The sequence below is a fragment of the Bradyrhizobium lablabi genome (genome assembly GCF_018131005.1).
Taxonomy (GTDB): Bacteria; Pseudomonadota; Alphaproteobacteria; order Rhizobiales; family Xanthobacteraceae; genus Bradyrhizobium; species Bradyrhizobium lablabi_D.
Genome location: NZ_JAFCJK010000002.1, coordinates 510,449 through 623,851 on the forward strand (window position 1 = coordinate 510,449; position 113,403 = coordinate 623,851).

The 113,403-nt window shown below is 62.5% G+C and carries 103 protein-coding genes and 3 tRNA genes (1 of these 106 running past the window's edge); 64 read left to right on the plus strand and 42 right to left on the minus strand.

The features are described 5' to 3' along the window. The 5 genes from JQ553_RS07410 to JQ553_RS07430 all read left to right on the plus strand — a co-directional run. Positions 1 to 448, plus strand: partial view of an ABC transporter ATP-binding protein gene (locus tag JQ553_RS07410; protein ID WP_212499245.1) — the 3' portion only. Its footprint begins 287 nt before the window's first position; 448 of the gene's 735 nt are visible here — the last part of the coding sequence; the start codon falls outside the window, past its left edge; it ends in the stop codon at positions 446 to 448. Beyond that, a complete protein-coding gene (locus JQ553_RS07415; RefSeq protein WP_212499246.1) occupies positions 435 to 1,667 on the plus strand; it encodes an ABC transporter permease in 1,233 nt (410 codons plus the stop codon). The genes JQ553_RS07410 and JQ553_RS07415 overlap by 14 nt, the downstream gene beginning before the upstream one ends. A 548-nt stretch (positions 1,668 to 2,215) precedes the next feature. After that, positions 2,216 to 3,199, plus strand: coding sequence for a putative zinc-binding metallopeptidase (locus JQ553_RS07420; RefSeq protein WP_249144018.1), 984 nt, complete (start codon positions 2,216 to 2,218; stop codon positions 3,197 to 3,199). Then, a complete protein-coding gene (locus JQ553_RS07425) occupies positions 3,196 to 4,230 on the plus strand; it encodes an ATP-grasp domain-containing protein (RefSeq protein WP_212499248.1) in 1,035 nt (344 codons plus the stop codon). Before JQ553_RS07420 ends, JQ553_RS07425 begins: the two co-directional genes overlap by 4 nt. Before the next feature lie 152 nt (positions 4,231 to 4,382). Then, positions 4,383 to 5,477, plus strand: a complete 1,095-nt coding sequence (locus JQ553_RS07430; protein ID WP_212499249.1) for a hypothetical protein — start codon at positions 4,383 to 4,385, stop codon at positions 5,475 to 5,477. A gap of 131 nt (positions 5,478 to 5,608) precedes the next feature. Here the strand turns inward: JQ553_RS07430 and JQ553_RS07435 are convergent, their stop codons facing one another. Both JQ553_RS07435 and JQ553_RS07440 read right to left on the minus strand, forming a co-directional pair. Then, complete coding sequence (locus JQ553_RS07435) at positions 5,609 to 7,078, minus strand: MmgE/PrpD family protein (RefSeq protein WP_212499250.1); 1,470 nt, start codon at positions 7,076 to 7,078, stop codon at positions 5,609 to 5,611. Between the two features lie 167 nt (positions 7,079 to 7,245). Beyond that, positions 7,246 to 8,478 (minus strand): Zn-dependent hydrolase, encoded by a 1,233-nt coding sequence (locus JQ553_RS07440; RefSeq protein ID WP_212499251.1) that lies wholly within the window; start codon positions 8,476 to 8,478, stop codon positions 7,246 to 7,248. A gap of 134 nt (positions 8,479 to 8,612) precedes the next feature. Here JQ553_RS07440 and JQ553_RS07445 point away from each other — a divergent pair, with 134 nt between their 5' ends. From JQ553_RS07445 to JQ553_RS07455, 3 genes are all read left to right on the plus strand, one after another. Then, positions 8,613 to 8,954, plus strand: coding sequence for a hypothetical protein (locus JQ553_RS07445; protein WP_212499252.1), 342 nt, complete (start codon positions 8,613 to 8,615; stop codon positions 8,952 to 8,954). Positions 8,955 to 9,097: 143 nt separating this feature from the next. Then, positions 9,098 to 9,172: transfer RNA gene (locus JQ553_RS07450), tRNA-Glu, on the plus strand. Positions 9,173 to 9,594: 422 nt separating this feature from the next. Beyond that, on the plus strand, positions 9,595 to 10,200 hold the full coding sequence (locus JQ553_RS07455; protein WP_212499253.1) for a hypothetical protein: 606 nt from the start codon (positions 9,595 to 9,597) through the stop codon (positions 10,198 to 10,200). A gap of 561 nt (positions 10,201 to 10,761) precedes the next feature. On the opposite strand, the gene JQ553_RS07460 is transcribed toward JQ553_RS07455, so the two are convergent. Then, positions 10,762 to 12,684 (minus strand): adenylate/guanylate cyclase domain-containing protein, encoded by a 1,923-nt coding sequence (locus JQ553_RS07460; protein ID WP_212499254.1) that lies wholly within the window; start codon positions 12,682 to 12,684, stop codon positions 10,762 to 10,764. Between the two features lie 351 nt (positions 12,685 to 13,035). On the opposite strand from JQ553_RS07460, the gene JQ553_RS07465 reads away from it, so the two are divergent. Beyond that, positions 13,036 to 14,805 (plus strand): adenylate/guanylate cyclase domain-containing protein, encoded by a 1,770-nt coding sequence (locus JQ553_RS07465; RefSeq protein ID WP_212499255.1) that lies wholly within the window; start codon positions 13,036 to 13,038, stop codon positions 14,803 to 14,805. Between the two features lie 202 nt (positions 14,806 to 15,007). Here the strand turns inward: JQ553_RS07465 and JQ553_RS07470 are convergent, their stop codons facing one another. Next, entirely contained in the window at positions 15,008 to 15,319 is a 312-nt protein-coding gene (locus tag JQ553_RS07470; RefSeq protein WP_249144019.1) for a recombinase family protein, read from the minus strand. Positions 15,320 to 15,321: 2 nt separating this feature from the next. Then, positions 15,322 to 15,960 (minus strand): TetR/AcrR family transcriptional regulator, encoded by a 639-nt coding sequence (locus JQ553_RS07475; RefSeq protein WP_212499256.1) that lies wholly within the window; start codon positions 15,958 to 15,960, stop codon positions 15,322 to 15,324. Positions 15,961 to 16,290: 330 nt separating this feature from the next. On the opposite strand from JQ553_RS07475, the gene JQ553_RS07480 reads away from it, so the two are divergent. From JQ553_RS07480 to JQ553_RS07495, 4 genes are all read left to right on the plus strand, one after another. Continuing rightward, on the plus strand, positions 16,291 to 17,094 hold the full coding sequence (locus tag JQ553_RS07480; protein ID WP_212499257.1) for an SDR family NAD(P)-dependent oxidoreductase: 804 nt from the start codon (positions 16,291 to 16,293) through the stop codon (positions 17,092 to 17,094). Positions 17,095 to 17,129: 35 nt separating this feature from the next. After that, positions 17,130 to 18,260 (plus strand): DUF5938 domain-containing protein, encoded by a 1,131-nt coding sequence (locus JQ553_RS07485; protein WP_212499258.1) that lies wholly within the window; start codon positions 17,130 to 17,132, stop codon positions 18,258 to 18,260. A 56-nt stretch (positions 18,261 to 18,316) separates the two neighbouring features. Continuing rightward, positions 18,317 to 19,855, plus strand: a complete 1,539-nt coding sequence (locus tag JQ553_RS07490; RefSeq protein ID WP_212499259.1) for an AMP-binding protein — start codon at positions 18,317 to 18,319, stop codon at positions 19,853 to 19,855. A 404-nt stretch (positions 19,856 to 20,259) separates the two neighbouring features. Beyond that, the gene (locus tag JQ553_RS07495; protein ID WP_212499260.1) at positions 20,260 to 20,790 is read left to right on the plus strand and encodes a hypothetical protein; all 531 of its coding nucleotides are present in this window, start codon (positions 20,260 to 20,262) and stop codon (positions 20,788 to 20,790) included. Between the two features lie 248 nt (positions 20,791 to 21,038). Here JQ553_RS07495 and JQ553_RS07500 read toward each other — a convergent pair whose 3' ends face one another. Beyond that, positions 21,039 to 21,881, minus strand: coding sequence for an adenylate/guanylate cyclase domain-containing protein (locus JQ553_RS07500; RefSeq protein ID WP_212499689.1), 843 nt, complete (start codon positions 21,879 to 21,881; stop codon positions 21,039 to 21,041). 551 nt (positions 21,882 to 22,432) lie between these two features. Here JQ553_RS07500 and JQ553_RS07505 point away from each other — a divergent pair. Next, positions 22,433 to 22,888 (plus strand): hypothetical protein, encoded by a 456-nt coding sequence (locus JQ553_RS07505; protein ID WP_212499261.1) that lies wholly within the window; start codon positions 22,433 to 22,435, stop codon positions 22,886 to 22,888. 258 nt (positions 22,889 to 23,146) lie between these two features. Here JQ553_RS07505 and JQ553_RS07510 read toward each other — a convergent pair whose 3' ends face one another. After that, positions 23,147 to 23,371, minus strand: a complete 225-nt coding sequence (locus tag JQ553_RS07510) for a DUF3551 domain-containing protein (protein ID WP_212499690.1) — start codon at positions 23,369 to 23,371, stop codon at positions 23,147 to 23,149. A gap of 693 nt (positions 23,372 to 24,064) precedes the next feature. On the opposite strand from JQ553_RS07510, the gene JQ553_RS07515 reads away from it, so the two are divergent. Together JQ553_RS07515 and JQ553_RS07520 are read left to right on the plus strand one after the other, a co-directional pair. Further along, complete coding sequence (locus JQ553_RS07515; protein ID WP_212499262.1) at positions 24,065 to 24,925, plus strand: SDR family oxidoreductase; 861 nt, start codon at positions 24,065 to 24,067, stop codon at positions 24,923 to 24,925. Between the two features lie 381 nt (positions 24,926 to 25,306). Beyond that, positions 25,307 to 26,140 (plus strand): rRNA adenine N-6-methyltransferase family protein, encoded by an 834-nt coding sequence (locus tag JQ553_RS07520; protein WP_212499263.1) that lies wholly within the window; start codon positions 25,307 to 25,309, stop codon positions 26,138 to 26,140. A 14-nt stretch (positions 26,141 to 26,154) separates the two neighbouring features. Here JQ553_RS07520 and JQ553_RS07525 read toward each other — a convergent pair whose 3' ends face one another. Further along, entirely contained in the window at positions 26,155 to 26,445 is a 291-nt protein-coding gene (locus JQ553_RS07525) for a hypothetical protein (protein WP_212499264.1), read from the minus strand. Between the two features lie 194 nt (positions 26,446 to 26,639). Here JQ553_RS07525 and JQ553_RS07530 point away from each other — a divergent pair, with 194 nt between their 5' ends. Then, a complete protein-coding gene (locus JQ553_RS07530) occupies positions 26,640 to 27,419 on the plus strand; it encodes an adenylate/guanylate cyclase domain-containing protein (protein ID WP_212499265.1) in 780 nt (259 codons plus the stop codon). 271 nt (positions 27,420 to 27,690) lie between these two features. On the opposite strand, the gene JQ553_RS07535 is transcribed toward JQ553_RS07530, so the two are convergent. Continuing rightward, positions 27,691 to 28,068: a hypothetical protein gene (locus tag JQ553_RS07535; RefSeq protein WP_212499266.1), complete on the minus strand. Its 378-nt coding sequence runs from the start codon at positions 28,066 to 28,068 to the stop codon at positions 27,691 to 27,693. A 567-nt stretch (positions 28,069 to 28,635) separates the two neighbouring features. On the opposite strand from JQ553_RS07535, the gene JQ553_RS07540 reads away from it, so the two are divergent. Beyond that, the gene (locus JQ553_RS07540; protein ID WP_212499267.1) at positions 28,636 to 28,893 is read left to right on the plus strand and encodes a PilZ domain-containing protein; all 258 of its coding nucleotides are present in this window, start codon (positions 28,636 to 28,638) and stop codon (positions 28,891 to 28,893) included. On the opposite strand, the gene JQ553_RS07545 is transcribed toward JQ553_RS07540, so the two are convergent. Further along, positions 28,890 to 29,873: a YeeE/YedE thiosulfate transporter family protein gene (locus JQ553_RS07545; protein WP_212499268.1), complete on the minus strand. Its 984-nt coding sequence runs from the start codon at positions 29,871 to 29,873 to the stop codon at positions 28,890 to 28,892. The two genes, JQ553_RS07540 and JQ553_RS07545, sit on opposite strands and share 4 nt — an antisense overlap. Positions 29,874 to 30,083: 210 nt before the next feature. Next, positions 30,084 to 30,209 (minus strand): hypothetical protein, encoded by a 126-nt coding sequence (locus JQ553_RS34870; protein ID WP_283817228.1) that lies wholly within the window; start codon positions 30,207 to 30,209, stop codon positions 30,084 to 30,086. Between the two features lie 895 nt (positions 30,210 to 31,104). Here JQ553_RS34870 and JQ553_RS07550 point away from each other — a divergent pair. The 3 genes from JQ553_RS07550 to JQ553_RS07560 all read left to right on the plus strand — a co-directional run bounded on the left by JQ553_RS07550 (position 31,105) and on the right by JQ553_RS07560 (position 34,489). Further along, positions 31,105 to 32,043 carry an AraC family transcriptional regulator gene (locus tag JQ553_RS07550; protein WP_212499269.1) on the plus strand — a complete coding sequence of 313 codons (939 nt, stop codon included), beginning with the start codon at positions 31,105 to 31,107 and terminating at the stop codon, positions 32,041 to 32,043. Positions 32,044 to 32,408: 365 nt separating this feature from the next. Further along, positions 32,409 to 34,088, plus strand: coding sequence for a DcaP family trimeric outer membrane transporter (locus tag JQ553_RS07555; protein ID WP_212499270.1), 1,680 nt, complete (start codon positions 32,409 to 32,411; stop codon positions 34,086 to 34,088). 143 nt (positions 34,089 to 34,231) lie between these two features. Beyond that, positions 34,232 to 34,489: a hypothetical protein gene (locus JQ553_RS07560; RefSeq protein ID WP_212499271.1), complete on the plus strand. Its 258-nt coding sequence runs from the start codon at positions 34,232 to 34,234 to the stop codon at positions 34,487 to 34,489. 109 nt (positions 34,490 to 34,598) lie between these two features. On the opposite strand, the gene JQ553_RS07565 is transcribed toward JQ553_RS07560, so the two are convergent. The 3 genes from JQ553_RS07565 to JQ553_RS07575 all read right to left on the minus strand — a co-directional run bounded on the left by JQ553_RS07565 (position 34,599) and on the right by JQ553_RS07575 (position 36,597). Next, complete coding sequence (locus tag JQ553_RS07565) at positions 34,599 to 35,243, minus strand: glutathione S-transferase family protein (protein ID WP_212499272.1); 645 nt, start codon at positions 35,241 to 35,243, stop codon at positions 34,599 to 34,601. A gap of 499 nt (positions 35,244 to 35,742) precedes the next feature. After that, positions 35,743 to 36,195, minus strand: coding sequence for a VOC family protein (locus JQ553_RS07570; protein ID WP_212499273.1), 453 nt, complete (start codon positions 36,193 to 36,195; stop codon positions 35,743 to 35,745). Between the two features lie 228 nt (positions 36,196 to 36,423). Beyond that, on the minus strand, positions 36,424 to 36,597 hold the full coding sequence (locus JQ553_RS07575; protein ID WP_212499274.1) for a hypothetical protein: 174 nt from the start codon (positions 36,595 to 36,597) through the stop codon (positions 36,424 to 36,426). A 168-nt stretch (positions 36,598 to 36,765) separates the two neighbouring features. On the opposite strand from JQ553_RS07575, the gene JQ553_RS07580 reads away from it, so the two are divergent. Then, positions 36,766 to 37,113: a GrlR family regulatory protein gene (locus JQ553_RS07580; protein ID WP_212499275.1), complete on the plus strand. Its 348-nt coding sequence runs from the start codon at positions 36,766 to 36,768 to the stop codon at positions 37,111 to 37,113. Between the two features lie 660 nt (positions 37,114 to 37,773). After that, complete coding sequence (locus tag JQ553_RS07585) at positions 37,774 to 38,043, plus strand: hypothetical protein (protein WP_212499276.1); 270 nt, start codon at positions 37,774 to 37,776, stop codon at positions 38,041 to 38,043. Between the two features lie 66 nt (positions 38,044 to 38,109). On the opposite strand, the gene JQ553_RS07590 is transcribed toward JQ553_RS07585, so the two are convergent. Next, a complete protein-coding gene (locus JQ553_RS07590) occupies positions 38,110 to 38,271 on the minus strand; it encodes a hypothetical protein (RefSeq protein WP_212499277.1) in 162 nt (53 codons plus the stop codon). A gap of 260 nt (positions 38,272 to 38,531) precedes the next feature. Here JQ553_RS07590 and JQ553_RS07595 point away from each other — a divergent pair, with 260 nt between their 5' ends. The 4 genes from JQ553_RS07595 (at position 38,532) to JQ553_RS07610 (ending at position 40,936) form a co-directional block, all read left to right on the plus strand. Beyond that, on the plus strand, positions 38,532 to 39,290 hold the full coding sequence (locus JQ553_RS07595) for a Sir2 family NAD-dependent protein deacetylase (protein WP_212499278.1): 759 nt from the start codon (positions 38,532 to 38,534) through the stop codon (positions 39,288 to 39,290). A gap of 200 nt (positions 39,291 to 39,490) precedes the next feature. Continuing rightward, positions 39,491 to 40,168, plus strand: coding sequence for a cold-shock protein (locus JQ553_RS07600; protein WP_212499279.1), 678 nt, complete (start codon positions 39,491 to 39,493; stop codon positions 40,166 to 40,168). A 147-nt stretch (positions 40,169 to 40,315) separates the two neighbouring features. After that, entirely contained in the window at positions 40,316 to 40,795 is a 480-nt protein-coding gene (locus JQ553_RS07605; protein ID WP_212499280.1) for a DUF192 domain-containing protein, read from the plus strand. 64 nt (positions 40,796 to 40,859) lie between these two features. Next, a tRNA-Pro gene (locus tag JQ553_RS07610) sits at positions 40,860 to 40,936 on the plus strand. Between the two features lie 180 nt (positions 40,937 to 41,116). On the opposite strand, the gene JQ553_RS34335 is transcribed toward JQ553_RS07610, so the two are convergent. After that, complete coding sequence (locus JQ553_RS34335) at positions 41,117 to 41,395, minus strand: GNAT family N-acetyltransferase (RefSeq protein ID WP_312015097.1); 279 nt, start codon at positions 41,393 to 41,395, stop codon at positions 41,117 to 41,119. Positions 41,396 to 42,009: 614 nt separating this feature from the next. On the opposite strand from JQ553_RS34335, the gene JQ553_RS07620 reads away from it, so the two are divergent. Further along, a complete protein-coding gene (locus JQ553_RS07620; RefSeq protein WP_212499281.1) occupies positions 42,010 to 42,786 on the plus strand; it encodes a cyclase family protein in 777 nt (258 codons plus the stop codon). 9 nt (positions 42,787 to 42,795) lie between these two features. On the opposite strand, the gene JQ553_RS07625 is transcribed toward JQ553_RS07620, so the two are convergent. Continuing rightward, positions 42,796 to 44,256 (minus strand): SagB family peptide dehydrogenase, encoded by a 1,461-nt coding sequence (locus JQ553_RS07625; protein WP_312015098.1) that lies wholly within the window; start codon positions 44,254 to 44,256, stop codon positions 42,796 to 42,798. 12 nt (positions 44,257 to 44,268) lie between these two features. Further along, positions 44,269 to 46,521, minus strand: a complete 2,253-nt coding sequence (locus JQ553_RS07630; protein WP_249144021.1) for a TOMM precursor leader peptide-binding protein — start codon at positions 46,519 to 46,521, stop codon at positions 44,269 to 44,271. Positions 46,522 to 47,325: 804 nt separating this feature from the next. On the opposite strand from JQ553_RS07630, the gene JQ553_RS07635 reads away from it, so the two are divergent. Continuing rightward, positions 47,326 to 48,234 carry a VOC family protein gene (locus JQ553_RS07635; protein WP_212499282.1) on the plus strand — a complete coding sequence of 303 codons (909 nt, stop codon included), beginning with the start codon at positions 47,326 to 47,328 and terminating at the stop codon, positions 48,232 to 48,234. 10 nt (positions 48,235 to 48,244) lie between these two features. Here the strand turns inward: JQ553_RS07635 and JQ553_RS07640 are convergent, their stop codons facing one another. After that, entirely contained in the window at positions 48,245 to 49,390 is a 1,146-nt protein-coding gene (locus tag JQ553_RS07640) for an OpgC domain-containing protein (RefSeq protein WP_212499283.1), read from the minus strand. 227 nt (positions 49,391 to 49,617) lie between these two features. Here JQ553_RS07640 and JQ553_RS07645 point away from each other — a divergent pair, with 227 nt between their 5' ends. Then, positions 49,618 to 49,923, plus strand: a complete 306-nt coding sequence (locus JQ553_RS07645; RefSeq protein ID WP_212499284.1) for an ETC complex I subunit — start codon at positions 49,618 to 49,620, stop codon at positions 49,921 to 49,923. Between the two features lie 16 nt (positions 49,924 to 49,939). Here the strand turns inward: JQ553_RS07645 and JQ553_RS07650 are convergent, their stop codons facing one another. Continuing rightward, a complete protein-coding gene (locus JQ553_RS07650) occupies positions 49,940 to 50,428 on the minus strand; it encodes an Lrp/AsnC family transcriptional regulator (protein WP_212499285.1) in 489 nt (162 codons plus the stop codon). Positions 50,429 to 50,433: 5 nt separating this feature from the next. Further along, entirely contained in the window at positions 50,434 to 51,084 is a 651-nt protein-coding gene (locus JQ553_RS07655; protein ID WP_249144022.1) for a TetR/AcrR family transcriptional regulator, read from the minus strand. Between the two features lie 185 nt (positions 51,085 to 51,269). Here JQ553_RS07655 and JQ553_RS07660 point away from each other — a divergent pair, with 185 nt between their 5' ends. From JQ553_RS07660 to JQ553_RS07675, 4 genes are all read left to right on the plus strand, one after another. Then, entirely contained in the window at positions 51,270 to 52,442 is a 1,173-nt protein-coding gene (locus JQ553_RS07660) for an isovaleryl-CoA dehydrogenase (protein ID WP_212499286.1), read from the plus strand. Positions 52,443 to 52,534: 92 nt separating this feature from the next. Next, entirely contained in the window at positions 52,535 to 54,139 is a 1,605-nt protein-coding gene (locus JQ553_RS07665; protein WP_212499287.1) for a carboxyl transferase domain-containing protein, read from the plus strand. A gap of 2 nt (positions 54,140 to 54,141) precedes the next feature. Then, positions 54,142 to 56,151, plus strand: coding sequence for an acetyl/propionyl/methylcrotonyl-CoA carboxylase subunit alpha (locus JQ553_RS07670; protein ID WP_212499288.1), 2,010 nt, complete (start codon positions 54,142 to 54,144; stop codon positions 56,149 to 56,151). Beyond that, the gene (locus tag JQ553_RS07675; protein WP_212499289.1) at positions 56,148 to 57,065 is read left to right on the plus strand and encodes a hydroxymethylglutaryl-CoA lyase; all 918 of its coding nucleotides are present in this window, start codon (positions 56,148 to 56,150) and stop codon (positions 57,063 to 57,065) included. Before JQ553_RS07670 ends, JQ553_RS07675 begins: the two co-directional genes overlap by 4 nt. 43 nt (positions 57,066 to 57,108) lie before the next feature. On the opposite strand, the gene JQ553_RS07680 is transcribed toward JQ553_RS07675, so the two are convergent. The 3 genes from JQ553_RS07680 to dctP are packed head-to-tail and all read right to left on the minus strand — an operon-like array spanning position 57,109 to position 60,037. Beyond that, positions 57,109 to 58,467 (minus strand): TRAP transporter large permease, encoded by a 1,359-nt coding sequence (locus JQ553_RS07680; RefSeq protein WP_212499290.1) that lies wholly within the window; start codon positions 58,465 to 58,467, stop codon positions 57,109 to 57,111. Further along, positions 58,464 to 59,015: a TRAP transporter small permease gene (locus JQ553_RS07685; RefSeq protein ID WP_409363046.1), complete on the minus strand. Its 552-nt coding sequence runs from the start codon at positions 59,013 to 59,015 to the stop codon at positions 58,464 to 58,466. The genes JQ553_RS07680 and JQ553_RS07685 overlap by 4 nt, the downstream gene beginning before the upstream one ends. Next, on the minus strand, positions 59,015 to 60,037 hold the full coding sequence (gene dctP / locus JQ553_RS07690) for a TRAP transporter substrate-binding protein DctP (RefSeq protein WP_212499292.1): 1,023 nt from the start codon (positions 60,035 to 60,037) through the stop codon (positions 59,015 to 59,017). The genes JQ553_RS07685 and dctP overlap by 1 nt, the downstream gene beginning before the upstream one ends. Before the next feature lie 336 nt (positions 60,038 to 60,373). Here dctP and JQ553_RS07695 point away from each other — a divergent pair, with 336 nt between their 5' ends. Continuing rightward, positions 60,374 to 60,607: a pentapeptide MXKDX repeat protein gene (locus JQ553_RS07695; protein ID WP_212499293.1), complete on the plus strand. Its 234-nt coding sequence runs from the start codon at positions 60,374 to 60,376 to the stop codon at positions 60,605 to 60,607. Between the two features lie 57 nt (positions 60,608 to 60,664). Here JQ553_RS07695 and JQ553_RS07700 read toward each other — a convergent pair whose 3' ends face one another. Beyond that, positions 60,665 to 61,021: a DUF6481 family protein gene (locus JQ553_RS07700; protein WP_212499693.1), complete on the minus strand. Its 357-nt coding sequence runs from the start codon at positions 61,019 to 61,021 to the stop codon at positions 60,665 to 60,667. A gap of 233 nt (positions 61,022 to 61,254) precedes the next feature. Then, on the minus strand, positions 61,255 to 61,476 hold the full coding sequence (locus JQ553_RS07705; RefSeq protein WP_212499294.1) for a hypothetical protein: 222 nt from the start codon (positions 61,474 to 61,476) through the stop codon (positions 61,255 to 61,257). Between the two features lie 195 nt (positions 61,477 to 61,671). Between JQ553_RS07705 and JQ553_RS07710 the strand changes: the two genes are divergently transcribed. Then, positions 61,672 to 61,848, plus strand: a complete 177-nt coding sequence (locus tag JQ553_RS07710) for a hypothetical protein (RefSeq protein ID WP_212499295.1) — start codon at positions 61,672 to 61,674, stop codon at positions 61,846 to 61,848. Positions 61,849 to 61,988: 140 nt separating this feature from the next. Next, positions 61,989 to 62,228, plus strand: coding sequence for a hypothetical protein (locus JQ553_RS07715; RefSeq protein WP_212499296.1), 240 nt, complete (start codon positions 61,989 to 61,991; stop codon positions 62,226 to 62,228). A 47-nt stretch (positions 62,229 to 62,275) separates the two neighbouring features. Here the strand turns inward: JQ553_RS07715 and JQ553_RS07720 are convergent, their stop codons facing one another. Continuing rightward, complete coding sequence (locus tag JQ553_RS07720) at positions 62,276 to 62,449, minus strand: hypothetical protein (protein WP_212499297.1); 174 nt, start codon at positions 62,447 to 62,449, stop codon at positions 62,276 to 62,278. A gap of 192 nt (positions 62,450 to 62,641) precedes the next feature. On the opposite strand from JQ553_RS07720, the gene JQ553_RS07725 reads away from it, so the two are divergent. The 3 genes from JQ553_RS07725 to JQ553_RS07735 all read left to right on the plus strand — a co-directional run bounded on the left by JQ553_RS07725 (position 62,642) and on the right by JQ553_RS07735 (position 64,657). Then, the gene (locus JQ553_RS07725) at positions 62,642 to 62,857 is read left to right on the plus strand and encodes a hypothetical protein (protein WP_212499298.1); all 216 of its coding nucleotides are present in this window, start codon (positions 62,642 to 62,644) and stop codon (positions 62,855 to 62,857) included. 235 nt (positions 62,858 to 63,092) lie between these two features. Next, on the plus strand, positions 63,093 to 64,007 hold the full coding sequence (locus JQ553_RS07730) for a 2-dehydro-3-deoxygalactonokinase (protein WP_212499299.1): 915 nt from the start codon (positions 63,093 to 63,095) through the stop codon (positions 64,005 to 64,007). Between the two features lie 11 nt (positions 64,008 to 64,018). Continuing rightward, a complete protein-coding gene (locus tag JQ553_RS07735; protein ID WP_212499300.1) occupies positions 64,019 to 64,657 on the plus strand; it encodes a 2-dehydro-3-deoxy-6-phosphogalactonate aldolase in 639 nt (212 codons plus the stop codon). A 21-nt stretch (positions 64,658 to 64,678) separates the two neighbouring features. On the opposite strand, the gene JQ553_RS07740 is transcribed toward JQ553_RS07735, so the two are convergent. The 4 genes from JQ553_RS07740 to JQ553_RS07755 form a co-directional block, all read right to left on the minus strand. Next, positions 64,679 to 64,984 (minus strand): hypothetical protein, encoded by a 306-nt coding sequence (locus JQ553_RS07740; RefSeq protein ID WP_212499301.1) that lies wholly within the window; start codon positions 64,982 to 64,984, stop codon positions 64,679 to 64,681. Positions 64,985 to 65,163: 179 nt separating this feature from the next. Then, positions 65,164 to 65,499, minus strand: a complete 336-nt coding sequence (locus JQ553_RS07745) for a hypothetical protein (protein WP_212499302.1) — start codon at positions 65,497 to 65,499, stop codon at positions 65,164 to 65,166. Positions 65,500 to 65,750: 251 nt separating this feature from the next. Then, positions 65,751 to 65,933, minus strand: coding sequence for a DUF1330 domain-containing protein (locus JQ553_RS35215; protein WP_212499303.1), 183 nt, complete (start codon positions 65,931 to 65,933; stop codon positions 65,751 to 65,753). Positions 65,934 to 66,457: 524 nt separating this feature from the next. Next, positions 66,458 to 66,664, minus strand: a complete 207-nt coding sequence (locus JQ553_RS07755) for a hypothetical protein (protein ID WP_212499304.1) — start codon at positions 66,662 to 66,664, stop codon at positions 66,458 to 66,460. A gap of 51 nt (positions 66,665 to 66,715) precedes the next feature. Here JQ553_RS07755 and JQ553_RS34875 point away from each other — a divergent pair, with 51 nt between their 5' ends. After that, positions 66,716 to 66,838 (plus strand): hypothetical protein, encoded by a 123-nt coding sequence (locus JQ553_RS34875; RefSeq protein ID WP_283817229.1) that lies wholly within the window; start codon positions 66,716 to 66,718, stop codon positions 66,836 to 66,838. Between the two features lie 385 nt (positions 66,839 to 67,223). On the opposite strand, the gene ybaL is transcribed toward JQ553_RS34875, so the two are convergent. After that, positions 67,224 to 68,990: a YbaL family putative K(+) efflux transporter gene (gene ybaL / locus JQ553_RS07760; RefSeq protein ID WP_212499305.1), complete on the minus strand. Its 1,767-nt coding sequence runs from the start codon at positions 68,988 to 68,990 to the stop codon at positions 67,224 to 67,226. Positions 68,991 to 69,178: 188 nt separating this feature from the next. Here ybaL and JQ553_RS07765 point away from each other — a divergent pair, with 188 nt between their 5' ends. Further along, a complete protein-coding gene (locus tag JQ553_RS07765) occupies positions 69,179 to 69,427 on the plus strand; it encodes a hypothetical protein (RefSeq protein ID WP_212499306.1) in 249 nt (82 codons plus the stop codon). A 348-nt stretch (positions 69,428 to 69,775) separates the two neighbouring features. Here the strand turns inward: JQ553_RS07765 and JQ553_RS07770 are convergent, their stop codons facing one another. Then, positions 69,776 to 69,997, minus strand: coding sequence for a hypothetical protein (locus JQ553_RS07770; protein ID WP_212499307.1), 222 nt, complete (start codon positions 69,995 to 69,997; stop codon positions 69,776 to 69,778). A 349-nt stretch (positions 69,998 to 70,346) separates the two neighbouring features. Here JQ553_RS07770 and JQ553_RS07775 point away from each other — a divergent pair, with 349 nt between their 5' ends. From JQ553_RS07775 to JQ553_RS07790, 4 genes are all read left to right on the plus strand, one after another. Continuing rightward, positions 70,347 to 70,550, plus strand: a complete 204-nt coding sequence (locus tag JQ553_RS07775) for a cold-shock protein (protein WP_212499308.1) — start codon at positions 70,347 to 70,349, stop codon at positions 70,548 to 70,550. Positions 70,551 to 71,861: 1,311 nt separating this feature from the next. Continuing rightward, entirely contained in the window at positions 71,862 to 72,071 is a 210-nt protein-coding gene (locus JQ553_RS07780) for a hypothetical protein (RefSeq protein WP_212499309.1), read from the plus strand. 289 nt (positions 72,072 to 72,360) lie between these two features. Beyond that, positions 72,361 to 72,858, plus strand: coding sequence for a calcium-binding protein (locus JQ553_RS07785; protein ID WP_212499310.1), 498 nt, complete (start codon positions 72,361 to 72,363; stop codon positions 72,856 to 72,858). A gap of 32 nt (positions 72,859 to 72,890) precedes the next feature. Beyond that, entirely contained in the window at positions 72,891 to 73,040 is a 150-nt protein-coding gene (locus JQ553_RS07790) for a hypothetical protein (protein ID WP_212499311.1), read from the plus strand. 390 nt (positions 73,041 to 73,430) lie between these two features. On the opposite strand, the gene JQ553_RS07795 is transcribed toward JQ553_RS07790, so the two are convergent. Next, positions 73,431 to 73,507: transfer RNA gene (locus JQ553_RS07795), tRNA-Arg, on the minus strand. 291 nt (positions 73,508 to 73,798) lie between these two features. Between JQ553_RS07795 and JQ553_RS07800 the strand changes: the two genes are divergently transcribed. The 6 genes from JQ553_RS07800 (at position 73,799) to JQ553_RS07825 (ending at position 84,929) form a co-directional block, all read left to right on the plus strand. Then, positions 73,799 to 79,006 (plus strand): alpha-2-macroglobulin, encoded by a 5,208-nt coding sequence (locus JQ553_RS07800; RefSeq protein ID WP_212499312.1) that lies wholly within the window; start codon positions 73,799 to 73,801, stop codon positions 79,004 to 79,006. A gap of 17 nt (positions 79,007 to 79,023) precedes the next feature. Then, positions 79,024 to 81,126, plus strand: coding sequence for a penicillin-binding protein 1C (pbpC, locus tag JQ553_RS07805; protein ID WP_249144023.1), 2,103 nt, complete (start codon positions 79,024 to 79,026; stop codon positions 81,124 to 81,126). Between the two features lie 61 nt (positions 81,127 to 81,187). Continuing rightward, the gene (locus JQ553_RS07810) at positions 81,188 to 82,930 is read left to right on the plus strand and encodes a glycosyltransferase family 39 protein (protein ID WP_212499314.1); all 1,743 of its coding nucleotides are present in this window, start codon (positions 81,188 to 81,190) and stop codon (positions 82,928 to 82,930) included. A 1-nt stretch (position 82,931) separates the two neighbouring features. Further along, entirely contained in the window at positions 82,932 to 83,777 is an 846-nt protein-coding gene (locus tag JQ553_RS07815; protein WP_212499315.1) for a phosphatase PAP2 family protein, read from the plus strand. Between the two features lie 70 nt (positions 83,778 to 83,847). After that, on the plus strand, positions 83,848 to 84,591 hold the full coding sequence (locus JQ553_RS07820; protein WP_212499316.1) for a glycosyltransferase family 2 protein: 744 nt from the start codon (positions 83,848 to 83,850) through the stop codon (positions 84,589 to 84,591). Further along, the gene (locus tag JQ553_RS07825; RefSeq protein WP_212499317.1) at positions 84,591 to 84,929 is read left to right on the plus strand and encodes a lipid-A-disaccharide synthase N-terminal domain-containing protein; all 339 of its coding nucleotides are present in this window, start codon (positions 84,591 to 84,593) and stop codon (positions 84,927 to 84,929) included. The genes JQ553_RS07820 and JQ553_RS07825 overlap by 1 nt, the downstream gene beginning before the upstream one ends. Here the strand turns inward: JQ553_RS07825 and JQ553_RS07830 are convergent, their stop codons facing one another. Further along, entirely contained in the window at positions 84,930 to 86,618 is a 1,689-nt protein-coding gene (locus JQ553_RS07830) for a Na/Pi cotransporter family protein (protein WP_212499318.1), read from the minus strand. A 246-nt stretch (positions 86,619 to 86,864) separates the two neighbouring features. Here JQ553_RS07830 and JQ553_RS07835 point away from each other — a divergent pair, with 246 nt between their 5' ends. Further along, a complete protein-coding gene (locus tag JQ553_RS07835) occupies positions 86,865 to 87,110 on the plus strand; it encodes a PilZ domain-containing protein (RefSeq protein ID WP_212499319.1) in 246 nt (81 codons plus the stop codon). Positions 87,111 to 87,283: 173 nt separating this feature from the next. Here the strand turns inward: JQ553_RS07835 and JQ553_RS07840 are convergent, their stop codons facing one another. Further along, positions 87,284 to 88,327: an NlpC/P60 family protein gene (locus tag JQ553_RS07840; protein WP_212499320.1), complete on the minus strand. Its 1,044-nt coding sequence runs from the start codon at positions 88,325 to 88,327 to the stop codon at positions 87,284 to 87,286. Between the two features lie 657 nt (positions 88,328 to 88,984). Between JQ553_RS07840 and JQ553_RS07845 the strand changes: the two genes are divergently transcribed. After that, positions 88,985 to 89,803, plus strand: coding sequence for a tetratricopeptide repeat protein (locus JQ553_RS07845; RefSeq protein ID WP_212499321.1), 819 nt, complete (start codon positions 88,985 to 88,987; stop codon positions 89,801 to 89,803). Positions 89,804 to 89,906: 103 nt separating this feature from the next. Here JQ553_RS07845 and JQ553_RS07850 read toward each other — a convergent pair whose 3' ends face one another. The 5 genes from JQ553_RS07850 to metC form a co-directional block, all read right to left on the minus strand. Continuing rightward, positions 89,907 to 91,178, minus strand: coding sequence for an AAA family ATPase (locus tag JQ553_RS07850; protein ID WP_212499322.1), 1,272 nt, complete (start codon positions 91,176 to 91,178; stop codon positions 89,907 to 89,909). After that, positions 91,175 to 91,915: a CpaD family pilus assembly protein gene (locus JQ553_RS07855; RefSeq protein WP_212499323.1), complete on the minus strand. Its 741-nt coding sequence runs from the start codon at positions 91,913 to 91,915 to the stop codon at positions 91,175 to 91,177. Before JQ553_RS07855 ends, JQ553_RS07850 begins: the two co-directional genes overlap by 4 nt. Before the next feature lie 28 nt (positions 91,916 to 91,943). Next, positions 91,944 to 93,419, minus strand: a complete 1,476-nt coding sequence (locus tag JQ553_RS07860) for a type II and III secretion system protein family protein (RefSeq protein ID WP_212499324.1) — start codon at positions 93,417 to 93,419, stop codon at positions 91,944 to 91,946. 18 nt (positions 93,420 to 93,437) lie between these two features. Beyond that, on the minus strand, positions 93,438 to 94,235 hold the full coding sequence (gene cpaB / locus JQ553_RS07865; protein WP_212499325.1) for a Flp pilus assembly protein CpaB: 798 nt from the start codon (positions 94,233 to 94,235) through the stop codon (positions 93,438 to 93,440). 289 nt (positions 94,236 to 94,524) lie between these two features. Then, positions 94,525 to 95,721, minus strand: a complete 1,197-nt coding sequence (metC, locus tag JQ553_RS07870) for a cystathionine beta-lyase (protein ID WP_212499326.1) — start codon at positions 95,719 to 95,721, stop codon at positions 94,525 to 94,527. Positions 95,722 to 96,042: 321 nt separating this feature from the next. On the opposite strand from metC, the gene JQ553_RS07875 reads away from it, so the two are divergent. The 4 genes from JQ553_RS07875 to JQ553_RS07890 are packed head-to-tail and all read left to right on the plus strand — an operon-like array spanning position 96,043 to position 100,557. Further along, positions 96,043 to 97,059, plus strand: coding sequence for an amino acid ABC transporter substrate-binding protein (locus JQ553_RS07875; protein WP_212499327.1), 1,017 nt, complete (start codon positions 96,043 to 96,045; stop codon positions 97,057 to 97,059). 23 nt (positions 97,060 to 97,082) lie between these two features. Next, positions 97,083 to 98,288, plus strand: a complete 1,206-nt coding sequence (locus tag JQ553_RS07880) for an amino acid ABC transporter permease (RefSeq protein WP_212499328.1) — start codon at positions 97,083 to 97,085, stop codon at positions 98,286 to 98,288. Beyond that, positions 98,285 to 99,805 (plus strand): amino acid ABC transporter permease, encoded by a 1,521-nt coding sequence (locus JQ553_RS07885; RefSeq protein ID WP_212499329.1) that lies wholly within the window; start codon positions 98,285 to 98,287, stop codon positions 99,803 to 99,805. Before JQ553_RS07880 ends, JQ553_RS07885 begins: the two co-directional genes overlap by 4 nt. Before the next feature lie 11 nt (positions 99,806 to 99,816). Next, entirely contained in the window at positions 99,817 to 100,557 is a 741-nt protein-coding gene (locus JQ553_RS07890) for an amino acid ABC transporter ATP-binding protein (RefSeq protein ID WP_249144024.1), read from the plus strand. Positions 100,558 to 100,622: 65 nt separating this feature from the next. Here the strand turns inward: JQ553_RS07890 and JQ553_RS07895 are convergent, their stop codons facing one another. Beyond that, complete coding sequence (locus JQ553_RS07895) at positions 100,623 to 101,657, minus strand: cysteine synthase A (protein WP_212499330.1); 1,035 nt, start codon at positions 101,655 to 101,657, stop codon at positions 100,623 to 100,625. A 642-nt stretch (positions 101,658 to 102,299) separates the two neighbouring features. On the opposite strand from JQ553_RS07895, the gene JQ553_RS07900 reads away from it, so the two are divergent. The 6 genes from JQ553_RS07900 to JQ553_RS07925 all read left to right on the plus strand — a co-directional run bounded on the left by JQ553_RS07900 (position 102,300) and on the right by JQ553_RS07925 (position 112,830). Beyond that, positions 102,300 to 103,766 (plus strand): efflux transporter outer membrane subunit, encoded by a 1,467-nt coding sequence (locus JQ553_RS07900; RefSeq protein WP_212499695.1) that lies wholly within the window; start codon positions 102,300 to 102,302, stop codon positions 103,764 to 103,766. Then, positions 103,756 to 105,177, plus strand: a complete 1,422-nt coding sequence (locus JQ553_RS07905) for an efflux RND transporter periplasmic adaptor subunit (RefSeq protein WP_212499331.1) — start codon at positions 103,756 to 103,758, stop codon at positions 105,175 to 105,177. The genes JQ553_RS07900 and JQ553_RS07905 overlap by 11 nt, the downstream gene beginning before the upstream one ends. Positions 105,178 to 105,221: 44 nt before the next feature. Continuing rightward, complete coding sequence (locus JQ553_RS07910; RefSeq protein ID WP_212499332.1) at positions 105,222 to 108,350, plus strand: efflux RND transporter permease subunit; 3,129 nt, start codon at positions 105,222 to 105,224, stop codon at positions 108,348 to 108,350. Then, positions 108,347 to 111,451 (plus strand): efflux RND transporter permease subunit, encoded by a 3,105-nt coding sequence (locus JQ553_RS07915; protein ID WP_212499333.1) that lies wholly within the window; start codon positions 108,347 to 108,349, stop codon positions 111,449 to 111,451. The genes JQ553_RS07910 and JQ553_RS07915 overlap by 4 nt, the downstream gene beginning before the upstream one ends. A gap of 35 nt (positions 111,452 to 111,486) precedes the next feature. Next, entirely contained in the window at positions 111,487 to 112,215 is a 729-nt protein-coding gene (locus JQ553_RS07920) for a tRNA-uridine aminocarboxypropyltransferase (RefSeq protein ID WP_212499334.1), read from the plus strand. Positions 112,216 to 112,452: 237 nt separating this feature from the next. Then, the gene (locus JQ553_RS07925) at positions 112,453 to 112,830 is read left to right on the plus strand and encodes an NUDIX hydrolase (protein WP_212499335.1); all 378 of its coding nucleotides are present in this window, start codon (positions 112,453 to 112,455) and stop codon (positions 112,828 to 112,830) included. Positions 112,831 to 113,403 lie beyond the last annotated feature (573 nt).

The window sequence follows — 113,403 nt, forward strand, 5'->3', positions numbered from 1 at the left end:
CCCGCGCGAGACCGTCTTAAAGAACGTTGAACTGCCGCTGCTCTATGCGGGGATCGGTGGGAGGGAGCGAGAGCGGAGGGCCACCACGGCACTTGCCGCGGTCAAGCTGTCCCACCGCATCCTTCACCTGCCGTCACAACTTTCCGGCGGCGAGCAGCAGCGCGCCGCCATTGCCCGCGCGATCGTCACGAATCCTTCCCTCATTCTGGCCGACGAGCCGACCGGCGCACTGGATAGCGCAACCGGCTGGGAAATCATGCGCCTGTTAGGGGCGCTCAACCGGAGCGGCCGCACGGTCGTGCTGGTGACCCATGATGTTCACATCGCGCAGCAGGCGCGCCGAATCGTTTCTCTTCGTGATGGAAAGATCATTTCGGATCAGGCTGTGGTGCCGGGAAGGACAGACGGAACCGATGATCAAGGGATACAGCGTCATGCGGCTGCTTGATTATCTGTCCGCCGCAGGCGGCGCCATGCGAGCCAATCCCTTCCGCACCTTCCTTACCATGCTGGGCATCATCATCGGCGTCGGCTCGATGATCAGCATGGCCGCGATCGGCGCCGGCGCGCAAGCCCAGGTTCAGGATCAGATTCGCTCCTTCGGGGCCAACGTGCTGATGATCAACGCGGTCCCCCGCAATCGGAACGGCATTCGCGAGGCCGGAAACGTTCGTCGCCCGCTGACGTCAGGGGACGCGCGGGCCATCGCGGAACTCGGCCCCGTTCGGGCTGCCGCTCCATCCGTCGCGGGAGCCGCACAGGTCGTCCACGGCAGCTTGAACTGGGCTACGACCGTGAATGGCACTGCTCGGGACCACTTCACCATACGCGGCTGGGAACTGGCGGCCGGTCGTCTCTTCTCGCCGGACGACGAGCGCGACGCTGGCAAGGTGGTCGTCATCGGTTCGACCGTTGCGCACAAGCTGTTCGGAGACGGCGATCCGGTAGGCCAGATTGTCCGGATCCTCAATGCGCCCTTTGAGGTCATTGGTGTCCTGCGGGAGAAGGGGACGGCGGGAGACGGACAGAAGCAGGACGACGTCGTGTTCGTTCCGCTTATGACGGCCATGATGCGACTGATCGGAAGCGCCAACACGGTCAACCGTGATGCGGTCGCCTATATTCTTGCAAGCGCAAGGTCGGAAACCTCCATGACTGCCGCGATCATGGAGATAGACGCGCTCTTGTATCAGCGCCACGATGTCGCCGACGACGACGACAAGGATTTCACGGTCACGACCGCCGCCTCGATCCTCGCCGCGCAGAAAGCATCGACCCGAACGGTCTCATTCCTGCTCGGTTCGATTGCCGCTGTCTCGCTATTGGTCGGGGGCATCAGCATCATGAACATCATGCTTGTGTCCGTGACCGAGCGAACACGCGAGATCGGATTGAGACTGGCCGTGGGCGCCCGGCCACGCGACGTGCGAAAGCAGTTCGTGCTCGAAGCGGCGATCATTTGCGCGGCGGGCGGAGTCTTTGGCGTCATCCTCGGTGGCCTGCTCGCGGTCGGCGTGGCAAAATTCGTCGGTTGGCGAGTTCTTCTGGAACCTCAGACAGCCTTGCTCGCCGTGGCGTTTGCAAGCTGCGTCGGGATATTCTTCGGCTATTATCCCGCGAAGAAGGCGGCGTCCCTGCAGCCGGTGATCGCTTTGCGCAGCGATTAGAGATCGACAATCCCAGAACTCCGATGATGCTGATCTCTTGGGTGCAAAAACGAAATGGGCGGCCTCGCAGGCGCCCCATTTGTTTCGGGCCAGTCGCCCAGAGCCGGCCCGGTAGAGCCGGGCCGGCCCGTCTTACTGGTCTAGATTACCAGTCCGCCTGGAAAGCAGCCGCCGGGGTGCTCGTCGTCGCCGTTGCAGCGATTCCGCCGGTCACAGCGGCGAGGACCAGAAGCGCGCTAAGCCATTTCTTCATCGTAGTTACTCCTTTGAGTTGAAAGTTGCCTGCGAGTGATCGCGGCGCTACCGGTCGCGGGTAGCATCAGCGTCCACCTCAGGACACGCGCAGACTAGCGTTTGCTGCGCGACAAGATCATTGCGGCGCCGCGCGATTGAGCTACGGCCGTAGCGCCCGGACCGTGGAACGTCACGAAGATTCGACGGTTGTTGCCAACAGGAACCTGTGACAACATCCCAATACCGAGGTGTTTTGACCCTGGATGCCGATGCCACGACGGAAATATGCTTGGGAAAAGCTGTCGGATGAGCAGTTGCTCAAGCAGCGCCTCAGTAGTCTGAGGGTTACGGTCGAGGGCACCTGGCTCGAGGATTGTCTCAGCACTCTTTACGAAGAGCTCGAGGAGCGAGGGATCCGGCTGCGGCCACACGCGTGGATATCGAGCGAATGGTTCAGTCCGGCGAAGGTGCCGGGCATTGCCATCCCATTCTATCTCACCCATCCCCGCCTGATGAAGATCGAGAAGAAAATGATGCTCGACGTCGAAGGGGGCACATGGTCCGAGTGCATGGCCATTCTCCGTCACGAGGCAGGCCATGCCCTCCAGCACGGCTACCAGCTGCAACGCCGCCGACGGTGGCAGCAGCTGTTCGGCCCGTCTTCCAGACACTACCCGCGCTATTACCGGCCCAATCCGGCCAGCCGGCGTTATGTCCAGCATCTTCGGCTCTGGTACGCCCAGAGTCATCCGGACGAAGATTTCGCCGAGACCTTCGCGGTGTGGCTGCGACCACGTTCGAGCTGGCGGACGCGATATGTCGGCTGGCCAGCGCTCAAAAAGCTCGAATATGTCGACGAGCTGATGGACGAGATCGCAGGGAAGCGACCGCTGATCACGACGCGAGAACGCATCGATCCGCTGCACGAGCTGAACCAAACGCTTGGCGAGCACTATAGAAAAAAGCAGGCGTTCTACGCCTTCAAGGCACCGAAGACTTACGACCGCGACCTTTCCCGGCTCTTTTCCGCCGATCCGCGGCATCAACGCAAGCAACCGGCTTCGGTCTTGATCAGGCGACACCGTGCCCAAATCAGGCAGCTGGTCTCGCGGTGGACGGGCGAGAACCAGCTTACGCTTGATGCCGTGCTTGACGATATGATCTCTCGCTGCCGCGAGCTCAATCTGCGTGCCGTGGGGCGCGAACAGAAGCTTGTGACCGACTTCACGGTCCTGGTGACAGCCAAGACCATGCACGCGCTGTTCGGCCCGTCGCGACGCAAATGGATTGCGCTATGAGACGCCTCCGTGTTCTGGTGCTCATGCATCCGGACTTCGTGCCTCCGGACTCGACCGACGGATACACTGCGCGGCAGATCAATGAATGGAAAACAGAATACGACGTCGTAAGTACCTTGCGCGTGGCCGGCCATGAGGTTCGCCCACTCGGCGTGCAGGAGGAGATCAAGCCGGTCCGCGACGAAATAGAGAGCTTCAAGCCACATGTGGTCTTCACGTTGCTTGAGGAATTCCACTATTTGGCGATGTATGACCAGCACATCGCAAGCTATCTTGAGTTGATGCGGGTCCCGTATACCGGCTGTAACCCGCGTGGCCTGATCCTGGCCCGCGGCAAGGATTTGTCCAAGACGCTGGTGCACCATCGCCGGATCGCGGTGCCAGCCTTCGCCGTGTTTCCGATGCGCCGCAAGGTCAAACGCCCGGCGCGTCTTGCGCTGCCGCTTATCGTGAAGAGCCTGAACTTGGATGGATCCTTTGGTATCTCGCAGGCATCCATCGTCGATACGGATGAGAAGCTCGCAGAGCGGGTTGCCTTCATTCACGAGCGGATCGGAACCGCTGCCATAGCCGAGCAATATATTGAGGGACGGGAGCTCTACGTCGGCGTGATCGGCAATCATCGGCTGCGAGTTCTGCCGGTTTGGGAACTGGAATTTGGCAGCATGGGCGGTCAGGGGGCGCGGCGCATAGCCACTGAAAAAGCCAAACACGATCCGAGCTATCAGGAGCGCGTTGGAATAGCAGATGGGCCCGCAAAGAACCTTGCGCCGGAACTATCCGCCCGTATTCAGCAGGCCGCGAAACGGATCTACCGAACACTGGGGCTCGATGGATATGCGCGGATCGACTTTCGTCTGTCCGCGGACGGCATCCCGTATTTCATCGAAGCGAATCCGAATCCCGAAATCGCGAAGAGCCAAGAGTTTGCTACAGCAGCTCGCCATGACGGGCTCGATTACCCGGGTCTCCTGCATCGCATCCTGACTCTCGGAATGAGCCGTGCAAAGGCAGGCGTATCTCCAGGCTGAAGGGTCGCCACGAGTCCAATATGGACGATAGCAGTGCGAGCTCAAAGGTCGATTGGGCGTGGCCCGATACGTGTGCCGCGACACGTGGTGAACCCCCGCCGGTTCATCGACGACAAATGCGCGAGTAGGACGATTGCAGGTGCCGGAACACGATGAGCGACCTTATCATTGACGCGAACGTCATCAGGAACATTGCGCAAGGAAATCGCGCTGCGGCAGAGGCCCTGACAAAGCTGATCAAATCGGGTCGTCGGGTCTACATCGCGCGGGCCGCCTGGAACGAGCTGTCCGAGCAGTATCGTGAGTTGCTGAAGGACCTGGGCGTCGGGTTCTCGCCCGATTCATCCAAACTTGAACTCATCAAGGCGCGCGGAAACGTCTATGCCGATAACATTCTGCAGGAGCCGCGCCCAAGCAAAGGAATTTCAGGCCCAATGCCGGAATATGGCGGCAAACGGGACCCGATCTCCGGATTGAAAACGAGGCCTGGCGATGCGTTTGTCGGCGCGGAAGCCAAGTCCCTTGATGCCGAGCTATGGACGTTAGACCAGCAATTCGCCAAGCAGGCCCGCCAGCAGGGCGTCAAGATCGCCGCTGAATCGCGTATCCCGTCCGTCGGAGGCGCTGAAGAAATCGCCGAGGCCCGCGTGCTGCTCCGCCCGGCGCTACCCATGCCGAAACCGTCTCCGGTCGGCGGCCTGCGGGTGCGCTTAATCGAGGCCAAGGCTGGCTTCAAGCTGGGTTTGCGCGCCGCTTTGAGTGCCGAAAATATCGCTTCGATGATTCCGGACGTGATACTTGCCGTCGCGGACAAAGTTGCAGCTCGCGAGGCAATCCGGAGGATTGCGACCAAATTCATCAAAGAGGGGTTTGCAAAAGGTGTTGCGGCGGGTGTGATGCGTTGGACGGAAGAGGAAGTGGGATCAAATCTCATGAACCACGTCACGCATTTTCGGGTTCAGGGCCTGGGAGATCCGGCAGGTTTTCTAACTTTGTCTTACATCCTCAAGCTTGCCGAAGTGTACGAAAACTATGCCGTGCACATAGGATATCAATTCAGCTCTGCAAAATCGCCGGAATGGAAGGACGACATACGAAACAAGGGGTTCGCCACTCTAAAAGAGCGCGGATATTATTTCGGGCAAAATCCCGATGCACTGTTCGAGTACGAGTTCATCGATAAACTCGCCTTCGTCCTCCATCACACGACCGACTCGATCGTTGAACCCGCAATCCGGTACCATTGAGCAGGACGTGTACTCACTCCAGTGCCAGTGCACATAATGCCATGATGCCGGTCGCGATGCGTTAAGCGCCCTCGGGTCGAGGGAGCAGGGCGTGTCCTGCACGTCTGCTCCCTCGAGGACAGCCGATCGGCTCAGGCCGAAACCGACATTTTTGCAATCTCGGCCGCGCTGGTCAGGGATTCGACGTTCCAGCACGTATCCATCACCCGGCGTATCGCGGGCGTTGCGATGATGCCATCAGCCAGATCGCTGAACTTGGTCTCGAGTTGCTTGTCGGTCATCGGCATTTCCACGCTGCCGATGGCGTGTTCGATATGGCGATGCAGTTGCCGGCCGTCCTTCAGCACGATGGTCATATCGACCTGCGCGGGGTCGATTCCGCGCGTGACAACGGGAACGACCTTGCTGCGCAGCGCGACCATCACGGGATCGGTGACGGCGCGATCGCTGAACTGCTTTTCGCCGCCGGCGCCTTCGACCAGCGCGACCGCGACGGCATGATAGATGCTGAACTTGCCTTCGAGTCCTTCACGCGGCGTCTTCTTGCCGGTCAGCTCGAGCACCAGCGGATGAACCTTGAGATCGACGCGCTCGATCTGATCGGCGGACAACTTGTTCTCGTTGCGCAACTGGATTGCCGCATCGATGGCCGGGTGCATCACAATTCCGCATGCGAATGGCTTGTATGTATTCAGCGCGGCCTCGTAACGCTTGCCGAGGTCGCCGAGAATCTCGTCGTAATCCTGCTTGGTGCTGATAGTGTGGGCCCAGCCGCGCTTGGCTTCGATCATGCCATCGGACGACGTGAAATTCTTTGACGCCAGCATGGCCGCGAAAATTCCGCTGCTGGCCGCCCGGCCCGGATTGAAGCTCTTGTTCATCGAGCCGAACGACTCGCGCAGGCCGACCGGCTGCGATGCCGCCAGGCCCAGAGCCCACACCATCTGCTGTTCGTTGAGCTTCAACAGCTTTCCGACGGCCGCCGCCGAACCGAACACCCCCGCGGTGCCGGTAATATGCCAGCCGACGTCGTAGTGGTTCGGGTAGACCGCGTTTCCGATCCGGCACTCGGTCTCGACACCAAGTACGAGCGCGTTGAGAAATTCCTTGCCCGTGACCGGCTGCATCTCCGCGAGCGCGAGGATGGCGGACGCCACCGGCCCGGCGGGATGAATGACGGTCTTGAGGTGGGTATCGTCGTAATCGAAGATGTGGCTCGATACACCGTTGATGAAGGCGGCATTCATGATGTCGAACCGTTCGCGACGGCCGAGCAGCGAGGCCTGAGCCGGGCCCGAAAACGGCGCGAGCGCCGAGACCGCGATATCGACCGTCTGATGACGCGATCCGCCGATGGCGACGCCGACCCAGTTCAGCAGTGTTCGCACGCCCTCCTTGCGCACATTGTCCGGAAGGTCCTCGTACTTCGCCGTGACGAGGTAGTGCGCAAGCTGCCTCGTCACGTCTTTCGGCGGAGCGACCTTGGCCGCAGCGCCAGAGGCGGCGCCGGCCGCCTGCGCGAACGCCGTGTCTCCGGCGATGGTGGCGAGCGGGAGCGCCGCCGCAACCTGAAGCATGGTCCTGCGATCTGTTGTTGACATGTGATTTCCTCCGAACGGTACGTCGCTGCAATCGATTAGCCGCCCGACGTCTCCGATGGAGATCAAGATGCCGTTACCATGCCTTTGCGACCTTGCTGCTCTGCGTCGTGGCGCAGGCTGTCAACGCGGCCGCCAACTTGGTCGCCTCGTGTCTGTCGTGCGACCGCTCACTGTGCAAGCAGGCGCCGACAGGTTTCGACAAAAACGCGAGCCCCCGTGACGATGTCGGCATCGGCGGTATTTTCGGTCCAGTGATGGCTGATGCCGCCAATCGACGGCACGAAAAGCATGGCCGACGGCATGATGGTGGCGAGGATCTGGGCGTCATGACCGGCGCCGCTCGGCATGCGGATTGATTTGCCGCCGGCGAAGTCAGCGCCGGCGGCCTCGATCGCATCCTGGAAGGCGGCGCTCATCGTCGCGGGCACACCGGTCCTGAGACGTTCCACCTCGATGCTGCAGCGGCCTTGCGCCGTCACGTCGGCTGCCATGCGGCGAAGATGTGCCTCGAGGCGTTCGATCACATTCGGATCGTCGTCACGGATTTGAAACAGCATCTCGGCACGGCCCGGGATGATGCTCGGCGCGCCGGGTTCGAGCGTGATGCGGCCGGTGGTCCATACCGTGCGCTGTCCGCACAGGGCAGGGAAGCTGTCGTCGATCGCGACGCAAAATCTCGCAAGCGCGAGGCCCGCATCCTTGCGGATCGCCATTCGAGTCGTGCCGGCATGATTCTGCTCGCCAGTGAATGTGATCCGGTATTGCCAGATGCCGACGATCGAGGTGACGACACCGATCTTGAGACCGCTGCTCTCGAGCGTCTCGCCTTGCTCGATATGCGCCTCGAGATAACCGACATGACGTCCCGGCTCGGCGTGCAGGCGTTCGCGGCCGGCGAGGCCCACTTCGCGCAGCGCCTCGCGCATCGTGCGGTCGCTGTTGCGATCGCGCGCCGCGTCGATGTCGATCTCGGTCACGGCTCCGGCGTAGGACCGACTGCCAAGGAAGTTGCCGAAATGCCCTTCCTCGTCGCACCATGCGGCAACCTCGACCGCGCCGCGCGCGTCGGGATCGGAATTGATCACCCGCGCGGCCTCGAGCGCATAGATGACGCCGAGCGGTCCATCGAGCCAGCCGGCATGGTTCTGACTTTCGAGGTGCGAGCCCGCAAGCAGCTTCGGCCCTGCTTTCGTAGTCCTGCCGAACACGTTTCCAATCCCATCGATCGTGGCGGCGAGGCCGGCATCGGGCAGCCGCTGCGCCAGCCATTCGAGCGAGCGCATGTGGGCTTGAGAAAAAGTCGGCTTGTGCACGCCGCTCTTGTAAGTGCCGATGCTGCGCAGCGCGTTGAGATCGGCGAGCACGCGCGCACCGTCGAATCGGCCGGTGACGTCAGGCATGGCAATGACTCCGTGTTGGCTCTTTCGCGCCCATTATTCGTCTTTTTTCGCTGGCGTGATCGGCCTGCGGCATGGAACGGTTTGTTAGCGGTTCCTGCCATAAGTCCAAGCACGAGTTGGGGCAGAGCACAATCATGTCAGACGTCGGGAATCGCCTGAGCCGCATCGCCATCCTGCTCCTGCCCATCGCGCTCGGCGCGTGTGCGCAGTACAGCATGATGAACAGCCAGGCTTCGACGGGGCCGGCGCCACTGGCCTGGGACGGCGCGGGCCGGGATCCCAACCTCGCGCCGGCTGCCCCTCGGCGCGTCCGGAATGCGTCACGGGCCGTCGCGCAATCGCCTGATGACACAGATGCGCTGGGGATCGATGCGGATGAGAGTCTGGCGCGTAAACTGGTGATTTGCCGCGCCTGTATCGCGCCATCGGAGCCGGCGAACAGCCGCGAGGACGTCGCCCACGTCGCCAATCGCTAACATCGAGACGCCGGGAAAGGGGGTTCTTTGAGCGCTTGCCCGGCCGGGCAATCGCCACTATACGTTCGGGCGTCGCGGCCGCGAGCAATGGCGGCCGATCCGGTTTATCTCACGGTATAACGTATTGATTTACCGGGAGTTTTGCTCCCTTCGTCTATCGGTTAGGACGCCACCCTTTCACGGTGGAGAGAGCGGTTCGATTCCGCTAGGGAGCGCCAGCGCCTCAGAAGACCTAAGAATTCAGTAACATAGCGCAATCATTGGCTTTTCTGCTCTCTAGGTGGTAGCAGGAGGTGATAGCTTTTGGCGCGGGTATCGATGGGAATAATCAGGGACAGGCTTGGGACGTACTACGTCCAAAAGCGGGTGCCTGAGCTTAAGAGGCGGTCGCTCGCGTCCTTGATGCGGATGAACCTCGTCGCGTTTTTCTCAAGAAGTCGCTTGGCACAAAGAGTCTAAAGGAAGCAAAGGCCGCCGCTCCGCACATCGTTGCCGATTTCAATCGGATCATCGGAGAAGCTGAAGCCAGCCTTAAAGAACAGCCTGTCGTCACGGCGCTCTCCGACATGCAGATCAAGCGCATGGCCGAAAGCTACTACGCGACCATGTTGGCCGAGCGCGCCAAAGGGAGTGAAATCAGATGCTGATGTCTCGAACTCTATGGGTACCAATTGCAGCCGCGACGGTTCTTGTTGGCGTGCTGCATTGCGCGCCAGCTTTCGCACAGGCGCATATCCGCGGCACGCTGACCGCCGCGAACGACGGAACGATCAGTGTTCAAACCGCCAAGGGCGAAACTGTATCGATCAAACTCGCCAACGACGCGGGCCTTTTCCTGGTGACGAAGGCCGACATGAGCGCCATCCAGACTGGCAAGTTCGTCGGCATCACGTCTTTCGAAGAGGAAGGCAAGCGCGTCGCACGCGAGGTTCACGTGTTTGATGAATCTTTGCGCGGTCTAGCCGAGGGGCACTATCCATGGGATCTTGAAGCCAAGCCAAACATGATGACCAACGCCAATATTTCTAAGGTCGAGGAGGCCGGAACGGACCGCGTTCTCATACTTAATTACAAAGGCGGAGAACAGACGATCACCATCCCAAAGAGCGCGACGGTTGTCGCCTTTGACAAGGCACCGGCCGATCAGCTTGCAGTAGGGCGCAAGGTCTTCATTGTTATGAAGAAGGACGGTTCGGAGGCCGCTGCGGTCGTGATCGGCGCGGAGGGTGTGAAGCCGCCGATGTGATGACGCTATAGTCTCGGCGAGGCGATTCGGCCTCACGGCCGAATGGCCTATCGGCATACGGCGCTGGTCGCAACTTATTTGATCAATGTCGTGCTTCTGACGATTACGAAAGCCGCCAGTCTTTTATAGCCACTATTCAGAAGTGTCACCCTCACTGAGCGATGTCCGCTCTTGAGCGTAAGAGCGCGCGGCGTGACCCAACGTGCCTAGCCGTGCACAGGGCCAGTACCCCCTACATTCAGCGCGTCAGCAATCTGCCGCGGGGTGCTCGCACCGACCTTCTATGCCTCCAGGATGAGCGGCCGGGTGCCTCTAGCGAAACCGCGATGGCCGTGGGGACGACCAAGAGTGTCCGGTGGACCTCAGGAAGGCTCCGCCGTTGTTCTGAAGGGCACGCTGTCCTGAAGGGTTCGGTATCGCTCGTGCGGCACCACCGGGACATCATCGGTTTCTGCGGGGACGCTTGGGGAAATACCTATGTGTAAGCACCAACCAACCCGCCCAGCCGTTCAGGGATTACCCAGGATATCGAAAGCTCGACGCGAATGAGGGATTGCGGGCTTACCCCTCGGGCACCCCAGCGAGGCGCATGCCGATGGCGGCGCGCTCAAGCCCAGCGACAAAGGTCGGATCGTAGCTTGATTTGCCGGTGAGCATGCGACGGATGGTGAAGCCTGGATCGAGCCCTAGTCCCGCCTTTGCAGCATTTCGCGCCTCATCCGGTGCGCCGAGCAAGCCCAAAGTAGCGGCAAGCCAAAAATGGGCGAGAGGATAATTGTGGTTGGCCTCAATGCTTCGTCGCAACCAACCGGCGGCTTCTGCATCCGCACCGAGCTGTAGCTTGGCTGCGCCTACAAAAAACATCCACCGGAAGGCAGAGACATCGCGAGGGGAGATACGGAGAGCCTCAAGTACATGGCCTTCGGTCTCGGCAGCGCGACCCATAAAGTACTTGGCTAAACCGATATCGCTATGAGCTTCTGCCAAACTACGATCAAGCGCTAACGCCCGCTCGCATTCAGCAATCCCCTGAGCAGCGCGGTTTGTTAAAATGTAGGTGGCACCCAAGACCGAGTGGGCCGCCGCATAGTTCGGAGCCAGTGAAAGAGCTTTGGTCGCAGTAGCTTCGGCTGCCGCAAGCCGTGCCCTCCGGTCGTCGGTAAACCGGGAGGCCCCTATTGTGAGCTCGACGATGGCCGTGCCGACCAGCGCTCCAGCATTTTGAGGATCGATTGCCAAGGCACGTTCGAAAAAGCCGCGCGCCTGGGTCAGGTGCTCAGGGGTCGGCTCCTTGTATAGCGACGCAAAACCTTGAAAGACTAGGTCCAGTGCACCGGGATGCTGTGAGCGTTCCGCTCGTCGTGCCTCAGCTGCAACGAGTTGGGTGCCCAACGTGTTGGCGAGCCTCGAGGCGATTTCGTCCTGCATATCGAAGAGGTCGACGACGGGCCTTTCGAAACGCTCGGCCCAAAGATGTTTGCCGCTTTCCGCATCGATCAGCTGGACGTTTACCCGAAGCCGGTTGCCGCCACGCTGCACTGAGCCTTCGAGCACGTAGCGGACGTTCAATTCGTGGCCAACTTGCCGTACGTCGATTGGTCTTCCCTTATACGAGAACGCGCTGTTCCGGGCGATAACGAAGGAGCCACCGATGCGTGACAGGTCCGTGGTCAGGCTCTCGGTCACGCCATCGACGAAGTAATCTTGCTCGGGATCACCACTCAGGTTTGCGAACGGGAGCACTACAATGGAAAGATGCGCGGCTGGGTGGAATTGACGAGCGCCTGTGCCCATCGCTCCACGCCAGTACCAGGCCGCACCGCTGACCGCCATCAGCAGGATGACAAGAGCCGCCATGATGCGGATGATGCGCGATTTCTGGCCGGCTGTGACGGCACGCGTCGCCACATCGGCATGCGCAACAAAATGTGTCCCCGAACCAAATCCATCGCGCATAACGGCATAGGCTCGTATCGGACGCGAGATATTCTTCAGGCTCTGCTCGCCCAAATTGGTGAACTCGACTGCGACCTTGCCGCGTACCTGATCATAGGCGGAAGATGAGATGCAGATGCCGCCAGGTTCGGCGATGCCCTCAAGTCGCGCCGCGATGTTGACGCCGTCTCCGAAGATATCATGGGCCTCAACGATCACGTCGCCGATATTGACGCCCACTCGGAAAGCGATGCGCCGGTCTTCCACCTCTGCGATTGTAAGTTCCGTGATGCTGCTCTGGAACTGGAAAGCGGCCCGAATCGCTTCTACTGCGCTCGGAAACTCCGCCAAGAACCCATCGCCGGTGTTCTTCACGATCCGACCGCCGTGTTCGGTGATTGCGGGATAGACAGCGTCGGTTAGCAGCGCGGTCAGCTTGGCATGCGTAGCCTCTTCGTCATCAGCCATCAGCCGCGAATAACCGGCCACATCGGCCGCCAGTATCGCCGACAACCTGCGCTCGACCCGGACTGGCCGCTCGTGCATCATGGCAGGCTAACCTTTCGCGCTGCTATTTGTACGATAAACTCGGCTGCTGCGCTACGGCTCGCTCAACGTGCGAACCTCCGTCCGAGCTTATGTACTTTGGCGGGAGCCTTGCGGGCATCGGCCGATCGGGAAGAACGAGATGTACACTGCTCCTGGCGGCCGACGCCTTTAAGTCAGACCATTTGAGTCGGGGGGATCGGGTCGGGCCACATTAGGCTCCAGTAGCCTGGGAGAGGCTCATCTTCAGGCGTCCATCCTCGCCCCATCGGCGTAAACTGCCGGCGACCTTGCTCCCCGTTCCTGATTGCGGAATGATAGCGGCGCAACACAGGTGGCACATCGGGGCACCGAATGTCCGACCTTGGCGAGGTCAGCCGGAAGCTCGTCGCCGTCTTCGCGGCGGACGTGGAGGGTTACAGCCGCCTCATGGGGGCCGATGAGATTGGTACGCTCAGGGGGCTCACCGAGCGCCGAGCGATCCTCGACAAGCTTATTGCGAACCACAGGGGCCGCATAGCCAACACAGCGGGCGACAGTGTACTTGCCGAGTTCGGAAGCGCCGTGGAGGCTGTGCAGTGCGCGGTGGAGGCACAGACCGCCTTGGCCGAGGTAAACTCTGGCCTCGCGATTGACCGTAGCATCAATTTCCGCATCGGGGTTCACATCGGTGACGTAATGATACGCGCTGGGGACCTGTTCGGAGACGGCGTGAACATAGCCGCGCGGCTACAAACATTGGCGAACCCGGGAGGCGTGTGTATCTCCGGGGCCACGTACGATCAGGTAAGGAAGGTCGTGCCGGTGACCTTCGTGGACCTTGGCGCTCAGCAGGTGAAGAACATCCAAGAGCCGATCAGGGCCTATCAGGTGAGTACGCCGAGTGAGGCGCGAGAGGCTCCCGCGCGCGTTGTTGAGGCTGACAGCTCGCCGCCGTTGCCCGACAAACCGTCCATCGCGGTGCTGCCATTCGAGAACATGAGCGGCGATCCCGAGCAAGAATACTTCGCGGACGGAATGGTCGAGGAGATCATCACCGCGCTTTCGCGGTTCAAATGGTTGTTCGTTATCGCTCGCAATTCGAGCTTCACGTTCAAAGGCAAAGCCGTCGACATAAAAGAGGTCGGACATAGGCTCGGCGTACGCTATGTCCTTGAGGGCTCGGTGCGCAAAGCCGCGGGGAAGATTCGCATCATAGGGCAATTGATTGACGCGATTACAGGGGCACACATCTGGGCAGACAGGTTCGAGCGCGACTTGACAGACGTTTTCGCCCTCCAGGACGAGGTAACGGTCGCCGTTGTCTCAGCCATTGAGCCAAGATTGCTTCAAACAGAAATTGCAAAGGCGACGCGGCGGCGACCGGAGAACCTCACTGCGTATGATTTTTATCTCCGTGCTATGCCGCAGTATTACCTAACGACCCGCGAAGGGCTGGCCGAGGCACTCCGACTGTTCCACCGCGCCTTGGAGGTTGACCCCGGGTTTGCTTGGGCCGCTTCTATGGCAGGTATCTGCCACATGCTCAACGTCGTTTTGGGCTATGCCAACGATCCTCAATTCGACCGCAAGGAAGCAGTTCGCCTTGTTCATTTGGCATTGAGCATCGACGATGGTGATCCGGAAACGTTAGCAAGGGCTTCCATCACCGCGGCGTTTATGGTCGGTGATAGTGAAGCCGAGATCGAAATGGCGGACCGGGCGGTTGCGCTCAACCCAAATTCATTTAACACGTGGAACTGCAGAGGCCAGGTCTATAGAATTGCGGGACTGCCGGAGGAAGCGATCCGGAGTTTTGAACGCGCCATTCGCATGAGCCCGGTAGACCCGCGGCTGCACATGCCGCTTACTGGCATCGGGATGGCCTTTATTGAGCTTCGTCGCTTTGACGAGGCGGTTGTCGTAGGGAAGAAAGCCCTTCGTCAGAAGCTCTATGTGGCAACTTACCGCTGCCTCGCGTCCGCCTTCGCCCATCTCGGACGTGACGCTGAGGCGCACGACGCGGCGGCGCATGGGCTTGAGATCGATCCCTCCTTTACAATATCGGCGTGGATTGCTCGGGGCGGGCAATCGAACGCAAAGCTGTTGATTGAGGGGCTTCGGAAGGCGGGGTTGCCCGAATGACCCCGGTGTATCCCCTCGCTCCCTGTGTCAACTACGCGGCGCGCTTCAGCTCGGCAGGCGCTTGCCAGCGAAGCCGCCAATTTTGAAGCCATTGGGCGGGCCAAATCCAACACCGTAGGTGCCCCTAAGGAGGGACCCATTCGAACAAGCGGTGGTGGGGCGCTGCAGCACGAGAACCGTTCGATAAGGACTTGGTTTGCTCCTATGCTCGCTCAAGGATGTTCGCGACGCTCTGGGCGTACCATTGCCCACCGCGCGCTGTGGCGATGCCCCGTGCGTTGAGCGCCTCTGCAATTTCCCTGAGGGTACGCGCGCCTGCCTTCTGGGCTTCACGGATGATTGGCAGCACATTGGCTGCGTAGCGATCCGCCTCGGTCTTCACGGCCTCCACAGCGTTCTTGCGGGCCGTATGGAGCTTGGGATTACCCAGTGTGACCCCACGAGCTCGGCGTCCGTCCAAGCCCTGATCTCTTTGCCCTTCGGCCGCTTGATGCCGGTCGATGGCTTCAGCCAACCCTAGCAGATCGTCGGCAGCAGACGACGGACTTCGGCGAGCAACTCGGGGATCGCCTTCTCGTCGTCTGCGAGATGCTTGAGCAACGCGCTCTGAAACAGGCCGTCGAACAGCGCATAGAGGGCCGCCGGCGAAGATGCCGGACGTGTACCTCCCAATTCCGCATAGCGTGAGGCGATCCGCCAGATCATCGCTTCCAGGCTCTTGTCGATCTCCAGCACGTCCTTGCGGAACGCAGCCTCGAACATCGCCTGCGAGCGCAAATCGTACCAGAGCCGGTGCATGCGCGCTTCGGTCCGCAAAGTTTCCGTGAGCTTGGCGAGGAAGCCTTCGGTCAACTGGTCGCGGCTCTGCGCAGTCGCGACCACTTCGTCGTACCGCGTCACGCATTTGGCCTTGTAGTGGCGGACGCAGCAGCAGATCAAATCGAGCTTGTTGCTGAAGTAGTAGTGAAAGACGCCGTGGGTGAACGCGGAATTCTGCGCAATCTCGCGCAGGCTGGTGCGCGCGAAGCCGAGCTCTCCCAGCGTTTCCAGCGCGGCATCGGCCAGCTCGATCCGTCGCGCATTGAACTTCTCTTCGCCTAGCGCCGCAACCGCTACGGCTATCCGCTGAGCCGCTCCCGTCGTTTGCCGCGCCATCCTGTTCCTTCCCTCAATACCGGTCATCGATCGCCGACGCGTTCACGAACCGTGCCGCGCCAGGCTCGGATTGCTCCAGCCTCTCGAAACACGTTCTTTGACAGGTGTCAAATTTACCTTGACAAGTGTCAAGATTCCAGCCGAGGCTCGGCTAACCAAATTTGGACAGTCGTCAAGACGTCCGCTCAGGGAGGAAGATTCGCGGGTGCTTACGTCGCACCCACCCGACTTGGTCATGGCTCGCGGTTGCGATCGCGCCGCGCCACCCCGGCGCTCGCCGCCATCAGCCCGCAGCGCAAATTCACATCACCAGCAACGGAGGAGCACGTCATGAGTAGGCAGAGCCTTGCGGGCAGGAAAGCCCTGGTCACCGGTGGCGCCCGAGGAATCGGCGCCGCGATCGCGCAGGCGCTGGCGCGCGCTGGAGCTTCGATCATGATCGCCGATATCCTCGAGGAGGCCGGGCGCGCCAGCGCGACCGCGATCGCCAAGGAAGGTGTTCCGACCGGTTTCGTCGGACTCGACGTCACCGACGACGCGCAATGGGAGCGGGCGGTAGCGCAGACCGTCGGCACGCTCGGCGGCTACGATATCCTCATCAACAATGCCGGCATCGAGATCACGTCGCTTATCTCCGAAGTCGGGGCCGAGGACGCGCGGCGGATGTGCGACGTCAACATCGTCGGCACGGTGCTCGGCATGAAGCACGCATTCCGTGCCATGCGCCCGAACGGGCCGGCCGGCAAGGGCGGCGCTGTCGTCAACATCGCCTCCGTCGCGGCGACGATCGCGTTTCCGAGCATCGCGGTCTATTCGGGCACGAAATCCGCCGTCGACCGCATGACGCGGGTCGGCGCGATGGAAGCCGGCAAGCTCGGCTACGGCGTGCGCGTGAACTGCATCTATCCTGGCCTGATCCCGACCGACATGGGCATGCAGCTCGCCAACGACATCGTCAAAGTCGGGCTCGCGGCCGACGTCAGCGCGGCGGTCGGCTCGGTGGTCGAGCAGACCCCGCTCGGCCGTCTCGCCGAAGTCACCGACATCGGCGACGCCGCGGTCTTCCTGTGCTCGAACGAGGCGCGCTTCATAACCGGCATCGGCCTTCCCGTCGATGGCGGCATGGGCATGTAGCAACAAGTCGACAACAAGCATTTCGGAGGATCTCAATGAGCGAGAAGAAGCCCGTCATCGTCTATGGCGCTTCCGGCTACACCGGCCGGCTGGTCTGCGAATATCTGCGCGAGTACAATATTCCCTTCATCGCCGCCGGCCGCAGCGTTGAGAAGCTCGAAGCCGCGATGAAGTCCAACGTGGCCGGCATCGAGACCGCCGACTACCAGGTGGTGGCGGTGCGCCACACCGTGGCCGCGCTGACTGAATTGTTCAATGGCGCCTCGGTGGTGCTCAACACCGTGGGCCCCTTCGCCAAGTTCGGCGGCGAAGTCGTACAGGCTTGTCTGGCTTCCAAGTGCCACTACACAGACACCACCGGCGAGCAGGACTGGCTGATCACGCTCGATCAGGAGTGGGGCACGAAGTTCGCCGATGCCGGCCTGCTGCTGGCGCCGGGCATCGCGCAGATGTACACCACGGGCGAGATCGCCGCGCAGCTGTGTCTGGAGACGCCCGGCCTCGACACGCTTGACATCGCCGTGTTCTGGGGCGGGAGCCCGACCATCGCCTCGACGCAGACCATCCTGGTCAACGCCGCGATGGCCAAGGCCTACTACCTGGAGCAGAACAAGTACGTCGAGCATCAGCCCGATGCCGGCCTCTACAACCTCGCCATCCCCGGCCAGCACGAGCTGGCGCTGGCGCTGCCTTGGGGCGGCACCTCGCACCCAGTGTGGTTCAAGCGCGATCCGCGCGTGGCCAACGTGAAGGTGCTGGGCGGAGTGTTCAACCGCGCGCTGATGCTAGGCGTGCCGCAGATCGTCGCCGCCGCGCTGGAGGCAACCAAGGACATGAACCCCGACGACCGCTATGCCGCGTTGGCGCAGACCGCAGCCGGCGTGATGAACACCATGCCGCCTCGCGAGAACCCGCGCGTCAACAAGTCGATGGATTCGGTGCATGCCTCCGGCCCGTTGGGGCGCGCGCACTGCATCATCTACGGCAACAGCAACTACAAGCAGACCGGTTTGTTGCAGGCCTATGCCGCTGCGCACCTGCTGCAGCAGCCGCCCAAGCGCACCGGATTCGCCTCCGGCTGCCAGGCGTTCGGCCATCGCGAGCTGCTCGGGCAACTGCGCAGCTTCGGGCTCGTTGGCAAGCCGATTCTGACCGTGCACGATTAGTTAAGTCGTGGGTGATGCGGTTCTCCGCGTCATCCACCGCCGCTTCGGGAGCGACCATGCGCTTCATCGACTATCTGGACAAAGGTGCCTCGCTCGGCCCCGACGCGCCGTGCCTCACCATGGATGGACGCGACCTCAGCTATGGCGAGGTGCAGCAGCTCAGTTATCGCATCGCGCGCGGGCTCGACCGATCGGGCGTCGTGCCCGGGGAGAAGGTCGCGATCCTGTCCGGCAACGACCCGCTCGCGTTCGCCTGTGTGTTCGGCATCTCGCGCGCTGCTGCCGTCTGGTGCCCGATCAATCCGCGCAACGAGGCGGCGGAGAACAAATTCATCCTCGATCAGTTTGATTGCAGCCTCCTGCTGTTCCATTCGAGCTTCGCGCCGATGGTCGAGGCGGTACGTCCGGATCTGCCCAAGCTGCGTGCGCTGGTCTGTCTCGATAGCGAGCTGTCCTTTGCGCCTTCGTTCGACGGCTGGCTCGCCGGCCTCGCAGGCGATCATTATCAGCGCGAGACGATCGACGATCTCGCGATGATCCCGGGTACCGGTGGCACCACCGGCACGCCGAAGGGCGTCATGCTGTCGGGCCGCAACATCGAGACCATGACCGCGTTGACGCTGATGGGCTATCCCTTCAAGGGTCGTCCGATCTATCTCGCGCTGGCGCCCCTGACGCATGCGGCCGGCGTGCTGTGTTTTCCGATCATGGCACTCGGCGGCAGGATCGTGATTATGCATCACCCCGATATCGGCGAGTTCCTCGATCTGATCGAGCGTTACCGCGTTACCCACACCTTCCTGCCGCCGACCGTGATCTACATGCTGCTCGACCACCCGAAGCTCGACCGCGACAGGCTCGGCTCGTTGCAGTGCTTCTGGTACGGCGCTGCGCCAATCTCGGCATCGCGCCTCGCCGAGGCGTTGCAGCGGATCGGACCGATGGCGCAGCTGTTCGGCCAGACCGAGGCGCCGATGATGATCTCGATGATGGCGCCGGACGAGCATTACAGCGCGGACGGCACGATCGCGATGGAACGATTATCCTCGGCCGGGCGGATCAGCCCGCTGGTCCAGGCCGGCATAATGGATGGCGAGGGACATCTGCTGCCGACCGGCGCACGCGGCGAGATCGTGGTGCGCGGTTCGCTGGTGATGGACGGCTATTACAAGAATCCGCAAGCGACCGCCGAAGCATCAGCGCATGGCTGGCACCACACCGGCGACGTCGGCTACATCGACGCGGACGGTTACCTCTATATCGTCGATCGCGCCAAGGACATGATCATCACCGGGGGCTTCAACGTCTACTCGATCGAGGTCGAGAACGCGCTGCGGGCGCATGAGGCTGTGCAGGACTGCGCGGTGATCGGGCTACCCGACGACAAATGGGGAGAGCGGATTGTCGCCGTCGTGCAGCCGCGCATCGGCCAAGAGATCGACGCAACCGCATTGGCCGCCTTCGTCAAGGAGCGGATCGGCAGCGTCAAGACGCCCAAGCAGATCGAGGTCTGGGATGAACTGCCGCGCTCCAAGGTGGGCAAGGTGCTCAAGCCGGACATCCGCGCCCGATTGGGCGGGCGGTCAAGCGCCTGAGACGAGTCGCGAACGGACATCGAATGTGGGGGCCGCTGGCCGTCCGCCGGATGCCGTTGGCCGATCGGCGGTAGACGACTGGCCGGACGCAGGTCCTTGCCAGTGAACTAGGTCACGATGGCTTGCGCCATTCCGTTGCAGGATGTGATCTACGGAGGGTTCAAGCCATGTTGTCCCGAGCGCGCGTACCTCGATGGCTGTCGATCGACCTGTTGATCATAGTTGTGTGCGGGATAATTATCGGGGTCGGGATCTGGACCGCCCCTTAGGATCGCGCAAGTGCGGACCGGCTCGCGGGCAGGCGGGCGATGGCGGCGGACCGTCTTCGGTGGAGGCGCTACCTCCCTGACCGGCGCGCTGGACGGCCGGGGCTCGATAGTGGCGACCCCTGGAAACCCCAGCTCTTGACCTCCGAGCTGGGGTTTTTCCAGGACGCGCGTTTCATCGATTTCCAGCATTCACCAGCGCTCACCGCCTCCACCCGGTGCCTTCACGAAGGCCAGGAAAGCCGGTGGCGGCCTGTATGGCTATTCCGTCCAACTATGCCATGCGCGGCAGTCCGACGTGAAACACTGCACCCTGGTTCTCTGCCCATTTATGACCCTCGTGCGAATCGCCAAGTTGCTGGTTCGGGCGATCATGCCGGCCCGGAATCCTTCCCGGAATCCGTCTCGAAATCCGCGCCCGCGAATCGCCGCGCCGCGAAAACGGCCGCCATTAGCGGCGTGACCACTTCTACCGAAGCCGCCGTGGAAAACACGGCCGTGGAAGCCGCCGCCGTGGAAGCTGCCGCCGCGCATGCCACCACCAAAGCCGCCACCCATGCCCCCACCGAAGCCACCGCCACCACCGCGCGCCGACACAACGTCGGGTGCAAGCATTCCAAGCGCCGCAGTCGCCAACAACGCGATCGTCACTTTACGGAACATGACTAACCCTCTCGTCCAAGAAGATGACGCCTAACACGCCCCACTTGCGTCGCGGTCCGGTTGCCGGCGCCGCACGATGTCGGGATGCCTTTCGCATTGAAGCCAGCTGCAATAGCCCGCAATGACGTAGCGCCGGCCGCCTGCAGCGCAGCGATCGTCGGGCCGATATCTGCAGCACGTGCCGCTGAACCCACGCCGAGCCTTTCGAAACATTCAGTTCGGCACGAAGAAAGCGTTTGCAGTTGCCGAACTGCTCACTCCCGACTCCTCCGCCGCTCCCCATTTGCGTCGGAAGCAGGTCTGTGTCGGAGCACTGTCAGCAGGATGCCCATGAAGAGCAATGCTGCGACCGGCCAATGGAACCAGATTTTGTGCAGACCGGAAAAAATATTGATCAGAATCAGGAAGCCCGAAACCGTGAGAGTTACGGCAATGGGGCGAGGCAGGTTCTCTAACTGATCCGAGATGAAGGTCAGCCAGGTTGAGGCCTCGTATCGGCTGCGAGTGCGTTGAGCGCCAGCTTCCGAGGCTGCAACTGCCCCAGCTTGGGAAGTAGGGCGCCCGGCGGCTCGGCCGCCCATGGTCACTCGATAGCTGATTACGGGAGCAACGTTCTTCATCTGTTGCTGGCCGAGACAGTCAAAGCCAAAGGATATTTTGTTGTGCACCTGATCGTAAACGGAAGCGGAGACCACGACGCCCCCGGGCTCGGCGAGTTCTTGCAGCCGCGCCGCGATGTTAACCCCGTCGCCAAAGATGTCGGAACCGTCTACCATCACATCACCTAGATTGATGCCGATGCGAAACCGCATCTGGTGTGCGTGAGGTGGGTCCGAAACCTGATTGGAAATTTCCTGCTGAATCTCGACCGCACACTGCACGGCCTCGACAACGCTGGCGAACTCGGCGATCACGGCATCGCCCCAAGTATTCACGATCCGCCCGTCATGGCGCTCGACCAATCCTGCAATCGCGCTGCGGTAGCGGCGCAGCGTCCCCAGCGTTCCCGCTTCGTCTGCTCCCATGAGGCGAGAATAGCCGTGCACATCGGCGCACAGGACGGTGGTCAGTCGCCGTTTCACCTTGTCATCGGTCATCGGCCACATGTTAGCCTCACTGACCGCCAAATGCATCAGGCATCGTCCCGGGACACAGCAGTTCAAGGCCGGTCCTTGGTCATTAGTAAACGTTGGGCCAGCGTGGTCCACCCAAAAGCAGCCAGCTCGTTCCGCGGTGGTTTGATTGCCCACAAACCCAAAGGCTCGCCTGGTCCACGCCCGGCGGGTTCTAGGCCGGCGTGCGGCGACCAGGCCCGGCTGATTGGTGGCTGTTTCGCAGGTGCTCCCGCCTGTGCACGCCCGTGCTCACCGGTGGGGGCTCCGAAGTCTTACGGAGAAGAATCTTCATTCCCTCGTCACGTGTTTTGGCCTTTAATCCAGGTGTTCTATCACCAGTTGATGTTTTCGAATTGCCCGGCAGATTGCTACCTGCCGGGTTTTTCGTGGCATGTCGGCCGCCTGACGCGCCGCCGAGAAGCTGAAGAAGAACCCGCCGCCCGACGCGTTCACGAAGGATAAAGCTGACGAAAGTTGACGCTACTTGCGCTTGGCGTGCTAGCGTCCGCGTCCCACCATGATCGGAGGGACAAATGGACGATGCACTTTCGAAGCGTCTGGAAGCAGTCCTGGAACGAAAGAAGACTGTTGACGAGGAGCTGGAAAACAAGGCCAAGCAGTTCGCCAACGCGCAGGCCGACACGAAGCGACGGCTAACTGAAGTGCTTCAACAATGGGCGCGCGCGAAGGAATGGATATCCGACGCGCGCAAATCAGTGAATGGCAAGCTCCATGGACATGGGCTCCAGTTCGATGCAGACGTGAATGAAGATGACCCTGCCGTCGCGAGGGTGACGCTCACTCTGCAAGGCGGCGATCCCATTCGTGCAAAGCAACTGCAGCTCAACATCAGCGCCTTTGGAAAAGGTCAGGTCAGCTACCCAAATTCGTCGGTCATCAAGGAGTTCGAGCTCGCCAAAGTGACCCCAGAATTTTTTGAGGAACTGATGATCGAACTCCTGGAGGGCACTTATCCAGATCAGAAGTAGTGGTAGGGGCGGCCGGACCTTCACCGATAACCTCTCCGTCACGAGCGGATGGTTCTGGAATTGAGCTAGGCGCCCATGTGACGTGGCTGTCGGGAGCTGCGGGGCGGCCAATGGTCTGACATTTCGCATATCGGCGGCGGTGCACTGGCGCATTTCAGCGCCGCCGACACGGGCGTGCAAATTATCGATCTCTTGGGATCGGAGCGCGCGAGAGCTCCAGCGTGTCATGCGTCACCGGAAGTGTAAGCGGCTAGCGGCTCATTGCCGGCGTGCGGGGGCATAGCGAGGATTGATCCCACAGTGGGCGCGTGTGCCGGAGGCGCTGGCCATGCATTGGCGACGGGTTGAAAACTGGCAGTTGCCAGGAAAGCCCCAACGGTGTCCTTGCAGGCAGTAGCGGTCCCGCGCCGCGGCGGCAGGTGATGCAGCCCCGATTGTGACGAGAACAGAAACTGAAAGGGCGGCCATGAGAAGACGGTGCATGATTTCCTCCGCTTGTTCATCGAGGCTGAGCGTTGTTCCTGGCCCGGTCACCTCGTCGTTGCCACGCTCGAAGGTCTCGCCCGCAAGATTATCTGAAGTTCCGCCGCATGTCGGCACGGCGCCGGCCACGCCACAGACCGTGGTTACAGCCAAGACTTAGTTCTGACGAGTCAGCAGCGGCGCCACAGAACTTAGAGTCTCAAGGATAAGGCGCTTGATCCCGAAAGGTGCATCGTTGCCCTGCAAACGCTTCTTGAGCTGCGGAGCCATGTCGGGTTGGCCGAGCGCCTTGAAGGCGGCCGGCGTACGTTCCCCGGGTCTAAAGTAGGGATTGTCCGCAGCAAGACGGGCGAGCGCCTGCAACAATCGGACACGTTGCGAAGGCCCAAGGCTTCCGGGATCGCTTCTCCCGAGGTGAGCGCACCGAAGATTCTCGGCGATGCGGCGGATGACTTCCTCCCCTACCGGAGTGTGTCGGCTATGCGGCGGGATGTGACAGGACCGGTGCAGCCGTATTCCTCACCGCTATGGAAGCCATACATGCCAGCTATTGGAAAATTTCGTTCCGCGGTGCGACAACTGAAATGTCAACGAACGCTACGGCTTCGTTAACGCAAGGAGCATCGCCATGAGAATCGTCAGTGTCTTGGGCGCCGCCTTGGCTAACCCACAGCCCATCGCAAGGAACTAATCATGTCTAAGACGATTCTGATCACTGGTGCCAGCACCGGCTTTGGCCGCGACACGGCGGAAACCTTGGCTCGCGCCGGCCATACCGTGTTCGCCTCAATGCGCGATCCGCAAGGGAAGAACCGGCCTCATGCAGAGGCTCTCCGCAAACAGAGCATCGGCGTCGTCGAACTCGATGTCAGCAACGATGCCTCGGTCGACCAGGGCGTGCAGGAGGTGCTGAAGCGCACGAAGCGTATCGATGTGCTCGTCAACAATGCCGGCATCGGGTCGGCCGGGGTCACCGAGGCCTTTACGCCGGACCAGGCCAAGATCGTATTCGACACCAACGTCGTGGGCGTTCTGCGCACCGCCCGCGCGGTGCTGGCAACGATGCGTGACCAGCACGCGGGATTGATCGTCAACGTTGGCTCGGTCCTGGGCCGCGTGACGTTCCCCTTCTTCGGCATCTACGGCGCGAGCAAGTTCGCAGTTGAGGCACTTACTGACAGCCTCCGCTATGAGGTCTCGCAACTCGGCATCGATGTCGTCCTGGTGCAGCCGAGCGCCTATCCCACATCGTTTTACGAGAACGTTCAGCAGCCCGCCGATACTGACCGGATCGCGGCCTACGGGACGGTCGGAGAGATTCCAAGCGCCATTTTCAAGCACTTCATGACAAGGTTTCAAGCCCCCGACGCTCCAAATTCCCACGACGTCGCCGAGGCAATCGCCAAACTCGTGGCGCTGCCGAAGGGCGGCCGCCCCGCGCGCACCGTGGTCGGCGCGGCATTCGGATCTGATACCGTGAACGCGCAGACGGCGCGCGTGCAGGCAAATGTCGTCGAGGCGCTCGGGTTAGGTCATCTAACCAAGGTCGCCTGAGCGAGCCATGTCGGATCGGTGGCGCCACTCCGCCGATCCGACTGCGCCCGGTGACGCTCCTCACGCGTCTCGTTGCATCGGCTTGTTGCCTGGACTTCGACGACGTTCTTTTTCTTCGGGGGCCATGCTTGTCGCGCGTACGTTGATGTGGAGAGGCTAACGGCGGCAGCCTGATATCCGCAACGCGCTGCGCCGCAGCGCGCATCAGCGGCATAGCGGACTTGACAGGAATTGCTGCTCTCGCCGCTCGGTCGTGAATGACCCCATAGCCGAAGGGCCTGCTCACGTCGCCAGCGAAGAACTTTTGCGTCAAGTTCCCGGTGGACCCATCGTAATATAAAGTTGGTTCGGGATCTCAGCGCAGCTCTAAGAGGCCGCACGGTGGATGGCTCGGAAAAATATCGCTCTTTCTATGCGAAGCTCGTTTGTACCGCGGCCAGGCTCGATGATCCCCGCGTCGAGGAGGCATTTCGCTCGGTGAGGCGCGAGCCCTTCGCTGGACCGGGGCCGTGGTGGACGGGTCTTGGTGGCCACCCCTACGTGCAGACGCCGGACGATGATCCGGCATATCTCTATCAAAACCTGCTCGTTGCACTAGATCGGGCGCGAGGGATCAACATAGGGGAGCCCCGTTGGCACGCGTGTTGGTTGGCAGCCTGCAACATCAAAGAGGCCGAGACTGTTGTGCAGGTCGGAGCGGGCAGCGGCTACTACACGGCCATCCTCGCGCATTTGGTCGGCCCTGAGGGCCGAGTGTACGCCTATGAGATCGATGAAGCGTTGGCGGCGCGGGCCAGCAAGAATCTTAGCGAACAGCGTCAGGTCGAGGTGCGCATGCAATCGGGCATCGCCACGGACCTGCCGCAAGCGGACCTGATCTACGTTTGCGCGGGAGCCGCGCAGCCGAGCCGAACCTGGCTCGACGCATTGCGTCCTGGTGGACGGCTGCTGTTTCCACTAGCTCCTACGGGGGTTTTCGGAGGCATGCTGCTCATCACACGGCCCGATCAAGGCTCCGCGTGGTCGGCGAGGTTCGTAACTCGCGCCGCATTCATCGGCTGCGTGGGCCTTCAGGACGAAGAAGCAGGTCGCCGGCTAACGGAGGCGTTTTCAAAGAATTGGGATCGTGTGCGCTCGCTTCACCTCGACGGATCACCCGACGACAGTTGCTGGTTTGCGGGTGACGGCTGGTGGCTTTCCACAACGGACGCGTAACAGACACTCCTACGCTACGCCTCCTCATGTCCTGTCGTATCTACTGCGTGATCGTTAGGCACCCGAAGGTTCTCCAGCATGGCAATGGTAGTCCCAATGTTCTCCCTTCGCTTCCTCAGGCTTCGCGCCAACACCGGATAGGCCGGGTCCGCCAAGTCGCGCATTCCAGCCAGTGCTTCCTCGCGTTCAATGTCGGCCGTGAGCAGCTCCACCGAGCGCGAGAGGCTCCCGATCAAGGTCGCGATTTGTAACCCGGTGATCGCTGCGGTTCTCCGGGGCGTCGCAATTAGATACGAGTTCGCCATTGGTAGCCTCTGCGTTGGTCTGTTTTGGGACGCGCTCGCTGCCCATCTCGCCGTGGAGCAAAGGGAATGCCAATGAGCTACGGGACAAAGACGTGCGGGCCACGGATGCCATTTGTTGACGAGAGGCCGCCCTAAGCCCAGACTGGCGCCAGGCGGCATCCCGGCAAGGATGGTGTCGCCGGGGCAGCTCAGCCATGGAGCAGGAACAGCCAGCTCGGGTCGGACGCAGGTTGGCGGCCATAGTCGCAGCCGACGTTGCGGGCTATTCGCGGCTCATGGGGCTCGACGAGGTCGGCACCGCCCGCACCCTCCGCGAACACCGCAAGGTTACCGACGCTCTTGTGGCGAAACATGGCGGCCGCCTCGTTAAGTCCACGGGGGACGGTGTGCTGCTTGAGTTTCCCTCGGTAGTCGATGCGGTCGAGTGTGCGGTGGCTATGCAGGCGGTGATGGCCGAGCGGAACAGCGGTGTCCCCGAGGACCGGCGAATGCTGCTTCGGATCGGGATCAACCTCGGCGACATCCTGATTGAGGGCGATGACATTCTCGGGGATGGCGTCAATGTCGCCGCGCGGCTTGAGGGCATCCCTGAACCGGGTGGCATTTGTATCTCGTCATCCGCTTACGAACAGGTTCGCGGCAACGTCCCGGTCGAGTTCACCGATCTAGGCGAGCAGACCTTCAAGAACATCGCCCGTCCGATCCGTGCCTTTGCGGTTGGTCTGGACGCGAATGCTCATCAAACCGCTCCACCGCCAACTTCAACTCCGCGTCTGTCCATCGTGGTGCTGCCGTTTGCGAATATCGGCGGCGATCCCGGTGCTGCGGCGCATGTGGGGCTTGCGCTCGATCCGCGTTTCACCATTCGTCGGTGGAGTGAAGCCACGAAAGCACGGAGCGACAATCCGACCTTTCTTGCCTACAGCCAACGCGAAATCGAAGGCATGCGGATGGCAGGGGCGCCCGAGGGCTGACGTTCGTCCGCGACAACACAGGCCGGTTAGGTTGACGGTACATGCCCCGCAGCCCACACTGGCTCCTATGGGTCGGCATTGGTGCGCGCATGTCAGACCCATGTCAGTCGGCCTTGCGCCTTTCGGTGGAGCGGCAGGCCGGCAGCGCTGATCGCGCATCAAGGTCACCCGGCACAAGACACCAGCTCGAGCTTCCGATCGACGAAGATCTTGCTTGCCGTGCTCAACGGCGCGTGGGCCAGGCGCGGCAATGCGATCGGTACCGCGAAGACTATTTGATCGTCGCAGTCACTGTAATTACGGACGTGCCGGAAGCCGTCGGTCCCTGACCGGTCGCCTTGATGGCAAAAGTATCGCTTCCCTTATATTTGGCCTTTGTCTTGTATTCGTAGGTGGTCGGATTGCGCTTTTTCAACTTGCCGTGGGCCGGCTTTTGCAGAATCTCCGAACTGCTCACTGTGCCACGTATCGTGATCGGAAACAGGCAACTTCCTCCGGACGTGACGCTGATGTCGCCGGTCGAGTTCTCGCCCCAGTCTGCGAGTTCTATCAGTCTTGGACAATCAGAAGCCGCCCGGGCCGGCGACACGGACATTGAGCCTGTGGCTCCGACGATGAGCGCTAGAGCAGCGACTTTCGACAACTGCATAATGGATTTCCTTTTCCTTCGCTTTTGCTTGGGCGGTACACGTATCGCCGTGCTGCCGCAAGGATGACGCAGCATGTGCGGCCTCTACTTTCGACGATGCGATTTACGTCTTGGTGGGTCTGTTCCCGTAATTGCCCGATACCACGCGGCGTCTGACTGAACGCGTGCACGGCCGGCGGCAACGTCCGATTGCCCCTGATAGATGCGGCTCAAGCCGATGTAGCAGTCAGTGCGCTGGGGTCCCGCGGGAAAAGCATTGCAGTCCACCTGCGCTCTCACGATACCCGGAAAGCTCATGAGGATCACTGCAACGGTACATGCGGTCAAGGGTGTCATGGCATCTCGGGTCCCGCGCGTCTGGCGATCAATCATTCAAATCTGCCGCGATTTCGCAACCCCTCCTTAAGCAACATGAGGTAAAGCATGATCCGGAAAAGTGTGTAGCGGTTTTGCCTCGCGACAAACGCGTAGCGATTGCGCGGAGATCATGCGCGAACAACAAGCTAACGCGCGATGATGATTGATCCTGATCTCATCGCGCTTTAGCGATTCCATCGGGTATCGCAGATGGCTCCAGGGACGAAAAAGCGCGACGCGCGCCGATCGCTGCGCCAATCCGGATGGATCACGCTCGAGGGCGGATTCGCCGCGCGTCCCTGCGTGGTCGAGGACATGTCGTCCTCGGGCGCCAAGATCACCATCCAGGACGCCAACACCCTGCCGGCAAGGTTGCGGCTGGCGTTTTCGCGCGACGCCCGGGCCGGGCGAGCCTGCGAGGTTGTCTGGCGCCGCGGCAAGACGTTCGGCGTCAAATTCGTAGGTTAACCGGGCTTCCCATCGAGGAGCGTTCCTTCGCGCGCGGCCGCAGCGGCGCGCTTGCTGCAGCTCTTCAGGCGAAGCGCAATGTAGATCGTCATGCACATGCTCGCAAATGCCAGCCACGCGTAAGGCCAAAGCAGAGGTAACCCGGCCAGCGCCAATCCGGTGTTGCCGCCCGGGATCAGCAGCCCTCCAACGCCCATGAGCGCGCCGCCTGCGAGATGACGAGCCGCGCTTGCGAGGCCAGTCCTGGCAACTTTGAAGCGGCCTGCAGTCACGCCGCCGGCCATGGCGCCCGCAAGAAGGACGATGCCCAGGATAATCTTCGACAACAGGCCGGACGCTGTACCACTCGCCAGGTCGCTCAGGACTTCGGAATAGGTCCAATTCGGTTGGACCGCCATCGTGACCACGAAGGTGACGCCAATGATTGTCGTCGCAACATGCGGTCGCCAGATGTGGTCCGACAGGCTACGGCCGATCTGCCGCATCGAACGGAAGTGGGTATAGAGACGCGCGAGGATCAGCAGGATGACCGGAACGGCGAGCCACGCCGAGGCGGTGATCACCGGTGATGTGCCGTGCAGTTGCGCCGGAGCGGGGAGATGTACGCCCGCGAGGCTGCCGAGATAGAATCCAAGAGGCATGGCAAGGTAAGATAGCTGTCCGGAGCCCAGCCGCGCGACAGTCCCGAATACGCAAGCCCCGTTCACGAATGCGCCGATGCCGAACAGGAAGCCCCCCAGTATCGTCCCGATGCCAACGGCATAATCCACCGGCGCCGAGGCGAGCATGCCTGTGGCGCTGAGCAGCACCAGTCCCGCACCGGCCCAGAGCGATGCCTCGAATAATGAGATCAGTCGCTTGAAGGTCCCCTTGACCACGACTTCATCCAGGGCAGCCACAGTACACGTGCCCCCGCGCTGGTTGGCGAAGCCCATGACGCCGGCAGCAGCGAAGGCGATCAGAAATGCGCCTGTGTGCATGAGCCAATCTCCAATATCTGCCTCGCGGTCATTGACGTTGCATCGGACCATTGCGATCGCTCATCGCCGGCGTAATGTCACCATCAGAATGCGCCCGACCGAGACCATCTCCCTCGCGAAATTCGAGTTCGGATTGAAATGGTGCCCAGTCGCGCTTTTGCAATTGTCTCTGCGGCTCCGACAGCCGCCGGGTAGACGCACTGCCACAGGTCAATGCGTGACGGCGAGGACGACACCGAACGCCGAAATCAGCGACAGGAACGCCACCGCAGAACCGAGGAGGGGCAGGACGAGATGGATCGGCGCGCAGGGGCCAGAACGATTGAAAGAGCTCATTGCCATGATTTCCTATGTTGAGTGCGCTGTATGCACGCCCTAACTCTATGATCGTTGTCGACAGCCAGTAATGCCGCGGGCGCTCGCTTTTATGCCCCATCGTATCGGTGAGGCTGCAAATGCGGGGAGCGGATGGCCCCCTGAATGGGATCTCGCACGCAGCCCATTGGCTCCATCGTCCACGATCGACCCGGCCTCGGTGCGCCATTCCTCGTTCGGTCAGCGTTCGCGTCAACGACGTCGGCCAGGGCAGGGCGCAATCGCTCCGGAGCTGGCTGAGACGATCGAGCATGTTTTTGCAACTCATCAGCATTGAGCGCCCAGCCTTGCGCGGTACGCTAACTGACAGCGGAGATGTTGACCCTGGGGCTGCGCGGGGAATGGAGCGATGTCTGTCGCGCGGCTCGAGCGTGGCCCGTCTGCCGTCGCGAATCCAGCGTGACCGCGAAACAAGACCACGCCACGGCGCTGTGCAAGTTGCGGGGGAATTCGCGTTGTTTGCGGGCTCGCACTTCACTCGGCAAGCTGCATCGCAGCAGCGATTTTCGCTCGATTGCTACTTTGTAGCTCGCTTGCAACTCTAGTTCCGAAGCAAGAGCCGAAAGTCGCGTATGCATCATACGAAAAGATACGTTCACGCGCGATTGCGGCTCGCCGATTGGCACCCCAGGTGTTTGGCGGGGACCGATTGGAGCTGAAGTCTTGGTAGTATCGTCGCAGGACGGTGTAGGCGTTGGCCCAACTGACGTGGATCATACCCTGCCTTGTTTTTCGGGCTCTGGCCCCATCGCATGAACAGCATCGGAGCTGGGCCCGAATGGCCGTACTTCTTCACGGAAATGCCTGATGTCGGAGGATCAACTCATTTCCGCCTTGCGACGATCGAAGTCCGAAGATGAATGACAGTGACCTCGATCAACTGCTTTCGACACTCGATGTCGCCGTCGAAGCGACAACCATATGCGAGATAGAGCGCGGCGTACGGGTCGTTGTGGAGCCGTCGGGCACCATCGAGGTGCACTACGTTCTGGATGGCACGATGCATCTGACAGTCTCCGGCTCGCCTCCGCTGGCGTGCAGGGCCGGAAGTCTGGTCATCGTGCCTTCCGGAGCACCACATAGTTTCGCCGCGGATATCAATCCCGACCGCGATTTGCGCGGAGCGGACCGCTGTTCGGCGGCCGGCGACGGATTGCAGCTCTGCGATGCTGCGCACGGAAGACCCGGCGACCTGCGCCTGTTCTGCGGCTTCATCGCGCCCAGTACGTCGAGGTCGGTCGGCCTTCTTGATCGTGTAATCGCGCCCATCGTCATGGATCTGAGCGATGCTCCGATCGTGCGGCAGGCTTTCGCCGCGATGTTGAACGAGATCGAGAGTCCGCGCCTCGGCACACGCGCCGTGGTGGGGACTCTCATGAAGATTTGCCTCGTAAAGGCGATCCAGGGCCACCTGAGCACGCCCGAGAGCAGGAAGCTTCTGCTTGCCTGCCTGCGGGCTCCGCACCTGCAGAAAGTTGTCGCCGAGGTGCGAGCAAAACCTGGCGCCGCGTATGACCTCGAGACGCTGGCGGACATCTCCGGCATGAGCCGTTCGGCGTTCGCGCGCGAGTTCGTGAAGAACTATGGAATGACGCCGATGCGGTTTGTCACGATCACGAGATTGCATCGCGCCGCCGAGTTGCTGCGTTGCACCGCGATGCCCGTCAAGACGGTTGCCGGCGTCGTCGGCTTTGCCAGCCGCAGTCATTTCTCCCGGGCATTTCGCGCTGTCTACGGAATTGATCCGCTCAATTTCCGCACCGCCACTGAGCTGCTTCTCTCACTTCCCTGCTAACGATTGAAGCCGCAGGCATCGTGCAATCTTCGCCGCCGAGCGCTGTCGCGTTCGTGATGCATCTTGGGGTCATCGTCACTCGGATGTGATCTCTTCTCGATCGACAGTCGTTGTCGCGTGATTGCGCTGACGCGCGATTGCTCGATCGCAGGGCTAGCGCTCCGGAAAGTAGACAGAAAATATTGGCATCGAGAGAGCTCATCGTCGCTCATGTCGATCGATGTGCACGGCGCCGCTCATCATAGGGACGATAGCGCACGCAAGCTCACTGGCAAACGTCAAACAGAGCCTGCACTTCATCATCTGCTCGATACGCACCAGGCATGAATACTTCATGACTTCGGAGTGTGCAGCACAGCAAAGCGATGGAGCGTGAACGCCGACCTCGCGTTGCTGAACCGCCAGAACAACAAACAAAATCTCTTAGGGAGAAAACCTTGACGATGCACACTCGCGTGCTGGTGCTCGCCACTCTTCAGCTTCCGCTTGCGGCTTCGATTGCTGAAACAGCCTACGCACAATCGCCGGAGCAGTTGGAGCGGATGGAATCGCTCATTCGCTCGCAGGCGGCCCAGATCAAGCAGCTTAGTCTCGAGATGAAGGAGCTGAAGAAAGGTCAGGCCAAGGCGTCGCAGAAGACCGAGAGCGCATCGCCGCAAGCCAAGCCCACGTCGCAGCAGGCGCAGAATGCGCCGCAGCGTGCGAAGCCTGCATCGCAGCTTAAGCTTCCCGGGCCGCTCGTGGCTTATCCGGTGGCTTATACGACGTTGCCGTCGACCGCAAAGACTCCTGGCGCAGTGGGCTCGCCACAATATCCGAACTACGTCTATGCGGGAGACAAGCCGCTCTCATGGAAGCTGCCCGGTAGCGATATCAACCTTCAGATCGGCGGTTATGCGAAACTTGACGCGATCGGAATCACCGGCGGCAACCGCTCCGTTGGAGCCAACGATCAGTTCAACGTGTTCCAGATACAAACGCGCGGGGTGCCGACGGGCAACGCTCCGGGAGACCCGAGCACGAACATTCACGCGCGGCAATCCCGCATTTACCTCGAGGCGAGCAAGGCCGACACGCCGCTTGGACCGGCACGCGCCTATTTCGAAGCCGACTTCTTTGGTCCGATCGATCTAGGCACGCCGACCGTCTCCAACTCGCACACATTTCGTCTTCGTCACGCCTACGGTGAAGTCGGGCCGGTGCTGGCGGGCCAGACCTGGTCGACATACATCGACCCGTCAACCTATGCCGAGATCCTGGATTTCACGGGGCCGGGAGGGGAAGCCTTCGTGCGTCAAGGGCAGGTCCGGTATACCCAGGACTTGGGTGGCGGCTTCTCAGGCGCGGTCGCGATCGAAAACCCTCAATCGAGAGTCCGCATAGGTGAAGGTGGGGTCTCCGGGACCGGTGCAGGAGCCCCCACCGTTGCCAACATTCAGAACATCGGCGTAGGCCCGTTCGCGCGCGACCGCATGCCGGATTTCATCGCCCGCATCCGCTATGCAAGTCCTCAGTTCAATCTCCAACTCTCCGGCGTCGTTACGCGAAACACCGCGCCGCCGGCAACCGCGGCGGCACCAACTGTGCCCGGAGACGGGCAGCTCGGGTTCGGCGTGCACCTTGCGGGGCAGGTCGCAGTTCCGCTGTTCAACGATAAGGACAACATCAGATTCCAGACGGGCTATCAGGACGGCGCATCGCGGTACATGCTGGACATTTCCAGCGTGGCCCCTTCTGTCGCCTACGACTCGACGTTGACGCAATTCGACACCATCAAATCCTACGGCGGGTTCGCGGCGTTCCAGCACTGGTGGACCGATAAGCTTCGGAGCACTTTCCTCTTTAGCGCCGACAAGATCGACAATCCGGCGTATTCCGGGGGAGCGGTTGCGCGCGCAACGCAATATGGGGTCGTCAATCTTCTCTACAGCCCGTGGGCGGACGTCGACGTCGGCGCGGAGTTCCAATATGGGCGTAGAGTCGACGTCGATGGGCGCAGCGGCTACCAGACGCGCATCCAGTCCTCGCTGATCTATCGGTTCTGACGAGTTTGTCACGAGGCCTTGGACTTGCACATCTGATCGCGCCAAAATGCTCCACTTGCTCGAGGCGTCGCGCGAGTGGAGGGGGCGTAATCCACTTCGAATGCGCTATAGCCCCGCCGAGCGACGCACGATATAAAGGCGGCATGTCCAAAACTGCGGCAGCCTTCATCGTGGCTATCTGCGCTCCGGCCATTGCGTTCGCTCAGGAGGGCGGCGCGCGAAGGCTCGACAAGTCGCCGGATGCGCACAAGACACTGCCGTCCAAGACCCAGACGCCGACGCGCGGCGATCTCTGCGCCTCGTTCGGGCCGGGCTTTGTCAGGATGCAGGGGAGCGACACTTGCATGAAGGTCGGCGGCGGCGTCTCGGTCGGAGGCGGCACCTCCGTCGGCGGGCGCTGATCGCGCCTCCCGGCAGTACCGGCTCTGATTGAATCGGAGCCGAAGCTCCGGATTTTTGTTCTGACGCGTTCCGTCACGCGAACCGGAGTCCGCTTCGCTCGAAAAGGCCTCAGGACATCGGCGGTGCGACGAAACGAACGAATCCGGGCCGGCTCGCCAGCTCGCCGAACCAGCGCTCGAGATGGGGCAGCCTCGGCTTGGCGACGCCCTCGATGCCGAACCAGCGGCGCACGAAGGCCCCGAGCGCGATGTCCGCGATCGTGAATTGATCGCCTTCGATGAAACGGCGGCTTGCAAGCTGGTCCTCGACGATTTGCCACGTCGCGCCTTCGGCATCGACACCCTTCTGGACCTGCGCCATGTCGCGCTTTTCCGGCGGCGTGCGTATCAGCGCCCAGAATACCGGGCGGGCAACCGGTTGCAGCGTCGACAGCGTCCAATCCAACCAGCGGTCGACTGCCGCGCGGGCTTGCGCTGACCGCGGATAGATCGGCGAATTCTGGCCGTAGGCAAGGCAGAGATAGCGCATCACGGAATTGGATTCCCACAGCACATAGTCGCCGTCGACGAGCGTCGGCACGCGACCGTTGGGGTTCATCGAGAGATACCCGGGCTGGTCGTTCTTGCCAAACTCCATGCCGGCGTCGATGCGCTGATAAGCGAGGTCGAGCTCGGTCAGGCACCAAAGGACCTTCTGCACGTTGACCGAATTGGCCCGTCCCCAGACCGTCAGTTGCTCCTTGCCGTCCGCCACGCGTTTTCTCCCGCCGTTGTTGTCCGGCGCCGTTCTTATCGGAGTTTTCGGCAAAAAGCGCCGTCGTCAGTGCGGCCGGCGAACAAAAAAAAGCGAGCCTGGCCGCGTAACTGCGCGGCCCGATCGTGCGTAAGATGGATGACCGGTTTCTCGCCGGATCACGGCTTGCTTCAATGTCCGAAAAACAGCCATAGCAGGATGATCACCGGGATCGGCACGCCCAAAAGCCAAAGCAAAATTCCTCTTCCCATCTGTTGCCTCCTCGCATCGCTCCTCTTGAAGCGACAACGCCGGTGGCTGTGTCGTGTTCCTAAATTCGGACGCAGCTCGCTGCAAAGCGGAAGTCCGCGCGTAAACTCTCGGACGATCGGGAGAGCGAGGGTTCGCGAAAGACGGCGCCGACACGACTGCGCGTCATGCCTGGTCGGGAGGGAAACGGCGCGTCCGCCGCGCGATCAGACGATCGGCGCGATGGCGGACGCGCGTAGCTTGCACAGGCCTACCAGTGGCCGGTGTTAGGCATCGACGTCCACGGCTCCGCCGGCGGCTTCGGCTCGCCTTTCTGCAGGAGCTCGATCGAGTGCAGGTCCGGCGAGCGCACGAACGCCATGTTACCGTCGCGAGGCGGACGGTTGATGGTGACGCCCATTTTCATCAGCTTCTCGCAGGTCGCATAGATGTCGTCGACCTCGTAGGCGAGATGGCCGAAATAGCGGTCTTCGCCATATTTCTCCTCGTCCCAATTGTAGGTCAGTTCGACGAGCGGCGCGCCGCGGGTCTGCGGCAGCTTCTTGAGCGTGTCGAGGTCCTCAGCCGCGCAGAGGAACACCAGCGTGAAGCGGCCCTTGTCGTTGTCAATGCGACGCACTTCCTTCAGCCCCAGCGCGTCCTGGTAGAATTTCATCGCGGTATCGAGGTTGCGGACACGCAACATGGTGTGGAGATAGCGCATGGTTTGTGGCTCCCTGTAAGCTTCTGGGGACGGGTCTGCTTGGGTGGTCGGGCGCCTTCAATAGCAGCAAAATCCGTCAAGGGGCAGGGCTTGCCGACCAGCCGTTCTTGCGCCGTTCGTATGCTGGAACGGCCCGGCGGCTGGATAACTCAGCGCGATGGAGTTGGGCCGATTGACGCACGAACGAGTTGCGCCGACGCAACCATCCGCGCCGTGCCGCCTCCGGTTTTACACCCTGATGTCGAGAAGAGTCTCGATCGCTTCGCGGTCTGCGTTGTTCTTGGCGGCGAAGACGTCGATGACGTCTTCGTTGATAATGCGAGCCTCAGCCTTCGCCGTCTGGTCGACGACGAGCTGCACTCGGGCTTGCGTCACTTCGACAGGTACGGGGTAGATGAGCATGGCTCTCCCTCCTGTCCAACCCTGTCAGCGGTTTCTTAACGCTTTGTAAATGAATTAGGTTAGCGCCCGACGTTCGAATCGGTCGAGCCATTAGCGCCAAAATCGCGCCACGGCTTGCTCGCGCGCCGCCCCGGTTCGGGCCATACTTGGGGGTGGAGGGCGCGATCGATGAAGAACGGGCTCTATTCGGTCCACATCTACATGATCGATGGTGTGAAGGGCCGCGACAGCGGCGTCCTCATCCTGCGCGATGGCCATCTGATTGGTGGCGGTCCTTACTTCTGGTCGATCGGCGAATACACAACCGGTGATGGGACCTGGAAGGGACATCTCAGCACCAATCAGCATACGCCGTTCGCGGACCCCTTCGTTCGGCCACTGTTCGGCGGACAGGAGGTGACCAGCGGGTTTTCCGGGACGTTTCAGGACGACGAGGCGGAGGTATTTGGAACCGTGCTGGTGGGAACACGCAGCCTGAGCTTCCGCGCCACCCTCAAGCGCCTGGCCGACGCATGATCATTCCGCACCGCAGCAGGTTGGAGTGACTGTGTGGACATGTGCGCAGCAACGTTATGGGTGTACTCGACAAGCCGGATTGGCGAACCTGTGGATTTGCTGCGGATAATGGGTGGATAGCAGTCGCGCGGGGGCGTGATCAGCCACCGGCGACGGGATGCTGGCCGAGTGGCGGCCGCCGGAATATGACGCGGCCGCGCGCCGAACGAATGCTGTCCGCGCCAGCGATGAGCTTGGTTGGTTGGGTTGGGAGAGCGTTGCTGATGCGTCTCGGAGGCGAACCGCGCAAGGCCAATTGAACGCGCCGCCGTGGACCGTCAGTCCGGCAGCTTTCCGCTACGCGGCTTGTGATAGATCGCGATGACGATGAAGCCCGCAAAAAATATCACGTTGAGCAGAAGTTCCAACCACGCTGGCATGATGCCAACCTCACTGCGCATGCTGGCATGACGCCAACCTGACCGGGCATGAGTGTATTCCGTAATTTGGTATTTGGTTCCCGCGGTAGTCGATAGCGCCTCCTCCGCAATCGCATGGCTATGAAACCTTCTGGATCGCTTTGGCACATTCGTCTCGTCTGCTGCGCTTCGTCATACGAGATGACTGCAACCATCGCCAGACGCGCACGTTGGTGTGGCAGACCAAGCGAGGAGGATACGGATGAAAAAGACATTGGCAGTCTTGGCGACGGCGGCGACGGTTGGCGCAACGATGCTCAGCGCGCCGGCAGAGGCGCGCGGCGGCCGCGGCATCGGACCTGGCCTGGCCTTCGGCCTTGCAGCCGGCGCGATCGCCGCCGGCGCGGCGACCGCGTACGGCCCTTATTACGGGCCCGGCTACTATGGTCCGCGCTATCACCGCTACTACGGTGCGGGACCTTACGCCTATTACGGCGGGCCGTACTACCGGCACCGCTACTGGGACTACTGATAGCGACAAAAGCCCGGAGCATCGCTCCGGGCTTTTTCAATCGTGCGCGCGCGGCGGCGTGGGTTATCAAGCCGACTTCTGCTGAAAGCCGCTCCACGCACTACCGAGGGTGTTGGCGTAATACTCCTCGCGCTCGCGTTCGAATCTGAGCTGCGTTGCCTTGAAGCTGGCGACGCGATTGACAATTTCTTCACGCTCGCGCGCGGGGCTGTCTTCCTTCTCAGTCATTGCCCGTCCTGTTCGTGCTTCTCCCGGCGCGCATTGGCGTTCGCGAATGGGGCACCATTGGGGAGGGGGCGTTGCAGCTTTGTGATCGAGCGATGGCGGTGGAAAGGGCGCGTCGTCTGCTCGCCCAGCACCGCAACGGGTCGATCCCGCATTCGCGCTATTGCATTTTCTTCGAGCGCGCTGGATGCCGGTTTGCTTGAAGAGCGCGCGATAGCGCTCCACCCGTGCTATAGTTGGCAAGGTCAATCGGATTACTTCCCGTGATTGCAAAGGATCTGCGCAGCGGCGTCGAGCAGCTTGGCGACATGATCGCTGAAGCCTCGATCATCGTTCCCTTCACCGGTGCCGGTATCTCGACCGAATGCGGCATTCCCGATTTTCGCTCGCCGGGTGGACTTTGGACGCGCAACCGGCCGATTCCGTTCGACGAGTTTGTTGCCAGCCAGGATGCGCGCGACGAGTCATGGCGTCGCCGTTTCGCGATGGAACCAACCTTCGCAGCGGCAAGGCCGGGCCGCGGACATCGCGCGTTGGCATCTCTCTATCGCGCCGGCAAGATTCCGGCCATCATCACCCAGAATATCGACAACCTGCATCAGGCGTCCGGTTTCAGGAACGACGACGTTATCGAGCTGCACGGCAATACAACCTATGCGTGCTGCATCGGCTGCGGCGCCGCGTATGATTTATCCTGGGTCAAGCAGCGTTTCGACGAGGGCGGCGCTCCTGACTGCACCGACTGCGGCGATCCGGTCAAGACCGCGACCATCTCGTTCGGACAGGCAATGCCGGAAGATGCGATGCGCCGTGCGACGGAACTGGCGCAGCATTGCGACTTGTTCCTTGCCATCGGATCGTCGCTGGTGGTGTGGCCGGCAGCGGGCTTTCCGATGATGGCGAAGAACTGCGGTGCCAGACTCGTGATCATCAACAACGAACCGACCGACCAGGACGACGAGGCCGATCTGGTGATCCGCTTCGACATCGGCGAGACGCTCGGGCCGTTCGCGGGCAATTGATGCTTGCGTGATTCGCTGCTGTGCAAGGCTGTTCATAGTTCCCGACAGAATCGTTTTTTGGCTATGCGCGGCAGGCGGGAGTGTTATGTTTTGATTCGAAAGATTCGCGTAGCGCTGTTGCGAGTTGACTATGAAAGGCAGCGTGTTCGGGCTCGACCGCAACGACGGCGAGCGACAATTGACGTGTGGGGTCCGGGGTCATGGGGTCGGACGGATTTGAGTCCAAGAAGCTCGGCGGGCCGCCGGCGGGCGGGGCGGGGCAGAACAGGCTTGGACCGGGCGAGTATGGACCGAGCGAGTATGCGAGCTCGCCGCGCGATCCGGCGATCGACGCATTCTCCGGCCTCGGCGACGCGGCCGCGAACCTGGTCGAAATCTCTGGCGTCATCAAATGGTTCGACGCCTCAAAGGGCTACGGCTTCATCGTACCCGACAATGGCTGGCCCGACGTGCTCCTGCACGTGACCGTGCTGCGGCGCGACGGCTACCAGACGGCTTACGAAGGTGCGCGCCTTGTCGCCGAATGCGTGCAGCGTGCGAAAGGCTACCAGGCCTTCCGTATCGTCTCGATGGACGAGTCGACGGCGATCCATCCGGCGCAGATGTTGCCGCCGCGGACCCATGTCACGGTCACACCGACCAGCGGGCTCGAGCGCGCACAGGTCAAGTGGTTCAACCGGCTTCGCGGTTTTGGCTTCCTGACCTGCGGGGAGGGGACTCCCGACATCTTCGTGCACATGGAGACGCTGCGTCGGTTCGGCATGACCGAACTGCGCCCCGGTCAATATGTGCTGGTGCGGTATGGGCCCGGCTCCAAGGGCATGATGGCGGCCGAGATCCATCCCGAGAGCGGCCCGTCAGCGCTGTCGTCGCACTGACCTAGACCGGGCGCCGCGGTCGGAAACGAGAGCAGCCGCGCCGGCCCGAAGGGGTGCCGATCAAAGGTGCCGCATCAAGGCTCTGGCAATCGCCGCAATCATCGGGTTAGTGTCCGCCGCAAATTTTGTCCGGCGTGAGTATCGTCAATGAACTTCGATCGCATTGTTGTGCGGCTTCGCCCATGGCTCGCGGCGTCGCTCGTCGTTCTGTTCAGCAGCCTGATTGGTCTGCATGCACGGGCCGCGAGCTTCCAGCCGCTGGAGATCGTCACCAAGTCAGGCGTGCATGTCTTCTCCGTGGAGATGGCGACCACGGATGAGGAAAAGCAGACCGGCCTGATGTACCGGAAGGAGTTGCCCGACGGCAAAGGCATGCTGTTCGACTTCTCGCCGGAGCAGGAAGTATCGATGTGGATGAAGAATACCTATGTCCCGCTCGACATGATCTTCATCCGCGCGGATGGCAGTATCCTGCGGATCGCCGAGAACACCGAGCCTCTGTCGACGAAGATCATCCCGTCACGGGGGCTCGCCAAGGGCGTGCTGGAGGTCGTCGCGGGTACCGCCCAGAAATATGGTATCCGCCCGGGCGACCGCGTGGCGCACCCGCTGTTCAACGGGCGCTAAGCGTCCGCAGCGGTGCCTTGCTGGCGCCGGTTTAAGCGTGTATCGACATCACTTCACGGAAAGTCGGGGTATAGCGCAGCCTGGTAGCGCGGCAGTTTTGGGTACTGCAGGTCGTTGGTTCGAATCCAGCTGCCCCGACCAAAAAATTCACTAAATCAATTGTTTAGACGAAAAACCTGGATGTCAGGGTTCGCATTTTTGTGAACTTGTGGATTTCGGCCTCTGGATCGTTCATCCAATAATCTCTCCATGATGATCGTGCGTTCGTCACCGTAGTAGCTGTCGCGCACCGGTCTGGATCCAAGCCGCGCGTTGCAGGTTTCAGCGGTGACTGAAGAAGGGACAGCCAACTTGAGCCGTATTTTTCGTGCGCGCTGTACGATCAATCTCGGCCATCAGCAACTTGCCGATACCCCGGGCTTGGAACACAGGGGCGACGAAGACTGAACGCATTACGCTCCCGGCGAGACTCGCTGTCCCAACGATGGAGCTGTCACTCGTTGCAACAAGACGGTGCGCTTGCCGATGAGTTCCCGCACGGCGCGCGGACTGAAGCTGCGCTGACTCTTTCGATGATGTCGCTTGCATAGTCCTTTGCATTCGTTTCGCGCGGTACACGCGAGATGACCGCGCTTATTTCGTCGGCGTCACCTTCAGGTGCAGGGCGAATTGTGCATTCCATTGTCCACGATCTCATGAATTCCGCGCAGCCACGGGCCGCATCGGCGGACAAGGAAAACCCCGCAAAGCGGGGCGGGGTTTCCAGCTGGCGGCAATCGGGATTTAAGGGCAAGCGCCGCCGGCAACAATGTAAACTAGTGATTGTATTGCAAAACGCAACAGCGCCGCCTGGACGGAGTATATTCGTCCTGCGGCGCTGCGCTAAACACTGGGCCCTTAAATCCCCAGTCCCCATATGTCGCGGTGGCGGGAAAAAGGTTCATTCGAAAAAGCCTTGGTATTTTCAATCGCTTGACGGTTGTGTGAGCGAGCTACGGCGGTGGCTCCGGTGGCCGACAATGCAGTCGCGGCTCGGCCGCCCCGCCCGCGATAACGTGCATCGTAACTGCTCGAGGTTCTCCACTCACATCATCGTGCGCGGCGTCCGGTTCGGGCTCAGGCCGGGTTGGGTATGCGCGGATGGGGCTTGCCGGCCAAGCGAAAGTGCGGTCAGGCTGACGGCGCCTCACAAGAATACTGAGCGAGAGGACGCCATGGCGCGCAAGCTGATCGATATCTCCGTCCCCCTGCAGAATGACGTGCCGGCCGATCCGCCCGGCAATCACCCGTCGATCCACTACATTGATCATCAGCAGGGTCTGCAGTCCATGCTGCAGTTCTTCAAGGGGCTGAAGGCTGAAGACTTGCCGGACGGGCAGGGTTGGGCGGTGGAGCAGGTGTCGCTCTCCACACATAACGGCACGCATCTCGATGCGCCCTGGCATTTCCATCCCACGATGAATCGTGGAGAGCGCGCTTGGACCATCGACGAGGTGCCGCTGGAATGGTGCTTTCAGCCGGGCGTGAAGCTCGACTTCCGGCACCTGCCGGACGGTTACGTCGCGACTGCCGCGGATGTCGAAGCCGAGCTGAAGCGCATCGGCCACACGTTGTCGCCGCTGGAAATCGTCGTGGTCAATACCAGTGCGGGCGCGAAATACGGCCGCCAGGACTACGTCATCTCGGGCTGCGGCATGGGCTATGAGGCGACAATGTATCTGCTCGAGCGCGGCGTACGGCTGACCGGCACCGACGGCTGGAGCTGGGACGCACCGTTCGTCTACACCGCGAAGAAATACGCCGAGACCAAGGATGCCAGCCTGATCTGGGAAGGCCACAAGGCTGGCCGGCACATCGGCTACTGCCATATCGAGAAGCTGCACAATCTGGAGCAACTGCCCGCGACCGGATTCATGGTCTCGTGCTTCCCGGTGAAGATCGAACGCGCGTCGGCGGGGTGGACGAGGGCGGTTGCCATTCTGGACGGCTAGCGAGTGAGGCTATTCGGAAGGGGAAGGTCCCATGCCGCGCCCCAGGGCGAATTGGCCGACCGGTCCCTCGACATGAAAGTCCAGTCCCGTCATCTTCGCGAACAAGTCGATATTGGTTGTGCCGATCGCGCAGCCGCCGAGCTCCAGATCCGTCGCTTTCATGTATAGCGTTTGGGTGAGGACACCGACATCCTTCAGGATCAGCGCATAAGCGATGGCGCTGTACTTCCAGGAGATCCGGCCAAAGCGCGCGGCGATCGTGATCAGGACATGCGGCGGAGACGGTGCGTCCATGGCAAACGCCGCGCCTTGCAACATGGCGTCGAATTGTTGCGGGTGGACGTCGATGGCTGACAGCGCATGTGCATCGGCGTCATAGTGATAGAAGCCCGCCTCAAGGCCCTCGCAATTCGCAACAGCGAGGTAAAGCTCAAGCTCGTAGGCGCTTCCGGCCGCGGGATATGGCCTGCTCGTGTATTCGACATCGGGACCGTCGTCGGCGAATTCGAGCTTGCTGCTCCAATTCGATCGAACGCGCGCGGCGCCGTCCAGGAATGCCGAAAGCTCAGCCAGCGTGACCGGCTTCTGGTCGTTGAAGTCACGCGTGGAATGCCTTTTGCGCAGCAGGTCGTCGAGTGGCGAGGCGACGTCGTCTAGCTGCTGCAGCTTGATGACCTTGCCGGACCAGGCGGGCCGGACCGCCGGCAGCGGCGCGATCATGCCGGCGTGCGGATACAGGCCGCCCAGTGGATTGGCCTGTCGACCTTCCGTGCTGCGGGCATGGAAGAGCAGGTCGTGAAAATCCCAGAGCACAAGGCTGTCATCGCCCTCCGCCCGCCGGAGAACATCGCGTCTCGCCGCGTCGATCCTGATGACGATCTGGCAATCCAGTAGCAGCGCAAGCAATGCGGGCCCCGGGTAGTCGTCCCGCCGTCGGAGGCGGCTGATCTTCTGCGGGGTGGCGAGAGTCGTGAGCAGGGCGGCAATCACGGGATCGCAAATCCTGAACAATGCACCGGCGCGCGGAGATTCCAGGACCATCTCGGTGCCTCGCCGTCGCAAATAGGCGAAGCGCGACAGCACGATCGTTTCTGCATCGCCAAGCTTTGGTGTCTGCGGCCAATAATCGGGAATCTGCGGTTCGATCACCGCCATCTCTCTGCCGTCGCGTGCGCGCCGTACGCAGTATTCGAGCAGGCCGCGGCGAGCCAATTGCCGGATCAAACGCTCGACGCCTCGCTCCGTGATATCAGCTTCGGGCGAAGTGGAAGGCAGCGCGATGCCCGTTCGCAACTCCGGTGCACGCTCCGCTGCTTCCGCGCTGAATTGTCCCAGGCGTTCCGAATAGCCATCGAAATGGGCCGCCATGTTTCCGTCGGCCTGCGCTTCCAGCGCGACGCGCGGGTTGAGCCGAGCGAGAAGGGTAGCCGGCGCGGTCCCTTGCGGTCTTCTTTTCGTGGACGCGGGCACGCCGGCATCACCTCAGGTGTGGGGGAGGAATGGCGTCAATTCGCTTTCCAGTGACGGCCGGTCGCGCAAGCCGAGCTTGACGGGCACATCATAGAGCCGTCCCGGACCGAAGCGGCGGTAGAAATGACGCATGCCGGGGACGATGACCCGGACCACGGGGACCTCTACGTCAGGCCGGGTCTGATCGAGGACGAGAAAGTCGAGGCCGGCACGCTCGGCGATGTCGACGCAGGCGTCCACCTGCGCACGCGTGTTGTCGAGCGGCACCTTTGATGCGTTGGCCGGGGGGATGGTCGGATTGGAGCTTGGAATCAGGAACGGATATTCCTCAAGCCGCAGCGGATTGACACCGTCGAGGCTCGGCTTTTCGCCGCTGCCGCCGCCCATCAGGCCGATCGAAAGAAACTGGTTCAGCTCTGTCAACGATCGCAGCAACGCGATGCGCGGATCGAAGTGAGCGCCCGAACCGAACTCGATGTTTTCCTGTCCGTTCTGCATCCAGTGCACGATCGCGACATAGGTCGGGACGCCGAGGTCGCTTGTGATATCGAGCACCCAGAGCCGGCGGCCGGACTCCTCGAGCTGGGTCTTGAGGTCACGGACGTAGGAATCGTCGAATTGGTTGAGATCGACTTCGGCCCGTTGCGATCGGTTGTACCACCAGATCGCGTAGGCATCGCGCTCCATCAGTTCGAGGAAGCCCTGTACGATCGCTTCCTCGCGCGTATTGCCGGCCGCACAGCCGTTGGAATCGGCGGCGAAGGCGGCGGGACCGTCGTAGAAGAAATACAGCAGGCTGGTCGGAATCTGCTTGAACCGCTTGTCGCGCAGCGACCAGACCGGCGACCATTCGATTTTGGCGGACGGATCAAACGGATCCGGGGCCGGTTGGGTGTGGTGCGTATCGTGGTGGTTCGGCAGCGCGCGGGTGCGGTACTGCTCGTCGCTGAAGAGCAGGATGTCGTTGGGACGAATGGCATCGCCCGGCGGAAAGTCGGTGAAGCGCTTTCGTATCCGGATCTCGTCTCCTTGAAAGATTCCAGAATAGCGCTCGATCGCCTCCATCAGCGCGCTAGCCTCGCCTTGCTCGGCCGTGCTGCCTTTTCCGAAACTGCCGCCGCTCAGCCCTGAGCGGAGTTGGTCGATATTGTGCGCCGGTGCGGAAAAATTATGCTGGGCGTAGAAATTGGTGTTCATCGGCAGATCGACCTCGATCCGCTCCAGCCGTGTTACCACGCCGGTGAGTGGGCTGACATGCTTCTTGAATCGCGCGACCGTGGTGCGCGACGATACGGTGCGATAGCCGCCGCTGGTCATGACAAGCCTGGCGCCCGGCCCCAATTCGATCGGCTGTGCTGATCGCCGCGGATTTTGCAGCTTCTTGTTGCCGCAGGTCGGACATTGCGGGCGCGCTGCCACGTAGTGCCTGGCGATGGTCGAGCCCAGGAGGTCGAGGCTCAGGATGTGATTGCGCAGATCGGTGCGGAAGCCGCTGGCGATCGCCTTGGCGACTTCAACCGCCGCAAACTGGATGGCGCTCTGCCCAACCGTGTGCTGCGCAAGGGGAGAAACGGCAATGGGTCGGGCCGCGCCGCGGTCAAGAAATCCCTTGATCTCGCGGTTGCGGATCATCCGATCGAACAGGCAAGTCCAGCACGCGCTCTCGCCCGGCTTGAACACCGGCCCGACCAGGGGAAACACGCCGGAAGGCTGCACCAGCAACCACGCGGACTTACCGGACACGCGCTGCTGGTTACGTTCGGCCAGCCGCCTGTCAAGATAATCGTTCACCAGTGTGATCGTGAGATCGGGTGACGTCTTGACGATGCGGACACCCAGATCCGTCAGCGCCTTGCTCAATTCGGCCGCGCCCTTGACGTCGATCGCCTCAAGCCGCACGCGGCAGTTCTGCAGGTTTTGCTTCGCGACCGCGCCGGGCAGGCCGAGGCTCGCCCAAAGCCCATCGACGGCGTTGCCCGGACTTGACGGCTTCGAGATCACATAGCGTCGTTCGCGCAGCCGCGCGATGGCTTCGTTGATCTTGTCGGACGGAAACCTTCGCCCGAGGTCCGCAACGAGCCTGGCGACGCTGCTTCCGTTCGCGCCGATTGCGGAGGCAAGCGCGCAATAAAGCTCCCCATGAAGAAAGAATTTCCGGTCCTCGGAATAGAGGCAGACGACATCCGGAGGCAGCACATAGGCCGTAAAATTCGGTGCGAACTGCAATACGTCCCTGGCGGCTTGCTGAGTGGATTTTCCTGGCAAAGGTTCGTTCCTGTGCAGCCCCGGCGGCCGGTGTCTCCGATCACGTGGAGCGTTGATCTCACGATCCCGGCGCGCTTGCCCAAGGCGTGTCGCTTAATGACACATGGACAACATGAAATGGCCGGGTCGACCTGTGTCGAACCCGGCCACGACGATCAATTTTCGTCAACGAGATTTTGATTGGCTCAGCAAAGGCGGCAGGCGCCCCACGACAGGCAGCAGCCGCCGCCTCCCCATCCGCAACCACCACAACCACCGCAGCGGCAAGCGCGGCAGGCGCGGCAACCGGCGCATCCCCGACATCCGCGGCAACCGCCGCATCCGCGCCATGCAAGCTGCACGCCGGCCTCGGCGTCTTCCTTGTCGAACAGGTGGAATGTTGCCAGGCTGACATCGGCGATTTCTTCTTCGCCGAGCGTGATAGCATGTGTCGGTGCATAGTTCGGAGTCTGCGGGGCGTCGGCCGTTGGCACTGCGGATGCGGATGCGCTTCCAACCAGTGAGAAAGTCAATCCGGCGGCACCCAACGCGGGCACGGCGGCTTTGGTCACACGCTTCCGCTTAGGGGCTTGCTTCACCCGTGGCATAGTCGCATCCTCCATTCCTGTAGAAACTGTTCAACCCCGCCCATTTTTACGCCGCGCGATTGCACCATGCAAGGCTCGCCGCGCAGACGCTCAACACTGCATCGTGTATCAGGTTCCTAGTTGATGCTGTGGTTCATGTTGATGAACAAATTGACAGCCGATTCTGTCACACGGCCACCATCATTCACGAGACGCTTGATGCTGCACTGCGATTGCCATGAAGACGAGGTTCGACATGTTGGATGAGGGGGCGAGCTTCGTCTGGTACGAACTTTTAGCCACGGACGTGGCTGAGGCCAGCGCTTTTTACGGCAGCATACTCGGGTGGGAGACGAAGGATGCGTCCACGCCCGAACTTCCGTACAGCTTGTTCATTTCAGGCGACCTTCCCAGAAGCGGTTTGATGGAGCTGCCGGAAGAGGGGAGGCGCCAGGGCGCGACACCGAGATGGATCGGCTATGTCGGCGTCAGCGATCTCGACGCAACCGTCGACCGGATTCAAAAACTTGGCGGTGCCATCTATGTGCCGCCGACGAGCACCAACATTGGCCGCATCTCCATCGTTGCCGATCCACAACGAGCGACGCTTGGATTGGTAAATGGTTTGAGCATCGCTGCGCTTTCGATCGCTGACCTCGACGCGTTCTGGCGTGTCGGCTGGCATGAATTGCTCGCCGCGGATTGGCGAAAGGCCTTTCGGTTCTACAGTGAAGTTTTCGGCTGGAAACAAGCTGCGGAGGATCTCGCTTCGGTCGAACCCTATCAGTTGTTCTCGGCCGGCGGGCAGACCGCAGGTGGAATCTTCAACAAGCGGCCGCTCGAGCCGATCCCGTTCTGGCTCTACTACTTCAATGTTGACGACGTCGACGCGGCCATTGATCGGGTGAAGATCGGCGGCGGACAAATCTACGAGGGGCCGCTGGGGCTGCCGGACGGCAGCTGGATCGTCCGTTGCTTCGACCCGCAGGGCGCCACGTTTGCCCTCCAGGGACCGCGAAGTCAGGACGGCTTAGCAAAGGCGCCAGCCGTCGAATATCGCTGGACCGCCAACTGGGAGGGGTTCTCGTCGAAGGGCAGATGGCGCAACGACCAACCGGGTGGCAAAGGCCGGACACCGGGCAAGTGAGGCAAGACGGTCAGGCCGGCTTCGGCGCCGGCGGCTTGACTGGCTTATCCTGCCGCTTCGACCAGGAGATGTAGTAGGCCACGATCGTCATGATCGCGATGCCGGAGATACTGACGAAGATCTGCGCAAACAGCGAGCCCGAGCTCATCGACAGCTCGAAATGACCGACGAAGGACAGGAATACGCCGACGCAGAACACGGCGAGCGACTGCTGGCCGCAGACGATCACCGGATCGAATATCCGCCACTCCAGCGCGGGCCAGTCCTTCGGGATGAAGCGGATCACCAGGATCACGATTACCACGAAGTGCAGGAAGCGATAGGGCGCGAGATTGGTCTTGTCGTTCGGATTGAAGGCCGAATAGAGCCACTGCGGAAACATCGCGCCGAAGTCGGGGAAGCGTCCGGCCATGGTCATGACCAGCGCGAAGATCATGTAGGCGATGCAGAAATAGAGGGTGTAGGGCGAGTTGATGAGCTCCATGTTCTTGCGCGCGCCGCCGAGTGCGCACCAGGCGCCGAACACGAACAGCACTTGCCAGGCGAACGGATTGAAGTACCAGGTTCCGGCCGGGTAGGCCGGCAGGTTCCAGCCGAACTGCCGCGAAACCAGCCACAGCGCGATCGAGACCGCCATGGTCCAGTTCGGCTGCCGCAGCATGAACCACAGCACCGGCGGGAAGAGCCCCATCAGCACGATGTAAAGCGGTAGCACGTCGAGATTGACCGGCTTGAATTTCAGGAGCAGCCCCTGCCGCAGCGTCTCGGTCGCGTTGTCGACGAGGCCTGCGACGTTGAACTCGTTGATCATCTCGGAATCGCCGAAGCGCAGCGCCAGGTAGCTGATCGAGGCGATATAGATCACGAACAGAATGATGTGGGCGACGTAGAGCTGCCAGACGCGCTTGGTCAACCGCGTGGCACCGACGATGAAGCCGCGCTCGAGCATCATGCGGGCGTAGACGAAGGAGGCAGTATAGCCGGAGATGAAGACGAACAAGTCGGCGGCGTCGCTGAACCCGTAATTCCGCGTCGTGATCCAGTTCACGATATTGTCGGGAATGTGATCGAGGTAGATCGCCCAGTTGGCGACTCCGCGGAACAGGTCCAGCCGGAGGTCGCGTCCTTTTTCGGGGAGTGTGGCGTGGATTTCCATGGCAAAGCCGCTTCGAGGTGAATGCTTTTCTGGGGCCGCGCCGCCGGCCGCGGCAATCACCACGGCCAAGATTGTCACAGCGCGGTAGAATGACTATACCGATCCGACGAGGGTAACCTCCGAGCGTAGGGAATCACCGATCAAATCCTTGAACGGTGTCTCTATACTATCCCGGCGGTTTCCTCCAATTGCTTCCATGTCGCACATCCCAAGGGACTCGACCATCCATGACCGCACGCATTTTTAAGCCCGCAAAAAACGCGATGCAATCGGGACGAGCCATAACCAAGGAATGGCAACTGGATTACGAGCCCGAACTGCCGCGGACGGTCGAGCCTTTGATGGGCTGGACCTCGTCCAGCGACATGAAGCAGCAGCTCACGCTCCACTTTGAGACAAAGGAAGAGGCGATCGCTTATTGCGAGCGCAAGGGCATCGCCTACCAGGTAATCGAGCCGCAGGACTCGGCCTACCGTCAGATCGCCTACGCCGACAATTTCGCCTTCCGCCGCTGGGAGCCGTGGACCCACTAGCCGCCGCCTGGGCCGCTCAATCCGGTGTGGGCCGGTGCCCCGGTATCGGCAATGGTGCGTCCTTTGAGACGCCGAGTACCGGGAAGCTTCTTATTTTGCGGACATTCGGCAGCGCGGCGAATTGCAGCAATTGTTGCCGCATGTCCTCGACATCAGGCGCGACGCATCTGAGCATGAAGTCGGCATCGCCCGAGATCCGCCAGCATTGCAGGAAGCGCGGCACGGCCGCAATTGCGGCCTCGAACGCCTCGATGACCGGCAGCGTCTGGCTTTCGAGCTGGATCAGAACGAAGGTGGTCACCTCATAGCCGAGCCGCCGCTCATCAAGCGCGGCGCGGATCGCCCGGATCGCGCCGCTTCTTTGCAGCGTCCTGACCCGGCGCAGGCAGGGCGGGGCGGTGATACCGACGCGAGCCGCCAGTTCATTGATCCTGATACGGCCGTCCCTCTGCAGTTCGGACAGGATCCGCAGGTCGATGTCATCGAGCTGTTGACGGCCCGTCATGAAGGCTAGCCGACCGCAACGCCGCGCGGCCGTTTACCGCCCTTGCGTGCCTGGCCGGCCAACGCCGGTGACGCGACGCCCGACAGCACGAGCTTCTCATGGGCTGCGATGATCGCCTCCTTGGTCAACCGGCCGCCGGGGCGGTACCAGGTGCAAAGCCCGGTCAAGAGCGCCAGGATCGCAAAGGTCGCGACCTGTATGTCGACGACCTCGAAGGCGCCCTCGGACACGCCATCCGCGAGAATCCGCGCCAGCCGCTGTTCGTAGGCTCCGCGCAATGACACCACTGCGTCGTAGTTCTTCGATTCGAGGCTGCGCAGCTCGGAATTCGCGATGAAGACCTCGCGCTTGCGGCTCATGTGATAAGTGACGTGGAAGGCGACGAAGGCGCGAAGCTGGTCGGCAGGATCGGTCCTTCCCTCCAGCGCGAGATCGAGTTCGCGTAGCAAGTCGTTGATGTGGTCCTGCACCAGGTCGAACAACAATTCCTGCTTGGTGCTGATATGGTTGTAGAGTGAACCGACCTGGATCCCGACCTCGGCGGCGAGCTGGCGCAGGCTCATCGCCTCATAGCCATGCTCGAAGATCAGGCGAACGCCCGCCTTGCGGATCGCCTCGAGCGTCTTGGGGCCAAATGAGCCGATCGTGCGTGCCATCAGAGCCTCGGAAACGGACGCCGGTCGCAAGGAAACGAGCGAACGACCGTATATTTATTGCATGAAATCGCAGCAGATTCAATGTGCTGCGCGCAGCGTGGGAGCGATGACGGAATGGCTGCTTGCGCTTACAATAAAAGAACGTATGATCGTTTAATTGCAAGAGGAAATTGACGGGAGGGATCATGGCGTCGAACCAGGCGGCAATGTTCAATTTCGACCTTGGCGAAACTGCGGACGCGATCCGCGAAACCGTCCATGATTTTGCCAGCAACGAGATCGCGCCGCGTGCGGCCGAGATCGACCGCAGCAACACCTTCCCGCGCGACCTCTGGCCGAAGATCGGCGCGCTCGGCCTGCATGGCATCACGGTCGAGGAGGAGTTTGGCGGCTCGGGCCTCGGCTATCTCGAGCATTGCGTCGCGGTCGAGGAGATCTCGCGCGCTTCCGCTTCGGTCGGCCTGTCCTATGGCGCCCATTCCAACCTCTGCGTCAACCAGATCCGTCGCAACGGCAACGCGGCGCAGAAGCGCAAATATTTGCCGAAGTTGATCTCGGGCGAGCATGTCGGATCACTGGCGATGTCGGAACCGGCGGCCGGCTCCGACGTGGTCGCGATGAAGACCCGCGCCGAGCAGAAGGGCGACCGCTTCGTGCTCAACGGCAACAAGATGTGGATCACCAACGGGCCGGTCGCCGATACGCTCGTGGTCTATGCCAAGACCGATCCGAATGCGGGTCCGCGAGGCATCACAGCCTTCCTCATCGAGCGTGGCATGAAGGGGTTCGCCACCGCGCAGAAGCTCGACAAGCTCGGCATGCGCGGTTCCGACACCTGCGAGCTCGTGTTCGAGGATTGCGAGGTGCCGGCCGAGAACGTGCTCGGCGAGGTCGGCCGCGGCGTCGGCGTGCTGATGAGCGGCCTCGACTATGAGCGCGCGGTGCTGGCGGCGGGGCCGATCGGCATCATGCAGGCCTGCATGGACGTGGTGCTGCCCTACGTCCACGAACGCAAGCAGTTCGGCCAGCCGATCGGGACCTTCCAGCTGGTGCAGGGCAAGGTCGCCGACATCTACACCACGATGAACGCCGCGCGCGCTTACGTCTACGCGGTCGCCAAGGCCTGCGACCGCGGCGAGACCACCCGCGAGGACGCCGCCGGAGCCATCCTCTATGCCGCCGAGAAGGCCACCCAATGCGCGCTCGATGCGATCCAGCTGCTCGGCGGCAACGGCTACATCAACGACTACCCCACCGGCAGGCTGTTGCGCGACGCCAAGCTCTACGAGATCGGCGCCGGTACCAGCGAGATCCGCCGCATGCTGATCGGCCGCGAGCTGTTCGACAAGACGGCGTGAGGCTGCACGGATTATCGCGCGTCTTGGCGCGATAATCTATTTTCGGACAGTCCCGACGGCCCCGATACCTCCAGCGAGACACGCAAAGCCACATGCCGCTTCAGTCGACGATCGATCCCACATCCACCGAATTTGCCCGCAACGCGGACGTGATGCGCAGCCTGGTCGTGGAACTTCGCGACAAGCTCAATCAGGTCGCCGGAGGCGGCGGCAAGGCGTCCCGCGCCCGTCACACCTCGCGCGGCAAGATGCTGGCGCGTGACCGCGTCGATCTCCTGCTCGATTCCGGCACCGCGTTCCTGGAACTGTCGCCGCTCGCCGCCCATGGACTCTATGGAGGGGATGTGCATTCGGCGAGCATCGTTACCGGGGTCGGACGCATCTCGGGCAGGGAATGCATTGTCGTCGCCAACGATGCCACCATCAAGGGCGGCACCTACTATCCGATGACCGTGAAGAAGCATCTGCGGGCGCAGGACATCGCGCGGCAGAACAATCTGCCCTGCGTCTACATGGTCGATTCCGGCGGCGCCTTCCTGCCGATGCAGGACGAGATCTTTCCGGACGAGCGGCATTTTGGCCGCATCTTCTACAATCAGGCGCAGATGTCCGCGGCCGGCATTCCGCAGATCGCGATCGTGATGGGCTCCTGCACCGCCGGGGGTGCCTATGTGCCAGCGATGTCGGACGAGAGCATCATCGTGCGCAACCAGGGCACGATCTTCCTCGGCGGACCGCCGCTGGTGAAGGCCGCGACCGGCGAGGTCGTTACTGCCGAAGAGCTTGGCGGCGCCGACGTGCATTCGCGGCAGTCCGGCGTGACCGACCATTACGCCCAGAACGATGCCCACGCGATCGGGATCGCGCGTCGCATCGTCGCCACGCTGAAGCAGCCGGTGCGCGCGAACCTGAACATGCGCGAGGCTCGGGAGCCGCTGTTCGCGGCGGACGAGATCTATGGCGTAGTCTCCGCCGACGGCCGCAAGCCGTTCGACGTGCACGACATCATCGCGCGGATCGTCGACGGCTCGGAATTCGACGAATTCAAGAAGCTTTACGGCACCACGCTGATTTGCGGGTTTGCCCACATCTGGGGCTATCCGGTCGGCATCATCGCCAACAACGGCATCCTGTTCAGCGAGAGTTCGCTGAAAGGCGCGCATTTCATCGAGCTGTGCTGCCAGCGCGGCATCCCGCTGGTGTTCTTGCAGAACATCACGGGCTTCATGGTCGGCAGGAAATACGAGGCCGGCGGAATCGCGCGCGATGGCGCCAAGCTGGTGACGGCGGTGGCGACCGCCGGTGTGCCGAAATTCACCGTGGTGATCGGCGGCTCGTATGGCGCAGGCAATTACGGCATGTGCGGCCGCGCCTACAGCCCCCGTTTCCTCTGGCTGTGGCCGAATGCCCGCATTTCCGTAATGGGAGGTGAGCAGGCCTCCATGGTGCTGAGCCAGGTGCGCCGCGACAACATCGAGGCCAAGGGCGAGAGCTGGTCGGCTGAGGAGGAGGAGAAATTCCGCAGCCCCATCCGCGCTCAGTATGAGAGCCAGGGCAATCCCTATTACGCGACTGCGCGGCTCTGGGACGACGGCGTGATCGATCCCGCCGACACGCGGTTGGTGCTTGGGCTCGGCCTGTCGGCCGCGGCCAATGCGCCGCTCGAACCGACGAAATTCGGCCTGTTCAGGATGTGACGATGGACCGCTCAAGACTCTACCGGCGCTTCCGCACGCTTCTGATCGCCAACCGCGGCGAAATCGCCTGCCGCGTCATCCGCACCGCGCGCGCGATGGGGTTGCGCACCGTTGCCGTCTATTCGGATGCAGACCGCGATGCCATGCACGTTGCGCTTGCCGATGAGGCGGTCCTGCTCGGGCCGGCGCGGGCACGTGACAGTTACCTCAACATCGAGCGGGTGATCGCGGCGGCCCGCGATACCGGCGCCGAGGCCGTGCATCCCGGCTACGGCTTCCTGTCGGAGAACGCTGAATTCGCGCAGGCCTGCCTCGAGGCCGGCCTGGTGTTTGTCGGACCGACCGCCGAGATGATGACGGCAATGGGCTCGAAATCCGGCTCGAAGGCGCTGATGGAGAAGGCCGGCGTGCCCCTGGTGCCGGGCTATCACGGCGAGGCGCAGGACGAGGCGACGCTCGCGGAGGCCGCCAACCGGATCGGCTTCCCGGTGCTGGTCAAGGCCTCCGCCGGCGGCGGCGGACGCGGCATGCGCGTGGTCAATTCGGCGACCGAACTGTCGGCTGCGATCACCAGCGCCAAGCGCGAGGCCAAGGCGGCGTTCGGCGACGACCGCATGCTGATCGAGAGATACGTCCAGAATCCCCGGCATATCGAGGTACAGATCATCGGCGACAGCCATGGCAATCTGCTCTCGCTCTGGGAGCGTGAATGCACGCTGCAGCGGCGACATCAGAAGGTGATCGAGGAGGCGCCGTCGCCGACGCTGAATTCCTCGCAGCGCGAGACAGTGTGCGTGGCCGCGCGCAAGGCGGCCGGCGCGGTCAACTATGTCGGCGCGGGCACGATCGAGTTCGTATCCGACGGCAAGGATGTGTTCTTCATCGAGATGAATACGCGCCTGCAGGTCGAGCATCCCGTGACCGAGTTGATCACCGGCGTCGATCTCGTCGAATGGCAGCTCCGCGTCGCCTTTGGCGAAGCGCTGCCATTGCAGCAGGACGAGATCGCGCTCAACGGCCATGCCATCGAGGCGCGCGTCTATGCGGAGAATCCGCAGAAGAACTTCATGCCCTCGGTCGGCCGGATCAAGACCTGGCGCACGCCTCCGGTAGGCGACGGCCTGCGTATCGATGCCGGCTATCGAAGCGGCGACAGCGTGTCGCCATATTACGACGCGATGCTCGCCAAGGTAATCGCCTGGGCTCCAACCCGCGAAGGCGCGATCGAGAAGCTCAATCGCGGGCTGGAGCAGACCGACGTTCGCGGCATTGTCACCAACATCCCGTTCCTGTCGGCGCTCGTGACGCATCCCGACACGCGGGCGAATGCGATCGATACCGGCTTCATCGAACGCGAGCTGAAGAACCTGACCGCGGACAAGGGCGCGGCTGGCGAGTTCGAACTTTGCGCAGCGGTGGCTGCGATCGTGAATGAGGAGCAGAAGGCCGCGCAGAGAGACGCCGGCTCACCCTGGCAGACCTTCGGCTGGATGCCGGTCGGCCGCCGCCAGCGCGTCTTTGCCTTCCGGCAGGGCCACGGCGCCGAACAGAAGATCACGCTGCACTATGGCCATGGCCCGTCGACCCTGTCTGTCGGCGGACATGAACTCACCTTCACCACCTCGTCAGTCGATGACACGGGTTTCGACCTGACGCTCAATGGCATCAAGTCGCGCGTCGCGTCCGTGATCGATGGCCATGAGCTTTATTTGCGTACGCGTAGTGGCCGCTTCGACCTGCATTGGGTGGATCCATTCGGTGGCGAGACCGAGGAGCAGGTTGGCGAGGACAAGATCGTCGCGCCGCTGCCGGGCACCGTGGTGGCGCTGCTAGCCCAGGAGGGCGCGACCCTGGAGAAGGGCGCGGCGATCCTCACGCTCGAAGTGATGAAGATGGAGCAGACCTTGCGCTCGCCCTATGCTGGCGTCCTCAAGCGGCTCAAATGCAAGGTCGGCGACATCGTCGGCGAGGGCGTCGAACTCGCTGAAGTCGAGCCTTCGGTGGCGTCATGAGCGATCGGGTACGCATCATCGAGATGGGGCCGCGCGACGGCCTCCAGAACGAGAAGACTTCCGTCAGCGTCGAAGCCCGCGTCGCCTTCGTCGAGGCGCTGGTTGCTGCGGGACTCACGACCGTCGAAGTCGGCGCTTTCGTCTCGCCCAAGGCGATCCCGCAAATGGCGAACTCGGATCAGGTGTTGCGCGGCGTCAGCCATGTCAAGGGCGCCGAATTTCACGTTCTGGTGCCGAACGAGAAGGGGTACGACGCCGCACGCGCGGCCGGCGCCGGGGTGGTCTCGGTTTTCGCGGCAGCATCCGAGGGCTTTTCGCGCGCCAACATCAATTGCTCGATCGCGGAGTCGATCGAGCGGTTCAAACCGGTCCTGGCGCGCGCCAGGGCCGACGGCGTCAGGGTGCGCGGCTATGTCTCCTGCGTGTTGGGATGTCCGTTCGACGGCGAGATCAGCCCGAAGGCGGTTGCCGATCTCGCAAAGACCTTGTGGGATCTCGGCTGCTACGAGATTTCGCTCGGCGACACCATCGGCGTAGGCACGCCGCTCAAGGCGAAGCAGATGCTGCGTGCGGTCGGCGCTGAGATTCCGGCAGCCAATCTCGCGATGCATTTCCACGACACCTACGGCCAGGCGCTCGCCAATCTCTATGCCGGCATGGAGGAGGGAGTCCGTGTCATCGATTCCGCCGCCGGCGGTCTCGGCGGCTGCCCCTACGCGCCCGGCGCGACTGGAAATGTGGCGACGGAGGATGTGGTCTATATGCTCGAGGGCATGGGCATCGGAACTGGCGTGGATATGGAGAAGTTGCTGACTGCAACGAACGAAATCGCCGGATTGCTGGGCCGGCCGCCGGTGAGCCGGGTAGCGGCGGCAATCAATGCGAAATCCAAGCGAATGGCGAGTGACCAATAGCGAATGGAGTCCATTCGCTACCTTCCATTAGCGATTCGCTTTCCTATCGCCCGCCGTCCGGCCCCATCACGAGATCCGGCAGCCAAGTGGAAATCTCCGGAAAGAAGCAGAGCAACAGCACCGCGAACATCATCAGCAGCACGAAGGGCAGCGTACCCCAGATCACTTCGCTCAAGGGGATATCCGGCGCAACGTTGCGGATGACGAAGATGTTCAAGCCCACCGGCGGGTGGATCAACCCCATCTCCATGACGATGGTCATGACGACGCCGAACCAGATGATATCGAAATTGGCGGCGCGGAGCGGCGGCAGAATGATCGGCGCGGTCATCAGGATGATCGAGACCGGCGGCAGGAAGAAGCCGAGCACGATCACCATCACGAGGATCGCGAACAGCAGCTCCCAGCGCGGCAAATGCATGGCGATGATCGCTTCGGCCGCCGACTGCGAGATGTGCAAATAGCTCATCACGTAGGAATAGAGCAGCGACATGCCGATGATCATCATCAGCATCGTGGAGTCGCGGATCGTCGACTTCATGATCGGCGCCAGATCGCTTGGCGTCCAAACGCTGTAGATCGCGGCGATCAGGGCAAGCGCCAGCAGGCCGCCGAGACCCGCGGTCTCCGACGGCGTCGCGTAGCCGCCATAGAGCGCGATCATCACCCCGGTCAGGAGCAGCACAAACGGGAGCACCCGGGGCAGCGCACTGAAACGTTCGGCCATGGTGAATTCGTCGCGCTGAAGGATCGCGGAATCGATCCCGCTCGCGCTGTAGGCCGCCTTGGCTGTGACATACTCCTTGCGGAAGCGGTAGACCGCGTAGAGTCCAAACAGCGTCACCAGCAGCAGTCCTGGCCCGATGCCGGCGAGGAACAGCCGCCCAAGCGATTTTTCGGCGGCAACCGCGAACAGGATCATGGTGATCGAGGGCGGCAGCAAAATGCCAAGCGTGCCGCCGGCGGCGATGATCCCGGCGGCAAAACCGCCGGAATAGCCGCGTTTGCGCATTTCGGGGATACCCGCGGAGCCGATTGCCGCGCAGGTCGCGGGCGAAGAGCCGGCCATCGCGGCGAACAGCGCGCAGGCGAACACGTTGGCGACGCCGAGGCCGCCGGGCACGCGATGCAGCCAGGCGTGCAACGCCGAATAGAGATCCTGGCCGGCGCGGGATTTGCCGATCGCTGCACCCTTGAGGATGAACAGCGGGATCGACAGCAGCGTGATCGAGGCCATCTCTTCATAGACGTTCTGCGTCACGGTATCGAGCGAGGCCCCCGGCATGTAGATCGCCATGAACAGCACCGCGACCGCGCCGAGCGCGAACGCAATAGGCATGCCCGAAAACATCGCGAGCAGGGTGGCGAGCCCATAGGAAACCCCGATGCCAAACACTGTCATCGGCGTGAGCCACCAGTCAGGGGAACGATGATCTGCAGGAGGATTTGCACGCAGAGAAGCGTCATGCCGAGCGCCATCAGCACATAGGGAATCGCGAGCGGCGGCGACCACACCGAATTGGAGACCTGACCGTCGACATAGGCCTCGTGAGCCAGCGTCCATGACTTCCAGGCGAAGAAGGCGCAGAACAAAAAGCTCGCGACATCAACCAGCCAGAGCCGGACGGCATTGGCTCTTGCCGAGAGCAGCCCGACAAAGGCCTCGATGCTGACATGGCCGCGCTGGCTCTGCACGTAGGCTGAGGTCATGAAGGTGGCGCCGACAAGCAGGAACACCGCGGCCTCGTCCTGCCAGTAGTTCGGGCTGTGAAAGAGGGCGCGGCCGAGTACGCTGTAGCTCAGGATGATGCAGGCTGCGATCAGGGCGAGCGCAGCGAGAACCACGATGATGTTGTTGCAGACGGACAGCACGCGCCCGAGCGCAGCCACGGGCGGGTTGTCCGTGACTGCGATTGGGCTTTCGGTTTGATCCGCGATCGGACCATGCATCATGCGGAGACGTCGGTTGCGAGCTTCAGCAGGTTCGCTGAGGTTGCCGTCTTAGCACTATATTCCTTCCAGGCGGTATCGCGCGCAATGTCGCGCCACTTGCCGACGGTCGCTGCGTCAAGGGTGCTGACCTTGGCGCCCGCCTTCTCATAGACGTTGGAGACCTCGGCATCGTCATCCTGGGCGCCCTTGCGGCCGAACGGCTCCAACTCCGCGCCGACGGCCAGGATGATGTCCTGCTGCTTCTTCGGCAGCTTGTCGAAGATCGCCTTCGACATCATCAACGGCTCCAGCATGAACCAGTAGGAGGCCTTGGCGCCCGAGGTCAGCGATTTCGCGACCTCTTCAAGTCGGAACGAGATCAGGCTGGTGGAAGAGGTGATGCCGGCGTCGCAGGCGCCGGTCTGCATCGCTGCGTAAAGCTCGTTGGAGGGCAAAGTGAGCACGGCAGCGCCGGCGGTTTGCAATACCCTGTCCATCTCCTTCGAGCCGCCACGAACCTTCAGGCCCTTGGCGTCTTCCGGGGCCACGATCGCCTTGGACCGGCTCGCGACGCCGCCGGCCTGCCAGACCCAGGTGATGAGCAAAATTCCCTTATCGGCGAGGAAGTCGGACAACGCCTTGCCGACCGGCTCCTTCTTCCAGCGCAACCCCTGGTCGTAGTTCGTGACGAGACCAGGCATCAGACCGATATTGGTCTCCGGCAACTCGCCACCGGCATAGGGCATCGGATAGAGGCTGAGATCGAGCGCGCCCTTGCGCATGGCGGAGAACTGCGCGTTCGTCTTGACCAACGAGGAGTTCGGATAGACGTCGGCCGCGATCTCTCCGCCGGAGCGCTTGGCTACTTCGGCGGCAAACATCCGGCACAGGCGGTCGCGGAAGTCGCCCTTCTCGATGGTGCCGCCGGGAAACTGGTGGGAGATCTTCAGCGTGGTGGCGGCTTGCGCTGTCCCGACGCCCATCCGCAGGACGGCGGGTGCGGCGAGGGCGGAGGCGAGGACGTGGCGACGTGTAAGCATGGTTTCTCCCTTGAATAACTCGCAAGTGGCCGTTAGGCCGAGCGTTGACCGCAGCATAGCCGGTCTTCGCCTGATTTTTCTCTAGTCGGATAGTTCGAGGCGCTCTGATAGTGCGAGCCGGGCCAAGACGGCAAGCCCCGATTCTGTTGCAGTGCACACTACAGCCTGATTACGCGAATATACCGCCAAACACTCGTGCGCGCCGGATCGGCCTGGCGTCCCCGGAGCGGCACGGTTCAACAGATTGTTATTGAGGTAACAGCAGGCAGCGCTGCTGCGTCGTGGGTAGTGTGGCATTCGTCGCTTCGCATTTAAGCACACAGAGGAAGACCACCTATGACCCCCAGCACTCGTATCGGCCTCGGCGTCTCCGCCGCGCTTCTCTCGCTCAGCCTCGCGTTTGCGCCCGCCGCTTTTGCCCAGGACAAGATGGGCAAGGACGACGGGATGAAGAAGGAGTCGATGTCCAAGGACGCAATGAAGAAAGAGGGCGGCATGATGAAGAAGGACGATGCCATGAAGAAGGATGGCGGAATGATGAAGAAAGACGACGGCATGAAGAAGAACTGATCGCCGTCGCGCCATCCGTGCGGGCCCGCCGTCGCGGCGGGCCTGCTACGCGGTATTCTAGCGCTTGTTCTTGCCGCGCTCCTTGCGCGCGGCATAGCGGGCGTCGCGCTTAGCCTTCTGCTCGGCCTCCAGCGCAGCCTGGCGTGCCGTTTCCTCTTCCTTCTCACGGGCGATCCGGGCGGCTTCTGTGGCGGCGGCTTCCTCCTCGCGGCGCCTCTCTTCGGCCTTCTCTGCCTCGCGGGCTTCCTTGGCCTTGACGCGCCGTTCGACGATTGCAGCGCGTTCGGCGGCGCGCGCCTGCACCGCGGGGTCGTTGGGGCCGGGTTTGGCGCGAAACTTGTTCAGGATGTTTTGCCGTGCCTGCTGCGCCGCCTTCTGGCGATCGGCAAAGCCCGGTTCCTTGAAGCCACTCATAGAGGAAGCCTTGCTGCTTTCTGTTCGGGTGATGGGATGGAGAAAAATCAGGTTTCGCGCTTCAATTAGGTGAACCCCGGCGAAATTGCCAGCGTCAAACGCGAGTGGCAAAGCAGAGGAGATATGAGTGAACAGCAAGTGGCCAATGCGCCCGGCTGGGCTCGACCGCGATGCTTGCGACCGGCGGACGATCGGCGATGCATGTGGTCGACCGATGCAATTTGCCGAAAATCTTAATCGCGCGGGGTCTCGCGCCGACCGTTTGCGCCCAGCACCTTGGCGACGGTTTCCGCGGTCATTGCGGCCCGATCCGAGGTTCGTTGCGCCTCGAGCCTGTCACGGGCCTTTTCCAGGATCAGCAGATCGATCAACCGCTGCCGGCTTGTCTCGTCGACGGCTTCAAATAGCAATTGCCGGTAACGACGATAATCGTACCCCGCTTCTTGTTGGCTCATTGATATGCCCCGCACACCCGCTCTCGCCTTGGCGGGTAGTTTTCCGCAAGCGCTTGCCGCATGCAACGGAATTGCGTCGCTTGTGCACCGGGCGTGCGTTTAGTTGCGCGACTGTTGCAGAATTGATCGCAGGCGATTGGTCAAAGCGTCATGGTACAGGTCGAAATTGATGGACGATTTGAGGCTTGCGCTGAGATGAGCGATTCCGACGGAAGTGGAGGGCGGCGTGGCGCGCTGATCGGTCTGCTGGTCGCGGCCGTGATGCTTGCGCTCGGCTTGTGGCTTGCCCACGCGCTTACCGCGTCGAGCAAGATGCAGGATTGCCTGATGTCGGGCCGAACCAACTGCAATGTGATCGAGCCCGCGCGTTGAGCTTCTTGCGGTAACTAGGTGTTGACGCCAGATCGAACGAAGAAGGGGTAACCCGAAATATCCGGTTCATTGTGACATCGATCACACGGGAGCGGGACGGGAGGATCCTAGTGTCCGGAGATCGAACAGGAACCGAAGCCATGATGTCCAAGCTATGGACCCGGAACGGAATGGCGATTGTCGTCGCGATGGCGATGTTCGTGGGCTTGGCGGCGCTCGTATTGTTCGGCGTGACGTCGTCAGAGCCGGTCTCCAACGCCATGCTCGGCCCGGACTGGCAGTGCAGTCGGCTTGCCTTCGTGCTCACGAGCTGCAGCCGAATTGGAGCAACCGAAACCCCGCCGGTCGTCCGCGCGCGGAGCCAGCCGGATTGCCCTTAAGCTCCCATCCTTGCATGGACTGGACGGAACCAGGCTAGGCCGGCGGCCTACTTCTTTCCGCCGCGCGGCTTGATCGACAGGCCGAGCCGCATCGCCATCTTCTTGATTCGCTCCGGAGAGCGCCCGGTGACTTTCACGACCTCCTCGAGTGACTTGGAGGAGCGTGCCAGTTCCATCAGTCGGCGGTCTTCCTTGAACGACCAGCGCGGCTTTCGGGCCATATTCCAAATATCCTCGCGTTGCCAAGGACAAAGCCGCCAAGCGCGACTGCCTGACGGCTTTGCCGGTGTGGGCCGGACCTTGGGGAATTGTCCGGTGGATAAGCAATACTGCTTCCGGATTAGGCCGCAATTGAAACCGGAACTTAACCTAACCGGTCAAGGTTACTCGATGGAACAAGGCGGGAGACCTTTATGCTCAAGGCCGCCATTCTCGGTGCCGCGGCATTTTCCCTGGCCGGTTGCTGGTCCGAACCGGAGGTGACGGGATCAACCTCCAGTTGCGTTGCGAATCTCTACAGCCGCTACAATCCCAAGGTCATGGAGCAGTGCGTCAACGCCTGCATCAAATGCGAGCGCGGCAATGTAACGACCTGCACGACCTCCTGCACGCTGAAAGGCGCGCGCTGACGGGAACATCACTCTGGAACTTTCAGAAGGTGTTTCGCCCGTTGCGACCGCAACGGTCGCGGTCGTCGTGTACGCCCGGACCGCGCCCGGTCTGGCTCTCGCTCGTGTGCGATTTCGATTTGAGAGTATCGCCCATGAGCGTGGGCTTGCTGGATGAAACGAACGCGTTTATCGCCTGTGGTAGCTCGATGCAGAGGTCGGGCGGCGCGGAGCACGTAAGGAAACAACCGACAGGATGAGCGAAGCGGCCTACGTGGCAGTCGATTGGGGCACCAGCAGTTTGCGGCTCTGGTTGATGGATCGCGCCGGCCGCAACGTCGCTGAACGCCGCAGCGATGAGGGCATGATGGCGGCGGCGAAGTCCGGCTTTGCGTCCGTGCTGCAATCGCATCTCGATGCGCTAGGCGCGGCGGCTGGTCTGCCGGTTGTCATCTGTGGCATGGCCGGTGCCCGCCAGGGCTGGGTTGAGGCCGGTTATATCGACACGCCGGCTCCTCTCGCCGCGGTGCTCGAACAGGCCGTTGTGGTTAGCGGACAACCGCGCGACATCCGGATCCTGCCGGGGATTGCACAGCGCGATTCACGCGCGCCCGACGTCATGCGCGGCGAGGAGACCCAATTGCTCGGAGCGTTGGGCGGGCGCGCGGCTGGCGAGGTCACTGTGTGCATGCCCGGGACACATTCGAAATGGGTCCACATCCGTGGCGGAATGGTCGAACGTTTCGCCACGTTCATGACTGGAGAGCTGTTCAGTGTCATCGCGCGCGACACGATCCTCTCGCATGCGGTGGCGGGCGCCGGGCACGCCGTGGATTCCGATGCCTTCAAGACGGCCGTCGGGACCGCCTTCGAGGCGTCCGCATCCGTCGCCAATCTTCTGTTCCGCGTGCGGTCGGGCCAGCTCCTGTTCGGCGGCAGCGCGACCGCAGCGCGCGAGACCATATCGGGCACGTTGATCGGGCTCGAATTGGCGGCGGCGCTCCCTGAACGCGTGCCGGAAACCGCCGTCACGCTGATTGCGTCGGGCCGGCTTGAGAGATTGTATCGAATTGCACTTGAAACGCTTGCCGTTCCCTTCAGATTCGTCGATGCCGACGACGCGGCGCGACGCGGTCTTGCTCTGGCGGCCAACGCGATCTGGAAGACCTAAAGGATCAGACGATGAGCGTTCCGTTCCCGCCGATGAAACGTCCGCTGGTTGCGATTCTACGTGGTGTGAAGCCGGAGGAAGCGGGCGGAATCGTGAGCGCGTTGATCGAGGTCGGCATGACGGCAATCGAGATCCCGCTCAACTCGCCGGATCCGTTCCGCTCGATCGAGATCGCAGTCAGACGCGCGCCCGCCGATACCCTGATCGGCGCGGGCACGGTGCTCACTAATGCGGATGTCGACCGGCTGCACGAGGTCGGCGGCAGGCTGCTCGTGTCCCCAAACGTCGATGTCGACGTGCTGGCGCGTGGCCACGCGCGGTCGATGGTCACCATGCCGGGCGTGTTTTCGCCGACGGAAGCGCTGCTTGCCGCGAAGGTCCGGGCGTCAAGCCTGAAATTCTTTCCGGCGAGCGTGCTTGGTGCCGCAGGCATCACCGCGATCCGCGCCGTGCTGCCGCCGGACCTGATGATCGCCGCGGTCGGCGGTGTCTCCGACAAAAATTTCGCTGACTATGTGAAGGCGGGTATCCACGCCTTCGGCATCGGCGGCAGCCTCTATAAGCCAGGCATGACGCCCGCCGAGATCGCTCGTCGGGCGAAGGCGACGATCGAAGCGTATGACCGGGCCATGCAAGGCGCGAGCGATTGAGGCCGGCGTCATCCGACAACGCTATTCGGTCGCCTTGCCGCCGTCGATCACCCGGAACAGCGGCGCGGCTTCGCGGGGATGTTCGAGCAGTTCGTCGACCATGGCGATTGCGGCCGAAACGTATTTCTTGGTCGCGCTGTCGAGCGGTCGCTCGGCTTCGTCCGCAAGGGCAAGCTTGGCTCCCTCGAGCAGCTTTCGCGTGCGTGCGGCGTGTTCGTCACCGGCCGTCAGCGAGGCCCTGGCGATTGAGCGGAGCACAAACAACTCGCCTTCCAGTCTCAGCAGTCGATCGTTCAGCTTGTTCAAGACGGCATTCAAGTTCTGCATGACTCCCTCTCGGGGCCGACCGCGTCGGCGCAAATCATGCGGTCTTCCCAGGACCAATGCTTTCTGCCGGTATTTTGATTCTTGTCTAGCCGGCCGATCCGGTCCTGAGGCCATTTGCGCTGTCATTGGTCTTGGGCGGCGGAAGAGATCGACGCGATCGTGGGGCCGCATATTCGAGGTCAGTCGCGGCGGGCCTGAAACCGCCGTGGGACGATGCCGGGCGGATAGCAGAACCCGTCGCGACGATCGAGGTCCGCGCCTGGACCGCAGGGCACCGGCATCGGCCCTTTCCCCGATTTCAGCGGATAATACAGGCCGGTTTGGAACTGCGGCGGCACGGTTCCGTTTCGGTAGCAGAGATTGTCGCGCGAATCCTGATCCCAGCCATCGCCGCATGGCGGCGGGTGACCCTCGCGACGGTATCGGATCGGCTGAACCCATTGGATGTCCGTCTCGGCCGCGGGCACCGGCGCGCTTTGCACGGCGATCGCGATCGCGGCAGCGCTGATGAACATACAGGCCTCCCGACATCCCGATTGATCGCATCGCGATGATGGCGATCCCGGCAAGACTCGGGTGAAATCTTACCATAAGCCGGTGTTCAACGCACGGTTACGGAGGGGAGCCAGCATCGGTAATGAGACAGGTCCCGTTTGCTGGAAAGGCTCAAGCTTGCCGCGACGGTCGCGAGGCCGTGCCAGTCCGGCATCATCTTTCTCGGGCGGCCATACGATCGGCTAAACGCCTTCCAAGGTAATCAGCATGTTCAAATCGCTGCGCGCTTACGTGGCGCGGTGAGGGGCTGGCACGCTGGATCCGTGTACCAGGCACTAAGCGCCTCCATGCTCGGGAATTCGATGATGACGCCGCGCTCGGGCAACCAATGGCCGCCCTCTGGATACGTTTGGCTACTACCCTTCGTTAGGTAGGACGCGAGCTTCGCAATCATCGGCGCTAACGATAATGCTCTACCGTCGCGCTATCGACTGGTGATCTCCAGCCCTTTTGTGAGCCGGCACGGGACCGACCGTCGCCCACACCACCAGCGCGATGGCGGCGGCGATCACAACGGTGCCGATCACGGGCGACTCCTTTTCCATCGCTGGCTCGGCTTACCTTGCGTGCTCGAGCTTGCGGATCTCCTGCAAGCGAGCCAGACAATAGTCCCGGTACAACTGGTTGATGAAATCCCACATGACCGAATCCCCACTGGTCCAACAAGGGAAGGCTAGGCCGGGTCTGTTTCCGGTCGGCTTCGTCGCCTCGGGAAAATGGTTTCGTGCGGGGAGCGTGGAGGAACAAGTCGGCGGGCCGGGAATCAATTATTGCTCCCCGTGTCCTGTCCCCCCGACCCGCGGGAGCCAATGCGGCGATCCCGGTGCGCCGCCAGCACCGGGATCGTTCATTTGTTTGCTTGCGAACAGGGAACAAACACGGAAGCGCCGCTGAATATATCAGCTGATGCGGCGTTCGTTACCCGTTGCCAATGATCTTGCCCGTTTGCCTGACTGTTGAATCAGGTCTTGGATCCCCTTGCTTGACCGTCGAACCAGGTTTGGGATCACCTACTGTGAAGGCCGGCTTAAGCCCGTTGCCGATGATGATGCCGGTCTGCTTGACCGTCGAATCTGATTTGGGATCCCCTATGGTTGCCAGTTGGCCGATCTTGCGCTTTGTCATCTTCGGTTCCTCCGAGCGTGCAGCCACCAACGCAGATTAGTCAGCAAGGAAATGCCAAGGTTCATCGCCTTGGTCGCCTTCATCGAGGAGTTGAAGCCGCTGCCGCTCGATGAGGCTCACCTCTTGTCACCCTTGGCGACCGTGTTCACGCGCGGTTCATACGCGTCCTTCTAATGCCATACTGCTGGGGGATTTCAGGGCCCAGACTGGAATGGACAGCGTCGCTGAGCGAAAATATTCCGCTCATCGGCGCTGTTTCCAACAGCTTCCTGAACGATCGCGGCGGCCGCGCGCAACCCTCGAGCCCGCGGGTGGTCAGCGTGAGGCGGACTTGCCGATGGCGATGTGTGCCGTGCTCTTTGAGGCCACTCTGGTCTAGGAAACGCTAGCTGTCCAATTCATCCGTTCATTACACGCGTCGAACGCTGACCAATCAAGAGCCTCGCCAGCAAGACCCGCGACGTAGATCAGCACAAGAATTGTTGCAGACACCACGGCAACATCAGCATGCGCGTGGAAGAACTTGAGCAGGCGCCGCAGCAGTGAGGGGTGCGGAAATTCATACACTCGACCTGTCGGCGTAATTAGCTCGAACTTTCGGACAGCCCGCGGCGCGTTCGGCATCTCTCTCGGCAACATCCGGACATCTCCTCTTCAGCTCCTCGATCATCCCGCGCGCGATTTCCCGCTCGCCCATGATGACGATATCCGCTCCCAGCCGCGTCAAGTGATCAACCTCGGCGTCCGAATGCGCCCGCGCAATGATGCGAATATTGGAATTGGCAGAGCGAGCCTGTTGAACGATCTGCCCTGCCTCGAAGGCCTCAGGGATCGCGACGACCAGGTGCCTGGCCTGTGCGGGATTCGTCGCGTTGAGAACATCGGGGTGAGCTGCGTTGCCCACAATCGCCTCAATGCCGCTTGCCTTCACCTTCGCCAGCGCGTTCTCGGAAACCTCGACCACGAGAAATGGCAGCTTCTGCTGCCTCAAGGTATCGCCGACTATCGCGCCGACACGACCGTAGCCGATCACGATCGTATGCCCGGTCAGCTTGGCAACTGGAATCGGATTGTATGCCGCAGCCGTGGTTGAGGATGATTCTTGCCGCGGCTCGAGATGGGGCGCGAGCCACCCGACAGCTGCGAACACCAGCGGATTGAGCATGATGGAGAGGATCGCTCCGGCCAGAATAAGGTGGCGCCCCTCTTCGGGAAGAATACGTGAAGCGACGCCCAGCTCGGCTAGAATGAACGAGAACTCGCCGATCTGGGATAGGCTCGCCGCGATGGTTAGCGCCGTGGCGACGGAGCGTCGGAACAGTATCACAATGAGAAACGCGGCGAGCGATTTGCCTATCAGTATGATCGAGAGCGTGGCGATCAGTGGCCAAGGTTCACGAATTGCACTTACCGGATCGAACATCATGCCGACAGATACAAAGAACAGCACGGCGAAGGCGTCCCGCAGCGGCAGCGACTCTTGCGCAGCGCGCTGGCTGAGCGGAGACTCCCGCAGCATCATGCCGGCAAAGAAGGCACCAAGGGCGAGCGATACATCGAACAGTTTGGTCGACCCAAACGCGATGCAGAGCGCGGTTGACAGTACCGCAAGCCGGAATAACTCCCGCGATCCGGTGTGCGCGATGTAGTGCAGGACCCAGGGGATCACCCGGCGTCCCACGATCAACATAAGTCCGATGAACAGCGCGATCTTGATGATGGTAAGTACGACGATGCCCGCGAGGCCGAGGCCCGCCTGAGCCGCCAGCGGCTCGAAGGCGGGCTTGTCGGCACCGCCGGCCTGAAGGCTCGCAACCGCGGGAAAAAGCACCAGTACTAGAACCATCGCCAGGTCTTCGACGATCAGCCAGCCGACGGCGATCCGGCCGCGTTCCGTCTCCATCAAATGCCACTCCTGGATGGCACGGAGGAGCACGACGGTACTGGCAACGGCCAAGGCCAGTCCGAACACAAGTCCGGCGGCAACTGTCCAGCCCATGAGCAACGCAAGACCAAGCCCCATGCAGGTGGCAACGACGATCTGGGCCACCGCACCGGGGACCGCGATCGTCCGGACTGCGAGAAGATCCTGAAGGGAGAAGTGGAGGCCTACTCCGAACATCAGGAGAATGATGCCAAGCTCGGCGAGTTGGGTTGCGAGCGCTTGGTCAGCAACGAAGCCGGGTGTAAAGGGGCCTACGGCAACACCGGCGAGCAGATAGCCGACGAGGGGCGGAATCCGGAACCGGTGGGCGAGAGTTCCAAGTACGAACGCAAGCCCGAGTCCAACGATGACGGTTGTGATAAGCGGCGTGTCATGCAGCATTTTTGCCTTTTCGCATAGCGTCACCTTTGGCGCACCGCGACGAAGTGAGGCGGCGCTTTTTGGTGGCGGCAAGCACATATCGAAGGGCATCGGGGGCGCGGTGCAAATTATCGGGTCCCGCCGCTTGTGCGCCTCAGCCAGGTCGCCTGCGTTGCTTGCAGCCAGAACAGACTTTTGGGAGCCTTGCCATGCGTTCCGGCGTTCTCTTTGCAGCGATGCTCGCAGCGTCCAGTGCGGCCGCCGAGGAGCCGCCCTTGACCATCGGCCAACTGCTCGGACAGGGCTGGGAGATCGCCGGCTATGCGAGCGGCTATGACAATCGGACCTCGCTCATCCTGTTCCGCAAACCTGGCATCAATGCGCTGGTGCAATGCGGCGTGTTGTACGACGTGACGCGCAGTCCGCGGACCGTCGTGAGCTGCTACGAGCTGCGGTGAGGCGGCGGGAACGGGGATGATCGATTTGATTTTGGCAAGCGATACGTTGATCGTCACTTCAGGCTTGCCACGAGCTATCTCGCCAACTGCCCGAAGGATGGCCGGCCGTCATCCGAATTATTCACGGTCTCGAGGAAGGCCGCGCCGCTCGTGAAGTCCTCAAGCACGAGATAGAAGGCCCGGTCCGGCCGGTCGTCGAGCCGACCCTGACGTGGTAGTCCCAACCGGGTTTGTGAGCGCGATCGTTGCCACGGCGAATCCGGCCGGACTTTCGTCCTTCGTAAATCACCACGTGGTCTTCTGAGATCCTGTTGCCGGCGATCACCGTGGGTCGAAGGACGAGCTTGATCACATTGCTTTCCGAACCATGATGCACGCCTTGAGCCAGTCCTCGCCGAGAAGCTCGATGGCTTCCAGGATATTCGTGTAGGCCGCGGGGAGGAGGTCCGTCCTGTTGAGCACCAGAGCTACTGCGATGGCCTCTCCATTGGAGAGAAGCCTCATTTCGGATTCGTCCTGCTGGACGCGTACAACCATTTTGAAGATCGTTGCAGGCAATCCTGGATCCATGGCTCAACTCACTCTGCTGGTGACCGAGGAAAAATTCACGAATTGCGATTTGGTTGCGGTTTAGTTCCGCGTGCGAAATAGCCGGGAGCTTTTCCGGGATTCTGGCGTAACAAATGGCGGCAAATGGCCGCTTTGTCCGCATCCGTTCGAAGCATTTTGTGAACTTCGCACCCAATCCCTCGCAGGATTGGGAGCATCAGATCAAGAGCGCGTCCGATGCGCAGATTAGCGCATTCACACCGGGTTGAAATGAACGCTTGGCCGCATCGGAAGGCTCAGCCGCCGGTCGAGCCTTCCTTTTGTCTATTTTTGGGTACTATTTTTGTTTTTTCAACAAGGAGTCGTTGAAGTGGCTATGGGGACAGTGAAGTGGTTCAATCCGACGAAGGGGTATGGATTCATTCAACCGGACGGTGGCGGCAAGGACGTCTTCGTTCACATATCGGCGGTCGAGAGGGCAGGTCTCAGCTCGCTCGCTGAGGGAGCGAAGGTTAGCTTCGACGTCGTATCAAGTCGCGGCAAAGAGTCGGCAGAGAACTTACGAGTGGGTTGATCTGATCTGGGCGCTGGGTCTTCAGCCCTCAAGCCCGATCGGACACTCTCGAAGGAACGCCCCAGTTCGCTTGCTCACGCCACTGGGGCCGTTCCCATTTTTACGGTTGGGTCCGGCGAAGGCGTCTCGCGCGCGTTTGGACCGGCAAAACCGGACAATCGGCAGTTCCGAAACCGCCCCTAACCGCTGCCCAATCGGGTGCATTTACCGATTTCGACCCTTACACGGCCAATCTCGACCATGCACACGGCCAAGACCCAAATCGTTCGCCAGCCACAGCGGAACCGTTATGTCTTGAGGACCATAGCTTATGACCGGCACCACGGGCCCGCCGCATGGATCGACCCGGTCGTCCTCAACGCGATAACGATATCGTGGAACAATATAGTAATCCCAGTAAGGAGGTGTCGTCACGGGCACCCTGATGAGAGGCCTTTGCCGTGGTTGACGAACGACTTCGCCCTGCTGCGCATGCGCTGGAACGCTAAATGTCCCCAGGTCGCAAAGCACCAGGGCCATTCCGAGAGTGAACGCTACGGTCAATATCCTCATGCCTATGCCTCTCTGCCACACACAGCTTGGACCCAACTCGGTCATCGGCGACGTTCGAACTTTACGCCGCTGTGAGGATATCGGACATCAAAGGCGCCTGATCCGCAATGTCTCATTTATTAGGACTGGCGGCCCGTCTGGCTTGGCGAAGCCGCGCGGCACTGCGGCGCGTTGCCATCTACACTCAAGCGGAAAGGGCCGCCCGGGCGATCACCGGACGGCCCATTCCGCAACTGCTGGCACAAGCCAGTTCCATCGCACTCTCATCTGGGCGGGATCGCCGCTCCGGGGTGCGGAGCGGCGATCCCTTATCGCGCGATGTATGGTCGGGGTGATGTGGCGTCGGCCAATCCGCACGATTATCGAGATGGTAAAGCCGGCAGGGCCAGCGGCAATTGCAATTCTGAACTAGCCCTAACGGCAAATTTCATCGATAGGAAATCACTATCTCCGTCCCTTGGAGAAAGGCGCCGCACGATTTCGGCAGCAATCCAAGCGGAACAGATTCTTGCATTGATCCAGCAAAGTCGGTCAGCGCCGACTCGTCCGGATAAGGATCTAGTGGGAGTATCTCCTTCGTTGCCGACCCTTGAATCTGTGAGAGGGCCGCGAACGCGTCAAACGCGTTGCCGACAGGTATAAATGCCCCTTGTGCGCTCTGCGGTGCATGAAGCTCCGCGATCGCGAGAGGCCTGTACCTGTAGAAGCGTCAACAGAAGTGCTCAGCCCGATTCGGCATCGGTGAACAGGGCGACAGCGGTGTTCAAATCAACAATGAGCTGCGGGTCCGCGAAGGCGATGAAGGACGTCGCCGAAATGAAGCCGGTCGTCCAGGCCGTCGAGACCGTCAAGGTCCGGGCAACCGGCGTCCGCAATGTCATTCGCTGGCTCTATTGGGTCGCTGTCCCGTTGAGCGGCGGCGTCGGCTGGATCATCACGAATTTCGTCGACATCCATCTGAAGCGTTGATGTTTCGCATCGTTGTCGTCGCCGCGATCACGTTGATCTGTGCGAGCTCGACGACCGAGGCAAGGCAGCGAGGCCGGCCACCGGAGCGGCAGGTACCGACTCTCCTCAGCTGAAACTCATGTCACGCTGATGTGTAGTTGGCCCGAGCCGATTGATTGCAGCCGTAATGACAAAGGCGCCCATCGTGACGTCTGTAACCGGTTCGACATCGTCCGGTAGCGTGGCTCTGCGAACTTCAACTGTGTTGAAACACAGTGAGTGTTGAAACACAAACACAGTGAGGATGACTATGAGCAGCCCTGCAACACCTCGAATCCCCACAATCCCAGATGAAGACCATGTTTTCCATGTCGGCACAGACGGCGACGATACGATTGTGACAGGGAACGGCGCCGACGCCTTGGTCGGTAAAGGGGGCAACGACATACTGGTCGCGCGCGATGGCAATGACAACCTGTACGGCGAAGACGGCAACGACAACCTGTACGGCGAGAACGGCGATGACCACTCCTGGGGGGGCGGCGGCAGCGACAATATCTGGGCCGGCGGCGGCACCGACCAGCTCTTCGGCCAAGGCGGCAACGACAACCTGTACGGCGAAGACGGCAACGATTACCTTGATGGGGGCGCGGGCAACGACGTTTTGATGGGCGGGGCCGGCAACGACATTTTGATGGGTGGCGACGGCCAAGACGAGTTGCACGGCGGCAGTGGCGACGACCTGATGAGCGGTGGAGTGGGGGGGGGGGGGGCGACTCGTTCTATTTCGAGCCGTCGGATGGCGTAAGCCACGACTCGATCTTCGATTTCCAGCCGGGTATGGATCACGTGGTCTTCAAAGGATTTGAACCTATCCCGGTGAGCAACGACGGTGATAGCGTGGTGCTTCACCTCCCCGGCGGCGCCACTGTCGAGCTCGTCGGCCTGCATTTTCACGACCTTCAGAACGGCGACATTGTCTTTGCTTAACGGCCATCGCTTCACCGAAGCGGACTTACGGCCGAGCCCGGTTGATCAGGAGCGGGCCACGCTGCAACGAAGTCAAGTCAACGATATTCCCCGCCGTCGGAAGCTGGCGGGGAAATTCTGGCTACGACCGTGCAAGACGGTAGCGGCACGCTTTAAGCACCAGTTGTCGAGGAAAAATCTACGCGACGTTATTCATTTCGGTGGGATACCACGCGCGTTTTAGTTCCGCTGTGCGAAATCAGTCCGGTGATTTTTCCGGGGATTCGGCGCAACACATGGCGGCAAATGGCCGCTTTTGTCCGCATTTGTTCTTCGCATTTTGTGAATGTAGCGATGAGGGCAAAACGGCTAAATCCATTTGAAATATAAGGAATTTTGGCTGGCTGGAAATGGCGATCCCGGCAGGATTCGAACCTGCAACCCGCGGAGTAGAAATCCGCTACTCTATCCAGTTGAGCTACGGGACCTCGGCCGTCTTCTAGCATCGCCAATATGAAAAATCCGCCTTTCCGCCAAGTCCGTCCGAACCGTTTTTTGCGAGCGGACGACAAAGGCGGGCGGGAGGCCGCATGAGGCGGCCGTGCCCGCTTCGCCGGGCGGTGTCCAAAATTCCACCGCCGCCCCGGCAACAGGACTGGTTTGGGGCTATGTTGGCTGCGACGTTTTCGGCCGTTCATTTTCGCGCCCTCACTCCGTCACCTTTTCGCGCACTTTTTGTCCGGCACGCGGCGTTTGTCCGCGGCCCAGGGAGCTCCATCATGATCGGTTTGATTCGCGCCGCGGCATTTTGCGCCACGCTGACGCTTGGCCTGGGCGTCGCGCAGGCCGCCGACAAGGCCTTCAGGCGCGACGATCTCGCCGATAGCGCGATCAAGCTCGAGGCCCAGATCAAGACCGAGGCGGGGGCCGTCAACAAATCGACCGCGACGCTGCGAACCGATGCTGACGCCGCGTTCAAGCGCAACGATTTCCGCTCCGGCCTGCAGATCCTCGGGCAGATCGCGGCTACCGCGCCTGAGGACAGCGCCAATTGGCTCAAGCTGGCCAAGACCGTCTTCCAGATTCGCTCGGCGAGCTCGAGCGAGCAGACGTTCCTGATTGAGCGCGCCTCCACCGCCGCCTATATCGCCTATCAGCGCGCCGGCAATCAGGGCGAGGAAGCCGATGCGCTAGCCGTGCTCGGCAAGGCGCTCGCGGAGCGGAAGCTGTGGCGGCCGGCGTTGGACAGCTTACGCCTGTCGCTCGACCTGCGCGAAGTTGCCGACGTCCGCGGCCAGTATGAGAAAATGCGCGACGAGCACGGTTTCCGGTTGCTTGATTATACCGTCGATTCCGACTCGACCTCGCCGCGGGCGTGCTTCCAGTTCTCGGAGGAACTGGCAAAACGCGTCGACTTCGCACCATACCTCGCGCTCGCCGGCACCGACAAGCCGGCGCTATCGGCGGAGGGTAAACAGCTCTGCGTAGACGGGTTGAAACACGGCGAGCGCTACAACATCAATCTGCGGGCCGGCCTGCCGTCGACGGTGAAGGAGGGGTTGCCGAAATCGGCCGAGTTCAACATCTATGTTCGGGACCGCAAGCCCTTCGTGCGCTTCACCGGCCGGGCCTATGTGCTGCCGCGCACCGGCCAGCGCGGTATCCCCCTGGTCAGCGTCAACACGCCGGCGGCGACGATCGATGTGTTCAGGATCGGCGACCGCAATTTGATCAACACCGTCATCGACAGCGACTTCCAGCGTACGCTGAGCCGCTACCAGCTCTCCGACCTCGGCGGCGAACGCGGCATGAAAGTATGGTCCGGCGAGCTCGCGACCGACACCACGCTGAACCAGGATGTCGTCACCGCGTTCCCGGTCGACCAGGCACTCGGCGACCTGCAGCCGGGCGTCTATGTGATGACCGCGGCCGCCAAGGGGCCGGGCAGCGACGATGACGGATCGCTCGCGACACAGTGGTTCATCGTGTCCGACATGGGCCTGTCGGCTTTTTCAGGCAATGACGGCATCCACGTCTTCGTCAATTCGCTCGCCTCGACCGAGCCGGTCGCCAGGGCTGAGGTGAAGCTGGTCGCCCGCAACAACGAGATTTTGGCGACCCGAAAGACCGACGAGGCCGGTCATGTGCTGTTCGAGGCGGGGCTCGCGCGCGGCGAGGGCGGGCTGTCGCCGGCATTGCTCACGGTGATGAGCGAAAAGTCGGACTATGCGTTCCTCAGCCTCAAGGCCAACGCCTTCGACCTCACCGACCGCGGCGTTGCGGGGCGGGTGACACCACTCGGCGCCGACGCCTTCGTCTATGCCGAGCGCGGCGTCTATCGTTCCAACGAGACGGTCCATCTCACCGCGCTGCTGCGCGACGGGCAGGGCAATGCCCTGACCGGGACGCCGCTGACCATGGTGATCGAGCGGCCCGATGGCGTCGAATTCCGCCGCGCCGTACTGCCCGACGAAGGAGCCGGCGGCCGGACGCTGTCGGTGGCGCTGAATTCGGCGGTGCCGACCGGCACCTGGCGGGCGCGTGCTTTCACCGATCCGAAGGGCTCCTCCGTCGGCGAGACCACCTTCATGGTCGAGGACTACATCCCCGAACGGATCGAATTCGACCTTCTTGCCAAGGACAAGGTGATTAGAACTGAAGTTCCAGCAGAGCTGAAGGTCAGCGGACATTTCCTGTACGGCGCGCCGGCCTCGGGTCTTCGGCTCGAAGGTGACATGCTGGTCGCACCAAGCACCGCGGGGCGGCCGGGCTTTCCCGGCTACCAGTTCGGCGTCGCGGACGAGGAAACTGCAAGCAACGAGCGGACCCCGATCGAGGACCTGCCGGAGGCCGACGCCAGTGGCGTGGCGACCTTCCCGGTGAAGTTGGAGAAGGCACCGACCTCGACCCGGCCGCAGGAAGCCCAGATCTTCATCCGCATGGCGGAGACCGGCGGACGCTCGGTCGAGCGCAAGATCGTGCTCCCGGTGGCGCCGGCGACCTCGCTGATCGGGATCAAGCCGCTGTTCGGCGACAAGAACGTCGCCGAGGGCGACAAGGCGGAGTTCGACGTCGTGTTCGTTGCCCCCGACGGCAAGCAAGTGCCGCGCGACGGGCTCCGCTATGAGCTGTTGAAACTCGAGTCCCGTTACCAGTGGTACCGGCAGAATTCGTCGTGGGAATATGAGCCGGTGAAGTCGACCCGGCGCGTCAGCGATGGCGATGTGAACCTGGCCGCCGATAAACCGTTGCGGCTCTCGTTCCAGCCGCAACCCGGCCGCTACCGTCTCGACGTCAAGTCGACGGATGCCGATGGGCCGCTGACCTCGGTGCAGTTCGACGTTGGCTGGTACTCCGATGGCAGCGCCGACACGCCGGACTTGCTCGAGACCTCGATCGACAAGCCGGAATACGCCTCCGGCGACTCCATGACGGTGTCGGTAAATGCGCGCACGGCCGGTAAGTTGTCCGTCTACGTGCTCGGCGATCGCCTGCTGACGACGCAAAGTCTCGACGTCAGGGAAGGCACCCAGCAGGTTCGCATCCCCGTCGGCAACGATTGGGGCACCGGCGCCTATGTGATGACGACGCTGCGGCGCCCGCTTGACGCTGCAGCGGGACGCATGCCGGGCCGGGCGATCGGGCTGAAATGGTTCGGGATCGACAAGAAGGCGCGCACGCTCGCCGTTGAATTGACGCCGCCGGCGCTGGTGCGGCCCGGCTCGGTGCTGAAGATCCCGGTCAAGCTCGGCGGCCTCAATGCCGGCGAGGACGCCAAGATCGTGGTCGCCGCCGTCGACGTCGGTATCCTCAACCTCACCAACTACAAGCCGCCGGCGCCCGACGATTACTATCTCGGCCAGCGTCGCCTCACCGCCGAGATCCGCGACCTCTACGGTCAGTTGATCGACGGAATGCAGGGCACCCGTGGGCAGATCAGAAGTGGCGGCGATTCCGCGGGCGCCGAGTTGCAGGGCTCGCCGCCGACGCAGAAGCCGCTTGCGCTCTATTCGGGCATCGTCACCGTCGGGCCCGACGGAGCAGCGGAAGTCAGCTTCGATATTCCCGAATTCGCCGGCACCGCGCGGGTGATGGCGGTGGCCTGGAACGCAACCAAGGTCGGCCGCGCGACCACCGACGTCATCGTGCGTGATCCCGTCGTGCTGACAGCGACGCTGCCTCGTTTCCTGCTCAACGGCGACAAGGGCACCATGAGCATGGATATCGACAATGTCGAGGGCCCCGCGGGCGATTACATCATCAGCGTGAAGTCGAGCGGGCCGGTGAAGGTTTCGGGCAATCCTGTCACGACCGCGAAGCTCGCCGCCAAGCAGCGCACATCGCTGTCGCTTGGGCTGGAGGCTGGCGGCGCGGGAGCCGCGAACTTCGACGTCGGGATCACCGGGCCGAACGGGCTGACGCTGGCGCGGCATTATGGGCTCGACGTCAAGCCGGCAACGCAGGTGCTGGCTCGCCGATCGATCCGAACGCTGGCGAAGGGCGAAAGCCTGACGCTGACCTCGGACATGTTCTCCGATCTCGTCTCGGGCACCGGCAGCGTATCGATCTCGGCGAGTCTGTCGACCGCGCTGGATGCCGCCACCATCCTCAAGGCGCTGGACCGTTATCCGCACGGCTGCTCCGAGCAGATCACGAGCCGCGCAATGCCGCTGCTCTATGTCAATGACCTCGCGGCCGGCGCGCATCTCGCGATGGATAGCGCCGTCGACCAGCGCATCCGCGATGCAATCGATCGGCTGCTGGCGCGGCAGGGATCGAACGGCTCGTTCGGCTTGTGGTCGGCGGGTGGCGATGACGCCTGGCTCGATGCCTATGTGACGGACTTCCTGACGCGGGCCCGCGAAAAAGGCTTTGCGGTTCCGGACGTTCTGTTCAAGAACGCGCTCGACCGGGTGAGGAATTCGGTTGTCAATGCCAACGAACCGGAGAAAGACGGCGGCCGCGATCTTGCCTACGGGCTCTACGTGCTTGCCCGCAATGGCGCGGCTCCGATCGGCGACCTCCGCTATCTCGCCGACACCAAGCTCAACAATCTGGCGACGCCGATCTCCAAGGCGCAACTCGCCGCGGCGCTGGCGCTGGTCGGCGATAAGGCGCGCGCCGAGCGGGTCTATGGCGCGGCGCTTGACGCACTGAACCCCAAGCCGGTGATCGAGTTCGGCCGTGTTGACTACGGCTCCGCGCTGCGCGATGCCGCGGCGCTGGTCTCGCTTGCCGGCGAAGGCAACGCGCCGCGCACGACGCTGACGCAGGCTGTCGCACGGGTCGAAGCGGCGCGGGGGCTTTCGCCCTACACATCGACGCAGGAGAATGCGTGGATGGTGCTCGCCGCACGTGCGCTGGTCAAGGAAACGCTGGCGCTTGATGTAGACGGCCAGCCGATCAAGACCGCGCTCTATCGCAGCTACAAGTCCGAAGAGGTGGACGGCAAGCCGATCAGGATCACCAACACCGGCGATGCGCCGGTGCAGGCGGTGGTCTCGGTATCGGGCTCGCCGGTCACGCCGGAACCCGCCGCCTCCAACGGCTTCAAGATCGAGCGCAGCTATTTCACGCTCGACGGCAAGCCGGCTGACGTGACCAAGGCCAGGCAGAATGACCGCTTCGCGGTCGTCCTGAAGATCACCGAAGCCAAGCCGGAGTTCGGCCACATCATGGTTTCGGACTATCTCCCGGCTGGACTCGAGATCGACAATCCGCATCTGGTGTCATCGGGGGATTCCGGTACACTCGACTGGATCGAGGACGGCGAAGAGCCCGAGAATACCGAATTCCGCGACGACCGCTTCACGGCGGCAATCGATCGCGCCGCCAATGACAAATCGGTGTTCACGGTCGCCTATGTCGTGCGCGCGGTCTCGCCAGGCAAATACGTACTGCCACAGGCCTATGTCGAGGACATGTACAATCCCTCGCGCTATGGCCGCAGCGGTACCGGGACGGTCGAGGTGCGGCCGGCAAAATGAGCGATGCGACCGCGATAATGCCAGCGACGAGCGAGAAGCCGCGCCGGCGATGGATCAGAAAGGCGGTGGCGATCTGTGCCGTGGCCGCCCTGATCGCGACTGGCGCTTTCGCAATCTGGGTCATTTCACTCGGGCCGTTGCCGCTGGACAAGGCCAGGCAGGTTTCCACCACGGTCGTTGACCGCAACGGCAAACTTTTGCGCGCCTACGCGATGGCCGATGGCCGCTGGCGGCTGCCGGTGGATGCGGCGACCGCAATCGATCCCAGCTATCTCAAGCTGTTGTTCGCCTATGAGGACAAGCGCTTCTATGCCCATGGCGGCATCGATCCGCTGGCGCTGTCGCGCGCGGCGTTCCAACTCGTTACCCGAGGTCACATCATATCCGGCGGCTCGACGATCACGATGCAGCTCGCGCGGCTGATGGAGCCGCGGCACGAGCGATCGGTCTACGCGAAGCTCCGGCAGATGGTGCGTGCGGTCGAGCTCGAGCGGCAGTTCTCGAAGGATCAGATCCTCGACCTCTATCTCGCGCTGGCGCCCTACGGCGGCAATCTCGAGGGCGTGCGCGCCGCCTCGATCGCCTATTTCGGCAAGGAGCCGAAGCGGCTGTCGCTCGCCGAGGCCGCGCTGCTGGTGGCGCTGCCGCAGTCGCCCGAGCGGCGGCGGCTCGACCGCTATCCGGGAGCAGCCCACATCGCGCGCGACCGCGTGCTCGACCGCATGGTCGAGGAAGGTGCGGTGTCGAAGGAGGACGCGGCCCAGGCCAAGGCCACGCCGGTGCCGAAGATGCGCAAGCAGATCCCGATCCTGGCGCCGCATTCCGCCGACCAGGCGATCGCGACGGTGAAGGACGGGCCAATCATCAAGCTGACGCTGGATGCGGGTCTGCAAAAGAATCTCGAGGCGTTGGCGCGCGACCGCGCGATTGCGCAGGGGCCGAATATCTCGGTCGCGATCATCGCGGTCGACAATGAGACCGGCGACGTGCTCGCGCGCGTCGGCTCGTCCGACTATTTCGACGAGCGGCGCGCCGGCCAGGTCGACATGACCCGCGCCGTGCGTTCGCCGGGTTCGACGCTGAAGCCGTTCATCTATGGCCTCGCCTTCGAGGACGGTTTTGTGCATCCGGAAAGCCTGATCGAGGATCGGCCCATTCGTTTCGGCTCCTACGCGCCGGAGAACTTCGACATGACGTTCCAGGGCACGGTGCCCGTGCGCAAGGCCTTGCAATTGTCGCTGAACGTGCCGGCGATCGCGCTGCTCGACCGCGTCGGCGCAAATCGTCTGTCATCGAGGCTGAAGCAGGCCGGCACCAGCCTGGTGCTGCCGAAGGAGGAAGCGCCGGGACTTGCGATGGGACTCGGCGGCGTCGGCGTGACCCTGCAGGATCTGGCGCAGCTCTATGCCGGGCTGGCGCGGCTCGGCGCGACAAAGCCGCTGCGCGAGATCGTGACGGCGAATGACGGTCGCGAGCCGATGCGCTTGATGGATCAGGCGGCGGCCTGGCAAGTCGGGAACGTCCTGCTCGGTACGCCGCCGCCGGAGAACGGCGTTCACAACCGGATCGCATTCAAGACCGGCACGAGCTACGGCTATCGCGATGCGTGGTCGGTCGGCTTCGACGGCCGCATCACCATCGGCGTCTGGGTCGGGCGCCCCGATGGTGCGCCGGTGCCGGGTCTGGTCGGCCGCACGGCGGCCGCGCCGATCCTGTTCGACGCGTTTGCGCGCACCGGCAGGATTCCATCCGCATTGCCGAAGCCGCCACGGGGCGTGCTGGTCGCGAGCAATGCGAAGCTGCCGCCGCCGCTCAAGCGCTTCCGGCCGCTCGGTGAACTCGTCCGCAGCGGCAGCGACCAAGCACCGCACATCCAGTTTCCGCTCAACGGCTCGCGCATCGATGTCGAGCGCGCTGATGACGGCCATCCCGCCGCGATGATGCCTGTGAAGGTCGCCGGCGGCGTCCTGCCGCTGACCGTGCTGGTGAACGGCATGTCGGCCGGCGACATCGACAGCCGTCGTCAGCGCCTGATCGACCCGCCCGGACCGGGCTTTGCTCGCGTGACCGTGATCGACGCCAGGGGCGCCGCGGACACAGTGGTGATCCGAGTGCAGTGATGGCGCGGGAAAGCGGAACAGCACGGTTGTTTGGGCATCGGTTTCATCGTATGCGAAACCCATGGTGGAAAGCCTCCAACCCCGGCGCTTCGGAGCAGGGCAACAGTCTGTAAAACCTGCGCATTCCGGCCGCAGGCTATCCATGGCGTTCGAGTTCGCGACGGCTAGCCACGGTCGCTCGGCACTGTTTTTGGTGCTCGCCTGCCTGGTGCTGTTTCTGCCCGGATTCTTCACCATCCCGCCGATCGATCGGGACGAGGTGCGATTTGCGCAGGCGACCAAGCAGATGGTCGAAACGGGCGATTTCGTCGACATCCGCTTCCAGGACGACGTTCGCTACAAGAAGCCGGTTGGCATCTACTGGCTCCAGGCGGCGACCCTCAAGACCGCCTCGGCGCTTGGATTGCCTAGGGCCCAGGTGCGGATCTGGGTCTACCGGGTGCCGTCACTGCTTGGCGCGATCGGCGCGGTGCTGCTGACCTATTGGACGGCGCTCGCCTTCGTGACGCGGCGTGGCGCGGCGCTGGCCGCGCTGATGATGGCAAGCTGCGTGCTGCTCGGGGTCGAGGCGCGGTTGGCCAAAACCGATGCGGTGCTGCTGTTCACGGTAACGGCCGCAATGGGCGCGATGGCGCGGGTCTATCTGTCCTGGCAGCACGGTGAGGACCCGGCGCATCCACCATGGGGGCCGCCCGCGGTGTTCTGGACGGCGCTCGCCATTGGCATCCTGATCAAGGGCCCGCTGATCCTGATGTTCGTCGGCCTTGCAATCGCGCTGCTGGCGTTCCTCGACAAGTCGGCGGCCTGGTTCCTGCGCCTGCGTCCGGTCTGGGGGCTGACGTGGATGCTGGTGCTGGTGCTGCCGTGGTTCGTGATGATCTTCCTGCGCGCCGGCGAGACCTTCTTCGCGGACTCCGTTGGCGGCGACATGCTGAGTAAGCTCGGGGCTCAGGAATCCCATGGCGCGCCGCCCGGAGTCTATCTGCTGCTGTTCTGGATCACGTTCTGGCCGGGTGCGCCGCTTGCCGGGATGGCGGCACCAGCGGTGTGGCGGGCGCGGCGCGAGCCCGGCGCGCAGTTTCTGCTCGCCTGGCTGATCCCGTCCTGGATCGTGTTCGAGGCCGTTCTGACCAAGCTGCCGCACTATGTGCTGCCGCTCTATCCGGCGATCGCGATCCTCACCGCCGGGGCGCTGGAACGACGCGTGCTGTCGCGCTCCTGGCTCGTGCGCGGCGCGGCCTGGTGGTTTGTGGTCCCCGCGTTCGGCGCGGTGATCGTAATCGTCGGCGCGATCAAGTTGATCCATCAACCGGTGTTTCCGGCGTGGCCCTTTTTCGCGGTCGCCATGGTGTTCGGCCTGATCGCCTGGTGGCTGTTTGAAGACAGCCGAGCCGAACGCTCACTGCTCAACGCGGTCATCGCGGCAGCGCTGATGGCCGTCGGGACCTATGGCGTGGTGTTGCCACGGCTCACGACGCTGTTTCCGAGCCAGGAGATAGCGCGCGCGCTACGCAACGTGACTTGCGTCGGCCCGAAGGCTGCTGCCGCGGGCTTCCATGAGCCAAGCCTTGTGTTCATGACGGATACCTCGACGCTGCTGACCGACGGATCGGGCGCGGCCGATTTCCTCGGCCAGGGTACATGCCGTTTCGCGCTGGTCGAACAGCGCTCGGAGCGTGCGTTTATCCAGCGCGCAGAGGCGATCGGGTTGCGCTACAACGCACCGGTGCGCGTCGAAGGCTACAATATTTCGCAGGGTAAGGCGGTTTCGATCGCGATCTTCCGCTCCGAGGGGACGGAATGACATGCCGCCGCGCCCCTCGAGCCCGGACCCCGCCAATTATTTCGGACGATTGCTGACGCTGACGTGGCTGTCCTTCGCGCAGCTTGTCCGTACACCGTCGCATTCGCGCCGGGCGGAGGCGGCGCGGCGCTCCGCGCGCCACGTGCTGCTGCTCGTCGCGATCGTCGGCGCAGCGACCGTCGCGCTGATGTACGCGTTCGACGCGCAGGAAATCGGCATGATGCCGCTGCGCGGCACGCCCGGCCTGTGGTGGGTGCGGCGCCTGACCGATTTCGGCAAGGACGAATATGTGCTGTCAGCACTGGCAATCCTGTTGATTGCGGTTGCGCTCGCGGCGCCGATGCTGCGCGGCATGTCGCGCGCGACGCTGCTTGGGCTTGGCGCGCGCCTGCAATACCTGTTCCTTTCCGTGGCGCTGTCGGTTGCCGCCGGTGAATTGATCAAGTGGATCGTCGGTCGTGGCCGCCCCTTTGTCGGCGGCAAGGCCAACGCCTTCAACTTTTCGCACTTCGCCGGCACCGAGGCCTATTCGAGCTTTCCGTCGGGGCACTCGGTTACGGCCTTCGCGCTGGCCTTCGCGGTCTCGGCGGTGTGGCCGCAGGCGCGCGTCGCCATGCTGCTCTATGCGATCATGATCGCCGCGACGCGCCTGGTGCTGCTCGCGCATCATCCCAGCGACGTCGTCGCCGGCGCGCTGGTTGGCACAATCGGCGCGATGGCGGTGCGATACTGGTTTGCCGCCCGCCGCCTCGGGTTTGCCATCCATCGCGACGGCACGATCATGCCTCTGTCCGGGCCGTCGCCGGGGCGTCTCAAAAGGGTTGCGGGGAGCCCCTTCGCCCCATAAAAGCGGTCGCCCGGCGGCCGGATCGGGCCGGTTCCAGCCGCGAACCCAAACACCAACCACGAGTGCCGTTTTGCCTGCTTCCGACCAGACGCCGGTCGTCGTTTCCATCGTCGTGCCCGTGCGTAACGAGGCCGACAATATCGCGCCGCTGGTCGCCGAGATCGCGACGGCGCTCGACGGCCGCTGGGGCTACGAGATCATCTACGTCAATGACGGCTCGACGGATGCGACCTCCGAGCGGCTCACCGCGCTCATGGCGCAGCGGCCCAGCCTCAGGCAGCTCCGGCATGCGGTGTCGTCGGGGCAATCCGCGGCAGTGCGCAGCGGAGTGCGCGCCGCGCGCGGTGCGATCGTGGCGACGCTCGACGGCGACGGGCAGAACAATCCGGCATTCCTGCCGGAACTGATTTTGGCGATCGAAAGAGGCGACGGCCGCATTGGCCTGGCCGCAGGCCAGCGGGTGGGGCGGAAGGACACCGGCTTCAAGAAGTTTCAGTCCCGCATCGCCAATACGGTGCGCGGCGCGATCCTGCGCGACGGCACCCGGGACACCGGCTGCGGGCTGAAGGCGTTTCCGCGCGATGTGTTCCTGTCGATGCCCTATTTCGACGGGCTGCATCGCTTCCTGCCGGCGCTGGTCCACCGTGAGGGATTCGAGATCGCCCATGTCGACGTGATTGACCGCCCACGTCACTCCGGAGTCTCGAATTACGGGTTCTTCGACCGGCTCTGGATCGGGATCATGGATCTCGCCGGTGTGTGGTGGCTGATCCGCCGCAAAAAGCCGACGCCGGCCGTGACCGAGGTGAAGTGATGTGGATTCAGTACGGCCAGGCGTTGAGCGCTTATTTCTATGATGTATTCGTCGCCAAGTTCGATTTCTGGCTGGTGTTCGGCCTCGTTGCGCAGCTGTTGTTCACCGCGCGCTTCCTGGTGCAGTGGATCTCCAGCGAACGCGCTGGCCAGAGCGTGGTGCCGATGGCGTTCTGGTTCTTCTCCATCGGCGGCGGGTTGATGACGTTGATCTATGGACTCGCCAAGCGCGAACCCATCATCATCATCGGGCAGGGGATGGCCACGCTGATCTATATCAGGAACATCATGCTGATCGTGAAGAACCGCGGTACTGCGTCGAAGACCCTCGACAGCTGATCAGGAACGGCCGGGTGCCGGCGTCGCGAGCGCGTTGATCTCGGCCTCGCTGGAGCGATAGGCTGCCAATTGCCCGGCCGCATCGAGCACCGGATAGGCAACCGAGCAGATGTGCGAGTGGATGCGGCGGAGGTCGCGCAGCACGTCGAGATGCAATGACGTCGTCTCGATGGTCTCGGGGCGGCCCTCGCGCAGGCGATCGAGATGCCGCTCGGTCGCAGCAAGCTCGGCCGAGCGCAGCGCCGCCTTCTCGGCGAGCAGCTTGTGTGCCTCGTTGACATCGCCCGACATGAACACGCCAAACGCGATCCGCAAGGAATCGATCGTCCGCTTGTGGAACGCCGACAATTCCTCGGCGCCTTCGGAAGAGAATTGCAGACGGCGCTTGATCTTCTTGGTCGCGAGCTCGCTCAGATTCTTGTCGATGATATCCCCGATATGCTCGAGGTTGATCGCGAAGGCGACGGTCTCCATGGCGCGCTGGCCCTCGCGCTCGTCCAGGCTGCCGCGGGTGAGTTTCGTCACGTAGAGCTTGATGGCTTCGTTCAGGCCGTCGACGCTGTTGTCCATCCGCGAGACCTGGTCGACCAGCGCGCGGTCGTTGGTCATCATCGCCGCCATCACTTTGCGCAGCATGACCTCGACATGGTCGCCCATGTGCAGCACCTCGCGCGCGGCGTCGGCCAGCGCCAGCGAGGGGGTCTCCAGCGCGCTTTCATCGAGATAACGCGGTCGCGACGGATCGGTCTGCTGGACGCGGTTCGGCAGCAGCGTCTTCAGTAGCCGCGCCAGGCCGTCGAGCAGGCCGATGAACAGGATCGCGGTCGCGACGTTGAAAGCGATGTGAAATTGTGCGGTCGCCTTGGCGAGGTCCGGCTGCCACGCATGGAATTGCGCCGCGATCGCGCCCAGGAACGGAGCCACCAGCAGAATGCCGACCACGCGGTTGATCAAATTGCCGAGCGGCAGCCGATAGCTCGCCGGATTGTCGCGGCGCGCGCCCTCGACCAGTGGATTGACGGCACTGCCGAGATTGGCACCCAGCACCAGGGCGAACGCCGCATAGGGCGAGATGAACTGCGAATAGGCCAGCGACATCACCAACAGCACGCTGGCGACACTGGAATGGACCAGCCAGGTCACGACGGCGCCGATGAAGATGCAGAGCACGGGATCGCCGGTGATCGCGTTCATGAAGACGCGGACTCCAGGGGCGTTCTCCGCCGGCGCCAGCGTATCGAGCAGAATGTGCAGCGCCAGCAGCATCAGCCCGAGACCGATCGAGACCCGGCCGAGGTCCTTGATCCGGGTGCGTGGTCCGGTGCGGAACGCGACCAGGCCGAGAATGAACAGCACCGGCGCGACGGCTGCGATGTTGAACGAGAGCACCTGCACGATCAATGTGGTTCCGACATTGGCGCCCAGCATGATCGCGAGTGCCGGCACCAGGCTGACCAGTCCCTCGGCGGTGAAGGAACTTGTGATCAGGGCGGTCGCGGTCGAGCTCTGGAGCAGGGCGGTCAAGCCGAGGCCGGCGGCGAGGGCGGTGAAGCGGTTGTTCAACGCTCTGGCCAGCAAGACGCGCAAATCGGGGCCAAAGGCGCGCAAAATCCCGCTGTGGACCATGTGAAGGCCCCACAGCAGCAGAGCTACGCCGCCCAATAAGTCCAATAGAACCATCGTTCCCATGCTCGTTCGTACCCCGGCAGATCGAGTCGATTGATCAGGCTATCGGCAATCGACCGCCAATCAACCCCTTTTGTTCCCGCGAAAGCCTGGCTGGTGGGGCTGATCGGTGGCCGGACAAGGCGGCGCCCCGTAAACGGAATTGGAAAACAACAGCTAAATTGCGATTCGTTCCGCTAGGCAGTTTCCAATGTTTCCCCGCTATGACGTTGGAACAGAAGTTTGTCCAGCAAGGCTTGGGGATCAGGAATGTTTGAGAATCGCCGCAAGAGCGAACGTCGCGTGTGCAGGAGCGTCGCCAAGATTCAGATCGCGTCGGGCTCGCTGCCGCGTGATTGTATGATAACCGATATCTCATCCGGGGGGGTGAAGGTGATCGCGGAGTATCTGGAAATTCCGCCGGAGTTCACGATCATCTTTTCGACCGGCAACCCGCGGCAATGCCGCCTGGCGTGGCGCATCGGACATGAGTTCGGCGCCCAGTTCGTCGACTGATCCGACACCATGACGTGAAGCGCGAATTTCTGCCGCCGCGCGCTTCCTGCCAAACCTGACCGGTAACCTTGTACGCGCGCGCGCCGGCTTGACCGTGCCGTGGCGAACTTCGCCTTGGCCCCGTCCGGGCCGGGGCGCACCTCGCCTCATCCCGTCGACCCTGAACCGGTCTTTCAGGCGCGCTTTGTCATCTCGACTGCATTTTGACCGTTCAGCCTGCCCCTTACAGGCGACTGGACCGGGAGCATAAGTCGGAACGATTCAAAGTCCCCATTAACGCCCCAGCAAATCTTCAGGTTGAGGCCATCGTCGAACCAATAACCGCTCGCTTCGGCCCCGACGATTGGGCGGCTGAAATTTGGTTGCCGCGCCGTTGCGCCAACCGAGCCCTTCTTGTCGAAGAAATAGAATTGTGTCCTGCCCTGTTTTGTGACCTCCCACCAGCCGGGAAAGGCGGACCCAACGAATACATCATCGGGCCGAGCGAAGTGGATGATTGAGACGAACGGATGCGAATCATTGCTCGACGTCTCCCAATTGTTATCTCTTTGAATCTGCGAATCCTTCAGCTGATCGCCTTTTGCCCGCTTGTGGTTGAGGTGAGTATGCATGGCAATCTGCTGGTTGCCCAGATACAGCGTCGAATGCAAATGCGACAATTTCGGCGTCGCAAACAAGATTACGTCGCCCGGCTTCAGAAGGCCCGAATTGATGATCCGGCGTGCCTTCTCCTTTTCAACGTGCTTCGCAAGCGTTTTGGTGAGCTGGCCCAGGCCACGCAGGTTCTTGAAGAGTTGCTCAGCGTCATTGGTTGGTCTGAAGCCCTTTATCTTCGCTTGCATGAGGCATTCTGAAACGAAATGCGCGCAATCGTTTAGACCAGTAAACGGAGCCGTTTGACCGATCGCCGTGTCCCTATTGCCGTCGGGAAACGAAATGAGAAAGATTCGAGGGTCGGGCACCGAGTCGACCGAAAAATTGCTGGTAATTCGGTTTTCGAGGTTAGAAAAGCTCTTGTGTATAATGAAGAGACCTTCGCGCGTCTTCGCGTCGGCTGAGTAGAAAAGGAAAACCGCTTCGTGAATGGCGGGATCAAGTTTTCGGGCTTTCATTTCTTGCTGGACGTTGATCATCTTTTCTCGAGTGACAACCAATCCGTCTTTGCATGGGACGGGCCAGAAACGATCGGCATGACTTATGGCGGCGCTCAGATCCATAGCGTTCCTCCCCTTCTCACAATTACTCGTTATCCGGAGTACCGCGCTCGAAATAGAAGAAAGCGAAATGTGCAACGGCGTTGCCCGAGCTGCAGGGCGTCGCCGGAAGGTCTAGCCTTGGTATCCCGGTTGCTAACTTGCAAATTGATGCCACCACCACCGTCGCCATAGAGGCCCGGCGGGAGGTCGGCTTGTTCGATGAACTTCACCGATAATTTGTCGGTCGCGTCCCATAACGCCATCCAGTGCGCACGGTGCTGCGTAGAAATCGGCGCGGGATTTTAGTGGATCGTGCTGGACGAGTATAGACCGCAGATCGGGTACTCGGCGGACTGTTGTGGAGCCGCGGCGGGATGCAGTGGCCATAGAGCTGCGCGAAGCGCCGCACCATCGCCAGCACGCAGCGCTGCTCCGGATCGAACTGATCCTGAAAAAGCACGAAGCGGGACAAATATCTCACGTGAGACGAAATAATCGATCTCATGGCCTCCTTTCCGTCCCGCGCGCGTTGCAGGAAATCGCGCAGACATAAACCCGTGCAGACATGAACCCGTGGAGATAAGCCCTTAGCGCGGTAGGCATTTCTGGCCACTTTTAACCTGAACTTAGGGTTAAGCTGTGACCATTTCGGAACCTTCGCCGTTCCGAGTCTCGTTCATGTTTGTGAAATTATCCCGACAGTTTATCCGCGTAAGCGGTCTTGCAGGTTCGTCCGCGATCCTGCTGCTCGGGCTGTCCGCCTGCCAGACGTCGGGGCCCTCTGACATCACTGGGTCATTAGGCGACAAGGTCGAATCGAGCTACGCCTCCGCCGATCCTCGCGGCGACATCGAGAGCCTTCGCGAGCGGGTCCATGCCAACCCCAGGGACGCCGACGCCGCGTTGAAATATGCCAGAGCTTTGCGCGCCACCGGACAGCGGGCGCAGGCGGTCGCTGTGCTCGAGCAGGCGACGCTCGCACAACCCGGCAACAAGGCGCTGCTTGCCGGTTACGGGCGCGCGCTCGCCGACAACGGCAATTTCCAGCAGGCCTTTGACGTGCTGGGGCGCGCGCACTCCCCGGAAGATCCGGATTGGCGCATCCTGTCGGCGCAGGGCGCGGCTCTCGACCAGCTCGATCGCCATGACGAGGCGCGCCAATACTATGCGAGCGCGCTGAAGATCATACCGGACGAGCCGTCCGTTCTGTCCAATCTCGGCCTGTCCTATTTGCTGTCGAAGGATTTGCCGAAAGCTGAAGAGACGCTGCGCCGCGCGCGCCAACGCGCGCCTGCCGACACGCGGGTACGGACGAACCTCGCCGTCGTGATCGGGCTGCAGGGCCGCCAGTCCGAGGCCGAGAACCTCATGAAGGCTGATCTGCCGCCGGAGGAGGGCGCGGCGAATGTCGCGTCGCTGAAGAGGCTGTTGGCACGCCAAGCGGGCCGCGCGGACGCAGACAAGATTCCGGTCGCCACCAACCGTCACGCCGACTGAGCCCCGTCGAGGAGAGATGGAGGCTCCGCGTCCGTCAGAGCATGTTCGGTTCTGATTGAATCAGAACGGAATCCCGCCAGGCACACACCCGCCTGAAAACGCTTCAGCCTGCGGCCCTCCGGCCGCCGCTGCGCCGGGCGTGCAACTTCTTGATGATCGGCGACAGGAAGGACTCGCGCTGTTCGGCGAGATCGGGACGGCCGGTCAGCCGCTGCGCGATCTGCAGGAAGGTGCGGGCGGTGCGATGACGCGCGGAGACTTCCGCGATCATCTGGCCGTTATTGGCGGCCTCGCCGAACAGCCGGCAGTCGAACGGTATGGTCGCGATCGGCTGGGATTCAATGGTCTTGGCGAAGTCCTTTACCTCGATCTCGGGCCGCTTCGGCATGCCGATCTGATTGAGGCAGTACAGCGGCGGTCGGTCGTTCGGGCGCGACGTCTTGAGCATGTTCATCATGTTCTTGGTGTTGCGCATGTTGGCGAGGTCCGGCTCGGCGACGATCAGGATGTCATCGGCGCCGATCAGCGCGCGCTTGGTCCAGGCGGTCCATTGGTGCGGCACGTCGAGAACGATGCAGGACATGGTCATGCGCATCGTGTCGAAGATCGCATCGAACGCGTCGGCACCGAAATCGTAAACATGGTCAAGAGTTGCCGGCGCTGCCAGCAGGCTGAGGCGGTCGCCGCATTTGGCGAGCAGACGGTCCATATAGGCCGTATCGGGACGCTCGGGCGAGAACACTGCGTTAGCGATGCCCTGCACCGGATCCTGATTGTAATCGAGGCCGGCGGTGCCGAAGGCGAGGTCGAGGTCGATGACGACCGAATCGAGCCCGAGATCGCGCGCGATCGTCCAGGCGACATTATGGGCGACGCTCGACGCGCCGACGCCGCCCTTGGCGCCGACGACCGCTATCAGGCGGCCAACGGAGACGGCCTCCGAGGCGGAGAACAGGCTGCAGATCGAGCGCACGATGTCGAGCACCTCGACCGGGCCGACGACGTAATCGTTGACGCCGCGGCGCACCAGCTCGCGATAGGGAGCGACGTCGCCGGCATTGCCAAGCACGACAACGCGGGTGCCCGGATCGCAGACCCCGGCGAGCTCGTCGAGGCCGGCCAGGAAATCCTTGTCCTGCTCGGTTTCGAGTACGATGACGTTGGGGGTCGGCGCCTTGTGATAGGTGTCGGCCGCGGCCGCGATGCCGCCCATATGGACGGAGAGATGCGCCTTGGCGAGCCGGCGGTCTTCGGCCGCGGCGCGTGCTGCCGTGGCGGTCGCGACGCTGGCACAGAAGACCTGCACCGAGATGCGGGGCGCCGGCGCGATGTAATCGTCGGCGTGGGGCTGCTCGTCTTTTCGTTGGGCGCTCATTTGCCTGTATCGCTCAGCTTGGCCTTTTCAACTTCGGGATAGGTGGTCGCTGTGGCCTCGCCCTTGCGGTAGCGCTCGAACGCAATCACGCGGCGGGACGTGTAGGCGGCCGTCTCGGCACGCGGCTGCTCGAGGTCGGACGGATTCGCGACCATCGCGGCCAGGTTGCGCTGGGTGGCGCAGCCGAGATTGTAATACGGCTTGTTCTCGTTGTAGCCGGGGTTGTAGAGCGAGGGGCCGAGATCGGCCGGCCATACGCCGCAGGGGCCGGCGACGGCGGCCATCTTGGGATAGCTCAGGCGGACGGTGGCGAGCGTGCGTGGGTCCTCGACGAGGTAGGTGCGCCTCGCAATGGCGTGGGCGGGCACGCCCACCGACGCGAGCAGTCCCCGGATCTCGCGGTACACGGCCTGGGCGGCGCGCGAATTCGGCGTATCGGCCGGCACGTCGATGGCGATCGCTCCAGTGCCTTCACGGCGCCAGCTGCGTGCCAGTCCGATGACGTCGTCGCGCTGTGGCTCGGTCAGGTTGCCGCGGGCGTGGCCGACGAACACCACGATCGACTGCTCGCCTTCAGTGACCGCGATCGGATGGCGCTGGCGGTAATCCTCGGGCACGGTCCCGGTGACGACGTCAGATGTCACGAGATTGCAGCCGCCGAGCGCGACTGATGTGAGGAGGAGAGCGCCGAGCAACGGCAGCGTCCCGAAGCGTTTGGCGTGTGTCTTGTGTGTCATCTCATGGTCCCCAAACCAAAGGCGCCTGTCAGTCGATGATGAAGCCGAAATTGATCGGCGTGGCGCCGATCGGTTCGGCGCGGGCGGCAACACCATAAATGCGGTTGATCCGGGCCAGGAGCGCGGACTGCGAGTCGGAGGCGGACGCGAATCCGTCATCCGGCCGCGACAGCTCCTTCTGCGCCACCGCGCGCACGACATAGGGCGTCACGATGACCATGAGTTCAGTCTCGTGGTTGACGAAGTCCTGGCTTCTGAAGAGTTGTCCAAGGATCGGTATCTGGTCGACACCGGGCAATCCGTTGATGGCCTGCTTGGTCTGCTCCTGGATCAGTCCCGCCATCGCGACCGAGCCGCCGGACGGCACCTCCAGGGTCGTGTCCGCGCGACGGGTCTTGATCGAGGGGATCGTCGTTCCGCCGGCACCGCCGGTCAGAGCGTTTTCGGTCGAGACCTCCGACACCTCGGTCATCACCTTGAGGCTGATCCGTCCCTCGCTCAGCACCACGGGCGTGAAGTTGAGCGAGATGCCGAATTTCTTGAAGCTGACCGTCTGCACGCACTGTCCGATGGTGCCCGACGTCGTCGTTTGGCAAGTCACGCCAGTCGGAATCGGAAATTCGCCGCCGGAGATGAAGGTCGCGGACTCGCCGGAGATTGCCGTCAGATTTGGCTCCGCCAGCGTCCGCACGACGCCGGCGCTCTCCATCGCGCGCAGGGTCGCGGTGACTGACGGCAGACCGGCTTTGGTCAAGGCCGCTCCCGTCAAGACGTTGCTGGAAACGAGCGGCGCATTGTTCGCGGTGAACGGATTGCTGTTGCTGAACACCACGGCCGCGGTTCCGTAGTTCATGTTGGCGCTGAGATCGACGCCCAGTTGCTTGATGATGTCCCGCCGCACTTCGGCGACGGTGACCTTGAGCATCACCTGGTCGCGCCCGCGTACCACAATCGAATTGACGACCTTCTCGGGTCCGCCGACCAGCTTCGCGGCGATCTCGCCGGCCTGCTGAGCCTCGATCGGGCTCGACACCGAGCCGGTCAACAGCACGCTGTCGCCGACGCCCTCGATCTGCACGCCGGGCATCGCCTGCCTGAAGGCCGCGCGGAGCCCGTTCAGGTCGCGCTTGATCGCGATGTCATAGGAGGCGACCTGCTGGCCGTCGGCGTCGAAGAACACCACGTTGGTCTGGCCGACCGCCGCTCCGATGATATAGGCGCGCTGCGCCGAGCGGATCACGGCGTTGGCGATCTTGGGATCGGCGACCAGTACGTCCTTTGCCTCGCGGGGCAGGTCGACCACCACCGACTTGCCGACGCCGAGCGCAACGAAGCGCTGCTTGACCGGAATGCTGCCGGTGACTGCGACCTCAGGGCTCTTGTCGGGATCGGCCGCCACAGCTGGAGACCACACGGGGGTTAACATAAGCGCGGCGATCGCCGAAAACGACAGAGCGTGAGCCAGCGCAGCCCGCACCGTCATTTGTTTTGCACCGCTTGTCATTTTTCAATTCCCCCCTGATCACTTCTGTGTCGTAGAGCTGAGGACGCCGAAGCGAACCACACTGATGCTCTGGCCCCGTTTCTGGGGCTGGTCGTCGGTCGAGGGATCGCCCGTGGCAGCATTGGAGTCGGCGATGCTGCGCAGCGCGAGCGAGAGGGTGCCGCTCTGCCGCGCGCGGGCGAGCGTCTCGGCCTGTTCGGGCTTGAGTTCGAGCGTTGCGGTCTTGCCGACCAGCGAGTTGCTGCCCTCCTTCTCCTTCGGAGCCTGGTCAATCGCGAGCACGCGGACATTGGCCATCAGGACTTCGGAAATAACGATGTCGGGGCCGCTGCGATCGGGGTTCTTTTCCCGCTTGGACAGGATCACGTCGACGCGGTCGTTCGGCAGGATGAAGCCGCCGGCGCCGGTCTCTGGAGAAATCTCGGTGGAAATCGCCCGCATACCGGACGGCAGGATCGCGGCCATGAATCCAGAGCCGTTGGCCTTTACGAGCTTTTGTTCACGGATCGGCTCGCCCGTGATGAAAGGGACGCGCGCAATCGAACCGATCACGTCCTTCATGGCGTCGGCATTGCCATCGCGGCGCATGAAACTGCTGCTCGCGGTCGCTGCCGGCCAGCTCTGCCATTGCAGATCTTCCGCCCTGACTGCCTGGCCGAGGCCGATGTCGGATTTGGCCACCAGGACCTCGACCGTCGGAAGCTGTGCCACGGGCGCGGCGGGAGGCGGTTTGTTATCGCTTCCGCTCGCGAGATACATGGCTACGAGGCCTGAAACGCCGGCGATGGCCAGGACCACGATACGTGCCGTCTTCATGCGATTTATGTCTTTGCCCTTCAGCCGGGGTGCCGCAACCTCTCGGTGTGGACACCCCTTCCCGGGAGCATGACTACGGGAGCAAAAGTGTAAGCGAACTTGACAGATCGTCGGCGGGATCACCCGATTGGTGAGGATGGTGAACGGCTGGTTATCGCAACCGCTCACAAGTCCGCAAAATCCCGGAGATCTTGTCATTTGCGACGACAAGCGGAGTCGCGCGCGTGACACTGCGTCAACGGCCGACGTCAGGCGTTAACGTTGCGTTCGCGCGGAGCGGCGGGGGCGTTCAGAGCGCAGCGTTCAGCCCTGCAAATCCGCGATCGAGGTCGGCCTTGAGGTCGTCGACATTCTCGAGCCCGATATGCAGCCGCAGCGTCGGGCCGCCCGGCGCCCATTTGGTCGCCGTACGATAGTCGGTGCAGTCGAAGGGGATGATGAGGCTTTCGAAGCCACCCCAGGAAAAGCCCATACCGAACAGGTTGAGCGTGTCGAGCAGTGCGTCGACTGCCTGCTGCGGCACGGGCTTCAATACGATGCTGAACAGGCCAGAGGCGCCGGTGAAGTCGCGCTTCCAGATGGCGTGACCGGGATCGGACTCAAGGGCAGGGTGCAGCACCCGTGCGACTTCCGGCCGCGCAGCGAGCCAGCGCGCGATTTCGAGCCCGGAGCGATAGTGCTGCGCGAGCCGCACCGCGAGCGTTCGCATGCCGCGCAGTGCCAGAAAGACGTCGTCAGGTCCGGCGCAGACGCCGAGCAGGCGGATGCCTTCGGATATCAGCGGCCAGGCCTTGGCATTGGCCGAGATGGTGCCGAACATGATGTCCGAGTGTCCGCCAATATATTTGGTCGCGGCCTGCATGCTGATGTCGACGCCCTGCTCGAGCGAGCGATGATAGAGCGGGGTGGCCCAGGTATTGTCGTCGATCACGAGTGCACCCCGGGCGTGGGCGACGGCTGATATCGCCGGGATGTCGGGCATCTCGAAGGATTGCGAGCCGGGTGCCTCGACCAGCACCGCCCTGGTGTTCGGCCTGAACAACGTCTCGATGCCGGCGCCGATCATCGGGTCGAAATAGCTGGTCTCGACGCCATACCGCGTCAGCATGCCGCCGCAGAAATTCCGCGACGGACGGTACACGTTGTCGCAGACCAGCAAATGGTCGCCCGCCTTCAGCACCGAAAGCAGCGTGGTGGTAACCGCCGCCAGTCCGGAAGGGGTGAGGCCTACGCCGGCGCATTGCGGACCTTCGAGGGCCATCAGCATGCCCTGCAGCGCCCGTGTGGTGGGCGTGCCGTGGCGGCCATAGGTGAATTCGGCGCGATGGGCGTGCAGGTCCTCCGCGTTCGGATAAAGCACCGTGGAACCGCGAAACACCGGCGGATTGACGAACCCCTTCTGCGCCCCCGTGTCGCGGCCGGCCGTCACCAGTCGGGTCTCGGACCGTTGGGAGTCGGATGGCGTGTTGCCGCGAGTGGAATTCATGCGTCGCTTCCGTTCGAGACCGTTTGCCACAGCCATAACGTGTCGGAAGGACAGGGTCACGCCGGGGCGTCTTACTAACAGGACACAGAAGACATGCGTCAACCCCTTGACCCGGCCCGTCAGTCGCTATGTGATGCGCCGCAACTAACCTGTCGCCGCACGTTGAGGGGCCTGCCGCGACCTTCGATCCTCTGCCCGATCGATTGGCACGTCAAACTGCCGGTCAGATGAGCTTGTTGCGATGGGGGATCATCGGCGGGGCCCGTGAGCGCCAGGCGATCACAACCTAACGTCTGCGGACGACCTTGAAAGGCCCTGACCATGAAACGTGTTTATTTGGCCCTTACACTTGCCGCCGCCACCGCTTTGTCGGTCCAGGCCGCCTCGGCGCAAACCCTCAAGACGGTCAAGGATCGCGGCATGCTGTCCTGCGGCGTCAGCGGCGGTCTGCCGGGCTTCTCCACGCCTGATGACAAGGGAAACTGGACCGGAATCGATGTCGACCTCTGCCGCGCGATTTCTGCTGCCATCTTTGACGATCCCACCAAGGTCAAGTTCGTGCCGTTGTCGGCGAAAGACCGTTTCACCGCGCTGCAGTCCGGCGAAATCGACGTGCTGTCGCGCAATACAACCTGGACGCTGTCGCGGGATACGTCGCTCGGGGCCAATTTCACCGGCGTGACCTATTATGACGGGCAGGGCTTCCTGGTGAAGAAGGCGCTGAAGGTGAACTCCGCGCTGGAATTGAACAGCGCTTCGGTCTGCGTGCAGACCGGCACCACGACCGAGCAGAACTTGGCCGACTACTTCAAGGGCAACAACATGAAGTATGAGGTGATCGCGTTCGCCTCGGCCGATGAGACCGTCAAGGCTTACGAAACCGGCCGCTGCGACGTGTTCACCTCGGACGTGTCGCAGCTCTATGCGCAGCGGCTGAAGCTCGCCAATCCGGCCGATCACGTGGTGCTTCCCGAGGTGATCTCGAAGGAGCCGCTCGGCCCGATGGTCCGTCATGGCGACGACCAGTGGTTCGACATCGTGAAGTGGACCCTGTTCGCGATGGTCAATGCCGAGGAGCTCGGCGTCACCCAGAAGAATGTCGATGAGATGGCGAAGTCCGACAAGCCCGACCTCAAACGCGCCTTCGGCTCGGACGGAAATCTCGGCGAACAGCTCGGCCTGACCAAGGACTGGTTCTCGCGGATCATCAAGGCGGAAGGCAATTACGGCGAGATGTATGACCGTAATGTCGGCGCCGGCTCGAAGCTGCAGATTGCACGCGGTCTCAACCAGCTCTGGAACAAGGGCGGCATCCAGTACGCGCCTCCGATTCGCTGATCCGCGGCGAGGCGGCGGCGGCGATGACCACCGAACCCCGAAAACCACCGCCGCAGTACGTCTTCAAATTGAAGCGCGCGCTCGGCGGCAAGTCCGGTTGGACCGGCCTTGTCGTGCAAATCGTGTTCGCCGCGGTGTTGGCCTGGGTGGCCTATGAGATCGTGGCCAATGCCCGCGCCAACCTGGAGACGCAGCGTATCGCTTCCGGGTTCGGATTCCTGAAGAACACCGCGGGCTTCGATGTCAGCCAGAGTCTGATCCCTTATTCGGGGTCGGACAGCTATACGCGGGTGTTCTTCGTCGGCCTGTTGAACACGCTTTTGGTGGCGGTGATCGGCATCGTCTTCGCCACCGTGATCGGATTCGTCCTGGCGCTGTGCCGGCTGTCGCCGAACTGGCTGCTGGCGCGGCTCGGCGAGATCTATGTCGAGATCGTGCGCAATCTGCCGCTCCTGTTCCAGCTTCTGTTCTGGTACCTCGCAGTGCTCGCGGCACTGCCGGGACCGCGGCAGAGCCTCAATCTGTTCAACGCCTTCTTCCTGTCCAATCGCGGTCTGGTCATTCCACGGCCAATCGGTGAGCCGGGGCTCGATCCGTTCCTCGTGGCGCTGGGGATCGGCATTGTCGGGTCGTTGGCGCTGCGTTACTACGCACGCCGCGCGCTGTTCGACCGCGGCCAGCTGATCCGGATTTGGCCTTACGTGCTCGGACTTCTGATCGGACTGCCGCTGGTCACGATGCTGATCTTCGGACTGCCGTTCATGTTCGAACTGCCGCAATTGAAGGGCTTCAACTTCGCCGGCGGATCGCGGGTCATTCCGGAGTTTGTCGCGCTGGTGGTAGCGCTCTCGACCTATACGGCGGCCTTTATCGCGGAGATCGTCCGGGCCGGCATCCTGTCCGTCCACAAGGGGCAGATGGAAGCCGGCTCCTCGCTCGGCCTTTCGCGCGGCGCCACTCTGCGGCTGATCGTCGTGCCGCAGGCGATGCGCGTCATCGTGCCACCGCTGACCAACCAGTACCTCAACCTGACCAAGAACTCGTCCCTCGCCGTCGCGATCGGTTATCCCGACTTGGTCTCGGTGTTCGCCGGCACGACGCTGAGCCAGACAGGGCAGGCGATCGAGATCATCGCCATCACGATGGGCGTTTATCTCATGATCTCGCTCGTCACCAGCGCGATCATGAGCGTCTATGGCTGGCGGATAAACCGGAGTCTGGGGGCATGACTGATCTCACCGCGCCACTCTTTGTCCGGCAGGACCTCGTGGCCCAACGTCCGGCGCCGGTGAAGACGACCGGCCTTGTCGGCTTTCTGCGGACCCGCCTGTTGAACTCGCCGACCAACGTCCTGCTCACGATCCTCGCGCTGCTGCTGCTCTGGTACACCGTGGTCCCCGCGCTCAGATTCCTGCTGGTCGATGCCGTCTGGAGCGGCAAGGACCGCAACGCGTGCCTTTCGGAGAATGCCGGGCATCCGGTCGGAGCCTGCTGGCCCTACATCCAGGCCAAGCTAACGCAACTGATCTATGGCTTCTATCCGGAGGCCGAACGCTGGCGGGTCAACCTGACCTTCATCCTCGCCGTCGTACTGCTGCTGCCGCTTTTGGTCCCGCGCCTGCCGGCGAAGGGATTGAATGCAAGCCTGTTCTTCTTCGCTTTCCCGGTGGTCGCATTCTTCCTGCTGCGCGGCGGTGGGCTTGGCTCGTTCGGCATAGGCTGGGTCGCCGGCTTGTTACAGCTGTTCGACGACAGCATCGTCAATGCCGGCCAGGTGCTGGTCAATCTCGGCCAGGGATCGGCAATCGGACCGCTGCTGTGGCTGATCGGCAAGATCATCGTGGTGGTGGGCAGTCTGATCTCGTGGGTGATCTTTCCGCTGACGTGGCTGCGCGAGCAGCTTCAGACCTCGAGCGAGCCGCTGTGGTTCGATTTCCTCCTCACCACAGTGATCGTTTCGCTCATCTTTTTTGTCCTCGGCGGCGGTTTCCGAACCGGCCAGCGCGCGCTGCTCACGAGCCTCGCGAGCTTCGCCGGCATCGCGATCGTGATCAAGATGATGGGGCTCGATCGCGGCGGCCTGCCGATCATCGACACACGCCTTTGGGGCGGCCTGCTGGTGACACTCGTCGTCTCGGTCACCGGCATCGTCACCTCGATGCCGATCGGAATTGCGCTTGCGCTCGGCCGCCGTTCGACCATTCCGCTGATCCGGATTTTCTCGATCGCCTTCATCGAATTCTGGCGCGGCGTGCCGCTGATCACGGTGCTGTTCTTTGCCACCTACATGCTGCCGCTGTTCCTCCCGGGCAATTTCACGGTCGACGGGTTGGTGCGTGCGCTGATCGGCATCGCGTTGTTCGCCGGTGCCTACCAGGCCGAGGTCGTGCGCGGCGGTCTTGCGGCGATCCCGCGCGGGCAAGGCGAGGCAGCGAGCGCACTTGGCCTGTCCTGGTGGAAGACCACGTCGCTGATCGTGATGCCGCAGGCGCTGCGCCACGTCATTCCTGGCCTCGTGAACAGCTTCATCGCGCTGTTCAAGGATACCTCGCTGGTCTCGATCGTGGCGCTGTTCGATCTGCTCGGATCGCTACACGCAACGTTCTCGGATCCGACCTGGTCGACGCCGACGACGGCGTTCACCGGGTTCGCCTTTGCCGGCATGATCTACTTCGTGTTCTGCTTCGGAATGTCGCGCTACTCGCTGTTCGTCGAAAACCGGCTCAACGCCCATCGACGCAATTGAACAAGGTCACCATGTCCACCAGCTCGATCGTCAACATTTCCGGTCTCAACAAGTGGTACGGTGACTTTCACGTGCTGCGCGATATCAACCTCGAGGTCGGCAAGAGCGAGCGTATCGTGATCTGCGGGCCGTCGGGTTCTGGCAAGTCGACCCTGATCCGCTGCATCAACGCGCTCGAGGAATTCCAGGAGGGCGAGATCGTCGTCGACGGTATCGAACTCGGCCCCAATTTGCGACGGGTCGATGAGGTTCGCCGCGAGGTCGGCATGGTGTTCCAGAGTTTCAATCTGTTCCCGCATCTTACCGTGCTCGACAATTGCACGCTGGCGCCGATCTGGGTGCGCAACATCCCGAAGAAGGATGCCGAGGCCACCGCAATGAAATTCCTGGAGCGGGTCAAGATTCCGCATCAGGCCAACAAGTTTCCCGGCCAGATGTCGGGCGGCCAGCAGCAGCGCGTCGCGATCGCTCGCGCCTTGACCATGAACCCGAAGGTGATGCTGTTCGACGAGCCGACCTCGGCGCTCGATCCGGAAATGGTCAAGGAAGTGCTCGACACCATGGTCGACCTTGCCAGGGAGGGTATGACCATGCTGGTTGTGACCCACGAAATGGGCTTTGCCCGCGAGGTCGCCAACCGCGTCGTCTTCATGGACGCCGGCCAGATCATCGAGTCGAACACACCGCAGGAATTCTTCGCCAATCCGCAGCACGCGCGGTCGAAGCTGTTCCTAAGCCAGATATTGAGGTGAGCGAATAGCGAATGGAGAGCAGCGAATAGGCTCTTCCAATCGCCATTCGCTACTCACTATTCGCCTTACACGAACGGCACGTCGATCTTCGTCTTCCTCTCCAGCCACGCCGGCACCGGAAGGTGTTTCGCGCGCATGAAGTCCGGATTGAACAGCTTTGACTGATAGCGGTTTCCGGAATCGGCGAGGATGGTGACGATGGTCTTGCCGGGGCCGAGTTGCTTGGCCAGGCGGATCGCGCCGGCGACATTGATGCCGGTCGAGCCGCCGAGGCAGAGGCCTTCATGCTCGAGCAACTCGTAGATCAGAGACACGGCTTCGTTGTCCGGAATCAGGAAGGCGTCGTCGACCTGAGCCGTCTCGATGATCGGCGTGATGCGGCCGAGTCCGATGCCTTCTGCGATCGAGCTGCCCGGCGTCGCCTTGGGTTCGCCGTGCTTGAACAGCTCGTACATCGCTGCTCCGTGCGGGTCGGCGCAGGCGACGACGATGTCCTTGCTCTTCTCCTTCAGATAGCGGCTGGTTCCGGCGAGCGTACCGCCGGTGCCAACCGAGCAAACAAAGCCGTCGAGCTTGCCGCCGGTCTGCTGCCAGATTTCGGGGCCGGTGGATTCGTAATGCGCCTTGGCATTGTCGAGGTTGTTCCACTGGTCGGCGAACAACACGCCGTTCGGCTCGGTCTTGCGAAGCTGCTCGGCGAGCCGCTTGCCGACATGCTGGTACTGGTTCGGATTGGCGAAGGGCAGGGCCGGCACCTCGACGAGTTCGGCGCCGCACAGCCGCAGCGCGTCCTTCTTTTCCTGGCTCTGCGTCTCCGGGATGACGATCAAGGTCCGGTAGCCGCGTGTGCTCGCCACGACGGCAAGCCCGATGCCGGTATTGCCCGCGGTCGATTCGACCACGAGGCCGCCGGGCTTCAGCGTGCCGCGCTTCTCAGCTTCCAGAATCATCCATTTGCCGGCGCGGTCCTTGACCGACTGGCCAGGATTCATGAACTCCGCCTTGCCCAAAATGGTGCAGCCTGTCAGTTCTGAGGCACGCTTCAACTTGATCAGCGGCGTATTGCCGATGGCTTCGATGACGTCGTTGTTGATTGTCATGTCAGGGCTGTTCTTTACCGCCAATACTCATCCGTCGCGAACCTAGTGTGCCGGTGGCCAAAGGGAAAGGCTTTTGCGTTGCGGCGAAAATGGCGGAGGCCGTCGGCGGGCGGGTTCGGAAGTTACGCAGAAGATGCTTTTGCCAAGTGAGCGCGTGCTGGTAGAATCTTGCCCGAGGCCGCAATATCGCGAAACAGTTTGCGCTGTGTACAGCACTGAATTCACGACGATCGCTCGATTTGGAAAGCCTCGTGCAGGCAGCAGCGCGTGTCGCATCGGATCGCGCTCAACGCCTGCGCCACCTTCGTGTGCCGGCGCCGCTCATTCGGCGCTACACTGCCGGAGAAATCCCCATGAAATCTTTGTAAGATTTGACAGGCATCTCGCCGTTCAGGATCGCAATAAGGCCTGCAAAATAAGGGGAAGTTGAAGTTCCGTCGCGCGCGATCGGCGCTGATCCGTCGGGGACGAGGTCCGGAGAGGGCTGTCCGCCTCTTGTTCCCGGGGATATTATGAGAGTTCGGTTCCACCGGATGCACCACCCGTGAAAGTCTCGCAGATTACCCCCGAAAGCGTCATCGGCGCGCCACGGCGGGAATCTGTGTTCTGCGGAGAACGGGTGTGACCGAGCCTGCCTTTGCGATGGCCATCGAGAGTCCGGATGGGCTCGCTTCCCGCTGGGGCCGGCTGGCGCGGTCGCTCGCGGCGCTCGGCATCGTCGCAAGCTGCGCCGGCTGCATCCTGACCCAGGATCTTCCCGATCCGGCGCTCGACGTGCCGCAGGGCTACAAGGCGGCACGGCTCGGCAAGCCCGGCGACGATCCGCCGACGCTCGACTGGTGGCGGGCCTTCCGTTCGACAGAGCTGACGCAATTGATGCAAGAGGCTCAGATCGTCAATCTGGACATCGCCGCGGCGGTTGCAAGGATTCGCCAGGCCGATGCCCAGGCGCGGCAGGCGGGCGCGGCGTTGCTCCCCAGCCTGCAGGGCTCCGGATCGGAGGCCTATTCGCGGACCTCGGGCTCCAGCGCCAGCGGCCTGTCCATTGGCGGGAGGGAAGTGGTCAACTATAACGCCGCGCTGAGCGCGAGCTATCAGCTCGATTTCTGGGGGCAGAATCGCGACGCCGCGCAGGCCGCGGAAGAGACCTCGGTCGCGACCCGGTTTGATCGCGAGGTGGTGGCGCTGACCACGTTGGCCACGGTCGCGAATGCCTACTTCACCGTGCTCGCGTCGCAGGACCGGCTGCGCATCGCCCAGGGCAACATCGCCAGCGCCGAGCGTGTGCTTGGCGCGATCAGGGACCGCTTCAAGGCCGGCACCGGCACTGATCTCGACGTCGCGCAGCAGGAAAGCGTGCTCGGCAATCAGCGCGCGCTGGTGCCGCCGCTGCGGCAGGCGCTCGAGCAGAACATCAATGCGCTCGCGGTGCTGGTATCGCGGCCGCCCGAAAGCATGCGGATCTCCGGCGGCACGCTCAACAGGATCGCGATCCCGCGCGTCACGCCGGGGCTGCCGTCGGAATTGCTCACCCAGCGTCCGGATATCCGCCGCCAGGAGGCGCAGCTTGCCTCCGCGACCGCCAATGTCGGCAGTGCAAGGGCGCAATTCTTCCCGAGCATCCAGTTGACCGGGCAGGGCGGCTATCAGAGCCAGGCGCTGTCGTCGCTGTTCCAGCCGCACGCGGCGTTCTTTAGCCTGGTCGGCAGCGCGACGCAGCCGATCTTCGACGGCGGCAGGATTCTCGGCAATTTCGAATTCGCCCAGGCGAAGCAGGATGAGTTGCTGCAGGTCTACCGCAAGACAGTGGTCCAGGCCTTCAGCGACGTCGACAGCGCCCTGGTGGCGATTCGCGAGACCACCAGGAGGCTGCAGTTGCTGCGCGACGTGCTGTCGTCGGCGCGGCGCGCGTTCGAGCTGTCGGAGCAGCAGCTGCGGGCCGGAACCGCCGACATCATAGTTGTGCTAAATACACAGCAGACCCTGTTCCAGGCAGAGGACGCCTACTCCCAGGCACAGTTGGCCCGCCTGCAGGCGATCGTCAGCCTTTATCAGGCGTTGGGCGGCGGCTGGGAGCCGAAGATGGAAAGATCGGTCGATGCTCTTTAAGCCCGACACCAAGGACGACGAGAGGAGCACCGCGCCGCGCCAGCCCAGCCTGGTCTCGCGCCTGCTCAAACGCATGGTATCGCTGGCGGTCACGCTCGTGATCCTCGGCGGTCTCGGCTACATCGGCTGGCTCGCATTCCAGCAGAAGCAGGGCGGCGGTCGCGGCAACGGAGGGCGGCCTGATTTGCCTGTGCCGGTGCTCGCGGCGACACCGCGCGTGCAGGATGTGCCCGTTTATCTCGACGGCGTCGGCTCGGTGAGGGCGCTGAACACGGTCATCGTGCGCTCGCAGGTCGACGGCAAGCTGATCGCAGTGAACTTTGTCGAGGGTCAGGACGTCAAGAAGGGCGACGTGCTCGGCGAGATCGATCCGGCGATCTATCAGGCGCAATACGACCAGGCGGTCGCCAAGAAGGCGCAGGACGAGGCGATGCTGGCCAACCAGAGAATCGACCTGACGCGCTATCAGCAACTGGCCACGACGAACGCCGGATCGAAGCAGCAGTACGACACGCAGAAGGCCACCGTGGCGCAGCAGGAGGCGCTGGTCAAAGCCGACCAGGCCGCGATCGACAATGCGGCGACGACGCTGGGCTACACCAAGATCGTCGCGCCGATCTCGGGCCGTGCCGGCCTGCGCCAGGTCGACCAGGGCAACATCATCCACGCCTCGGATACGACCGGGCTTGTCATCCTCACCCAGTTGCAGCCGATCGCGGTGTGGTTCAGCCTGCCGCAGCAGCAGATCATGCGCGTCAACGCCGCGGCCTCCAAGGCCACGCTTGCGGTCGACGTGTTCGGCAATGACGGCGTCACCGTGATCGATACCGGCAAGCTGACCGGCATCGACAACCAGGTCGATCCGACCACCGGCACGCTGAAGCTGAAAGCCGAATTCCCCAACGCCAATTACCAGCTCTGGCCTGGCCAGTTCGTCAATGTCCGCCTCAAGGTCGAGACGCTGCCGCAGGCGATCGTGGTGCCGACGTCGGCGGTGCAGCGCGGGCCGGGCGGTACGTTCAGCTATGTGATCGGCGAGGGCGACATTGTCACGGCGAAGCCGGTGACGGTGACACAACAGAACGAGCATGACGCCGTCATCGCAAAAGGCCTGACCACCTCGGACCGCGTCGTGACCACGGGATTTGCCAATCTCGCCGACGGTGCCAAGGTCGTCATCGGCAAGGAGGATCAGACCCCGGCGGCCGATCTCGCGCCGCGCAAACGCAGCCGCAGCCCCGACGGCAGGGGCGGCGGTCAGGGCAAGGACGGCAAGAAGGACTGGCAGGGAAAGAACGGCGAGCATCGCGGCCGGCACGAGCACGATGAGGGCGATCAGAAGGGGCAGACCGGACCGGCACCTGCGGCAGGGGGCGGACAGTCAGGCGGCGCGGCGAAGTCGCAGCCATGACCGAACGACGAATCCCGTAATGACTTCGCAGCGAGCACGCAGCCATGGGCGTCTCTGAACCGTTTATCCGCCGGCCGATCGCGACATCGCTGCTCGGGATTGCGCTTTTGATCGGCGGCGCGCTTGGCTATTGGGCGCTGCCAGTTTCGGCGCTGCCGCAGGTCGACTTCCCGACCGTGCAGGTGACGACGCAGTTGCCCGGCGCGAGCCCCGACGTGGTCGCCTCGCTGATCACGGCGCCGCTCGAGCGGCAGCTTGGCCAGATCCCGTCGCTGTCGTCGATGAACTCGACGAGCTCGTTCGGCGTCAGCCAGATCTCGCTGCAGTTCGATCTCAACCGCGACATCGATGGCGCGACCCAGGACGTCCAGGCCGCAATCAATGCCGCTGCCGGCATCCTGCCGAAGACGCTGCCGTATCCGCCCGTCTACGCCAAGGTGAACCCGGCGGACGCGCCGGTGATGACGCTCGCGCTGACCTCCGAGACGATCTCGCTGCGGGCGATGAGCGATCTCGCCGACACCATTCTAGGACAGCGACTGAGCCAGATTTCCGGCGTCGGCCGGGTCTCGATCCTCGGCGGATTGAAGCCGGCGGTGCGGGTGCAGGCGGACCTTGCGCGGCTCGCCGCCTATGGCATCGCCATGGAGGACCTGCGCAACGCGATCGCGGGCGCCAATGTGTCCGGACCGAAGGGCTCGCTCGACGGCGCGCAGCAGTCCTACACCATCGCGGCCAACGATCAGATCGCCGCGGCCGATGCCTACAGGCCGATCATCATTGCCTATCGTAACGGCTCGCCGGTGACGATCGGAGACGTCGCAGTCATCGTCGATGGCCTGGAGAACGACCGCACCGGCGGTTGGTACCAGGGCACGCCGGCGGTCATAATCGATATCCAGCGCCAGCCGGGCGCCAATGTCATCGAGGTGGTCCGCCAGATCCGCGCCGAAATTCCGCGCCTGCAGCGGTCGATCCCGGCCGGCGTCAACCTCACTGTCGTCTCCGACCGCACCGTGACGATCCGTGCGTCGGTCCGTGACGTGCAGTTCACGCTGATGCTCAGCGTGGTGCTGGTGACGCTGGTGGTGCTGCTGTTCCTGCGGTCGCTCCGCGCGACCCTGATCGCGGGCGTCGCGCTGCCGCTCTCGCTGATCACAAGCTTCGGCATCATGTACTTTGCCGGCTTCAGCCTCGACAATCTGTCGCTGATGGCGCTCACCATCGGAACCGGCTTCGTCGTCGACGACGCCATCGTCATGATCGAGAACATCGTCCGCCATATGGAGGAAGGCGAAACGGTGATGGAGGCGTCGCTCAGGGGCGCCAGCGAAATTGGCTTTACCGTGATCTCGCTGACGGTGTCACTGATCGCCGTGTTCATTCCGCTGTTGTTCATGTCCGGCCTGGTCGGCCGCATGTTCCGCGAGTTCGCGCTGACCCTGACGATCGCGGTCGTGACGTCCGCCATCGTCTCGCTGACGCTGACGCCGATGATGTGCTCACGGCTGCTCAAGAACGTCCATGAGGAGATCGCGATTCCGGGGCTTGCCGCGGTGAACCGATTCATCGACGGCATGGTGGCGTTCTACCACCGAACGCTGCTCTGGGTGCTGCAGCGCCAGCGCGCCACTTTGCTGGTAACGCTCGCGACGATTGCGGCGACGCTGGTCTTGTACGTGATTGCGCCCAAGGGTTTTCTGCCGCTGCAGGACACCTCGTCGATCACGGCGGTGACCGAGGCCGGCCCCGACGTCTCGTTCGCGGAGATGCAGCGGCGCCAGGCCGCGGTCTCCGACATCATCAAGGCTGACCCCGACGTGGTCGGCGTCGTCTCGGTGATCGGCTCCGGCTCGGTCAACCCGACCACGAATGTCGGGCGGCTCGTCATGACGCTGAAGCCGCTCGACGAGCGGCGCGACGGAGTGGCGGCGGTGATCGAGCGGCTCAAGCGGAAGGTGGCGTCGATTCCCGGCATGACCATCTACTTCCAGCCGGTGCAGGACGTGCAGATCTCGACCCAGTCGAGCCGTTCGCAGTACCAGTACACCCTGACCGGCACCGACGCCGCCGAGGTGTCGAAATGGGCGCAGAAACTCGTCGGGGAATTGCGGCGCGATCCGATCTTCCGCGACGTCTCGTCGGAAGCGCAGGAAGGCGGACTGCGTGCGGCGCTAGACGTCAACCGGCAGCGCGCAGGTCAACTCAGCGTCAGCCTGCAGGGCGTTACGGACACGCTGAACGACGCCTTCGCGCAGCGGCAGATATCGACGATCTACGGTCAGGCCAACCAGTACCGCGTGGTGCTCGAGGCCTTGCCGATGTATCAGCGCGACCCGTCGATCCTGGACAAGCTCTATTTGCCCGGCGCGAATGGCGCGCAGGTGCCGCTGTCGGCGGTCGCGACGCTGACCCGGACCACGGCCCCGCTTGCGATCTCGCACCAGGCGCAATTCCCCGCGGTTTCGCTCAGCTTCAACCTCGCGCCGGGCGAAGCGCTCGGCGACGCGGTCGAGGCGGTGAAGACGATCGAGACGCGGATCGGCATGCCCGGCAGCATTGTCGGTATCTATTCCGGCGACGCCGCCGAATTCGCAAGGTCGCTTGCGGGACAGCCCTGGCTGATCCTGGCCGCGATCATCACGATCTACATCGTGCTCGGCGTGCTCTATGAGAGCTACATCCATCCGATCACCATCCTTTCGACACTGCCCTCGGCCGGCGTCGGCGCGATCCTCGCGCTGATGCTGTGCGGGCAGGACCTTTCGGTGATCGGCCTGATCGGCATCATCCTGTTGATGGGCATCGTCAAGAAGAACGCGATCATGATGATCGACTTCGCGCTGGAAGCGGAGCGGCATCAGGGCATGTCGTCCTATGATGCGATTGTGCAGGCCTGTCTGTTGCGTTTCCGTCCGATTATGATGACGACGCTGGCGGCGTTGTTCGGCGCGTTGCCGCTCGCGATCGAAAGCGGCACTGGCGCCGAGCTGCGCTTTCCGCTTGGCATTTCCATCATCGGCGGCCTCCTGCTCAGCCAGTTGCTGACCCTTTACACGACGCCAGTCATCTATCTCGCGCTCGACCGGCTGAACCGGCGGATCGAGAGGGCGGTGCCGGAGGCAGGTCCTCACGGTCCGCCGGTTGCCGGCGCGACCGAGGGCATGCAGTGATGTCGATCTCGGAACCGTTCATCCGCAGGCCGGTCGGCACCACGCTGCTTGCGATCGGACTGTTCCTGCTCGGGATCGTCGCCTACCAGTTCCTGCCGGTCTCCTCCGTTCCCAATGTCGACTTCCCGATGATCCGCGTGTCGGCGACGCGGCCCGGCGCCGATCCGTCGGTGATGGCCGCAACCGTTGCCGCGCCCCTGGAGCGGAAGCTCGGCACGATTTCCGGGGTCGACCAGATCACCTCGACGAGTTCGCTCGGCACCACCAGTATCCAGGTGCAATTCTCGATCGGCCGCGACATCGACCGCGCCGCGCGCGACGTGCAGGCCGCGATCAACGCCTCGCTGGTCGACCTGCCGAGCGACCTGCCGTCGCTGCCCAAGTTCCGCAAGGCCAATCCGGCGGCAGCCCCGGTGTTTGTGCTGGCGCTGACCTCGAAGACGATCTCGACCAGCGCGATGTACGACGTCGCCGACACCGTGCTGGCGCAACGCCTCTCGCAGGTGCCCGGGGTGGGCGAAGTCACCGTCAGCGGCGCCGACCAGCCCGCGGTGCGCATCGCGCTCAACCCGGTCTCGCTCGCCAATGCCGGGATTTCGACCGACGACGTCCGCCTTGCGATCGTCAACGCCAATCCGCTCGGACCGGTCGGCATCTTCAACGGCGACCGCCAGAGCGAGACGCTCTCGATCAACAAGCAGATGCGCACCGCGGCCGAGTTCCGCGACATCATGATCAAGAGCTCGAACGGCAATTTCGTGCGGCTGGCCGATGTCGCCGAGGTCGAGGAGTCGGTCCGCAACGCGCGCTCGATCGCCTGGTTCAACAAGCAGCCGGCGGTGCTGATCCAGATCACCAAGCAGGGCGACGCCAACGTCATCGACACCGTCGACCGGATTCGCGCGCTGTTGCCCGAGGTCAAGGAATGGATCCCGGCCGGCGTCGAGATTTCCACCCTGGTCGACCGCACCGGCACGATCCGCGCCAGCGTGCAGGACATGCAGCTCACGCTGCTTGCAACCGTCGTGCTGGTGATGGTCGTCGTCTTCGTGTTCCTGCGCCGGGTCGTGCCGACGATCGCGGCCGGCGTCTCGGTGCCGCTGGCGCTGGCGGGCACCTGCGCCGGAATGTGGCTCGCCGGCTTCTCGATCGACAACCTGTCGCTGATGGCGCTCGCGATCTCGGTCGGCTTCGTGGTCGACGACGCCATCGTCATGATCGAGAACATGTACCGCAATCTCGAGCAGGGCATGGCGCCGTATCCGGCGGCGCTCGAGGGCGCCAGGCAGATCGGCTTCACCGTGCTGTCGATCTCGCTGTCGCTGATCGCGGCGTTCACGCCGCTGATCTTCATGGACGGGATCGTCGGCCGCCTGCTGCGCGAATTCTCGCTGACGCTGACCTTCGCGATCGTGGTCTCGACCCTGGTGTCGCTGACGGTCACGCCGATGATCTGCGCGCATTACATCCGCGAGGCGACCTCGGATCATGCGACCTGGTATGACCGCGCCATCGAGGGCACGCTGTCGCGGATCGTGGCGTTCTATGCCTGGACGCTGCGGGTCGTGCTCGGCTATCCCTTGCTGACGCTGCTGGTGTTCTTTGCCACGATCGCGCTGACCGTCACACTCTACATCAAGACGCCGAAGGGCTATTTCCCGACCGACGACAGCGGCTTTGTGATCGGCGCGACGCGCGCCTCTGCCGACATCTCGTTCCAGGCGATGCTCTCACTGCAACAGCAGCTCGCCGACATCGTGATGGCGGACACGGCGGTCGCCGGCATCGGCTCGTCGCTCGGCGGCGCCGGCGGACCCGGTGGCGGCACCTCCAACCGCGGCACCATGTTTATCAGCCTCAAACCGCCGGAGGAGCGGGGAGGCATGTCGACAACGCAGGTGATCGACCGCCTGCGCCGCAATCTCTCCATGGTGCCGGGCATCCGCCTGTTCATGTTCGCTGCGCAGGACATTCGCACCGGCGGCCGGCAGAGCGATTCCGACTACCAGTACACGCTGTCCTCGACCGACCTCGACCTGTTGCAGAAATGGGCGCCGATCGTCGCCAAGCGGATGGAGACGGTCGAGGGGATCACCGATATTTCCTCCGACCGCGACCCCGGCGGCCTGCAGCTCAATCTGGCGATTGACCGCAAGATCGCCTCGAGCCTCGGCGTTCGCGTGCAGGATATCGACAATGCGCTGAACAACGCGTTTGCGCAGCGTCAGATCTCGATCATCTATACCCAGCGCAACCAGTACTGGGTGGTGCTGGAGATCGATCCGAAATTCCAAAACGACCCGTCGAACCTGGAGCGCATCTACGTGGCCGGCGCGAATGACATGCAGATCCCGCTGTCAGCGCTCGTGCACTATGAGCGCGGCCTGTCGCCGCTAGCGGTCTATCATTCGCAGGCCTTCCCCTCGACGACGGTCTCGTTCAACCTGCTGCCCGGCGTGCCGCTGGAGGTCGCAACGTCGAACATCCAGCAGGCGGTCAACGAGCTGCACATGCCCGAAGGCATTCGCGGCAGCTTCGACGGCAATGCCGGCGACTTCAGCAAGACCAGTGGGCGGCAGCCGCTGCTGATCCTGGGCGCGCTGGTGGCGATGTATATCGTGCTCGGCGTGCTCTACGAGAGCCTTGCGCATCCGATCACCATCATCTCGACGCTGCCGTCGGCCGGCCTCGGGGCGCTGCTCGCACTACAGGTGACCAACACGCCGCTGACCGTGATCGCCTTTGTCGGCATCATCCTTCTGATCGGCATCGTCAAGAAGAACGGCATCATGATGGTCGACTTCGCGCTGGAGGCCGAGCGTCAGCAGGGATTGTCGTCGCGGGATGCGATCTTCGAAGCCTGCCGCGCCCGCTTCCGGCCGATCCTGATGACCACGATGGCCGCGCTGTTCGCCGGCATCCCGCTGGTGATCGCAACGGGCCCCGGCACCGAGCTGCGCCGGCCGCTCGGCATCACCATCATCGGCGGTCTGTTCGTGTCGCAGATCCTGACCCTCTACACGACGCCCGTGATCTATCTCCTGATCGACCGCCTGCGGCAGCGCCGTGCACCCTCGGTGGCGCACGCGCCAGCCGAATAGGTTGAATTGCGCTCATCCGGGCGTATAGCGGAGGGATGTCCGAACCAGCCAACGCCGAAACCGCTGCTGCCGTGACGCTCGCGGAGTGCCCGCATTGCGGCAAGGCGCTGCCGCTTTGCATCTGCGACAGCGTCATGCCGATTGAAAGCCGCATCCAGCTCCTGATCCTGCAGCATCCCCAGGAGCAGGACAGGGCGCTCGGCACCGCGCGCTTGACGGCGCGGCATTTCAAGGACGCAGTCGTCAGGATCGGGCTCTCATGGCCAAGTCTCTCGAAGGCACTCGGCCGGCCAGTGGCAGATCCGTCGCGATGGGCCGTGCTCTATCTCGGCTCGGCCAAGGTCGAGGATTTCGATACCGAGGCCGAGATCGTCGCGATCAACCGCAAAGGCGAGCTGGAGCCGGGCCAGCGGGGCATCCTCGCCGACATCGAAGGCATCGTGCTGCTTGACGGCACCTGGAGCCAGGCCAAGGCGCTGTGGTGGCGCAACGCCTGGATGCTGAAGTGCCAGCGCGTGATTCTCGGGCCGAAGCAGCCGTCACGCTACGGTCCGCTGCGCCAGGAACCGCGGCGAGACGGCCTGTCCACCATCGAGGCGGCGGCACTGCTGCTCGCGGCGCTGGAGCGTCGCCCGGAGATCGCTGAAACGCTAATTGGAAGCTTTGAGCGGATGTTGGCGCGGTTTCGTGAAGTTCAAGCCAAGATGCCCGAATTGGCGCCGAAACCAAAGAAACGGGATTTCCGCAGGCGACGGCGACGGTAAGCGTCCTGTTTGGCCTGCCTACCCCGGACAGGCGCACTGTTCGAGGCACGGGCCTCAATCAATCGGCCAACCGATACGATCCGCGCGGAACTCACCTGCTTTCGTCGACTGTTCCCTGGTGAAAGCGGGTGGTCCGCATTGCCCTTTTCAACCGCGCTTCGTAGCCTCGCAATGAAACGCGCGCACGTTTGGTGCAAGCTGAGCCAGATACTTTGTTGATTCGTGAGGTGCTGCCCGGTGGCCAAGTCATCGAAGCTTGTTGCCGCAAGAAATGGCAAGGTCCTGTTGGTCCGACGTCGGTCCGACCGGTTGTGGATGTTTCCAGGAGGTCGCAGACGTCCCCGGGAGACGGAGAAAGATTGCCTGCGCCGGGAGATCAAGGAGGAGCTTCCAAAGCTCAGGCTGGGCCGCCTCCAATTGTGGAAAGAGGTGAAGGCGAGGAAAAAGCGATCGAGCGGGCGAATGAGCGACGCGATCTTTATCGCCAAGAAGGCCAAGGGTCGCCTCGCAATCGGGGACAAGAACGAAATCGATCGCGCTGCCTGGCACAAGCCACGAGGAATCAAACTGACTCCTACATCGCGCTACATCCGCGATCGGCTTTTTCCCAAGTGACTAACTGAACAACCCTCTAGAATTGATCTGGGGGCGTGGCGCGGGAACAGAGCGGGTGCAGCGATTTCGGAAAATGCAAGGGCAATGGAGTTTTGAAAATTTGCGGGAGGAAAGCGAAGGCCGCTTGCCCAAGGCCCCAAAGGAGCTGGGGCTTTTCTACGCAAACAGGTCCTTGCCTGGGTCCGCATTATCTTCACACCCGCCCAGTCTTCGGGCCATTCAGCTGGGTTCAGGTAGGAACTACTGCTGCGCAATTGAGTTTGACGATGGTCTCGCTGGGTGGAAGCTCCGATGGAATCGTCGCTCGTTAGCATGATGCTGGCCGTGGTGTTCGTAGGCATTCTGCTCGTCGCCGGGCAGATATTTCGCGCTCAACTGCCGGAGCGAGACAGACCGCTTTTTGTTGCGACCGGTTATTATGCCGGTAAGACGGGGCCAAGCGTGGCGGGACATCGGACGGGCTCTTGGCGCTAAAGCGCGATGAGATCAGGATGAATCATCATCGCGCCTTAGCTTGTTGTTTGCGCATGAACTCCGCGCAAACGCTACGCGTTTGTCGCGAGGGAAAACCGC

Excerpts from the sequence above, each read along its gene's own strand:
- JQ553_RS07415 (WP_212499246.1), top strand. The coding sequence starts at position 435 with ATGCGGCTGCTTGATTATCTGTCCGCCGCAGGCGGCGCCATGCGAGCC.
- JQ553_RS07425 (WP_212499248.1), top strand. The coding sequence starts at position 3,196 with ATGAGACGCCTCCGTGTTCTGGTGCTCATGCATCCGGACTTCGTGCCT.
- JQ553_RS07430 (WP_212499249.1), top strand. The coding sequence starts at position 4,383 with ATGAGCGACCTTATCATTGACGCGAACGTCATCAGGAACATTGCGCAA.
- JQ553_RS07435 (WP_212499250.1), bottom strand. The coding sequence starts at position 7,078 with ATGTCAACAACAGATCGCAGGACCATGCTTCAGGTTGCGGCGGCGCTC.
- JQ553_RS07440 (WP_212499251.1), bottom strand. The coding sequence starts at position 8,478 with ATGCCTGACGTCACCGGCCGATTCGACGGTGCGCGCGTGCTCGCCGAT.
- JQ553_RS07445 (WP_212499252.1), top strand. The coding sequence starts at position 8,613 with ATGTCAGACGTCGGGAATCGCCTGAGCCGCATCGCCATCCTGCTCCTG.
- JQ553_RS07455 (WP_212499253.1), top strand. The coding sequence starts at position 9,595 with ATGCTGATGTCTCGAACTCTATGGGTACCAATTGCAGCCGCGACGGTT.
- JQ553_RS07460 (WP_212499254.1), bottom strand. The coding sequence starts at position 12,684 with ATGATGCACGAGCGGCCAGTCCGGGTCGAGCGCAGGTTGTCGGCGATA.
- JQ553_RS07465 (WP_212499255.1), top strand. The coding sequence starts at position 13,036 with ATGTCCGACCTTGGCGAGGTCAGCCGGAAGCTCGTCGCCGTCTTCGCG.
- JQ553_RS07475 (WP_212499256.1), bottom strand. The coding sequence starts at position 15,960 with ATGGCGCGGCAAACGACGGGAGCGGCTCAGCGGATAGCCGTAGCGGTT.
- JQ553_RS07480 (WP_212499257.1), top strand. The coding sequence starts at position 16,291 with ATGAGTAGGCAGAGCCTTGCGGGCAGGAAAGCCCTGGTCACCGGTGGC.
- JQ553_RS07485 (WP_212499258.1), top strand. The coding sequence starts at position 17,130 with ATGAGCGAGAAGAAGCCCGTCATCGTCTATGGCGCTTCCGGCTACACC.
- JQ553_RS07490 (WP_212499259.1), top strand. The coding sequence starts at position 18,317 with ATGCGCTTCATCGACTATCTGGACAAAGGTGCCTCGCTCGGCCCCGAC.
- JQ553_RS07500 (WP_212499689.1), bottom strand. The coding sequence starts at position 21,881 with ATGACCGATGACAAGGTGAAACGGCGACTGACCACCGTCCTGTGCGCC.
- JQ553_RS07505 (WP_212499261.1), top strand. The coding sequence starts at position 22,433 with ATGGACGATGCACTTTCGAAGCGTCTGGAAGCAGTCCTGGAACGAAAG.
- JQ553_RS07510 (WP_212499690.1), bottom strand. The coding sequence starts at position 23,371 with ATGCACCGTCTTCTCATGGCCGCCCTTTCAGTTTCTGTTCTCGTCACA.
- JQ553_RS07515 (WP_212499262.1), top strand. The coding sequence starts at position 24,065 with ATGTCTAAGACGATTCTGATCACTGGTGCCAGCACCGGCTTTGGCCGC.
- JQ553_RS07525 (WP_212499264.1), bottom strand. The coding sequence starts at position 26,445 with ATGGCGAACTCGTATCTAATTGCGACGCCCCGGAGAACCGCAGCGATC.
- JQ553_RS07530 (WP_212499265.1), top strand. The coding sequence starts at position 26,640 with ATGGAGCAGGAACAGCCAGCTCGGGTCGGACGCAGGTTGGCGGCCATA.
- JQ553_RS07535 (WP_212499266.1), bottom strand. The coding sequence starts at position 28,068 with ATGCAGTTGTCGAAAGTCGCTGCTCTAGCGCTCATCGTCGGAGCCACA.
- JQ553_RS07540 (WP_212499267.1), top strand. The coding sequence starts at position 28,636 with ATGGCTCCAGGGACGAAAAAGCGCGACGCGCGCCGATCGCTGCGCCAA.
- JQ553_RS07545 (WP_212499268.1), bottom strand. The coding sequence starts at position 29,873 with ATGCACACAGGCGCATTTCTGATCGCCTTCGCTGCTGCCGGCGTCATG.
- JQ553_RS34870 (WP_283817228.1), bottom strand. The coding sequence starts at position 30,209 with ATGAGCTCTTTCAATCGTTCTGGCCCCTGCGCGCCGATCCATCTCGTC.
- JQ553_RS07550 (WP_212499269.1), top strand. The coding sequence starts at position 31,105 with ATGAATGACAGTGACCTCGATCAACTGCTTTCGACACTCGATGTCGCC.
- JQ553_RS07555 (WP_212499270.1), top strand. The coding sequence starts at position 32,409 with ATGGAGCGTGAACGCCGACCTCGCGTTGCTGAACCGCCAGAACAACAA.
- JQ553_RS07560 (WP_212499271.1), top strand. The coding sequence starts at position 34,232 with ATGTCCAAAACTGCGGCAGCCTTCATCGTGGCTATCTGCGCTCCGGCC.
- JQ553_RS07570 (WP_212499273.1), bottom strand. The coding sequence starts at position 36,195 with ATGCGCTATCTCCACACCATGTTGCGTGTCCGCAACCTCGATACCGCG.
- JQ553_RS07575 (WP_212499274.1), bottom strand. The coding sequence starts at position 36,597 with ATGCTCATCTACCCCGTACCTGTCGAAGTGACGCAAGCCCGAGTGCAG.
- JQ553_RS07580 (WP_212499275.1), top strand. The coding sequence starts at position 36,766 with ATGAAGAACGGGCTCTATTCGGTCCACATCTACATGATCGATGGTGTG.
- JQ553_RS07585 (WP_212499276.1), top strand. The coding sequence starts at position 37,774 with ATGAAAAAGACATTGGCAGTCTTGGCGACGGCGGCGACGGTTGGCGCA.
- JQ553_RS07590 (WP_212499277.1), bottom strand. The coding sequence starts at position 38,271 with ATGACTGAGAAGGAAGACAGCCCCGCGCGCGAGCGTGAAGAAATTGTC.
- JQ553_RS07600 (WP_212499279.1), top strand. The coding sequence starts at position 39,491 with ATGGGGTCGGACGGATTTGAGTCCAAGAAGCTCGGCGGGCCGCCGGCG.
- JQ553_RS07605 (WP_212499280.1), top strand. The coding sequence starts at position 40,316 with ATGAACTTCGATCGCATTGTTGTGCGGCTTCGCCCATGGCTCGCGGCG.
- JQ553_RS34335 (WP_312015097.1), bottom strand. The coding sequence starts at position 41,395 with ATGCAAAGGACTATGCAAGCGACATCATCGAAAGAGTCAGCGCAGCTT.
- JQ553_RS07620 (WP_212499281.1), top strand. The coding sequence starts at position 42,010 with ATGGCGCGCAAGCTGATCGATATCTCCGTCCCCCTGCAGAATGACGTG.
- JQ553_RS07635 (WP_212499282.1), top strand. The coding sequence starts at position 47,326 with ATGAAGACGAGGTTCGACATGTTGGATGAGGGGGCGAGCTTCGTCTGG.
- JQ553_RS07640 (WP_212499283.1), bottom strand. The coding sequence starts at position 49,390 with ATGGAAATCCACGCCACACTCCCCGAAAAAGGACGCGACCTCCGGCTG.
- JQ553_RS07645 (WP_212499284.1), top strand. The coding sequence starts at position 49,618 with ATGACCGCACGCATTTTTAAGCCCGCAAAAAACGCGATGCAATCGGGA.
- JQ553_RS07650 (WP_212499285.1), bottom strand. The coding sequence starts at position 50,428 with ATGACGGGCCGTCAACAGCTCGATGACATCGACCTGCGGATCCTGTCC.
- JQ553_RS07655 (WP_249144022.1), bottom strand. The coding sequence starts at position 51,084 with ATGGCACGCACGATCGGCTCATTTGGCCCCAAGACGCTCGAGGCGATC.
- JQ553_RS07660 (WP_212499286.1), top strand. The coding sequence starts at position 51,270 with ATGGCGTCGAACCAGGCGGCAATGTTCAATTTCGACCTTGGCGAAACT.
- JQ553_RS07665 (WP_212499287.1), top strand. The coding sequence starts at position 52,535 with ATGCCGCTTCAGTCGACGATCGATCCCACATCCACCGAATTTGCCCGC.
- JQ553_RS07670 (WP_212499288.1), top strand. The coding sequence starts at position 54,142 with ATGGACCGCTCAAGACTCTACCGGCGCTTCCGCACGCTTCTGATCGCC.
- JQ553_RS07675 (WP_212499289.1), top strand. The coding sequence starts at position 56,148 with ATGAGCGATCGGGTACGCATCATCGAGATGGGGCCGCGCGACGGCCTC.
- JQ553_RS07680 (WP_212499290.1), bottom strand. The coding sequence starts at position 58,467 with ATGACAGTGTTTGGCATCGGGGTTTCCTATGGGCTCGCCACCCTGCTC.
- JQ553_RS07685 (WP_409363046.1), bottom strand. The coding sequence starts at position 59,015 with ATGCATGGTCCGATCGCGGATCAAACCGAAAGCCCAATCGCAGTCACG.
- dctP (WP_212499292.1), bottom strand. The coding sequence starts at position 60,037 with ATGCTTACACGTCGCCACGTCCTCGCCTCCGCCCTCGCCGCACCCGCC.
- JQ553_RS07695 (WP_212499293.1), top strand. The coding sequence starts at position 60,374 with ATGACCCCCAGCACTCGTATCGGCCTCGGCGTCTCCGCCGCGCTTCTC.
- JQ553_RS07700 (WP_212499693.1), bottom strand. The coding sequence starts at position 61,021 with ATGAGTGGCTTCAAGGAACCGGGCTTTGCCGATCGCCAGAAGGCGGCG.
- JQ553_RS07705 (WP_212499294.1), bottom strand. The coding sequence starts at position 61,476 with ATGAGCCAACAAGAAGCGGGGTACGATTATCGTCGTTACCGGCAATTG.
- JQ553_RS07710 (WP_212499295.1), top strand. The coding sequence starts at position 61,672 with ATGAGCGATTCCGACGGAAGTGGAGGGCGGCGTGGCGCGCTGATCGGT.
- JQ553_RS07715 (WP_212499296.1), top strand. The coding sequence starts at position 61,989 with ATGATGTCCAAGCTATGGACCCGGAACGGAATGGCGATTGTCGTCGCG.
- JQ553_RS07720 (WP_212499297.1), bottom strand. The coding sequence starts at position 62,449 with ATGGCCCGAAAGCCGCGCTGGTCGTTCAAGGAAGACCGCCGACTGATG.
- JQ553_RS07725 (WP_212499298.1), top strand. The coding sequence starts at position 62,642 with ATGCTCAAGGCCGCCATTCTCGGTGCCGCGGCATTTTCCCTGGCCGGT.
- JQ553_RS07730 (WP_212499299.1), top strand. The coding sequence starts at position 63,093 with ATGAGCGAAGCGGCCTACGTGGCAGTCGATTGGGGCACCAGCAGTTTG.
- JQ553_RS07735 (WP_212499300.1), top strand. The coding sequence starts at position 64,019 with ATGAGCGTTCCGTTCCCGCCGATGAAACGTCCGCTGGTTGCGATTCTA.
- JQ553_RS07740 (WP_212499301.1), bottom strand. The coding sequence starts at position 64,984 with ATGCAGAACTTGAATGCCGTCTTGAACAAGCTGAACGATCGACTGCTG.
- JQ553_RS07745 (WP_212499302.1), bottom strand. The coding sequence starts at position 65,499 with ATGTTCATCAGCGCTGCCGCGATCGCGATCGCCGTGCAAAGCGCGCCG.
- JQ553_RS35215 (WP_212499303.1), bottom strand. The coding sequence starts at position 65,933 with ATGATTGCGAAGCTCGCGTCCTACCTAACGAAGGGTAGTAGCCAAACG.
- JQ553_RS07755 (WP_212499304.1), bottom strand. The coding sequence starts at position 66,664 with ATGACAAAGCGCAAGATCGGCCAACTGGCAACCATAGGGGATCCCAAA.
- JQ553_RS34875 (WP_283817229.1), top strand. The coding sequence starts at position 66,716 with ATGCCAAGGTTCATCGCCTTGGTCGCCTTCATCGAGGAGTTGAAGCCG.
- ybaL (WP_212499305.1), bottom strand. The coding sequence starts at position 68,990 with ATGCTGCATGACACGCCGCTTATCACAACCGTCATCGTTGGACTCGGG.
- JQ553_RS07765 (WP_212499306.1), top strand. The coding sequence starts at position 69,179 with ATGCGTTCCGGCGTTCTCTTTGCAGCGATGCTCGCAGCGTCCAGTGCG.
- JQ553_RS07770 (WP_212499307.1), bottom strand. The coding sequence starts at position 69,997 with ATGGATCCAGGATTGCCTGCAACGATCTTCAAAATGGTTGTACGCGTC.
- JQ553_RS07785 (WP_212499310.1), top strand. The coding sequence starts at position 72,361 with ATGAGCAGCCCTGCAACACCTCGAATCCCCACAATCCCAGATGAAGAC.
- JQ553_RS07790 (WP_212499311.1), top strand. The coding sequence starts at position 72,891 with ATGGATCACGTGGTCTTCAAAGGATTTGAACCTATCCCGGTGAGCAAC.
- JQ553_RS07800 (WP_212499312.1), top strand. The coding sequence starts at position 73,799 with ATGATCGGTTTGATTCGCGCCGCGGCATTTTGCGCCACGCTGACGCTT.
- pbpC (WP_249144023.1), top strand. The coding sequence starts at position 79,024 with ATGCCAGCGACGAGCGAGAAGCCGCGCCGGCGATGGATCAGAAAGGCG.
- JQ553_RS07810 (WP_212499314.1), top strand. The coding sequence starts at position 81,188 with ATGGTGGAAAGCCTCCAACCCCGGCGCTTCGGAGCAGGGCAACAGTCT.
- JQ553_RS07815 (WP_212499315.1), top strand. The coding sequence starts at position 82,932 with ATGCCGCCGCGCCCCTCGAGCCCGGACCCCGCCAATTATTTCGGACGA.
- JQ553_RS07825 (WP_212499317.1), top strand. The coding sequence starts at position 84,591 with ATGTGGATTCAGTACGGCCAGGCGTTGAGCGCTTATTTCTATGATGTA.
- JQ553_RS07830 (WP_212499318.1), bottom strand. The coding sequence starts at position 86,618 with ATGGGAACGATGGTTCTATTGGACTTATTGGGCGGCGTAGCTCTGCTG.
- JQ553_RS07835 (WP_212499319.1), top strand. The coding sequence starts at position 86,865 with ATGTTTGAGAATCGCCGCAAGAGCGAACGTCGCGTGTGCAGGAGCGTC.
- JQ553_RS07840 (WP_212499320.1), bottom strand. The coding sequence starts at position 88,327 with ATGGATCTGAGCGCCGCCATAAGTCATGCCGATCGTTTCTGGCCCGTC.
- JQ553_RS07845 (WP_212499321.1), top strand. The coding sequence starts at position 88,985 with ATGTTTGTGAAATTATCCCGACAGTTTATCCGCGTAAGCGGTCTTGCA.
- JQ553_RS07850 (WP_212499322.1), bottom strand. The coding sequence starts at position 91,178 with ATGAGCGCCCAACGAAAAGACGAGCAGCCCCACGCCGACGATTACATC.
- JQ553_RS07855 (WP_212499323.1), bottom strand. The coding sequence starts at position 91,915 with ATGACACACAAGACACACGCCAAACGCTTCGGGACGCTGCCGTTGCTC.
- JQ553_RS07860 (WP_212499324.1), bottom strand. The coding sequence starts at position 93,419 with ATGACAAGCGGTGCAAAACAAATGACGGTGCGGGCTGCGCTGGCTCAC.
- cpaB (WP_212499325.1), bottom strand. The coding sequence starts at position 94,235 with ATGAAGACGGCACGTATCGTGGTCCTGGCCATCGCCGGCGTTTCAGGC.
- metC (WP_212499326.1), bottom strand. The coding sequence starts at position 95,721 with ATGAATTCCACTCGCGGCAACACGCCATCCGACTCCCAACGGTCCGAG.
- JQ553_RS07875 (WP_212499327.1), top strand. The coding sequence starts at position 96,043 with ATGAAACGTGTTTATTTGGCCCTTACACTTGCCGCCGCCACCGCTTTG.
- JQ553_RS07880 (WP_212499328.1), top strand. The coding sequence starts at position 97,083 with ATGACCACCGAACCCCGAAAACCACCGCCGCAGTACGTCTTCAAATTG.
- JQ553_RS07885 (WP_212499329.1), top strand. The coding sequence starts at position 98,285 with ATGACTGATCTCACCGCGCCACTCTTTGTCCGGCAGGACCTCGTGGCC.
- JQ553_RS07890 (WP_249144024.1), top strand. The coding sequence starts at position 99,817 with ATGTCCACCAGCTCGATCGTCAACATTTCCGGTCTCAACAAGTGGTAC.
- JQ553_RS07895 (WP_212499330.1), bottom strand. The coding sequence starts at position 101,657 with ATGACAATCAACAACGACGTCATCGAAGCCATCGGCAATACGCCGCTG.
- JQ553_RS07900 (WP_212499695.1), top strand. The coding sequence starts at position 102,300 with ATGGCCATCGAGAGTCCGGATGGGCTCGCTTCCCGCTGGGGCCGGCTG.
- JQ553_RS07905 (WP_212499331.1), top strand. The coding sequence starts at position 103,756 with ATGCTCTTTAAGCCCGACACCAAGGACGACGAGAGGAGCACCGCGCCG.
- JQ553_RS07910 (WP_212499332.1), top strand. The coding sequence starts at position 105,222 with ATGGGCGTCTCTGAACCGTTTATCCGCCGGCCGATCGCGACATCGCTG.
- JQ553_RS07920 (WP_212499334.1), top strand. The coding sequence starts at position 111,487 with ATGTCCGAACCAGCCAACGCCGAAACCGCTGCTGCCGTGACGCTCGCG.